This window comes from Buttiauxella izardii, from assembly GCF_003601925.1.
Taxonomy (GTDB): domain Bacteria; phylum Pseudomonadota; class Gammaproteobacteria; order Enterobacterales; family Enterobacteriaceae; genus Buttiauxella; species Buttiauxella izardii.
Window position 1 is genome coordinate 1 of the sequence record NZ_QZWH01000060.1, and the last position, 83023, is coordinate 83023.

An 83023-nucleotide genomic window follows, 5' to 3' on the forward strand; every position below is an offset into this window, starting at 1 on the left:
AACAAGGGGGATAATACAAGGTGGGGTTTTGTAGGGTGGATAAGCGTTAGTGTCGTCCACCGTTTACGCAGGATTAAACCAGGGCTGCCATGCGCAGCCCTTTGCGTTATTTACGGCCCAACAAGAAGCCAAATACCACGCCAACAGCGGCTGCAATCGCTAAACCGGAAATCGGGTTGGTGGAAACCTGATCCCGAACATTATCTGTTGCGTCACGCACAGCATAACTGGCTTGCGACGCATATTTCCGAGCTGCACCTTTTAACTCTTCGCCAGGGTTGTTGGTCTGTTTGCCATACAATTCACGTGCGGTACCTGCGGCCTGGTTAAGTTTGTCTTCTGCTTTATCAAACATGCTGAGCTCCTGAAACGTTAAATGTACAGATAAGTATAGTTAAGACGAGTCAGCAGGGAGATTATTAGGATTGTTTACCGAAGCCGTATATCCGGAAATATCACCCCAAAGCATGATTTTTTATTTTGTTTAAATATGCTTTTCTGGTCGGGTTCCTGTATGGAACAGAATCTGTTTTATTTGCTTTGAGGTGGTAAAAATGAGGCTTTATTTTGCTACTGTTCTCATCTACATAATTGCTGTTCCCGCATTTTCTCAATCGCTATCTCCAACAGTCAGGTCGTCTGATGAATTGGCTGACCCAAATGTGGGTATGCATGCGCAATCTGCAGAGCCCCCGGCGATAAAGATTATGAAAACTGACCGTGTGACAAAGTGTTACGATGTTTCTCCCACTGAGCGCCAGCCAGGTCTTAATTGCATTCCCGACGGCTCAACAGGGCGTTAGATGCTAACGCTTTTCATACCCCGAGCCAGTCATCCTTAGGCTGGCTCTTTAACTAAACCCTTGTCACCCGTGCAGCAGCTCCCGCTGGGGGAACTGCTGACAATATTACTTGATAGGCATTTGCTCGAGGTCGGCAATTAGTGATGGACCCGTCGGTTTCCAGCCTAAACGCTGCTGGGTGAGGTCGCTTGAGGCCGACATATCGTGTGTGATGAAGATGTTCATCCAGCCGAAATGCTCGGCGGCCTGGTGCGCAGTCAGGCGTTTTACCGGTAAATTCAGCACTCGTCCCAGCGTCTCGGCGATGGTTTTCATCGGGATGGCGGGCTCGGCCACTGCGTTATAACGGCTATTGGCGGCGTTTTTCTCTAGTGCCAACACATAGAGTCGCGCCGCATCGCTGATATGCACCGCGGACCAGCAGTTCTCCCCTTCATCCACGTAAGCCGAGACGCCTTTCTGCAAAGCCAACTCGACTAGCGACGTGATCAAACCCTGCTTGACAGGGTCATGAACCTGCGACAAACGCACCACTGAGACACTGGCGCCGTGCTCGGCCGCCTTGATGCCACCCAGCTCGGAGGCTTTGCGCGGGTTAGGATGATCCGGGTTGAAGTTCTCCTCGCAGGCTAAGGTGTTCTGCCCAAGTGCGCCAAGCGCGACGCCAGAAGTGATAATCAGCGGGCGAGCTGAGCCTGCCAATTCGTGACCCAGCGCTTCAATCACCTGACTGTCACTTTCACAGTTGGCTAAAAACGTCGAGAAGTCGTGATTGAAGGCGGTGTGGATCACGCCGTCAGCCTGACTTGCACCGCGCCGCAAACTCTCCAGGTCATTAATATCGCCGAAATGGGCTTCGGCCCCCATAGCAGTGAGGTTCTGTGCGCCTCGCTCGCTGCGGGTTAAGCCCAGCACTTGGTGGCCCGCGGCGATAAGTTCGCGAGTGACGGCGGTGCCGATAAAACCGGTCGCGCCGGTGAGAAAAATACGCATGGTGAATTCGCCTCTGATTGGTCAGGACTTCAGCGTCCCGTGGCCTTTACTCTAGATTCTGATCGCTGGACGATCTATGCTGGAAAGTCGCTATTTTTCGTCTAATCGTCCAACCCTGTGAGGCTCAAAATGGATCCTTTGTCAGAATTGCTCGGTTTGCTCAAACCGCAGAGCTATGCCTCAGGTGGCGTGGCGATTGGCCGCGAGATGGCCATTCAATGGCCGGAGCATGCCGGAATTAAGTGTTATGCCGTGGTATCGGGGCATTGCTGGCTCTCAGTTGAGGGTATTGAGGGGCCGGTAAAGCTCAATGCGGGAGACTGTTACCTTCTGCCGCCGGGGCCGTCTTTTGTTATTGCCACCGACTTGCATGCCGCGCCGGTAAACTTCGCTATCCTGCGAGAGGCGAGGCTTTTAGACCAGGGTGTGCTGGGTGGCGGCGAAGAGGAGTGTTTTCTGGTGGGCGGCCATTTTGTGTTGACTGGGCATCACGCCGGTCTACTGCTCGGCTCCTTGCCGCCCGTGGTGCACATCCAGCAAGAAGCGGACAAAGCTGCCATGCGCTGGTCACTGGAGCGTATGGCGCAGGAGGTGCGCGAACCCCTGCCGGGCGGCAGCCTGATTGCCCAGCAGCTGGCTTATATGATGCTGATCCAGGCCCTGCGGCTGCATCTGCACGAGGCTAAAAAAAGCGGCGTCGGTTGGCTTTTTGCTTTAGCTGACAAGCAGTTAAGTACTGCACTGGCTTGTATGCACAATAACCCAGAGCAACGCTGGACTTTAGACAATCTGGCCACGCACGTCGGCATGTCTCGCTCGGCTTTCGCCAGGCATTTTAAGGATACCGTAGGCAGCGCACCCATTGAGTACCTGACGCACTGGCGGATGCTACTGGCCTGCGATCGTTTAAAAAACTCGGCAGATTCTATTGCGCGCATTGCCATTTCTCTTGGCTATGAATCTGAAAGCGCCTTTGGTAAAGCGTTTAAACGCGTTATCGGCTGCTCGCCGAGACAGCATCGATAATCGTATTTATCACTCTTCCTGGGGGCTGATAAACGCGACATTTACGACGAGAGCGGGGTATCCAGAGACTATCTCCATTGAGAAAAACCCCGTTCCGTATGCCGTCATCAGTTTTCATCGTCAGATTCATGATCGTTCAGATGGGACTGTAAAACATCCGCACTCCCGAGACGGACATCTCAATTTAGCTACTACATTGTTAAAGCAAGTTTAAAATGTCACCTGTTTCTCCAAAGTTCAAATGTCACTTCTAAGTCAATCTATTTATACATAATCTTTACATCTTCACCCGGTGACACGGTGCTAATTGGCCTGTAATGTTCAATGTGTGGCATGCAAGCCGCCGGTGACTTAGGCATAAGTTGCTGATGGGTCGAAAAGAATCTCCGAGACTGCCTTGTGGGCAAACTTCTCATTGGCAGGGCCGATGGTGAGGGTTGAAGTTCGTTCTGGAAAGCTCGAAACGTGGGAACAATACCGGTTACGTAAACCACGAACTGTCCAAGGTCAGGGCAGTCTAAATACACCAGGGATTAAATATCTGGGCGCCCAGATCATATCAGAGCTAAAGCGATGAATATTGATCTGAACATTGAGATAAAAGTGGATGCAGCTCGAGTAATTTGGTCCATTACCGGCCTGGTTACTTGCATTGCTAAGTGCCTCGGCTATCTCTAAAAAAATCCTGGGTGGCCATATGACTGCCCAGGTACCAGCCCTCAAACCCCAAAAATGTCGGTGTCCGTGAAGATCGGATTTTTACCGATATAATGTCTGGGGCCACCGATGAACGGGAAGGGTTACAACGGCTGCTTGCCCGGGCCGAAAAAGATGATGTCATAATCTGCACTAACGTAATACCGCCGATATGATCAACATCGTTGATGGGTGCTACAGAAAAGGTATTTCTATCCGCTTCCTTGAAAATGGTCTCAGTACCGAAGGGACAATGGGGAAAATGGTTATACAGATCCTGGCTGCGGTAGCCGAAGCAGAGCGTGAACGTATCCTGGAGCGGACTAACGATGGGCGAATTGCGGCAATGGCTGCCGGTGTCAAATTTGGGAGAAAACCGCACCCAGCAACATCTTCGGTGTTGTCTCTCATAGAACAGGGGCTTTCAATCAAATCCATCCAGGATAAAACGGGTATATCTCGGGCCACTTATTTCAGGTTGAAAAAATCTTAGTAACTAATCGCTTAACGAGGCTCTATGGAAAGCTCAAATATTCAACTTAAAATTAAAATATATATACCTAATATTGAATATTGGTCAAACAGTGAAAATGCTGTAGCAGCTAAAGAAAAAGACAGATCGTTTTGGGCAAGCCTGAAAAAGGAATTTGATGATGATAATTCTTGGGTTGGGCGTGTCAAATCGGAAAGCGACGATAATCAGAAGTTGGAATTAGCTTTAAAATACATACCACTCCCGCAAGCGTTTAAAGAGTCTGCTATTGCATTAAGATCTTTGATTAAATCAAAAAAGAAAGACAGCGCTCCATATATTGATGAACTGTACTTCCTATATTGGCTAGCATCAATAAAATCATTTAGCGTGCCTTATTCTCAACTGCTTGGTGAACCTTAAAAGCGAGGGTGCAACACGACCTTTTGCCTGCGGGCTGTTTGCACAGATAGAGAGAATGTTCATCTGCTGCATCGAATCCCATATCACCCATAGTTTTGCCTTTGTTGCAAAATGCAGCCATAGCATCCATGAATTTTTTTGGGTCAGCTTTATACTCACCGAATGCAACAATAGAGTCGATGCCATACTGGCTGGCCGGATGGTTATCACAATCTTTATTAATGCCCAGTGAATCGGCATTTGCTGAACATGCGAATGGCAGCAGGGTTAGACTTATCGCAGTAGTAACAGTAACAAGCAATAGTTTCATTTAAATCAGGTCCTAAAGAAAAACAACAGGACGACCCGAAGTGCAGATAAAAAGCCGCAAGACATTTCAGCCGTTATGCGAACCAGGCGGCAGATGAACGAACATATTATGCAAGATAAGACCAACCACGAAATCACTGGATTCTGTCTTATCTTACACTGGTGCGCATAATGTATATTATGTTAAATAGACTTAACCCCATCAAAGCCAGGCAATACCGTCCGATATTACCTGCCCTCAACTCAGTGTTACTGCTTCACCCAGACCAGTTGATCGACCTTGAAGCCCAGGCTGCGCGCCGTGTTCAGGTAATCCTGTTTTACAGAATCCGGGATGGTTTTCGTTCTCGACAGAATCCACAAGTAGTCACGGTTCGGGCCACTCACTAGCGCGTATTGATAATCGTCATCCAACTTGATGACGTTATAGCCGCCGTAGAACGGTCCGAAGAATGACACTTTCAACGCAGCGGTCGTTGGTGCGCCAGTGAATGAAGCTTTTCCTTCGCTTTCATTCCACTTGTTTTTGATCGGATCATATCCGCGATTGAGCACGCTAATTGCGCCATCGCTGCGTTTGCCGTAGGTCGCGGTGACTTGCTCAAGGCCGCGCTCAAAACGGTTTTCGAGACGGGCAATCTCATACCACTTTCCAAGATAACGGCTGGCATCAAATCCTGTAATCGGCTTAACGCCTTTTGGTGGCGTGGGAGATTTACAAGCAACCAGCGTCAGTGCGACAGCAACTCCGGTGACAATTGGCCATATCTTCATGAGAACTCCTTTCATCTTCACGACTGGAATTAAAGTGTAGTGCAAACATCCTGCACTTCATTCAAGCGGGTGATATTCGTAGTATATTGAGAATATTCTCTGTTCTCAGGTGAGCCTTATGCCCTACTCCATCGGTGAATTTGCCCGGCTTTGCGGAATAAACGCGACCACTTTGCGCGCCTGGCAGCGTCGTTATGGCCTGATCAAACCGTTGCGTACCGATGGCGGGCACCGCCTTTATAGTGATGATGATGTCCAGCAGGCACTCAAAATTCTCGACTGGGTGAAAAAAGGTGTCCCCGTTAGCCAGGTAAAACCCTTGCTCGCACGCCCTGAATCAAGCCACACAAATAACTGGCTCAGTCTTCAGGAGAGCATGTTACAGCGGTTGAAAGAGGGAAAAATCGAGGCACTACGCCAACAGATTTATGACGCGGGCCGCGAGTATCCGCGCCAGGAGATGGTCACTGAAGTCCTTCGCCCGCTGCGCAGCAAAGTCTCGGCCAATGTACCGGCGATAATGACTCTGCGAGAAATACTCGACGGTATCATCATTTCGTACACTTCATTTTGCCTCGAAGGCGATAAAAAAACGCCGGGAGACAATTACTTAATCACCGGCTGGCATCTTACCGACCCATGTGAAATCTGGCTCGAAGCGCTCAAGCGTACCGGCCAGGGCCATCGCATCGACGTGCTTCCCGTGCCGCCTGCCATGCTGGCCCCAGAGATTTTCCCGGATCGAAAATGGCTGCTGGTGACCACGGGTAAACTCACCGCTGCGCGCAAAAATCAGATCGAACTCTGGCAGCAACAAGTCGCTTCGCTCGACGTCATTGCGCTCTAAAACCCTTTATCTAAACTTGTACAAACACTATTATTTGTCTAAGTTTTAATGATGTGATTACCACATTGTTTACAGCCGGGGTGAGATTCATGAGCACAAAACCAGTCATTGGAATTAGCGGATGTTTAACCGGCTCCGCCGTCCGGTTTGATGGCGGCCATAAACGAATGGGCTTTGTGATGGACAACCTCGCTCAGTGGGTGACGTTTAAACCCATCTGCCCGGAAATGGCTATCGGCCTGCCCGTTCCGCGCCCTGCACTGCGCCTGGTTCAAACCACAGCCGGTGACATTCGGATGCGTTTTAGCCACGCACCTCATGATGATGTCACTGAGAAAATGGCGACATTCGCTGACGCCTTTCTCTCACAACAAGAAGGTTTGTCGGGATTTATCGTCTGCGCAAAATCGCCGAGTTGCGGCATGGAACGCGTGCGCCTTTATGATGAAAAAGGCAATCGCGGACGCAAAGAAGGCGTGGGTCTGTTTACCGGGGCGTTGCTGGAGAAATTCCCCTGGCTTCCCGTTGAAGAAGATGGCCGCCTGCACGATGCAGTCCTACGTGAAAACTTTGTCGAGCGGGTTTTCGCCTTACATGAGTTGAACACTTTGCGGGCCAATGGTTTGACACGCCGCGCCCTGCTGGATTTCCACAGCCGTTACAAACTCCAGTTGTTGGCGCACCATCAGCCAGGCTATCGGGAAATCGGGCCTTTCGTCGCCTCGCTTCACGAATGGGAAAACCTTGATGCCTTCTTCGTGGAATACCGCGAAAAACTAATGGCGATCCTGAAAACGCCTGCGTCACGGAAAAATCACACCAATGTGCTGATGCATATCCAGGGTTACTTCCGTAAACAGTTGAACACCCGCCAGCGTGGTGAGTTAAGCGATGTGATTCTGCATTATCGCGATGGATTGTTGCCGCTCCTCGCACCGCTGACACTTTTAAAGCATTACCTCGGCGAGTACCCGGATCGCTACTTAATGACGCAGAACTACTTTTCTCCCTGCCCCGAAAACTTGTGCCTGCGCCTGTCGGTGAACTGAATCGGTATGTAAAAATGAGTGCGCTACGCGAATTCTGAACTTTTGGCAGACCCTTTTACCCGCTAAAATTCACGTAGCGCTTCGTTTTTTTAGCGCTTTTTTGAGCAGCGTGATCTTTTTCAAAACACCCGCAATGTTTTCCCTGATGAGAATTAATTCAATTTCCTCTCTCGTTTTATTATTTAACGTGAAACATGAATGTAAAGAAATGAAAACTTTAACTCTTAATAGAGTTAATGATAAATCTTCTCGTCTTTATATCTGTGGCTGATTTTAAATAAACCTTTAATTAAGCATTCAGCTATCAACCTGTAACTATCAATAAGATACGATATTATGCATTGTGCTATATTTTCTCATAAGCGTGTTTATTACCCTTCTATGCTGACTCAACTAATAGTGAGGACGCTCAGCATCTGGTAAGTAAAAGTAAAAAATGATTCAAATTCTAATATTTTCATGAAAAAGCATGAGTGAAGTAATACAGAGAAACACCATAGTTTGATCATAACAAAAGTGTAATGTGAGACAAAATCTCAAAACTCTTACCGTTGCTAACGTTTGATTTTTAAACCTGACCGCCTTGAATGCATTCGCAAATTCAAAAGGCTAAGGCCGTCTGTCGCTCTTTTCACGATAACTTTTTGGCACTAAATAAATATCGTTACTTCGCTAAGTATCAAACAAGGAGAATAACTCTAATCAGGCTGGTAATAGTTTCAATTAAATAAAAGGGATCTTTGCCAGGCAATAAAACCAGATAACTCACGTTATCGAAAATGGTTCATTCTTCTGTTGATTATTTTAAAAGCAGAAACGAGTGATGTTAGCTTATACAGGTAAAGAAAGAGGTAATATTTATGGCCTCACAATATGACTTTACGGTCACGCTTCACGATCTTGCTTTTATTCTCAAGCAGATCAAAATATCTGAAGCAGCAACTAACCCCGACGGCAGTATTAATGGTGACGCCCTCCGTGATTTAGTCTCAAGCCCACTGTTACCCTACGGAATACGCACAGTAGATGGTTCCTGGAATAACCTCCTCCCCGGTCAGGAACTTTACGGTTCTGCCGACCAGACCATGCCAAGATTAACCGCTCTGAACTGGCAAGATGCGGACGCCATGACCAGTTACACCCAACTCGGTGGCATGGTTATCGATGCCGATCCGCGAATTATCAGTAACTTAATTTCTGATCAAACGGACTCCAACCCAGCAGCGGTTGAAGCGCATAACGGGTTATCAGATGCACCCGGCGGCGGAACCACCTCGGCAAACGGCAGTTTATCGATCCCTAACCTGTCGCCCGATGTCGGCCTTTCCCCTGCTTTCAACGGCTGGATGACCTTGTTCGGTCAGTTCTTTGACCACGGCCTGGATTTGATTCCGAAAGCAAATAATGGCGTGGTATTCATTCCATTACAGCCAGGCGACCCCTTATATGTCACAGATTCGCCCAATAACTTCATGTTATTAACCCGGGCAGCCGTAGATGCCAATCATGATACTGTAAACCTCACCACTCCCTTTATAGACCAAAACCAAACCTACACCTCACACCCTTCCCATCAGATATTCATTCGCGAATATGTCTTTATTGATGGTAAACCCGAACCGACGGGTAATTTATTAGAAGGTGCCAGCGGTGGATTATCAACCTGGGCAGATGTCAAAGCTCAGGCTGAATCGTTCCTCGGAATTAAACTCACCGATCAGGATGTGTTTAATGTCCCGTTATTAGCCACCGACCGTTACGGCAATTTGATATTAAGTGAAAATGGTAAAGTGCAAATCGTTACCACCACGGGATTAGTTGAAGCCAACGGTGACTTTTTACCGGCAAATACCATTAGAACGGGTCATGCTTTTTTAGATGATATTGCCCACACCGCCGCGCCAAAAGCAGGTCTGGTCGCTGATGACGATGATGCCATTGGTGGCGTTCAGGCACCGGGAACTTACGATGACGAATTACTCGACCGCCACTTTATTACCGGCGACGGACGCGGCAATGAAAACATCGGCTTAACGGCAGTCCATGCGGTATTTCACGACGAACATAACCGCCTCATAGAACAATATAAAACCACCATTCTCGAATCCGGTGATATTGACCTGATCAACGAATGGCTGATGCCTTCGCACCAGATAACTGAACTCCCGGCCGATACCAGCACGTTAGTCTGGAACGGCGAATATCTCTTCCAGGCGGGCCGTTTCACCACGGAAATGCAGTATCAACACCTCGTCTTTGAAGAGTTTGCTCGCACCGTGCAACCTGCGGTCGATCCTTTTGTCTTTTCAAACAGCGCAGATATTAACCCGGCCATTTTTGCGGAATTCGCCCATGTCGTTTACCGCTTTGGCCACTCGATGCTTACAGAAACCGTGGCGCGTACCGATATTGATATGCAAAACGGCGACATTGGCCTGATTCAAGCGTTCCTTAATCCTGTTGCTTTCAACGAAATCAACGGTGTCACGGTGACCGATGAACAGGCGATTGGCGCGATTGTGCGCGGTATGTCGCGGCAAGTCGGTAATGAAATTGATGAATTTATTACCGATGCCCTGCGCAATAACCTTATCGGGCTGCCGCTTGATTTAGGGGCGCTGAACATTGCTAGAGGCCGTGATACGGCGATGCCAACGCTGAATCAGGCTCGCGAGCAGTTCTATGAATTAAGTGGCAACAGTGAGTTACGGCCTTATACCAGTTGGGGGGATTTCACCACTTACCTGAAAAACCCGGCTTCCATCATCAACTTCATGGCCGCTTACGGCCAGCATGAACTTATTCTGAGTGCCACTTCCCTGCAAGGGAAACGCGACGCAGTAAACTTCTTGCTGTTTGGCGATGGGACAAATCCACCTCCTGCTGATGCGATGGATTTCTTCAATAGCACCGGAGCATGGGCGACGAAAGAAACTGGCCTGAACATGGTCGATTTCTGGATTGGCGGCCTTGCGGAACGCAAAAATGAATTTGGCGGCATGCTCGGTTCCACCTTCAACTTCGTCTTTGAAACGCAAATGGAAATGCTGCAAGACGGCGACCGCTTCTACTATTTGAGCCGTGTTCAGGGCCTGAACATGCTCAATGAACTGGAAGCTAACTCGTTCTCGGCACTGGTCATGCGCAACAGCGACCTGGGCGATAGCAACTCATCTCATCTCCCGGCGGGTTTATTCCAGACTCCCGATCATATTTTCGAAGTGAATAAGGCGCTACAAACTGAAGTCGATCCGAAATGGGGCAATCCGCTGAAAGACTTGCTGACACCGCTGTTAGTCAGGCGTGCAGCGACGCAGGACGTTGACGGTGATGGTGCCGCCGACGGCGGATACCTTAAATACACCGGAGATGGGCATGTGGTTCTCGGTGGTACAGCCGGTAACGACACGTTAATCGGCGGCAAAGGTATCGATAGCCTGTGGGGCGATGCTGGCGATGACCGACTTGATGGTGGCGACGAAGCTGACGTGGTTCACGGCGGTGACGGCGATGACATTATTACCGACACCGGCACGCCAGTGGGCGATGCTGACTTCCTGCACGGTGACGCGGGTCACGATGTCATTTTCTCCGGTAACGGTAACGACCTGGTATTCGGCGGCAGCGGCAGCGATTTTGTCGTCGTGGGCGAAGATGCTCAGGAAGTCTTCGGTGGTCGGGATAACGACTTTATTCTGGGCGGTTCGGGTGCAGATGCCCTGCTCGGTAATGAAGGCGATGACTGGCTGGAAGGCGGCGACGGGTTTGACTCACTGACGGGGGAAAACTCCGAGCTGTTCTTCAACAGCACCATCGTTGGCCACGACGTGCTTAACGGCCAGGGTAACGACACGGACTACGATGGCGAAGCGGGCGACGACATTATGGTTCAGGGCGCGGGTATTCAACGCAACAATGGTATGGCCGGTTTCGACTGGGCAATCCATAAAGGCGACCCGCATGGCGCGAACTCCGACCTCGGTATTCCTATCTTCGTCAACCAGCAGGAATTTATCCTGCGTGACCGTTTCGACCTGGTTGAAGGGTTATCGGGCTGGAAATACAACGATGTGTTGGTAGGCACCGAACAACCCCTCGGGACGGCGCCAGTGCTGGGAACGCCGCTGTCCAATAATCTGACTCAGGAAGGTGCTGACCGGATCACCGGGCTTCAGGAGATTCTCGGCGTTGCACACCAGGCCGACCCGAATGCCGTGTTGGTCAACCCGGATGATGGCAGCGATATTTTACTCGGCGGCGGCGGCAGCGACCGCATAACCGGTAAAGCAGGCAACGACATTATTGACGGTGACGCATGGCTGAACGTGCGTATCGCGGTCACGGGATTGCCGGGCATCACCAGTGTCGACAGCATGAACGAGCTGAAATCTTACATGCTGGCTGGCACCTTAAAGCCCGACCAACTCGCGATTGTGCGAGAAATCCTCCACGAAGGTGATGGCACAGAAACTGACGTTGCAGTGTATCGCGACATCAGCAGCAACTATGCCTTTACCCGTATGGCGGACGGCAGCCTGCGAGTCGACCACGCTACTCCTGATGCGGCATTGAATCTTAATGACGGTATCGACCGCCTGCTGAACATCGAAAAACTGGAGTTTGGCAACGGTGATCAACTGTGGGTCACGGCGCAACAGGCCACCGGCAATCTCTCAGTCAGTACCGCCACGCCTCAGGTTGGCGATCTGCTGCGCGTGAACATTGCCAATTTGCAGGATGGTAACGGCCTTGCGGCGGATGTGGCGATAACGCTGACCTGGCAGGCATTGGTGGCTGGTCAATGGCGTGATCAGGCGGTCGGTGAAGAGTTCCGCGTGCCTGGCTCGATTCAGGGTGCGCCTGTTCGCGTAGTCGCCACGTTCAACGACCGGATGGGCGATGCCGAAAGACTCGTTTCGGGACAAACTCAGGCAGTCGTGCCACGGGATATGCCGACAACCGGCCTGCCTGTGATTAGCGACGCCACGCCAACCGAAAGCCTGGTGCTGACCGCTGTTGTCTCTGGCATTGCTGATGCCGATGGCTTGAGCGGCGGCAACTTTAGCTACCAATGGCGCATGAGCAACGGTAATGGTTTTACCAACATTGTCGGTGCGACTGCGGCAACGTACACGCCAACCCAGGCCATGGTCGGCAGAACCATACAAGTGGTTGTCACCGTGGTGGATGACGAAGGCAACCCTCCGGTGATTCTGACCTCTACCACCACTCAACCGGTTGGCGATCTCATCATCGGCACCAACACCGGCAACGTTCTCACCGGCACAGCGTGGAGTGACATTCTGCGCGGCGAAGGTGGCAACGACACCCTGAATGGCGGCGCGGGTGATGATTTGTTGGTCGGTGGCACGGGTAGCGACACCCTTTTGGGTGGAACCGGCAACGACACTCTGCAAGGGGACGCGGGCGACGATGATCTGGATGGTGGCCAGGGTGCGGATTCCATGGCTGGCGGTGACGGCAACGACACCTATATTGTTGATAACGCGGGCGATGTTGTTATCGAGGCGCTTAACGGTGGCACGGACGTCGTTGAAACCAGCTTCAGCAGCTACGTGATGACCGAAAACGTCGAACAACTGGTGTTTACTGGCGCGGGTAACTTCGTCGGCACCGGGAATGCGACGGCTAACATCATGACCGGCGGTAACGGTAACGACACGCTGTACGGGATGGGCGGCAACGACCAACTGAACGGTGGATCAGGGAACGACACTCTGGACGGTGGCGACGGCGTCGATAATCTGCAAGGCGGAATTGGCGATGACATCATGCTGGGCGGCGCGGGAGTCGATACCCTTTCCGGCGGAACGGGTAACGACAGGCTCAACGGCGGCACGGGAAATGACACATTAGACGGCGGCACCGGAAATGACATCTTCGCCTTCAGCGCAAGCTTCGGGCAAGACCGCATCAACGGTTTCGACAGCAATGCCACAGGTGGCCAGGATTTCCTGGATCTCAGTCTGATGGGCATTACAGCGGAGAACTTTGCCAGCAGCGTGGCGATTACAGGCAATGCTGGCAACACCTTCGTGACCGTCGGTGCGGACGTAATCACTCTCGTGGGCGTGAATTCAACCACCGTCAATATTGGTGATTTCATTCTCGAAATACCGTCAAACTTTGCCGCAAATAACGGCAATAACTCACTGATCGCGTAAGGAGAACAACATGTCGCGCCAGCATACGCCAACAGAACTGAATAACGCATTAAAGGGAACCAAGCCGACCTTTATAATGCTCCTGTTTTTTAGTTGTGTGATTAATATGCTTATGCTGGCGCCGGCAATCTATATGTTGCAGGTTTACGACCGCGTTCTGGTGAGCAAAAACACCACCACGCTGCTGATGTTAACCTTACTGATTGTCGGCATTTATATTGTGATTGCGATGATTGAATCGGCCCGTTCCAGCGTGATGATAAGGCTCGGTAACCGGCTGGATGTTAAATTAAGCCAGTTGGTTTTTAATGCTGCCTTTAAACGAAAGGTGGCAACCGGCGAAAATAACCCGGCACAATCCCTCGCCGAACTGGATCAAATTCGCCAGTTTCTTTCCGGCAGTAGTTTATTTGCTCTGCTAGATATTCCATGGACTCCCGTTTATTTACTGATGGCATTTCTGGTTCACCCGTTGCTTGGATATCTATCTCTGGGTGGCATTTTAATACTCTTTATTCTGACCATCGTGTCGGAAGTTTCGACCAAACGCCCTATCCAGCAAGCCCATTCGCTGACCATCAACAACGCCACCAAACTCAATAAACAATTACAAAACTCCGATGCCATTGAAGCGATGGGAATGCTTTCTACCCTTAAACTCAACTGGCAGGATCAACACAGTAAAGTGTTGGTTCTGCAAACCCAAATCGCTGATAAAACCGCAAATTTAAATAGCCTGAGCCGCTTTGTGCGCGTGTTATTACAATCTATTGCCCTGGGCGCTGGCGCATTATTGGTGATCGGCGGGCATATTACACCGGGGTTAATGATTGCCGCGTCCATTATTCTTGGACGCGTGCTGAATCCGGTTGAACAAATCATCGGTAGCTGGAAGCAGTTCGTGCAGTTTCGTAGTGCCTGGGGCCAGATATCGACACTCTTGAAAGAGTACCCGGCACCGAAAGAAGTCCTGACTCTCCCGCGCCCGAAAGGCAATATCAGCGTCGAAAGTGTCTTTGCCGCCGCACCCGGCCAACAGGCACCGCTGCTGCGTAATATTTCATTCCAGCTCGAAAAAGGCGAAGTGCTGGGCATTATTGGCCCGTCGGCATCCGGGAAAAGCTCGCTGGCAAAATTGCTGGTCGGCATCTGGAAACCGCTGTCCGGGAAAGTTCGTCTTGATGGCGCGGACATTTGCCAGTGGGATAAAGAGTTGCTCGGCCCTTCCATTGGCTATCTGCCGCAAGATGTTGAATTATTTGATGGAACTATCGCGCAAAATATCGCCCGATTTACCAATAACGACAGTACATTGATCGTCGAAGCCGCCGCGCTGGCGGGCGTACACGATATGATTTTGCGCCTTCCCCAGGGTTACGACACGCCACTCGGCGCGGGTGGGCATCAACTATCCGGCGGCCAACGGCAGCGTATTGGCCTGGCGCGTGCGGTATATAACAACCCGGCTTTTATCGTGCTCGATGAACCAAACGCCAACCTCGATGACGCGGGCGAATTTGCCCTGGTTAAAGCAATAAATACGCTGCGCACTCAGGGGCAAACCACAGTCATTATTTCGCATCGCCCGACCTTACTCGGCGTGGTCAACAAAGTCTTACTGCTCAACGAAGGTGCTATTCAGGAATTCGGCACCCGCGATCAGGTCTTCGCAAATCTACGACAAGCCAACATCCTAAAACCGGTAGCGACCCCTGCTGCATCGGCCAATGAACAGCAACGTGAGGCCTGAAAATGAAAAAGAATAATGCCGAAACTGAACGTGCCGGAAGTGTCGATACCAGAATCTGGCCACCTATTCTTCGCGGGATTATCGTGATAGTGCTTGGCGTTGGCGGCTTCTTGCTGTGGGCGATTCAAGCGCCGCTCGATGCCGGTGTGGTGGCTGACGGCACCGTCACGGTGTCGAGCAACCGCAAAACGATCCAGCACCTTAGCGGTGGTCGAGTCACCGATATCTTTATTAAAGAAGGTGATGTGGTTAAGAAGAATCAGATATTGGTCCGGCTGGATAAAATGCAGCTCGATATGCGTTTCAGTGCATTAAACGCACAATTTATTTCAGCCAAAAGTAACGAAGATCGTTTGCTGGCGGAAAGAGATGGCCTGGAAACCATTGCTTTCGATACCACCCTGACGCAGCAATTTGCCAATAATAAGCGTCTGGCGGAAGTCAGAAACCTCCAGGAAAAATTGTTTGATACGCGGCGTAAAACGATTCAGGACGAATTATCCATGATTCAGGAAACACTCGATGGCCTGGTCGGGCAGACCGACAACTTAAATAAAATAAAGGGCTTTCGCGATCACCAGTTCACGTTAATCAGCCGTGAACTCGGCGCGATTCGCGCACTCAGTGAAAAGAACTACTACCCCAAAGCACAATTGCTGGTGCTGGAACGCGAAGCGGCTGAAATATCCAGCAGTGTCTCGGAAGATATTCTGAATATTGCCAAACTCAAATCGCAGCAGAATGAATTGAAAATCAAAGCGTATCAGGTTCGCCATCAATATCTGCGTGAAGTGGAATCTGAGTTATCGGAAAAGCAAAAAGAAGTCGCCATGCTGGAAGATGAATTAGTGTCCACACGGCATGAACTGGATAATACGGAAATCCGCTCGCCCATTGATGGCATCGTGCTGGACGTCAAAGTCAGCACCGTCGGCGGTATTATCCAGCCGGGCGAACACTTAATGGATATTGTCGCCGCCGGGCAACCTCTGCAAATCGATGCCAAAATTCCGGTACATGCCATTGATAAACTCGCGCCGGGACTGATGGTGGATGTGTTATTCCCTGCCCTCAACCATGCTTTATTGCCGTCGGTTCCTGCGCGTGTATTAACGATTTCGGCTGACCGTTTAATGGATGAAGTCACGCAGCAACCTTATTATCTTGCGGAAGTGCAAGTATCCCGTGAAGGCGTGCAGTTGCTGGGTGATTACAAAATTAAAGCCGGAATGCCCGCCAGCGTCACGATAAAAACCGGGGAGCGGACATTCTTAAGCTATCTGTTCAAACCTTTAATTGCACGCCTGGAGCTGGCGTTTAAGGAATACTGACACTCCGGCGGTTTGCTGATAATCTTGCAGGCCACGCCTTTCAGGCACCTAAAAGAGCCAGCATAAGATGAAGTTAACCGTTAAACGAACTGGAACGCTCGTTGCGTTTGCCCTTTTGCTTGCAGGTTGTACATCAAAACCACCGCAATCTTTGGTCACACCCTTTCCCCCGGTGGCTAAAAACCCTTTACCCACGCAGGGGAAAAGTAACGAGCCGGTGCGCGGTGTCTGGCTGGCGACCGTTTCACGTCTTGACTGGCCGCCGATTTCTTCTGTTAATGCCAGTCGCGAAAATCGAATTAGCCAGCAACAAAAAGCGTTAACCGACAAACTGGATAAGCTCAAAAACATGGGGATCAATACCGTGTTTTTCCAGGTGAAACCGGATGCCACGGCGCTTTGGTCATCAAAGATTTTGCCATGGTCGGATACGTTAACCGGCCATATTGGTGAAGATCCGGGCTACGATCCGCTGCAATTTATACTCGATGAAGCGCACAAGCGCGGCATGAAAGTCCACGCCTGGTTTAACCCGTACCGTGTGTCGACGAATACCAAACCGTCGACCGTGGCAGAACTCAATAAAACCCTATCGAACCAGCCGCCGAGCGTCTTCGTGCTGCATCGCGACTGGATTCGCACCGCCAACGATCGCTACGTACTCGACCCAGGCATCCCGGAGGCTCGTGACTGGATAACCAGCATCGTGGCTGAAGTCGTGGCGCGTTACCCTGTTGATGGCGTCCAGTTTGACGATTATTTTTATTCCGAAGCGCCCGGCGCCACGCTCAATGACGCTCAAACATTCCAGAAATACGGCCAGGGATTCGCTTCAAAAGCCGACTGGCGCAGGCACAACACGCAACTGTTAATTGAACAAGTTTCTCGCTCCATCAAACAGTTAAACCCGAATGTTGAGTTTGGCGTCAGCCCGGCTGGCGTCTGGCGCAACCGTTCACACGATCCTTTAGGTTCCGAAACTTCCGGTGCGGCGGCTTATGACGAAGCCTTTGCCGATACTCGCCTGTGGGTGCAAAAAGGATTACTGGATTACATCGCGCCGCAGGTTTACTGGCCTTTCTCCCGCAAAGCCGCACGTTATGATGTGATCGCAAAATGGTGGGCGGACGTAGTAAAACCGACCCATACCCGCCTGTATATTGGCGTGGCGTTATATAAAGTCGGCGAATCCACTAAAAACGAACCTGAATGGACTGTTCGCGGCGGCGTGCCTGAGCTGAAAAAACAGCTCGATTTAAATGAATCACAGCCAAATATTAACGGCACGATTTTGTTCAGAGAGGATTATTTCAACCAGCCTCAGGCTCAGGAAGCGGTGAGATATATTAAAGAGCGTTGGGGAAATAGTTTAACCCTGTAATTTTGATACTTTATCTTGATGGGCTGCGGAGATAATCTTTCGCAGCCCTTTTTATGACATATTAAAAATAACAGCCCCCCAATTTATTATTTAATTAATATGAGTGGGTATGTTGAATGGTTGTTGGGAACAATAAGTGAACAATATTGAAGAAAATGTGAAGAACTAAAAATTGAGTTTATTCTGGTTGTCCCAGTTTCATATAACCCGATAATCAATTGCAATATTCACAGTGAAAAGCGGTACCCACACATGAAGAAATTTGCATTGATTATCAGCAGCATAGTAATTGTTATGAGTCTTTCAGGCTGTATCTATCACGACGGTGGCCGCCATCACGGTTGGCATCATCACCACCACTATCGTTAATTAACGAAAATAAAAACAACAAATCCCGATTATTTGGGTTTGTTGTTTTTATCAACAAAGATGCAGTTTGTCATACGCCTTTCGGCTGGTACGAACTGCTCATGGTTTTTGCATCGCGACCGGGTTCCACCTCACGCAATGGTTCGACCTGATGCATCGTTTGCTGGCAGCGAATCACCAAATCCTGATATTCACGGGTGCCTTTTTTCTTCCACTCGAGTTCATCGGGGCGCAACTCGCGCACGAACTTTGCCGGGCTGCCGAGGATCATTTGGTTAGCGCCAAATTCCGCCCTGGCTTTTACAAACGCCGTGGCACCGACAATGCTGTTCTCTCCAATTTGTGCACCATCGAGAATCACCGCGTTCATGCCAATCAGCGCATTTTTGCCAATTAAACAGCCGTGCAAAATCGCACCGTGGCCGATATGCCCGTCTTCTTCCACGACAGTGTCCTGTTCAGGGAAACCATGCATCACGCAATTATCCTGCACGTTCGCCCCGTCTTTAACGATGATGCGCCCAAAGTCGCCGCGTAAACTGGCATTTGGACCGATATACACACGGTGCCCAAGCACCACATCGCCAATCAATACCGCAGTGGGATGCACATAACTGTCTTCAGGGACGACCGGCGTCAACCCATCAATTTGATATATCGGCATAATTTCTCCTTAATCACTCAAATTAAGTCCGCCAAAACGCTGGAAATAACCGCTCCCCGGCTGCGGTAGATCGCCCACCGACGTTTCGCCATGTTCAGTGACAAACGCCAACGCACCGGGTGCAACACGTTGATAAATATTGATGCATAACTGACGGGCACTTTGCCCCTGCCAGTGCGGCGGCAACAGTTCATCAGGCAACAGTGGATCTTTCAGCACCACGCGGCGATAGAAATGGATCAGCAAAAGCTGAATCTGGAAACAACGCAGCGGGGTCAGCTCGCTTTCATCAGCTTCGCGCAGCAACGGCAACAATGGGCGGAACGAATGAATAAACTCACCGTAACGTTCGTTTTTATCGGTCAGCAGCCAGCACTCTTCGACTCGTGCTTTTAACGCGGTTTTAGAGGCCTGCAACGGAGAACTGGCTTCAAAACACATCACGTTATCCGCCACGCCCGCTTCATGCAGCAGGCTTTGCACATCCGCCAGGTTTTGTGACGGCGACGCCATCAGGCTTGGCGCAAGCGTGCCAAACCCCTGCCAGATCAACTGTTTCTTGACTTGTTGCAGCGTGCTTTTCTCAAGCCCTTCGGACAGCAACAACAGCCATTTCCCGTCCCATTCCGGTTGCCCGGCACGGTAGATTTTCGCTTCTGCGCGGCGCGTCATACGCTGGCCCATTTCGGTCAGGCGGTAAAAGCTGCGCCGCCCAACGCGTTCCACATCAAGCCAGCCCTCTTTATTGAGCCTGAACAGCGAGGTGCGAACAAAACGGTCACCGAAACCGAGGGATTCCAGCATTGTCGACAAGCTGCCGAGCCAGATTTCTCCGCCGCGATGCGCCAGCGCATCACCATACAAAGAGACAATCAGCGACGTTCCACTTATCGGAACCGCGCTCACGGCCTGCTGAATAAACTGTTCCAGTTTGTTGCTCATAAATCGCCTGAAAATCCGTTTAAAACCTTCAATAGATAAAACATAGCACAACAAAGGCAATAAAAATCATACTATTAGCAATGTGATTCACATTTTTGTAAATTCTTAAATAGTTGAAGTGCTTATGGGGTGTCGTCGAGGGTGTCGCGGCGGTAAATATCCCCAAACTTTTGAATTTTGCGAGGCGCTTCCACGATGTTTATCTCGCTTATTGTGTGACCATTTTTTCCCCTTCATTCTTCCGTTGCATAAAACTCAAACCAATATTATGATTGGGTCATAAGTAAGGATTTTGTTCGATGGAAAGAGAAGATTTTGGCTTACGGCGTCCGATAAAGGTCATTTCTATGAATTTTCCTCAGCGGAACAACTGCTGGAAGATTTTTTTAAGCATAGTGAAGAGATAATTAAACGAAGGAGAAAGCGATGAAGGCAAGAATCGGAATCATGCAAAATGCACTTATCCAAAAACATATGCTGGCTATTGTGTCCGGAAGGTATCAGCGGCCACCGGATGAACCTAAAATTTGGTTCACATCAATCAACGCGTTAGGTCAAATCCTTAACCCTGAAAACATCGCACTCTTGCGACTGATAGCCAAACATCAGCCAGAAACTATCTCTGAACTGGCAGCGCTCTCCAACCGGCAGCTCAGTAATTTGTCCGTTACCTTGCAAACCCTAAACGGTTACGGCTTCGTTGAGCTAATCAAAACCGGTCGTAAAGTTACCCCTAAAGCGCTATATACCGACTTTGAAATCATTGTCGACAGCGCCCTTGAAGCCCGCATCAACGCCGCATAATTAAGCCCCTTTTCAGGGGCCTTATCTTTACTGATTCGCCGCCTGGCGCAAATCACAAACACGAATCGCTTTGCCTTCCGAACGTGGCAGGCTGCCGCAGTTCGCAATGGTGACATCGGTCGAAATCCCCACCATTGATTTAATGCGGTGGCGCAACTGGTGGCACACCGAGCAGCGCTGTTCATGGCTCAGATGCAAACTGCTTTCTTTTAATTCTACTTTGACGGACAGCGTGTCGAGATGGCCGTCGCGATGCACTTCGAGTTGATAGTGCGGTGCGAGATGCTCGAACTTCACAATCTCTTCTTCCAGCTGTGACGGGAATACATTCACACCACGGATAATCAACATGTCATCCGAGCGCCCCGTGATGCGATCCATACGGCGCATGGTGCGAGCAGTGCCCGGCAACAAGCGAGTCAGATCGCGGGTGCGGTAACGGATCACCGGTAACGCTTCTTTGGTTAGCGTGGTGAACAGTAATTCGCCCTGCTCGCCGTCTTCCAGCGGTGCGCCGCTGATAGGATTAACGATTTCCGGGTAGAAATGGTCTTCCCAGATGGTCGGGCCGTCGGTGGTTTCCAGACACTCCATCGCCACACCCGGCCCCATCACTTCTGACAGGCCATAAATGTCCAGCGCGGTGATCCCAAGGCGGCGTTCGATTTCCCGACGCATCGCGTTAGTCCACGGTTCCGCGCCAAATACGCCCACACGCAGCGAGCAATCCCGCGCATCGCCGCCCATCTGGCGTTCCAGTTCTTCAATCAAATTCAGACACCAGGATGGCGTGACCATAATCATATCCGGGCGGAAATCGCGGATCAGTTGCGCTTGTTTTTCAGTCTGCCCGCCAGACATCGGGATCACTGTAGCGCCGAGGCGTTCAGCGCCGTAATGCGCACCTAAACCGCCGGTAAACAGCCCGTAACCATAGGCGACGTGAATCTTATCTTTTGGCGTGCCCCCCGCTGCGCGCAGCGAACGGGCAACAATATCCGCCCAGGTGTCGATATCTTTTTGCGTATAGCCGACGACCGTGGGTTTACCTGTGGTGCCGGAGGACGCATGAATACGCACGATCTGCTCCATCGGCACCGCGAAAGTGTCGAACGGATAGTTGTCGCGCAGGTCTTGTTTGGTGGTGCAAGGAAAGAGGCGAATATCCTTCAGCTCTTTAAAATCATCAGGATGCACACCCGCCGCATCAAACTTGCGTTGGTACATCGGCACGTTGTTGTAGGCGTGATTAAGCGTCCATTTCATGCGCTGCGTTTGCAGGGCTTGCAGCTCATCAACTGACGAGGTTTCAATCGGTTCCAGCTTTGTAGGAGAGGTTATCATTATAGGTTACTCGCAGGGTTGATTAGCTCACACGCTCAAGGATCAGGGCAATGCCCTGACCAACGCCGATACACATCGTACACAGAGCGTAACGCCCTTTGCGGCGATGCAATTCGTGGCTGGCGGTCAGCGCCAGTCGGGTTCCACTCATGCCTAACGGATGGCCTAATGCGATCGCTCCGCCGTTGGGATTAACCTGTGGGGCGTCGTCAGGCAACCCCAGTTGGCGCAACACGCCCAACGCTTGCGCGGCAAAGGCTTCATTCAGTTCGATAACGTCCATGTCGTTGATAGAAAGCCCCGCCAGTTCCAGCACTTTGCGTGTAGCCGGTACTGGCCCAAGCCCCATCAGGCGCGGCTCCACGCCTGCTGTTGCCATCGCCACAATGCGCGTTTTCGGCGTTAAACCGTGGCGCTGTGCAGCGGCAGCACTGGCTATAATCAGCGCGGCGGCGCCATCGTTCACGCCAGACGCATTCCCCGCGGTGATCACGCCGTTTTTACGAAATGGCGCTTTCAGCTCGTTCAGTTGTTGCAGAGTTGTTTCCGGGCGCGGATGTTCGTCTTCGCGAATTTCCGTCACCATGCCTTTCTTTACTTTCAACACAACCGGCACGATTTCCTTTGCCAGTACGCCATTTTCAAGCGCCTGCTGCGCTCGTTGCTGGCTACGCCAGGCAAAGGCATCTTGATCTTCACGGCTAATATTTAACAACTCAGCTACATTCTCCGCCGTTTCGGGCATGCTGTCAGTACCAAAGTGCTCAGCCATGAGCGGGTTCACAAAACGCCAGCCAATGGTGGTATCAAACATCTCCGCCTGGCGCTGGAAAGGCGTGTTGGCCTTGCCCATCACAAACGGTGCGCGGGACATAGACTCCACGCCTCCGGCAATCATCAACTGCGCATCTCCGGCCTTAATCGCCCGCGCCGCAAAACCTAACGCATCCAGACCCGAACCACACAAGCGGTTGATGGTGGTGCCGGAAAGTGTTGGTGGAAGCCCTGCCAGCAGCGTCGCCATGCGCGCCACATTGCGGTTATCTTCACCCGCCTGGTTGGCACAGCCGAGAATCACGTCGTCCACCGCGTTCCAGTCCAGATTCGGGTAACGCGCCATTAATTCTTTCAGCGGAATTGCGGCTAAATCGTCGGCCCGCACCGAAGAAAGCGCGCCGCCGTAGCGGCCAATCGGCGTGCGCACACCGTCACAAATAAATGCGTCAATCATAGTTTGGCTCCTGAAACAGTCGTCCCGATACGGTGCGAACGCCCACGAAACAGCGCCACCGTTTTCTCATGTTGGTTAATGATTTCAATGTCATACACCCCGGTCTGCCGCCCTTGGGTACGCACCTTCGCAATCGCGGTTAGCGTGTCACCTGCGATTCCAGGCCGCACAAAATCAATACTGCAACCGGATGCCACCGCCGCCAGCCCCTGGCTGTTGCAGGCGTAAGCAAAGGCGGTATCGGCCAGCGTAAACAATTGCCCGCCGTGGCAGGTCTGATGGCCGTTGAGCATCGCCTCGGTGATGGTCATTGTCAGGCGGGCAAAACCGTCGCCCATCTCCTGAATCTCAATGCCCATCTGCTGTGCGCAGTTGTCGCGAGCGTACATTTCCCGGGCGTTCGCCCATGCATTAATGCTCATGTTGCGTCTCCAGTAGCGTGCGTTGGCGCAGTAATGACGTTGGGCGATAGCGCTCTTCGCCGTAATGTTGTTGCAGGTTTTCCATCAGGCGCAGCACGTTTTGCCAGCCGAGTTCAGCTCCCCACGCCAGCGGGCCGTGCGGGTAATTCACGCCCAGACGCATGGCGGTATCAATGTCCTGTTCGCTGGCAACGCCTTTCTGAGCCGCGTCCGTCGCTTCGTTGGCTAACATGGCGACCGTGCGCCACACCAACATGCCGGGGTAGTCGGCGATCATCAGCACCTGTTTACCTTGTTGCTGGAAGAAGTGAATCACTTTGGCATTTTGTTCCGCGCTGTTATTTGCCGCAGCCGCCAGCACAACCAATGGCGAACGCTGCCAGTCGTTGACTAAATCCAGCAGCACGACCGGGCGTTGCAGGCGTTTCGCCAGTTGCGTTGCGCTTTCACCTTGCGTGACCTGAACCCAGACTTCGTCCAGTTCGGCATAAGAATCGGTGACAACGTCACCTGACTCGCGATTATTCAACCAGGCCGCACGACCCTGGCGATGAATCTGGTTCGCCCCAGCGCTGGCAGGCTCTGCCGGGAGATACGGCAGTTCTTCGTTTAACGGCCAGCGATACACACCCTGCCCGGTTTTTTTACCCAGCCGTTTGCCGAGCACCAATTCTTGTTGAATCAGCGACGGCAAGAAACGGCGTTCCTGCCAGAAGCCGTTAAACACCGAGCACGTCACGGCAAAGTTCACGTCCTGGCCGATCAAATCAGTCAGGGCCAGCGGCCCCATTGGGAAGCCGCCGCAATCACGCAATGCCGCATCAATCACTCCCGCAGGCGCAACGTTCTCTTCCAGCGCACGCCAGGCTTCGGCGTAAAACGGACGCGCCACGCGGTTGACGATAAACCCAGGCGTTGAATGGCAGCGCACCGGCTGTTTTCCCCAACGCAGCGCCAGCGCGGTTAAGCTTTCCAGCACCGTTGGGGACGTTTCCAGCCCGCTCACTACTTCCACCAGTTTCATCACCGGAGCCGGGTTAAAGAAGTGCAGCCCAGCCACGCGCTGCGGGTGTTCAACGCCGCTGGCAATCGCGGTAATGGAAATCGATGAAGTGTTGCTGGCAAAAATTGCTTCGGGCGAACAGACCGCTGCCAGCTCACGAAAGATCGACTGTTTAATGTCGATTTGCTCCGCAGCGGCTTCAATGACCAGGGCCGCATCCGCCAGTTCACCGAGTTCCTGCGCCGCTGTTAAACGGCTGACGATGGCGTTTTTATCACCCTCCGCCAGTTTCCCTTTCGCGACACGGGCGCTAAGAGAAGTGGCAATATTGTCGATAGCCCGCCGTGCCGCGCCGTCCTGAATGTCATAAATTTTGACTGTGTGCCCGGCCTGCGCCGCAACCTGCGCAATGCCCGCGCCCATGGTTCCGCTGCCAATTACGGCGATAATAGAATGTGGCGTCAGCATGATTATTTCCCCTTGAACGCGGGTGTACGTTTTGCCAGAAATGCCGATACCCCTTCGCGATAATCTTCGCTGCGCCCTGCAAGCCGCTGGTAATCGCGTTCGAGTTCGAGCTGCTGATCCAGTGTGTTGGTTTCGGATGCCAACAGTGCTTTTTTTACCAGGCCCAGGCCAAACGTCGGCTGGCTGGCAAAATGCGTAGCGAGCTGGCGCGCGGTGTCGGTTAAGGCTTCATCATCCACCACCTGCCAAATCATGCCCCACTGATGCGCCTGTTCGGCGCTGAGTTTGTCCCCCATCAGCGCCAGACCCATGGCACGCGCACGTCCGGCCAGACGCGGTAAAGTCCAGGTGCCGCCGCAGTCAGGAACCAGCCCCAACTTGCTAAAAGACATAATGAAATTCACCGAACGCGCCGCAATCACGATGTCGCACCCCAGCGCCAGCATCGCTCCGGCCCCCGCTGCCACACCGTTTACCGCCGCAATCACCGGCTTTGGCAATGCGGCCAGGCGCTTGACCAGCGGGTTATAGAAGTTTTCTACCGATGCGCCTAAATCTGGCGCTTCCCCGGACGGATCAACATTGCGGTCGTTTAAATCCTGCCCCGCGCAAAATGCCCTTCCCGCGCCGGTTATTAACAGGCAACGAATGGTGTCGTCGCGCTCGGCCTGCGTCAGCACTTGCGCAAGCTGGCGGTGCATTTCGTCGTTAAAACTGTTCAGGCGCTCCGGGCGATTTAACGTCAGCGTCATCACGCCGTTTTGCACGTCACTGAGAATGAAATTCATAGTTATCGTCCTTTAAACACAGCGGGTCGTTTTTCGAGGAAAGCATTGATGCCTTCCTGCCGGTCTTCGGTGGCGGCAAGCAGCGTAAAGAGCTGGCGCTCCTGCTGTAATCCCTGAGTCAGAGAGAGTTCGTGCGCCTGGCGCAGCGCGGTTTTTGCCGCCTGCAACGCCAGCGGCGCATGTTGTGCGATGCGTGCTGCCAGTTTTTGCGCGTACTCCATCGTCAGCGCCGCCGGGTAAACATTGGCGACTAATCCCGCCTGTTGCGCTTGTTCGGCAGTGATAGCTTCACCTGTGAGCACCATTTTGTAGGCCAGCGCTTTGCCGACGCTGCGAATCAAACGCTGTGTGCCGCCTGCACCGGGCATGATTCCGAGGGTGATTTCCGGCAGACCAAAACGCGCGTTGTCGCCCGCCAGCGTGATGTCACACAGCATCGCCAGTTCGCAGCCTGCGCCGAGCGCATAACCGTTCACCGCCGCCAGTAATGGCTTATTAAATCGTTCGATGCGCGCCCAAAGTTGCGGGCGTAGGTCGTTAAGCGTGGCGGGCATATCGCGGCTCGCCATCTCTTTAAGATCCGCTCCGGCGGCAAAGAAACGCTCGTTGCCGGTGATCACCACCGCGCCGATAGCGTCATCGTTTTGCGCCGCTTCCAGCGTCTGAGCCAGTTGCTCGAGCAGCGCGTTGTTGAGTGCGTTACGCGCCGCCGGACGGTTTAACGTCAGCGTTAATACGCGTTGGTTTTGTTCAATCAGCAATTCGCTCATCACAACCCCTGCGCGTCAAAGTCGATGATCACGTCGTCGCCTTTTGGCAGCGCCTGGCAACTGAGGATGTAACCTGCCGCCAGTTGGTCTGGTTCGAGACTGTAATTGACGCCCATTTCCACTTCACCTTTCACCACTTTGCAGCGGCAGGTAGCGCACACGCCGCCTTTGCAGGCGTAGGGCAAATCCGCGCCCTGGCGTAACGCCGCATCGAGAATGCTTTCGTCGTGGGAATCGAGGGTGATTTGGCGGTCGCGTCCGTCCTGGCGCAGCGTCACCACTTTGCCCGCTGCTTGTTCACGGCGGCGCAGGCTTGGCGCGGTGCCTGGCGTGTTGAAGTGTTCAATGAAAATGTTTTGCTGGGCGACGCCCATTGCCAGCAACGCCGCTTCAGATTCCTGCATCATGCTTTGCGGGCCGCAAATAAAGGTGCGATCAAAGCCTTTCAGATCAAGCAAGTTATCGCCCAGCGCTTTGATTTTCGCGCCGTCCAGGCGCCCACTCAGTAATTCGCTTTCCTGCACTTCCTTGCTGAATAAATAGATCAGCTGCAAGCGCTGCGGATAACGATCTTTTAAGTCGGCCAGCGCCTGGCGGAACATCATGCTGCGGCTGCTGCGGTTGCCGTAAACCAGCGTCACATGGCTTTCGGCTTCGGTCGCCAGCGTGGCGCTGACAATGGCTATCATCGGCGTGATGCCAGAACCGACCGCCAGCGCTAAATAGTTGCCTGCGGTTTCCGCTTGCGGTTGGTAGCCAAAAATTCCCTGCGGGATCATCACGTCCATTGCCGTTCCCGCGACTAAATCGGTCACCGCATATTGTGAAAAGCGCCCGCCGTCGATGGCTTTTACCGCGACACAAATTTCCCCTGGCTTTTCTGCACGGCAGATGGAGTAACAGCGGCGCAACTCTTCGCCGCCAACACGGGTTTTCAGCGTCAAATGCTGGCCGGGTTTGAAAGCAAATTGGGCCTGCAAATCACCGGGCACTTCAAAAGTGATGGCAACCGCTTCAGGAGTTTCCTGCTCAATGCGCGCCACCTTTAGCGAATGAAACGTCGTCATGGCAACCTCAAATACATTTAAAGTAATCAAAGGGTTCGCGGCAGCTATCACAGCGATATAACGCTTTGCAGGCCGTGGAACCGAATTCGCTAATCAGCGAGGTTTGCAAACTTCCGCAGCGCGGGCAGCTCACTTCGCGGCTCAGTTCGGCGTGGCACGAATGCCCTTGCGGCGGGCTGATGCCGTATTCGCGCAGCCGATTTTTTGCCGCAGGCGTCATCCAGTCGGTGGTCCACGCCGGGTGCAGCATTTGCTCGATATGCACCGGCGTCAGCTTGGCGGTTTCCATCGCCTCGCGAATCTCTTTCAGCAGAAAATCCGTCGCCGGACAGCCGGAATAGGTCGGCGTGAAACCGATATGCCAGCCGTCCGCACGGTGATGAACGCCACGCACCATGCCGAGATCGGTAATCGTCAGCACCGGGATTTCCGGGTCGCTGATTTGCCCGAGAATGCGCCACACTTCGCGCACTTGCGCCGGTTCCACCACGTCGAGAGTTTGCATAAAAACCTCACTACCACTGCTGATTGGGATAAGCGCGTTGCAGATACTGCATTTCTGCCAGTAGCGGCCCGAGATGCTCGGTGTGCAGCCCCTGTTTGCCGCCAGTGCGATATTGCGCTTCCTGCGGTTTAACCAGCGAGGCTGCGAGCAAACCGTTAAAGACTTCCGCTTCCCAGGCTGCGCGTAATTCCCGCGGATCAACCGCGATCCCTTGTTCCGCGAGGCTGATTTCCAGCTCGTCGGCATGGAACATTTCGCCGCTAAAACGCCACAGTTTGTTGAGCGACTGCTGCATTTTCTGCTGAGAAAACTCGGTGCCGTTGCCGAGGCGAACCAGCCAGCCACGGCTAAAACGCAAGTGATAACGCACTTCTTTGATGGATTTCGCGGCAATCGCCGCCAGTTGTGAATCGCGGCTTGCCGTAAGACGGCTGAACAGTTCAACGTGCCAGGCATCCAGCAAATACTGGCGCATCAGCGTGTCGGCAAAATCGCCATTCGGCTGCTCGGCCAATAACAAATTTTGGTACTGGCGTTCATCGCGGCCATAAGCCAGTTGGTCTTCATCAAGCTGCGCGCCCTGAAGTTCGGCGGCATAGCTCAAAAAATTGCGCGCCTGGCCGAGTAAATCCAGGCCGATATTCGCCAGCGCGAGGTCAATTTCCAGCTCTGGCGCGTGTCCGCACCAGCCGGTTAAGCGCTGTGCCAGCACCAGGCAAGTGTCTCCGAGGCGCAGTGTGTAAGTGGTTAACGGGGAATAAGTCATTGCGCGCCTCACATGTGCTCGATGCCATCAGGGAGGGTGTAGAACGTGGGGTGGCGATAAATTTTGGTTTCCGCCGGGTCGAAAAATGCACCACGTTCTTCGGGCTGCGAGGCAATGATTTCGCTCGCTTTCACCACCCAAATTGAGCAACCTTCGGAGCGGCGGGTGTACGCATCGCGGGCGTTTTCCAGCGCCATTTGCTCATCGGCGGCGTGCAGGCTGCCCACGTGACGGTGCGAAAGCCCTTGTTTGCTGCGGATAAAAACTTCATATAACGGCCAGTGAATATTGCTCATCAGTTCTTCCTTTAGATCGTGTGTCATTGTCGGATGACGCTTCGCTTATCCGACCTACAAAATCAAAACGTTATGCGACGTTTTTGCTGGCATAAGAGAGAGCGGCTTCGCGCACCCACGCGCCCTCTTCCCAGGCTTTGCGCTTGGCGGCCAGGCGTTCTTCGTTGCACAACCCGCGCCCGGCGACCACTTCGTTAAACTCTTGCCAGTCGATTTCGCCAAACTCGTAATGCCCGGTGGTGTCGTTGAAACGCAGGTCTTTATCCGGCACGGTCATGCCAAGCATTTCCACCTGTGGCACGGTATTATCGACAAAGCGCTGGCGCAGCTCGTCGTTGCCAAAGCGTTTGATTTTCCACGCCAGGCTCTGGGCGCTGTTCGGCGAGTTGTCGTCGTTGGGGCCAAACATCATCAACGCAGGCCACCAGAAACGGTTGATCGCGTCCTGCAACATCTGGCGCTGTTCTTCGCTTCCCTGAGCCAGCACGTTGCAGGCCTCAAAACCCTGGCGCTGGTGGAAGCTCTCTTCTTTGCAGATTTTCACCATCGCCCTGGCATATGGCCCGTAAGAGGTGCGGCACAGCGCGACCTGGTTAACAATCGCCGCGCCATCAACCAGCCAGCCAATCACGCCGATATCGGCCCAGTTCAGCGTCGGGTAGTTAAAGATCGAGGAGTATTTCATCTTGCCGTCGAGCATCTTCTGGTAGATGTCCTCCCGCGTGCAGCCCAGCGTTTCCGCCGCGCTGTAGAGGTACAAACCGTGTCCGGCTTCGTCCTGCACCTTCGCCAGCAAAATCGCTTTGCGTTTCAGACTCGGCGCGCGAGTCAGCCAGTTACCTTCCGGCAGCATGCCAACAATCTCGGAATGGGCGTGTTGCCCAATCTGGCGGATCAGCGTTTTGCGGTATTCGTCGGGCATCCAGTCCTGCGGTTCAATCGCGATTTCCTGTGCGATTCGCTCATCAAAGCGGTGTTGTTCAGTCAAGTCATCACCTTTTATGATTCAAATAAGATTCACTAAATCGCTTTCTGTGAATCACTTAATGATTAAAAGTTACAGATAAGTTAACTAAAACAGCAAAAATTACACGCAACCTTTGTGAGCATTATCACGATAAATTTTAAATAAACGCCTTTATTCATAGAGATAACGAAATCATCAAAACCACACGCATTCACATTGTTAACAAATTATTAAATTACAGCTTGATTTTTATGATTCACAAATCAAACATTGAATGCATTAAACGTAATACTTAATGAGGTGTGAGATGCAGCAGTTAACCAGTTATCTTTCTGGCTTTTGGCTGATGGGCCACGGCAAAGAACGCACGATAAATCATGCAATTAGCGGCGAAGCGTTGTATCAAGTGACAAGCGAAGGGCTGGATATGGCGCAGGCTCGCCGCTACGCCATCGACCACGGCGGCAATGCGTTGCGCGCCATGACCTTTGTGCAACGCGCAGCCATGATCAAGGCGGTGGCGAAACATCTGCTGGCGAACAAAGAGTCGTTTTACGCGATTTCTTATCAAACCGGGGCGACACGCGCAGACAGTTGGGTGGATATCGAAGGCGGCATTGGCACCCTGTTCGCTTATGCCGGGATGGGGAATCGCGAGTTGCCAGACGATGTGTTGTGGCCGGAAGACGAAATGATCCCGCTGTCTAAACAAGGCGGATTTGCCGCCCGCCATGTGCTGACCTCTAAATCCGGCGTCGCGCTGCATATCAACGCGTTCAACTTCCCGTGCTGGGGAATGTTAGAAAAGCTCGCCCCAACCTGGCTTGCGGGAATGCCAGCGATTATCAAACCCGGCACTGCCAGCGCACAATTAACTCACGCGATGGTGAAGTCGATTGTTGATTCGGGCCTGGTGCCGAAAGGCGCAATCAGCCTGATTTGCGGCGGCGTGGGTAATCTGTTTGATTTGTTTGACGAGCAGGATGTGGTGACGTTTACCGGTTCCGCCAGCACCGGTCAGAAGTTACGTTGTCACCCAAACATTATCGCCCGTTCGGTGCCTTTCACCATGGAAGCCGATTCCCTGAACTGCTGCGTATTGGGTGATGATGTCACACCAGAACAACCTGAATTTGCGCTATTTATTCGTGAAACCGTGCGTGAGATGACGGCTAAAGCCGGGCAAAAATGCACCGCCATTCGCCGCATTATCGTTCCTCAGGCGCAACTCGAAAACGTTGTGCAGGCGCTGAAAGCGAAGCTTGAAAAAATCCAGCCAGGCGACCCGGCGCACGAAGGCGTGAAAATGGGTGCATTGGTCAGCCTCGAGCAGCGTGACGACGTGCAAAGCAAAGTGAATCAGTTGCTTGCCGCAGGCTGTAAAGTTGTGGTCGGAGGCAACGCCGACTCTTCGCACGCGGGTGCCTTCTTCCCGCCGACTTTGCTGCTTTGCCAGCAACCTGATGAAACCCCTGCCGTTCATGAACTGGAAGCCTTCGGCCCGGTCGCCACGGTGATGCCGTATCACGACGGCGAACATGCGATGGCGTTGGCACGTGCGGGCCAGGGCAGCCTGGCGGGAACGCTGGTGACGGCGAATGGTGAAATTGCGCGCCAGTTTATTCTCGGTGCGGCGCGTGCGCACGGGCGTATTCAGGTGCTGAACCAGGAGTCGTCCGTGGAATCCACCGGGCACGGTTCCCCACTGCCGATGCTGGTTCACGGCGGCCCAGGCCGCGCGGGCGGTGGCGAAGAATTGGGTGGCCTGCGGGCAGTGAAACACTACATGCAACGCACGGCGATTCAGGGCAGTCCGTCGATGTTGGCGGCGGTGAGCAAGCAATGGAGCTACGGCGCAGCGGTGCATGAAGATCCCGTTCACCCGTTCCGTAAACAGTTTGACGATCTGCAAATTGGCGAAAGTTTACTGACCGCGCGCCGCACCATTACCGAAGCCGATATCGTCAATTTCGCCAATCTTAGCGGCGACCATTTCTACGCTCATGTCGACAAAATCGGCGCGGCGGAATCGTTCTTTGGTGAACGCGTGGCGCACGGCTACTTTGTGGTTTCTGCCGCCGCCGGGTTATTCGTCGACCCAGGCGTGGGGCCAGTTATCGCCAACTACGGCATGGAAAACCTACGTTTTATCGAACCGGTGAAAATCGGCGATACCATTCAAGTGCGTCTGACATGCAAGCGCAAAACCGCCAAACCACAAAAGACGGCTGAAGATAAACCGGTCGGCGTGGTGGAATGGGCGGTGGAGGTGATGAATCAGGAGAATCAATCGGTGGCGATTTATTCGATTTTGACACTGGTCGCAAGGAGGGTTTCTTAAACGTTAGTGCGTATGGCGACGGGAGCGAGCCTCGCCCCCGTCACATTTAACTCTCATCACCCAACCGGGTGATGGCTCTGCGCAAATAATTCAGCACCGTCGTGGCGGCCTCCGTCATCGACGCGTTATTCAGCGTCACCGCCCCGACATCCATATACGTAGTGCTATCCGCAATGCTACGGCGCATAACGCGCAAACCTTCAAGCGACCATGGGCGATAAACCAGGTCCGACAAAATCGTCACGCCCTTTCCTTTTGCCACCAGGCTGCGTACCGTTTCAAACGAGGTGGTGGTAAAGCCGATATTTGGGCTTCCTCCCTGCGTGCGCCAGTGCTCGGTGATCACATCCGGGTATTCGTCGGTATCGAGCAGTAAAAATGGCAGGTTTTCGATATCGGCAAGATGAATGACCGACTGGTTTAATAGCGGATGCCCCTGGGCCACCCACAGGCGGCGGGGTGAACGGATAAAGATTTCAGTATTTAACGCATCGTCCGGGGGAATATTCGAGGTTAATAGCAGCGAAAAATCGGTTTCATGACGTTTTAAAGATTCGGTTAATACCTGCGGATTGGCTTCGATAAAGTTAATCGTCATTAATGGGAAATGCTGCTCAACCTCAAGAATAATCGCCGGTAATAAATAAGCAGAAAGCGTTTTGGCAATGCCAATATTCACCGTGCCTTTTTCCAGTTGGGGCTGATACAACAAATCGTCTATCGCAATCTGGCTTTCATTAATTATTTTACGTGCGTAATGCAAAAAGCGCTCGCCTGCGGTTGTGAGCTGAATCCCTTTTGGCAAACGAATAAATAGCTGATTGTTTAATGAGGACTCGAGATTGCGCATCGCCACCGTCATCGACGACTGCGAGATATTACATTGCGATGCGGCTTTAGAGATCTGTTGTGTCTGTGCTAAAGCGATGAAAAATTCCAGTTGCCGCAATGTGAATCTCATAGTTTTAAACTATACCTCGCAACGAAAAAGATGAATTAGATTTTCACTCCTCGCAATTTTAGCATGGTAATCCTCAAATCGATGTTCTTATCACCCTCCGGGTATGCATTGAATCTATAGCTGAGTGGTTTAAACTGTCTTCAGGAACTCAAATTATGCCGTATTTACTGTTAAGCCTTGCTGCCTGTTTCTGGGGCGGAAACTATGTGGTTGGCCATGTGTTAGTGGCGCAGGTCGACCCGATTGTCCTGTCGGAAGCCCGTTGGATGCTCACCGCCCTGTTGCTCATCGGCCTCTATTTCCGCCAGATAAAAGCACAGTGGGCGGCGATGGTAGAGGCAAAATACACGGTATTTTTCCTCGCGCTATGTGGGCAAGTGTTATTCCCGGTGACGCTGTACGTTGGCCTGCAATATACCTCTTCATTAAATGCGGCGATTTATTTATCTACCACGCCCGCATTGGTGTTGCTGATCAATAAGTTTATTTTCAAAGAGACGATTTCCCGGCGCAATATTTATGGCGTGGTGCTCAGTTCGTTGGGGGTGATATATCTGGTGATGCAGGGCGATCTGTTACATTTGAATACGCTGAAAAATTTGAACCGTGGTGATATCTGGACGATGGCGTCGGCCATTAGCTGGGCATTGTATTGCGCCTTTTTACGCCTCAAACCCAAACAGATTGGTGGCAACGCATTTGTTGCGGTTAGCGCGGCGATTGGCGCCATTGTTCTGCTGCCCGTTTTATCGCTTTACGCGGCAACACATTTTGGCCCGCCGTTAAAGCTGTCTCTGGATACTGGCTGCATGTTGGGACTGGCGTATCTGGTTATCTTCCCGTCATGGCTGTCTTATCTGCTGTGGAATAAAGGGATTCAGGCGATTGGCGCAACGCGGGGTGAAGTTTATTCGCACCTGATTCCATTGACTGGCGGCGTGTTTAGCGTGCTGTTTCTCAACGTGCCGTTACACGGTTTTCATCTGATCAGCGCCCTGCTTATTGCACTGGGAATTGCCCTTTGCTCGATGGCTCCAAAGAAGAAGCATCGATGTTTCGCCGCCTTAGTCATTTCTAAGGCGGCTTGTGAGGCAATTATTTAATTATCGCAGTGGCCTTGTTGGGCCAGTTTCACTTCCGGCTTGGAAACAACGCGCTTACCTTCAGTTTCAGAAGACTCGCTCAAACCTGCGCCACCGACAAATGCTCCCATCTTTATATATTGTCTGATGAAGTAGTTCTTGCCTGCTTGCATGAATAACGACAGATCATTTGGCGAAAATTCAGACTCGGTGGAAATCTTATGCGTCTGATTACCTGTAACTTGCGTATAGAAGAACGTTCTATCCGCCGTTTCGCCTACACATTTGCCATCGACATACACATCTTTTTTAAGCGATTTACCCGCAAAGCTATCACGATAAATATACAGCCCAGCTTTGTTTTGCTCTGGAGCGGGGAATGTTTTGGCATTAATCGATTCTTGCTCAGGAGCCAAAGGGACACTCGCGCACCCACTGAGAAGTAATGCAGCTAAAACAGAGGTAGCGACCAATAGATTTTTAGTTTTCATTAAAGAAAATCCTTTTATATAAACAGTATGTTTTAAGTTTTTTAAGACGGAGTAATGTCGCCAATGGAAGATAAAAGGTCAAGCAATCAATAAGATGAATACTAAAAATGGTAGGGAAATATAACATCTATTCTCCTTAACTTAAATTAATCCAGGAATCTTCTCGGCTCTATAAATAAAGCCTCACAATAACTGCCGCTCCGAATCATAGGAATACCAAACTAAATCGTAAAGTTTAAATTACACCACCTGTAACCCAGATTTGACGAGTCCGTAACAATCCCTTACCCTGCGCGGCATAATCTCGTTATTACAAGCGTAAATTCAGAGGGAAGCGTGAAGAATCGCACTCTTGGCAGTATCTTTATCGTCGCCGGCACCACGATTGGCGCAGGAATGTTGGCAATGCCGTTGGCTTCAGCAGGCGTGGGTTTTGGTGTGACGTTGCTTTTGCTGGTCGGCCTCTGGGGGTTGATGTGCTACACCGCGCTGCTGTTGGTGGAGGTTTATCAGCACGTATCCGCCGACACCGGGCTGGGCACCCTTGCCCGCCGTTATCTCGGTAAACCGGGGCAATGGCTGACCGGTTTTAGCATGTTGTTTTTGATGTACGCGCTGACGGCGGCGTATATCAGCGGTGCAGGCGAGTTGTTATCGGCCAGCCTGAGCCAGTGGTTCTCAACTAATATTTCGGTCACCACCGGGGTTTTGCTGTTCACGATTGTTGCCGGGGGGATTGTCTGCATCGGCACGCATATGGTGGATATGTTTAACCGCGTGTTGTTCAGCGCCAAAATCGTGATGTTGGTGGTGATGCTCGGCTTAATGATGCCGCATATCCACCACACCAATTTGCTGACGCTGCCGCTGGAAAAAGGCCTCGCACTTTCCGCAATCCCGGTGATTTTCACTTCGTTTGGTTTCCATGGCAGCGTGCCGAGTATTGTCAGTTATCTGGACGGCAACCTGCGCAAATTACGCTGGGTGTTTATCATCGGCAGCGCGATTCCGTTGGTGGCCTATATTTTCTGGCAGGTGGCGACGCTGGGCGCGATTGATTCGGGCGTGTTTAGCGGGTTGTTGGCCAATCATTCCGGGCTGAATGGTTTGTTGCAGGCGGTTCGTGAAGTGGTGGCTTCGCCGCACGTCGAACTCGCAGTGCATTTATTTGCCGATCTGGCGCTGGCGACTTCGTTCCTCGGCGTTTCCCTGGGGCTATTTGATTACCTGAGCGATTTGTTTAACCGCAACCGTAATGCCTCCGGGCGGATGCAAACCGGGCTGATGACCTTTGTTCCACCGCTGGTGTTTGCGCTGTTTTATCCGCAAGGATTTGTGATGGCGCTGGGTTACGCGGGTGTCGCGTTGGCGATTCTGGCGCTGATTATTCCGTCGCTGTTGGTCTGGAAAAGCCGCCAGATGCAAACTGAAACGGTTTACCGCGTTGCGGGCGGCAAACCGTTGTTGGTTCTGGTGTTCGCTTGCGGCATCGCGGTGATTGTGATTCAGGCGCTGATTGCCAGCGGCGCGTTGCCGGAAGTGGGTTAATTACACCAGGCCGGTGTTGACCCTTTTGCCTATCTCTTTGAGCTGTGCGTATTTTTCCAGCAAAGATGGGCCGTCATCGAGGCTCATGGCAAACATCCACATGTAGGTCATGACCGAATAAATATGCCCGGCGTTCCCGACGCCCTTGACGGTCATCATCCAGATGGTCATTGAGAACAGGAACGCTGCGGCAATGCCAATCGACAAATAGCCAAACGCTTCACGATCCGACAGGCGAATGCGCACGCGAGCTAAAAAGTTGTAGTGCTTGATGAGCGTATTCTCGCTTGCCGTGCCGACGAATCCGACCTCTTTCTCTAATCTGTCGTTGAGTTTCTCATACAGCATTTCGTTCTTGCGCGTGTAGCCCGGCAGGAAGAGTGCGAAGAAAATCAGTACCGCAAGGCACGCCACTCCCGCCCAGAATTCAATCGTCAGCAGCATCACGACTGCACCAATGATCGACGCCACCGAGGTAATCAACAGCGGTAAGTGTGTCTCGAAGAAATTAACAAATTCCCGTGACAACGTCACGCGAGCGGCAATGGTCGAATGGCTATGGTCGTCCTCGCGCTGGGCGAGAATCACCGGCACCGCAAGCCCGGCGTAGATTCTGGCAAATGTGCGTGTGTCCATGCTGCGGCGGGCGGCACCAATTGCCCACATAACAAAGACCACCAGCGCATATAACAACGCGTGGAGCGATTGACCTTTGATAATGGCGTTGATGGCAAAACCTGCCATCAACGGATAAAGCAGGTAGATAATGTTTTCGGCGACCACCAGCATCAGCGTCACAACGAGCTTTTTGCTGTGGAGTCGGGCGAGTTTTTTTAAGGTGTTTAATGCACCGCGTGAAGGCTGAAGCTGCGCGGTTTGTAAGGTTTCCATGACTTTAACTTCTTAGATTGTTATCCTTGAGCGGTTGCTCAAAGAATGAAAAGAGTCTATTTGAGCACTTGCTCAAAGTCAACGAAGGTACTGTGATGAAAGAAAAAGCGTCTGTTTTAAAAGAGAATATTCTTGATGCCGCGATTGCCCTGTTCACCGAAAAAGGGGTCGAAAAGGTCACCACTCGTGAACTCACCGAGCAAGTCGGCATTGCCCGTAGCCACATTTATCACTATTTCCCAGACTGGCAGACGCTGTGCATTGAGGCGTTTTCGCGCTTTATGTATGCGGAACTGGAAACCTTTACTCAAAAATGCCGCGCACTGCCGCCGGAGCAAGGTTTAACGGTTTTTATCGAAGACTATTTACCCGACCGCGCCGATGCCGTCTGGGAGTTGTACAGTTCGCTGTGGCGGCTGGCGGTGCATAACAAGGTGTATGCCGATTTTGCGCTGGCGTTAACGGAAAAGTGGGATGCGTTGCTGGCGAGTATTATTCATGACGGCATTGAAAGCGGCGTCTTTCGCCAGACGGATGTTTTGCGCATGACCCGCCAGCTAGGTTCACTGTTGAACGGGTATTCGGATCAACTGATTATCGACAGCGCGCCGCTCGCCAGAGAGCAGGCGCTGGAAGATATTCACGGGTTTATTGAGCAGGTGCTGCTTACGGATAAGTAGCTATGGATAGGTAATCCCCGGCGGGTTAATTTCGGACGCCGCAACTTCTTCGCCCTTTTCTCCCCAACGGTCGAGAACTTGCTGATATTCGCCACGTTTCACCGCGCCATCGAGCGCGGCTTGCAGAGCGTAAACCAGGCCATTGCCCTTTTTAGTGGTGGTGGCGACATAGGCTTTTTTAGGCCCAAGCCCCACAACACGCGTTTTCCCGGTTAATGCCGCTTTATAGGCGGCAACACTTTGCGGGCCAAATGTCGCATCCGCTCTTCCCGCCTGAATATAAAGATTCCCGGAAGCGTCATCCGTCAGATAAATAGGCTGCGCGGGTTTGCGTCCTTCACGCTCGTTTAGTTCATTCCAACCCAACAGGATTTTTTCCTGATTGGTTCCCGAACCCAAAATAATGCGTAACCCGGAAACATCCGCAGGCCCGGCAATCTTTTGAATTTCACTGTCTGATTTCACTGAAAACGCCAGGGAATCGACGCGATAGGTCGCAAAATCAAACTTCGTTTTACGCTGTTCCGTCACGGCAATATTCACCAGCGCGACATCATAACGGCCAGAGGTAATTCCCAGCGGCCAGTCTTCCCAGGCTGTCGGCACCAGTTTGAGTTTTAGCCCAAGACTATCCGCCAGCAAACGAGCGATATCCGGATCGCTACCGATCCTGGTGCGGTTATCACTCGCCAGCATCGCCAGCGGCGGCGAGTTAAGCGCGGAAATCGCCACCGTCAGCGTTCCCGGTTCAACAAATTGATAGTTCTGAGGAATCTTTCCAATCGCAATCGGGTCTTTCGCCGTGTGAATCGGTTGTTCATTAGCTTTGAGATCAAGCGTTCCCTGAGCAAAGCTCGCCGTGGTAAACAGCATTAACGCCAGTGGGACAAATTTCATGCCTGCTCCTTAAAGAACTTTCGATAAAAACTGCCGCGTTCGGGAATGTTGCGGATGGTTCAGCACTTCGTCGCTGCTGCCTTGCTCAACAATTTTGCCGTCCACCATAAACACCACGTTATCCGCCACTTCCCTGGCGAAACCGATTTCATGCGTCACTACCACCAGCGTAGTGCCGGAACGGGCGAGCTTTTTAATCACATCCAGCACTTCGCCCACCAGCTCCGGGTCAAGCGCAGAAGTCGGCTCATCAAACAGCATCACACGCGGACGCAACGCCAGAGCGCGGGCAATCGCAATCCGTTGCTGCTGGCCGCCGGAAAGATGCCGCGACCAGGCATCCGCTTTATTACGCAGCCCCACCACATCCAGCAATTGATACGCCTGTTCAATCGCTTCTTTGCGATTAAGTTTCTTGTGGGCAATCGGCGCTTCTATCAGGTTTTCCAGCACCGTCAGATGCGGGAACAAATTGAAATTCTGGAACACGTATCCCACATTCACGCGCTGACGCAGGATCTCCTTTTCCTTCAGCTCATACAGCTTGTCTCCCACCTGGCGATAGCCAATGTAGTCGCCGTCAATCTGGATAAAACCTTCATCGACTCGCTCCAGATGGTTAATCGCCCGCAATAAGGTGGATTTACCGGAACCCGACGGCCCAAGAATCACCGTGACCGAACCAGGTTCCAGCTCGAGAGAAATGTTATCCAGCGCTTTATGGCGACCAAAATATTTACTGACGCCGGTAATGGAAATATGGCCGGTTTGGTTATGGGCATTGTGATTATGGGAGTGGAGCATGTGCGGCCTCCTGGGTTTGCAGAACCGGCTGGCGTGGTGCCTGGCGTGCCGGGCTTTGCTGATTAATGGCGGAGCGGCGTTCACTGCGTGCCAGCGATCGTTCCACCAGATATTGAATCAATGACAGGACGCTGGTGATCACCAGATACCAGACCGCACCGACCATCAGCAGCGGGATCACTTCCTGGGTGCGGTTGTAGATCATCTGGATGGTGTAGAACAGTTCCGGCATCGCCAGCACGTAAACCATCGCCGTGCCTTTGGCGAGGCTGATAATTTCATTAAAACCGGAAGGCAAAATGGTGCGCAGCGCCTGCGGCAAAATAATGCGCACGGTACGTCGCCAGGCCGGAAGCCCTAACGCCGCTGCCGCTTCATATTGCCCGTGGTCGACGCCCAGAAAGCCGCCGCGAATAATCTCCGCCGTATAAGCGCTTTGTACTAGAGTCAGCCCGACAACCGCCGTGGAAAACTGCCCGAGCACGTTAATCGTCTGGTAGCTTCCCCAACTTATTTGCGTAAACGGAATGCCAATCGACAGCGTGTCGTAGAGATAAGAGAAGTTATAGAGAATGATCAGCACCACAATCAGCGGCAAAGACCGGAACAGCCAGATATATCCCCACGCCAGGCTGTTAAGCAGCCATGACGAGGAAAGCCGCGCCAGCGCCAACAAACCGCCGAATATAACGCTCAGCACCGTGCCAATCAGCGTCAGCAATAAGGTTTGCACCAGCCCTTGCAGAATCACCGGGTCGAAGAACCAGCGGGCAAACACGCTCCATTCCCAGCGCGGGTTAAACGCCACCGACTGAACCACAATCGCCAGCACAAACAGCGCGACAACCGCCCCCAGCGTGCGTAACGGATAACGCGCCGGAACGACTTTAATGGTTGAAGATGTAGTCATAATCATTCCTCAGGCCGTTTTCAGCTGTGTAACGGTTAGCTGTTTAGTAAACCGCAAGCGCCCGTCAAACGGTGCCACGCTGTATTCTTCCCGGTCGCGGTAGATATCAAACTGCGGCTGGTAATCGAGACTCAAATACAGTTTCACCGCTTCCGGCTGGCGAAATCCGGTGGTCAGATAGAGATGACTGTAACCCGCAAGCTGCGCCCTGTTTTCCAGTTCCCGCATCACGCGCTGGGCAAGTCCTTGCTGGCGCAAGTCCGGGTGCGTCCAGATACGTTTTATCTCGGCGGTATATTCATCGAATGGCTTATACGCGCCGGTCGCGATAATTTCACCGTCACGCTCCAGCACAATGAACAACCCTTGCGGCGCGAGATACCACTCGGTTAATTCCACTTCCGCATCACGAGAAAAGTAGTCCCCATAACGCGCTTCATATTCACCAAACAGCCCGGTAATAATCGGCTGGAGTTCCGGCGCTTCCGGGGAAACATCACGAAATTGTTCACGCATGTTGTGCTCCTTAATCGCCAAGGCCAGCGGGGTTGATTTCAGATGCCGGGATTTGCTCAACGCCTTCGCCCCAGCGGTTCAATACTTTGTTGTAATCGCCATTTTTGATGACGCCATTAAGCGCGGTTTGCACCGGGTCGACCAGGCCACTGCCTTTTTTGAGCGTGACGGCAATATGCGCCGCTTTTGGCCAGCCGCCATCGACCACGCCGACGAGCTGCGTTTTCTGGGTTAGCGCGGCTTTCCATGCGCCAGTGACGTTCGGGCCAAAGAAGGCATCGGCGCGGCCAGACTGCAAGGCTAGGGTTTGAGCAGCATCGTCTTTGGTATAAACCGGCGTGAATGGCTTCAGCCCTTTCTTCTGGTTCTCTTCATTCCATGCCAGCAAGATAGATTCCTGGTTGGTGCCGGAGCCGACGATAATGCGCAGCCCGGCGATATCCTCTGCTTTTTCAATCTTCTTAATTGGGCTGTTGGCCTTCACATAAAATCCGAGTGAGTCTTTACGATAGGTCGCGAAGTCGAATTTCTGTTTGCGATCTTTAGTGACGGTAATATTGCTGATTGCGGCATCATATTTCCCCGAACTGACGCCCAGCGGCCAGTCTTCCCAGGATGTTGGCACCACGTTTAGCTCCAGCCCTAAGCTGTCGGCTACCAGGCGGGCGATATCCACTTCGCTCCCAAGCAGCGTTTTGTTGTCTTCAGCAAATACGGTTAACGGCGGTGAATTCAGTGCGGCAACCGCCACGGTGAATTTACCCGGCACGGCAAAGCGATAATCTTTTGGCAGTTGCGCCACCGCAGCGGGATTTACGGCGGTGTTGATGGGCGTTTTGTTGGCTTCGAGGCTGACGCCAGTGCCGTTAATCGTCACGTTTTGTGCAAACGCGGCAGTGGAAGAAAGTGCCAGCGCGATGGCCAGAATGAGCGATTGTTTTTTCATGTGTTGTTCTCTTTTAATTATTGTGATGTTTGTTGTCGGATGACGCTTCGCTTATCCGACCTACCCGGTTACGCGAAGCGTCATCCGCCATTTATGCCGAGAATTGATTCACCGGTTCTGCTAAACCCAAACTTTCGCGCAACGTGGTGCCGGGATATTCGGTGCGGAATAACCCACGCGCCTGTAATACCGGAACCACTTCATCGACAAAACGCGGGAAGGTATCTGGCGTGCCGCCCTGGATAATGAAACCGTCGGCGGCGTAGCTTTCGAACCACTGTTGTAACCCGTCAGCCACTTGCTGCGCGGTGCCTGCAAAACGTGGGCGTGGCGATGCCGCTTCGAGTGCAACCTGGCGTAATGTCAGCTGGCGTTCGCGGGCATTGCGTTTGATTTCATCTGTGGTGCTGCGAAAGCTGTTTTGCCCCAAATCACCGATATCAGGGAACGGTTCGTCCAGCGGATACTGGCTAAAATCATGGTGTTCAAAGTAACGGCCGAGGTAATTCAGCGCGTCGTTAATCGAGACTAACGCGGCGGTGGTTTGATACTGGTTTTCCACATCATCGGCATCTTTACCGACAATCACGCTCACGCCCTGGAATATATGCAGGTCTTCGGGCTGGCGATTGTGATTTGCCAGTTGGCTTTTTACATCGCGATAAAAATGCTGCGCGTCTTCTATTGTTTCATGATGCGTGAAAATAGCATCCGCATGGCGAGCGGCTAATTTTTTACCATCATCGGAAGCACCTGCCTGGAATACAATCGGGCGGCCTTGTGGCGTGCGGGAAATATTTAGAGGCCCGGCCACTTTAAAGAAATCACCGTGATGATTAATGGTGTGTAATTTATTCTGGTCGAAAAACTTACCGGTTTCTTTATCACGAATAAAGGCATCTTGTTCCCAGGAATCCCAAAGCCCCTTTACCACATCGAGATATTCATCGGCAATGCGATAACGCAATGCGTGTTCCGGGTGGTTCTCGCGGGAGAAGTTCTTTGCCGAACCTTCCAGTGGTGAAGTCACCACGTTCCAGCCCGCACGGCCTTTGCTTAAATGATCGAGGCTTGCGAACTGGCGCGCAACGGTGAACGGCTCGCTATAGGACGTCGACAACGTGCCGACCAGGCCCAAATGCGTAGTAACGCTGGCTAATGCCGACAACACCGTGAGCGGCTCAAATCTATTCAGGAAATGTGGGATAGATTTTTCGTTAATATATAAACCGTCAGCGACGAATAAAAAATCCAGCTTTCCGGCTTCGGCTTTTAATGCCGTCTCTTTAACAAAATCAAAATTAATACTGGCATCGGCAATGGCGGCTGGATGACGCCAGGCCGACATATTCCCGGAAGCGCCGTGTAATATTGTGCCCAGGCGCAGTTGTCTCGCATTCGACAAGAGGTTTGACATAATGATTCTCCGAAAGATTATTTTATCAGTAGCGCCTGTTCGGCAAGCGTTGCGAAATATCTCGCCGCATCTTCAATTAAGGCTTCATCCGGATTAAACGCCGAATGGTGTAAACCGTATTCGCTGGCGCTGCCAATACTGACAAACGCGCCGGGAATGGATTGCAGATACACGGCAAAATCTTCGCCGCCCATATGCAGCTCCGAGGTTTGAGTCTGATACCCGGCCTCTTTTGCGACCTGCATCGCAAACGCCGCCCATTTCTCATCGTTGATCAATGTTATTGGCCCGTTAAACCAATCCACTTCAATGTGCGCCCCAAACGCACTGGCTAAACCGGCTGCAATCTCACTGATTCTTTTCTCAACCACCCGTTGTACATCGGCGTTATGGGTACGCACGGTTCCTTCGAGTTCGACGTTTTCCGGCAATACATTCCAGGTATTCCCTCCCTGAATGCGTGTGACACTCACAACCACCGAATCCAGGGTGTTGATATTGCGGCTGGCGATAGTTTGCAGCGCAATCACCAACTGGCTGGCGATCACAATCGGATCGTTCCCTTCTTGCGGGCGAGCGGCATGTGCGCCCTTGCCCGTAACCCGAATCACAAAGCGGTCGACGTTGGCATAAAACGCGCCGCCGCGTGTGGCAAAAGTGCCAACCGGCAAACCGGGTTCGTTATGCATACCGAAAATGGCGCTCACGTTCTCCAGCGCCCCGGCTTTAATCAGCGCTTTAGCGCCGGTAAAGTTTTCTTCTGCAGGCTGAAACAATAAACGCACGCGCCCGGCCAACTGTGATTCCCGCGCTTTTAATAACAGCGCCGCACCCAGAATCACGCTGCTATGCACGTCATGGCCGCAGGCGTGCATTACGCCGTCATTGTGCGAGCTAAATTCAACGCCGCTGGTTTCGTGAATCGGCAGCGCGTCGATATCCGCTCGCAACGCAATCACCTTTTCACCCTGCCCGATTTCCGCAACCACGCCGGTGGCGAGTGAATACGGCAACAAACGCAAGCCAGCAGATTCCAGCCAGTGGCGTATCCGTGCCGTAGTCGCCACCTCTTCCCCGGATAATTCCGGGTGCTGGTGTAACTCACGCCGCCAGTCGATAAGCTGCTGTTTAAAGGTCATCAGCGTCCCCTTACCAGGCTTCATGTTGCGCAGTAAATTCGGCGACCGGCTTGACTGGCGTGGTGCCAGCCAACAAACGCAGCGACTGAAAACGGGCTGCGGGATCGGCAATCGGCGTATCAATAATGAATTCGTCGATACCAAACTCTTTGCTCAACGCCGCCAGCCCGGCGTGAACAGTTTCAGCGGTGCCTTTTAACAACGATGGTTCACGGCGTTCGATTTTTTTGATGGCGCTTCCTGCCTGGCGGGCAAAAGCGTGGGCTTGCGCTTCACTGGCGACACTCACGCGCTGGGCGTTTTCCAGCTCCACGCTCCAGATTTCCACAAGATTTGCCAGTTCATCGGCTTTTTCTGCGTCGGCGGCAACAATCACCTGCACCGCAACAATCGTGTCGAGCGCACTGCGGCTGCGCCAGGAACTGAGCACTTCACGCATTAAGGCTTTGTCGCCATTCAGGTGGGCGGCGTAGACAAAATTCCAGTTCAGTTGTGCGGCAAGTCTCGCACTTTCAAGGCTTGCGCCCAGCAAGAAACGATCGGCGCTTTGAAGCGGAACCGGCGTGGCGCGTAAGGTTTCCTGGTCATCCTGTGCGGCAGGCAAAGAAAGCCAGTTATCGAGCTGGGTGAGTTGTTCGGCGAAGGTTTCTTTCTCCTGCACACCGCGCTGCAACGCTTTAGTCGAAAGCGGCAATCCACCGGGGGCTTTGCCAACGCCGAGATCAATACGATTGGGCGCCAGGTTTGCCAGTAAGTTGAAGTTTTCAGCCACTTTATACGGGCTGTAATGCTGCAACATCACCCCGCCGGAACCGACACGAATGCGGTTTGTTTGCCCGATAATCCACGCAATCAGCAATTCCGGCGATGGGCTCGCCAGCCGTGCGGTGTTGTGGTGTTCGGCAATCCAGAAACGGTGATAACCCCAGGCTTCGGCCTGTTGTGCGAGATGTAGCGTGTGCTTCAGCGCCTCGCCAGGCGTGTCATTCTGCGCAACCGGGATTTTATCCAACAGACTGATTCGATAAGACATGCAGCAAACTCGTGTTGATTAACATGCCTTCATTAATAGGGATTCCGTCTGGTTGAGTGAAACAATTAATTTACATTTGGTTATCCAGTTTCTGGATAAGGGGATTTTCACCACATGAAAAAGGTCATAAATGGTCTATTGTTTTAATAAAAATTCAATAAAAGACCTTTCATAAACCATTAAATGTGCATTAGACCAAATATGAGCTATTTGAATTAAAAAAAGACAATAAAGCTCACTCATGATACATTTTTATATCACAGGCTCACATTTAACCTTTTTCCTGCTTAAATTATGAAATGGGGTCAAAAATGAACTACGACACGACATCACTCGCCGACAAACTCCACGCCATGAGCGAATTACTCAATGACGTTAAAAAAGCGGTGATTTTGCGGGCGCAGGAATCTGACCTCGCCATCAACGAACAGGTCATTACGGAGTCGGCGCAGCTCGGGCTGCAATTGAACCAGCGCCGTAAAGAACTCGATATCGATCTGGCGACGCTCGAGCTACAAACCGGGGTGTCGGCCTCAACGCTCAAACGCCTGTTTAAAGATCCAGAGCAGGTCAAATTTGGCACCGTATTGCGGGTTGCCGAGGCATTAGGTGTGAAGCTATGCGCCGCCGTGTAGAAGTGTGGTTATACGGTGAGCCAGTGGGCGAGTTGCGTCAGGACGACAACGGTTTTGCTTTCAGCTACCACGCAGATTATATCGGCCCGCCGCTGTCGCTGAGTTTACCGGTGCGCGTTCGCCACTTTCAAAGCCCGACGCTGCCGCCCTTTTTCGCTTCATTAGCGCCTGAAGGCTGGCTGAAAATGCGCTACAGCCAATTACAGCAGCGCGACGAACACGACCTTCTCGGGATGCTTATCGATAACGGTAAAAACCTGATTGGCGCGGTGCAACTGGTCAACATGCAGGAGGATTAACCATGCGATGCCACATTCTTTTGACACCGCTGACGCAGGCCAAAGAGCAGGAATCCGGTTATTCAGCCAAAGGCCTGAAGTATCTGACGGGTTCCGGCAAAGTGAACCCACAGCTCAGTTTTACGCGTAACGAATTTATCCATGAACTGCCGAAAGCCCAGCGCGGGATGAGCATTTCCGGGTATCAGCCAAAGCTGCAAATGGTGGTGCGCGACGGTGAGTTTGCGGTGGTTGAACATCAGGGCGAGTACATTCTCAAACCGTCCCCTGCTGAGTTCCCGCACCTGGCAGAAAACGAACACGCGACGATGACGTTAATGGCGCGCCTGGGTTTTGATGTGCCGCCAAATGGGCTGGTACGTTTTGCGCGTGAAGATAATGAAACGGAACCCGAGTTGGCCTTCGTGATTCGCCGCTTTGACCGTGATACTCAAACTGGCGCGGCAATCCACCAGGAGCAACTCGACGCGGCGATGAACGTCGGCGAAAAGTACGGTAAAACCGGCAGCGACGGCAAACAGTACGTGAGCTATCAGCAACTGGCCGAGTTTCTGACTCAGCACGTCAACAGCAACGTGGCGTTTAAAATCGACCTGTTCCGCCGTATTGCCTACGCCTATTTGTTGGGTAACAACGATATGCACCTGCGTAATTTCGGGCTGATTCACCCGCGCATTGGCGAGCCGACGCTTTCGCCGGTTTATGATTTTGTCTCGGTTGCGCCCTATCCGGCCATTTTTAGCTCCGGGTTTATGGCTCTGCCATTGCTGAGCTGCGAGGAAGGCGACCGAGAATTAGCGCCCGGTTTTAAAACCGCCTACGGTGAATATCTGGGTATGGATTTCCGCGAACTCGGCCTGGCGATGGGATTGACCGACAAGCTGATCGTCAAATTGTTAGGCGATTTGCAAAAAGAAAGCCGCATTGTAGAAGCGGTGTATCGTGATTCGTTGATGCCCGAAACCGACGTAGAAATAACGCTGCGTTGTTATCGCCAGCGGTTAGACCGGTTGATGCGGCTGGATGAAGCGGAGTTGTGAAAATGTCGGATGACGCTTGCGCTTATCCGACCTACGGCGCAAGCGTCAGGCTGTGTTAGTAGCTGTTTTTATTGCCAGTCTGCAATGGAGGCTGGCGGAATAATGCCAGGCGCGCATCCAGAGCTTGCGTATAGAGCATGGTATCTACGCCGACCGCGACAAAATTAGCTCCCCACTCAATGCATTTTTTTGCCATTTCCGGATTCACGGCCAGGAACCCCGCCGCCTTGCCTGCGCTGCGGATACGGCGAATACTTTGCTCGATGATGCGCTGGACTTCCGGGTGATCGGCGTTATCCGGGTAGCCAAGCGATGCAGATAAATCCGCCGGGCCGATAAAAATACCGTCGATACCATCAACTTCCAGCAACTCATCCAGGTTATCCAAAGCCGTTTTACTCTCGGCCTGAATTAACACGCACAGTTCTTCATTTGCCTGCGCCATATAATTCTCAACTCGTCCCCAGCGGGCAGCACGCGCAACGCTTGCGCCAACGCCTCGGGTTCCCAGCGGCGGATAACGCGTGGCGCTGACAATTTCCCTGGCCTGCTCGGGCGTGTCCACCATCGGAATCAGCAACGTGCGTGCGCCGATATCCAGCATCTGTTTGATAATGCTTCTTTGCCCTTCGACCGGGCGAATCACCGGCTGGCTGCGGTATGCGGCAATGGCCTGTAGTTGATGATAGAGATCCTGAACGGTGTTCGGCGCGTGTTCGCCGTCGATTAACAGCCAGTCATAACCCGAGGTTGCCGCGATTTCAGCCAGATAAGACGAGGTGCTGCTCAGCCAGAGTCCGATTTGCACCTCGTTATTGAGAATGCCCTGCTTAAACGGGTTTGATAACAGCGAATTCATAGCGATTCCTTTTCATTAATTCGGGTCAGCGGTGCCTGTTTTGCCACGCTAAGGGTGAAGATAATCAACGCGCCGACAATGGCGATGCCCGCCAGCGCCAGCAATCCTGCGGCATTATTGTTAAAAGCGGTTTCAGCTTTGACACGAATAAGCGGAGCCAGGAATCCGCCGACCGCACCAAACAGATTCACGAAACCAATGCCTGCGGCGAGTGCCGTTCCTGAAAGAAGCTGTGTGGGCATCGTCCAGAACACCGGCTGTACGGCAATGAAACCGACAGCCGCAACGCATAGCGCGACCATGGCAAAAAACGGGCTGACTAAACCAGAAACGCCGATGCCTATTCCTGCCGCAAGCAATGTCAGCGCTGCTATATTTTTGCGGTCGCCGGTTTTATCGGAATAACGCGGGATATACCAGGTGCCGAACAGCGCCGCAACCCAGGGAATGGCCGTGACTAGCGAAGCGGTAAAGCCGACTTTTGTTCCCATTAATTGCGCCACCTGAGTGGGCAGGAAGAAGATCAGCCCGTAAACCGCAATCTGGATGGTCATATAGATAATGGCGAGCTGCCACACCCGGCTATTGCTGATGGCGTCCATAAAGCGCGAGTGGGTTTTCTTCTCGTCTTCACGCGCCAGTTGCGCCAGCAAAACCCGCTTCTCTTCATCCGTCAGAAAACGCGCTTTCTGCGGCGTATCGTCGAGATAGAAAAAGGTGAATACCCCTGCCGCAATCGCCAGCAGCCCTTCAATCAGAAACATCCAGTACCAGCCGGGGCTGCCCATAAAGCCGTGCATTTCCAGTAACGCACCGGAAAGCGGCGAACCGAGCGTTAACGCCAGCGGCGCCCCCATATAAAACAGCCCCATAATTGCGGCGCGGTTTTGCTGCGGAAACCACTGCGAGGTGAGATAAATCATGCCGGGGAAAAACCCGGCTTCGGCAGCGCCCAGCAAGGTGCGAACGATGAGAAACTTCGCTTCGGTATCGGCGTAACCCATGCCAGCCGACAGCGCTCCCCATAACAACGTTGTGCCGCCAATCCAACGCCGCGCGCCCCATCTGCGCATCAGTAAGTTTGCCGGAACGCCGAGAAACGCATACACCACGAAGAAGATCCCCGCCCCCAGCGCATACGCTTCGTTGCTTAATCCGGTGTCTATCTGATAAGTCTCTTTCGCAAACCCGATATTGGAGCGATCAAGAAACGCCAGAATATACAGCGCGAGCATGAACGGAATCAGACGTGCGCGGTTCTTCTTTACCGCACTGTTTAATACGGAATCCATAACTGTTTCCCTCTGAATGATGCGAATAAAGGTTACAGTGTCACGAACAATCAACGGTGATATCCTGTTAAACGTGACACTGGATGATTAATGGCTGTAAGGACGTTTCAGGTTTAAATCGCGGTTAAGCTCAACGCCGAAGCCCGGTTTATCGAGCACCGACTTGTGCATTCGCCCGTTCACCGGCACCGGTTCATCGAGCAAAATGGGGTCAAACTGCGGACGCAGTGTTGAACAATCCGGGCTGGTCATCAGGAATTCGCTAAACGGCGTGTTGGTGAAGGTAATCACCGCGTGATGGGAATAGACAGAGGAGCCATGCGGCACCACAAGCTGCCCGCGAGATTTGGCAATCGCGGCTATTTCTACCAGCGTGGTCAACCCACCACACCAGCCGACATCCGGTTGCATAATGTCGATACCGGTTTCGGCCAGCGTGCGGAAGGATTGCAGCGTGCCGTGGTGTTCACCACTGGTCACCATCATGCCCGCAGGGGCATTGCGCTTCAGCTCACGATAGCCTTCGTATTGCTGCGGCGGCAGGCACTCTTCTATCCATTTCAGGTTGTACGGCGCGCAGGCATGGGCAAGTTTGGTGGCGTAGTTCACATCCTGGCTCATCCAGCAGTCGAGCATCAGCCAGAAATCCGGCCCGCATTTTTCACGGAACTGCGCCACCATGGCGGCATCTTTGCGAATACCCGCATCGCCATCGTGCGGCCCCCAGTGCGTAGGCATTTTGCCGCCGATGAATCCCATTTCTTTGGCTAAATCAGGGCGCGCACCGGTTGCGTAAAACTGAATTTCATCACGCACAGCGCCACCCAACAGCTTATAAACCGGCAGTCCAACCACTTTCCCAAACAGATCCCACAAGGCGAGATCGATACAGGAAATGGTGTTCATCACCAGGCCGCCAGAGCCGGAGTAATACATTGAAGCATTCAGCATTTGGTCGTGAATAAGCTTAATGTCGCTGACGCATTTCCCCTCGATAAAGCGATTGAGGTGTTTTTCAACGATGAAGCAGCCCATTTCCCCAGCGGTAGAGACTGCAAAACCGATCTGCCCGTTATCGGCTTCCACTTCCACCACTAAAGTGCCCAGAACGTTGATGCCGAACGACTGGCGCGACTGCTCATATTGAGCATATTTGCTCATCGGCGTGGCGATATGGTCATCAATCCAGTGCTGATTTCCTTGATCGTGATAATCGGCACCGCCGCTGCCTTTTTCTGCGGTAGCACCGCCAAGAAACCAGGCTCTGACTTGTTTGATTTTGGGTAGGGTCATGGTTTTTTCCTTATGAAATACGTTATGAGGCTTTCAGGTCGAACGGACTGCGCCAGCCGAGCAAACGGGAAATATCTTTGGCGCAGGCGATAGTCTGGCTGGCAATCAGGTCGCGATTGTCGTCGTTTATCTGGAGTCGGGTGCCGACCACGGAGATGGCGGCTGTGAGGTTGTTGTGCCCGTTGAACACCGGTGCGGCGACACAACGCACATCGGTATAATCTTCGCCCCGGTCATAGCTCCATCCCTGGTAGCGGATTTTTTCTATTTCCTGGAGCATGCGTTCAGGTGTGGTAATCGAGGTCGGCGTGGCTGGGCTGAAATCCAGCCCGGCTACAATATTTTCCCGTTGCGGCGAGGGCTGCCAGGCGAGCAGGCATTTGCCAATTCCTGAACGGCTCAATGAAAGACTTTTCCCTTCATGGGAGCGCACGCTGATGGTGGAAGAAGATTCAATCTTGAGGATGTAATAGGCATTCCCCCCATCAATGATCCCCAAATGGCACAGCAATCCTGTTTGTTCCATCAGTTGCGTGAGCCGTTTTCGGGCAATATCACGCAGGTCGATTTTGCTTAGCGCGTGCCCGGCAAGCTCAACCAGTTTCGTCCACAGGCAGTAGTTATCTTGCGCATCTACCGCCAGAAACCGGTGCTTCTTTAATTCCGCCAGCAACAGATAAAGCGTGCTTTTCGGGATACCCAGTGCGTTCATCAACGTTGCAGCACTGGATGGCCCGTGCTGCGCAATGAAATTGATAATTTCGATAGATCGCGTGAGTGCGGGAACTTTGCTTGATTCCATTGGGCTGGACTCCGGTCTTGTCTGATGGAATCAAGTGTGGCGATCGGGTCGCTGTGCTTATGTGAAGAAGGTCATACTTTTTTGTCTGTCGGATAAACGCGAAGATTTAGTGAGAAGAAATGTGAGGAAGTACGCAGATTTTTTTAGCGGCAGTACAACAGGTTGTACTGAAACTGACGTTTACGAGTTATAGGCCGGATAAGCGCAGCGTCATCCGGCGCTGTCGCTTATCCAGGCTTATCTAAAAAATCAGAAGGTTTCCCAGTTGTCGTTGGAATCGCTAACCGCAGCTTTACGATTCATCACCGGAGCGAGAGTGATTTTCGGCTCCGGATTGCGGGGTTGTGATTTCACTTCCTGATTAATACGGAACACCGCGACGGCCTGAGTCAGGCGGCTCGCCTGCTCTTCCAGTGCGGATGCAGCAGCGGCGGATTCTTCAACCAGTGCGGCGTTTTGCTGAGTGACGCGGTCCATTTCAGAAACCGCCAGCCCAACCTGGTCGATACCGCGGCTTTGTTCATCGGATGCCGAGGCGATTTCGCCCATGATATCCGTAACGCGCGTAACCGCATTGACGATTTCGTCCATGGTTTCACCCGCGCTTTCAACCAGCGTTGAGCCGGTATCCACTTTATTCACGGAATCTTCAATCAGACCTTTGATCTCTTTCGCGGCTTGCGCGCTGCGTTGCGCCAGGTTGCGAACTTCACCCGCCACCACCGCAAAACCACGGCCCTGTTCACCGGCACGTGCCGCTTCAACCGCCGCGTTCAGCGCCAGGATGTTAGTCTGGAAGGCAATGCCGTCGATCACGCTGGTGATATCAGCAATCTTCTTCGAGCTGCTGGCGATGTCATTCATGGTGCGAACCACGTTATCCACCACTTTGCCGCCCTTCTGCGCGGTTTCGGAGGCACTGAGTGCCAGTTGGCTGGCCTGACGTGCGTTTTCCGCATTCTGCTTAACCGTGGCGGTCAACTCTTCCATGCTGGCGGCGGTTTCTTCAAGCGATGCGGCTTGTTGTTCGGTGCGGGAAGAAAGATCGTTGTTGCCGATAGAGATTTCGCTGGCACCGCTGTAAATCGCGTTTGCGCCGTTGCGCACATCGCTGACCGTGCTCATCAGTTCAGACTGCATATGGCGCAGGCTTGCCGCCAGTTGGCCCATTTCATTAGTGCCTTCCACGTCAATGGAGTGCACCAGATCGCCGTCTGCGATGTGGCGAATGTTATCAATCAGGCGATGAAGCGGTTCAATCAGGGTTTTCTTGATGCCCAGCCAGACGATAATAATGGCCGCAACCACCAGCGTCAGGATCACGATAAGAATCCAGATGGCCTGGGAATAAGACTGGTTATTGTCGTCAACCGCTTCCTGATACAGATGGTCGTTTTGTTGCAGATAGTTAACGTATTCTTTCTCGAAACCATCCTGATATTTTTGCGTCGGCTGGTCGAAGAATTCATTAATTTTGCCCGCGCCCAGCAGCTGAATCAGCTCGGCCAGCGCGCCGTGGTAAATCGCGTAATTACGCTTGATTTCATTGATGGATTCTTCGCTCTGACGCGGGTCGCGTGGCAGGGATTCATACGCCGCCCACTCTTTCTCCGCCTGCTTTAACGACTGGCTGGCGATCAGCATCAGCTCGTTCACCGTCGAACCGCTACCGGTGTTGTTGGCATCCATCATATGACGGATGCCTGCGCGGTTCAGGGTGTTACGGGTTTGCAGCAACGCCACCCAGCTACCGTTGAGCGTCGACTGCTGCTGGCGAATAGTTTGCAGAACAGTGAAGTTTTCTTTGTCGCTTTTCAGGGCGTTAAAGAACAGCCCACCGGACGTCAATTGCAAAATACCAAATAAACCCAGCACAAACAGAAGGCTGGTTACAACTTTTATGCGCGTTAACATGCTTTTTGTTCTCGTGACAACAGAAGCATATAGTTTCGGCAGATCCCGTTGAAACTTTATGCTTCATTTCAGAGAAACGGCGCAATTAGCTGCGTTCAATGTCCTTTGCGGCCTGGTCTAAGGTATCGATGATTTTATACAGCGTCTCTTTGGGTAAATCGCTCTGGCCGAGTTTGGTATTGAGCGCCATTTTGAAGTTATGAATAGCGCGCTGAATTTCAGGCAGGCGGCGGTTATCCCCCAGCACTCCAAGTGATTCAAGCTTCGCAATAATATGGCCGAGATGTTCTTGTTGTTGAGCAAGTTCACCGTGGCCTTCTTCGGTCAACATCCACGCCTTTTTGCTACTGTCGCTTTGCACCTGAGCGATAAACCCCATTTCCTCTAATAAGGAAAGATTCGGGTAAATAATGCCAGGACTTGGCACGTATTCCCCTTTGGCCGTCGCTTCAATGGACTTAATCAGCTCATAACCGTGTGCCGTGTTGCCCGAAAGAAAATGCAGGATCAGCAAGCGAATATCGCTGGCGTCAAATAAACGCTCGCGGCGCATACGCGCTTTGCCGTCCATGCCGCCGTGTTCGTGGTGGCCACCGTGTAGACCGTGCCTTTCGTGGCGTTCATGTCGGGCGCAAAAACCGTGGTGCAGATGATGGATTTTCATATTCGACTCCTTATTTGCTATGCCAGTAAGCCACGGCGCGAACGTAATCTCCGTCCAGCCCACGGTTTTCCAGCAGTTCATCGCTGAGTTGTTTTACGTCTTGCCCTTCGCCGGTGATCCAGACGAAATAGTCGCTGGCCGGGAATTGAAGGTCGCTGACGCGTCGGGCGATAGATTCACTATCAAGCCATTCAACCTGCGCGCGTGTAAATTCGCTGAGGTAATCGTGGCTTTGCGGATGATGGCTGTTAACCAGCACGATTGGCGCGATGTGTTCAGGCAGCGATGCCAGACGGCGGCGGACCGCAGGCAGGCCACTTTCATCGCAAACGTAGAGCTGGAATGAATAATCGGTCGGGATCACCAACGATCCTCGCGGCCCGCCGATCAGCAGCGAATCGCCAGGTTGCGCACCGTCTGCCCACTGACTCGCTACGCCACCATCGTGGATGTAGAAATCTAAAGTGAGTTCGTTACGCTCTGCGTCAAACTCCAGCGGCGTGTAGTCACGAGAAACAGGACGCGCGCCCTCACCCCAGACAATGCCATCGTCCGTGACGGATGGGCGCACGAAGTCGCCACTTTCCGGTGGGAAAAAGACTTTAATATGATCATCGAAACCGTGTGAGGAAAAGCCTGCCAGCTCCGGGCTGGTAAAAATGATGCGGTGGAAACAACCGGCCACGGTTTCATTGCTTTTAACGGTTAACTCGCGGAATTTGAGTTCGTTTTTGACGCGTTTTGGAAGTTTAGGTTTGGTTTGTAAGGTCATCGGGTTCTCTTTTTCTGATGCGTAAGATATATCATAGATATGTTTTAGCACACGAAATCGAGATTGTCGTTGTCAATTTTTGCTTTTATGCAAGCGATGAATTGCTGAAAATATAACCAGAGTGGTGAACTCGCGTAAGGGATCGCAAATTGACAAACCCTTACGAAGCGGGACTTCCAATTTGCGTTAAGGAGTGCCTACACTGGCTTTGGCAGCAACTGCCAGGCTCTACTCCATTCACCATCAAAGACCAGGAGGTTTGCAATGTTTCCTGAGTACCGTGAACTGATCACCGAACTAAAATCCTCTAACCCGCGTTTCCTCAGCTTGTTTGACAAGCATAATCAACTCGACGATGAAATTTTACGCAAGGGAGGGCCGCAAGGGACGGGATGCAACGAAAAGGTCGTGCAAATGAAAAAAGAGAAGTTGCGGCTAAAAGATGAGTTGTATCAGATGTTGAAGAAAGCCAGTCACTAGCTTCGCGTCTTTGATTTTCAGGAAGGGGGATCTCCCCTTCCTTTGTATTTTTAAGCAGTTGCGACCCGTTTAAACACAATCGCGTAAAGCTCGATCAAACCCGGATAAATTTCACCAATCACTTCTTTTAGTTGTGGCAACGTCATGTTTTCCTGGCGTGCATGCTCGTCGGTCAATTGGTCAAGCGCTACGGGTGCGACGCTGATCACTTCAATCGTGCAAAAGTAGACGTCATCTTCATAACGCCCCACACGCAGTTGTTGGCCTGGCGTGAAATGCGATTCGGAAGCGTCACGCAGCGTGATGGTTTTGCGCCCGGCGACGATATCGCTTTCAAAACGCTGGAAAAAAGTTATGTCGTTCATGGAATACCTATTTGGCTAAAACAGCGAGAACATCAACGCGACGGGGAAACTCATCGGCCACGTTGCGCCTACCAGCACAGAGCTTAACAGTTTAATGCGTTTGGTATCGCGAGCCAAAAACCAGGTGATAAAAGCAGTGATTAATGACATGACTACATAAAAAACCAACATATTCTGATAAAGAGTCATTTTAAAAATTTTATAGCCCGTAAAAAATTGTCACGAAATATGCCGTTTTTTATGACTCAGATCAAGTTTTAACAGCCCTCCAGATGACGCCGTGCTTAACTTTTAAGATGAACAGCGCGGTGTCATCTCATCCTTTGTTACCAGGAATTAATGTTAGATAGCGTCTATCTTTAGTTAAGAACAGTCGTTCTGTGAATCGAGGCCGCTATGTTTCTTAACTATTTTGCGCTCGGCGTGCTTATTTTCGTTTTCCTCGTTATTTTTTACGGGATTATTATTCTTCACGATATTCCTTATCTTATTGCAAAAGCTCGCAATCATCCGCACGCAGATGCCATTCACGTTGCGGGCTGGGTGAGTTTGTTTACGCTGCATGTTATCTGGCCGTTTTTATGGATTTGGGCCACGCTTTATCGACCTGAAAGAGGCTGGGGTATGCAACAAAACCCCGACGCAACACTGGCTTCGTTACAGCAAAGGGTTTCTGAGCTGGAGCAAAAGTTAGGCGACAATAAAATAACGCCATCGGAGTAACATCATGGATTTGCTCATTATCCTGACATATGTTGCTATTGCCTGGTCAGTCTTCAAAATATTTAAAATACCGGTAAATAAATGGACAGTGCCAACAGCGGCATTAGGCGGCGTATTTTTAATTGGCGCACTTATTTTATTGATGAACTACAACCACCCTTATACTTTTCTGGCTCAAAAAGCGGTTATTTCTATTCCATTGACGCCACAAGTCACCGGTGTTGTTAGCGAAGTCACCGATAAACAAAATATGATGATTAAAAAAGGAGAAGTGTTATTTAAATTAGATCCCACCCGCTATCAGACCCGAGTGGACAGATTACAGGCTGATTTAACCACTGAAATTCACAACAGCAAATCATTACAGGGGCAACTCGACGAAGCTATTGCGAATACCACCCGAGTGATTGCTGAACGCGACAGATTATATAAAGATTACCAACGTTACCTGAAAGGAAGTAAAGCGCGGGTTAACCCCTTCTCTGAAAGCGATATCGATAACGCACGGCAAAATTATCTGGCACAAGATGCGCTGGTAAAAGGTTCTGTTGCCGAGCAATCCCAGGTAAAAAGCCAGTTAGACAGCATGGTCAATGGCGAACAATCACAAATTGCCAGCCTGCGGGCCCAACTTGCCGAAGCGAAATACAACCTGAGCCAGACGGTTATCCGCGCGCCGAGCGATGGTTACGTAACACAAGTGCTGATTCGCCCCGGAACCTACGCCGCCGCGCTGCCATTGCGCCCGGTGATGGTGTTTATTCCGCAGCAAAAACGGCAGATTATTGCGCAGTTCAGGCAAAACTCGCTGTTACGTTTAGAAGCGGGAGATCAGGCCGAAGTGGTGTTTAATGCCCTTCCCGGCCAGGTTTTCCAGGGGAAACTCACGTCGATACTTCCGGTCGTGCCGGGTGGCAGTTACCAGGCGCAAGGCACACTACAATCTTTAACGCTCACACCCGGCAGTGACGGGGTTCTGGCGGTGATTGAGCTTGAGCCAAATGCGCAAGTCGATGCCCTCCCGGATGGGATTTTTGCCCAGGTTGCCGTTTATTCTGACCACTTCACTCATGTCTCGGTGATGCGTAAGGTTTTGCTGCGCATGACGAGCTGGATGCACTATCTGTATCTTGACCATTGATATTTAAATCATTTCCCCAAAATGAATTAATCGGATTCTGATTTTTGCCACACGAACGGATAACTGTGAAAAAGGAGTATTTTCCTGGGTCAATTATAGACTACGATGAATTGCACTTTTTTATACAAGGATTCGTAAATGGAACTCATGCATAAACAGATCACTAGCACGATATTAGAAATTGAGCGCGCAGCCAGCGATCGTTTCAATAAAGGGGATATTACTGGGTATCTGGATATTTATCGCGATGACATCACCTATGTTGACCCAATGACAGCGGGTGTTCTCGTTGATAAAAATACCGTGAGACACTATTTCGAAAAATCATATTTAGGCATTGAAATAGAACAAGCGGAATGGTCAAACGTTCAAGTGGTGATTAACGAATCCGCAAACACGGCTATTTTGACCTACAACCAGCAGAACCATATTCGCAGCAAAAATGATGGGAAGCTGCATCAACTTCCCCTGTGGAACTGTAGCGAAGTTTATCGTTTGACCGACGGCCAATGGAAAATAGCCCATGCCAACTGGTCGTTTGCTCAACACCCTGTTCTTCTCGACAGCCTGAAAACATTATTCACGGATCTGGGTTATCTGTGAATGGATTAAGGTGGATAGGCGTTCAGGCGCTATCCACCTTCCCAAACGCTAGTGTTTGATCATCACATGCCGAATCACGGTGTAATCTTCTAGCCCGAACAGCGACATATCTTTGCCGTAGCCTGAAAGTTTCTGCCCGCCGTGCGGCATTTCGCTCACCAGCATGAAATGGGTATTCACCCAGGTGCAGCCATATTGCAAACGGGCGCTCAGACGATGCGCGCGACCGACGTCTTGCGTCCATACCGATGAAGCCAGCCCGTAACTGGAGTCGTTCGCCCAATTCAAAACTTGCTCTTCATCGTCAAAAGTAGTGACGCTGACCACCGGGCCAAACACCTCTTTTTGCACGATGTCATCTTCCTGCTTCGCCCCGGCAATCAACGTTGGCTGGAAGTAATTTCCCGGCCCGTCGACTTTTTCCCCGCCTGTTACCACCTTCACATGCGCCAGCGCTTTGGCGGCATTCACCGCTTTGCTCACGCGCTCAAGATGGGCGGCGGAACTCAGCGGGCCAAGCTCGGTAGACTCATCATCCGGTGCGCCGACTTTCAACGTGCTCACCGCCTCGCCTAACTTCTCGACCAGCTTGTCGTAAATCCCTTTCTGCGCGTAGATACGACACGCGGCGGTGCAATCTTGCCCGGCGTTGTAATAACCAAAGGTGCGCACACCTTCTACCACCGCATCTAAATCCGCATCATCAAACACAATCACTGGCGCTTTGCCGCCCAGTTCCATATGCGTGCGCTTAATTGACGGAGCGGTATGGCTGATGATGTGCTCGCCGGTCGCAATCGAACCGGTTAGCGACACCATGCGCACTTTCGGATGACCGGTCAGCGCATCGCCCACGGTTTGCCCACGGCCAAACAGCACGTTCAACACGCCCGCCGGGAAAATATCTTTTGCCAGTTCAGCGAGTTTAAACGCGGTTAGCGGTGTGATTTCCGATGGTTTGATCACCACGCAGTTGCCTGCGGCAAGCGCCGGGCCGAGTTTCCAGGCCGCCATCATCAACGGGTAGTTCCACGGTGCAATCGAGGCCACCACGCCAACCGGATCACGGCGGATCATCGACGTGTGCCCACTCAAATATTCCCCCGCCGCCAGCCCACCCAGGCAACGACTGGCACCAGCAAAGAAACGGAACACATCCACCACCGCCGGAATTTCGTCATTCAATACGCAGTGATATGGCTTGCCGCAGTTTTGCGATTCCAGCCGGGCAAACGCTTCCGCGTTTTGCTCAATCACATCTGCCAGTTTTAGCAGAAGTTCGGCGCGCTCTTTCGGCGTGGTTTGCCCCCAGGTAGCAAAGGCAACATCTGCGGCATTCACCGCATCATTGACCTGTTCCGTGGTGGCTTCTGCAATCTCAAGCAGCACTTCCCCGGTTGCCGGATTGTAGACCGGCAACTTTTCCCCAAGGCCGTTCACTAACTGGCCGTTAACCAAGAGTTGGCTTTGCATAGTGATACCCTTTCGTTATTTACCGCTGCCCGCGACTTCATCTCCGCCACGGCTCAGCCAGTACGCCCCTAAAATTGGAATGGTGGTCATCAGCATTACCATTAACGCCACCACGTTGGTGACCGGTACTTCACGCGGACGCCCAAGCTGGTTGAGCAGCCACAGCGGCAACGTGCGTTCATGCCCGGCGGTAAAGGTGGTGACAATAATTTCATCAAACGACAGCGCGAACGCCAGCATGCCTCCGGCAAGTAATGCAGAACCCAGATTCGGCAAAATCACATAGCGGAAGGTCTGCCAGCCGTCTGCGCCTAAGTCCATCGACGCCTCAATTAAGCTATACGAGGTGCGGCGGAATCGGGCGATGACGTTGTTAAACACAATCACCACGCAGAACGTCGCATGGCCGACGACGATGGTGAAAAACCCCGGCTCAAAATTCATCATCTTGAAAGCGGTTAACAACGCCAGGCCGGTGATAATCCCCGGCAGAGCAATGGGTAATAGCAGCAATAACGAGATAGCGTTTTTGCCGAAGAACTCCCGCCGCCACAGCGCAGCCGCCGCCAGCGTACCGAGAATCAAAGCAAGGAATGTTGCCAGTGCGGCAATTTTAAGTGACAACGTCACGGAGTCGAGGATATCGCTACGCGATGCTGCTACGCTAAACCAGTGCAGCGTCAGCCCTTTCGGCGGAAAGCTAAACGCCGCCTCTTCGGTGTTAAACGCATACAGCGCGATAATCAGCAGCGGAAAGTGCAGGAATATCACGCCTCCCCAGGCGGCGATTTTCAGCAGTAACGGAGCGCGTTCAGAGTGCATCGAAAGCCCCCAGACGTTTCACCAGTGAAAGATAAATGGCAATCAACACAATCGGCACCAGCGTAAACGCAGCAGCCATCGGCATATTGCCAATCGCACCTTGTTGCGAATAAACCATGTTGCCGATGAAATACCCCGGCGGGCCAACCAGTTGCGGCACGATAAAATCACCCAGCGTCAGCGAAAAAGTAAACACTGAACCGGCGGCCACACCAGGAATTGCCAGCGGTAAAATCACATGGCGGAAGGTTTGTGATGGGCGAGCGCCTAGATCTGCCGATGCCTGTAACAGTGACGGCGGCAAACGCTCAAGAGCGGCCTGAATCGGCAAGATCATGAACGGCAGCCAGATGTAGAGAAACACCAGGAAGCGCCCAAAACCGGAGGTCGAGAGCGTATTGCCACCGATAGCCGGAATGGTCAGCATCAGGTTTAACACCGGCTCCAGCCCCATATGCCCGAGGAACCACTGCGCCACGCCGTCGCGCGAAAGCAGCAGCGTCCAGGCGTAAGCCTTAACGATGTAACTCGCCCACATCGGCAGCATCACGGCGATGTAGAAAAACGCTTTCAGCTTGCCGCTGGTGTAGCGCGCCATAAAGTACGCCATCGGGAACGCCAGCACCGCGCTGGCGAGCGTGACGGCAATCGCCATCGTCAGCGTGCGCAGAATAATGTCGTAGTTAGCCGGGTTAAACAGCGCCGCGATATTGGCAAATGTCAGGTCAGGCGTGACCGACATGGTGAAATCATCGAAGGTGTAAAACCCCTGCCACAGCAGCGTTAACAGCGAACCGAGATAAATTACGCCGAACCACAGCAATGGCGGCAACAATAACAACGCCAGCCAGAAGCCCGGGCGCTGCCACAAGAACGTGGCGACGCGCCGCATCAGGCGGTTGTCCGGGTGCGAACTGGGAAGGCTCATATCCATTTCATCCTTCCCCCTGCAACGCAACCATCGCCGCACGGGGCCAGACGGCGGTGACTTGCTGCCCGATTTGATAGCGTTCTTCGCTGATGATGCGTTGCGGATTCGCCTCACTGACCAGCAGTTTTTCGCCATCGGCCAGGCGCAATTCAAGACGAGTTGCCGCGCCCTGATAGTGGATTTCCTGAATCATGCCGCTGACCCGAACATCACCATTGTGGGTGGGTTCATCGCTCAAAACGATATGTTCTGGACGCAGCGAAAACAGCCCTTCTTCGCCGCAGACTTTGCCAGAGAGCGCCGGTTGCAACACGTTTGAGGTGCCGACGAAACTCGCCACAAACGCGGTGCGCGGCTGCATATACAACTGGCGCGGGGTATCAACTTGCTCGATGCGCCCGTTATTGAAAACGGCGACGCGGTCGGACATCGATAGCGCTTCGCTCTGGTCGTGAGTAACGAAAATAAACGTAATGCCCAGTTCGCGTTGCAGCTTCTTTAACTCGCCCTGCATCTGTTCACGCAGTTTGAGATCGAGTGCGCCCAACGGCTCATCCAGCAGCAACACACGCGGGCGATTCACCAAAGCTCGCGCTAACGCCACACGTTGCCGTTGGCCGCCAGAAAGCTGCGACGGTTTTCGGGCGTGAACAAAGCCCAGCGCCACGCGTTCCAGCGCTTCCTGCGCTTTGGCAAGGCGCGTCTTTTTATCGACGCCCTTCACCATCAAGCCGTAAGCCACGTTTTCTAACACCGTCATATGCGGGAATAAGGCGTAGTCCTGGAACACGGTATTCACATCGCGCTGATAAGGCGGCACGTCCTGCGCCGGTTGACCAAAAATCGCGATTTCGCCAGAAGTGACCTGCTCAAAGCCCGCAATCAGCCGTAAGCAGGTGGTTTTGCCCGAGCCAGATGGCCCGAGCATCGAGAAAAACTCCCCGTCGTCGATATCAATCGAGACGTTATCCACGGCCCGCACATCACCATACAGGCGCGAGACGTTTCTGAACTGCACAGCGTACGACATAACTCCTCCAGGCTTAGCGGCCGCCCATAATGGCGATGTAATCCTGAGTCCAGCGACTGTACGGCACGAATTTACCGCCTTCTGCGACCGGAGTTTTCCAGAACACTATCTTATCGAAGTAGTTGTAGCCGTTGGTTTCACAGCCTTTATCGCCGAGCAAGGTGCTGGCTTTGCAACCTTCGGCAACCGCCGGGAGCGAACCAAACCAGGCGGCGACGTCACCCTGAACCTTCGCTTTTAGCGAGTGATCCATCCATTTGTAGGCGCAGTTCATGTGTTTCGCGTCAGCATGCAGCATGGTGGTATCTGCCCAGCCGGTGACGCCTTCTTTCGGGAAGACGGTGGCAATCGGCTGGCCTTCGCCTTTCAGGGCGTTAGCTTGATACGGCCAGGCGCTGGAAGCCACCACGCCTTCGTTTTTGAAGTCACTCATCTGAACGGTGGTGTCGTGCCAGTAGCGGTGAATCAGGCCGTGTTGGTCGCGCAGCACCTTCAGCACGGCGGCATATTGTTCTTCGGTGAGTTGGTACGGGTCGGAAATGCCCAACTGTGGCTGCGTGGCTTTCACGAACAGCGCGGCATCGGCGATGTAGATTGGCCCGTCGTAAGCCTGCACGCGGCCCTGGTTGGTTTTGCCATCCGGCAAGTCTTGTTTGACGAACACCACGCTCCAGCTATCCGGTGGTGTCGGGAAGGTTTTAGTGTTGTACATCAGCAGGTTTGGCCCCCACTGATACGGCGTTCCGTACACTTTGCCATCGACGTTAAACCACGATCCTTTCACCAGGCGCGGATCGACATTTTTCCAGTTTGGGATCAGTGCCGTGTTAATCGGCTGCACGCGTTTGCCCATAATCAGGCGCAACGACGCATCGCCTGACGCGGTCACTAAGTCATAACCGCCCTTCGCCATCAAACTCACCATTTCATCGGATGTGGCGGCGGTTTTCACGTTCACCTTACAGCCGGTTTCTTTCTCGAAATCGGTGACCCAGTTGTAGGCTTTGTCGGTATCGCCGCGTTCGATATACCCCGGCCAGGCGATGATATCGAGCTGCCCTTCGCCCGCACCAATTTTGTCCGGAAGCCCTGCCGCCTGTGCAGAGAGCACAGTCAAACACAGGGCTGAGAGAGTCCATATAGTCTGTTTTGTACGCATTGCTGCTACTCCTGTCAGAAAGATAAAGGCGGCACGGGAGTCAAAAATCAGTGCCGAAAGAGCAAAAAAATCCCCGTATAAAAACAATAGTCTGCGCCAATATTCCGGGTATGGCGGCAAGCGGAAATTTCATCAGGATGTGATATACAGCGCAGTAAAGCGCACATCGCAAACGCCTTTCTGGTTAAGATAAGCGAATGATTTATAGGCTGTAGACAGGTTTAATTCAGGCGCTGAAAATACGCCAAAGGTTTTCGCAACTATCGAAATTTCATATGGATGGAGGTAAAAAATGCAGGTTGCTCATATTGCGCTGTGGACGAATAACCTTGAGAGTGCCTGTGCATTCTGGCGTGAGCACTTTAATGCTCAAGTGGGTGAGGCTTATCATTCAAAGCGCCGGGAAGGTTTTATCTCCCATTTTGTGACGCTGGAAAATGGCCCCGCACTGGAGTTGATGACTCTGCCAGGGCTGGTGGATAAACCGTCGCGTGAAGATAACCGCACCGGATGGGCGCATATCGCGATTAGTCTCGGTTCGGTAGAAGACGTGGATAAACTGGTCGCCAGCCTCAAACCCCTGGGAGCGTTGGTTCATGAAGCTCGCTGGACGGGGGATGGTTTTTACGAAGCGGTGATCGCCGACCCGGATGGGAATCTGATTGAGATTACTTCGTGATTTGAGACTGATAAAAAATGGGTGCCATTGGTGGATGACGCTGACGCTTATCCACCCTACGATTCAATGAGTTGCAGAGCGCACCCGACAAAACCAGAGCCGATTACCGGCTCTGAGTTTCAATTAAACGTAAGTCTGATTTTCTCTGGCGTTTGAGCATTTCATAGAAATTCTCATGAGCACCCAGGCTCAGTAAATAAAGCTCTAAACGTGCATTCTGCCAGCTGTAACCGAGCAGTGCTTGCTGGTTATTAAGCTGAAATTTATGCACTCGCAAATAGCTGAGATCGCCTTTTTTACGCTCGCCGATTTCCGGCTCGGCAATCACCTTTTCGATTTCGTCTTCCACTTGCGCCTGGAAAGTTTCTGGCAGTTTCTCCAGAGCCTTTCCAAAACGCGCGGTTTCATACACTGTCAGGGGTTTGCCGTTTGGTTCTGCGGACATATTTTTGCACTCTGCCATTTTCCATTTCGCTTTGTGCCAGCAGGGTTTCTTTAATAAAGCTGTAAGGTAAATCAGGGTTGTCTTCAACGATTTGCCCGATCTTCGCCCAATACTCTATTTGCTTTGGCACGCTCCGGCTGCAGGCGTCGGCGTGAATTTTGACATCCGCTACAAACTGGTCATCTAACCGTATGCTAATAGCCATGTTCATACTCCATCACCTCCTTGTGACCTTCAGTTGTTGTGAAGTCTATGCGCATTTCATCGCGTGACGCGACAAAATGTCGCAAATTTGCGAGGCGGGTTCAAGAACTATTTTTTGTACGATTTTTCCATCACCGCAGAATCAGGCGTTCGGTGTGGTAGTCCATCTTCATTCCTTAATATTTTGTCTGATTAAATTGGCCAGAGTGATGACAGCGTGCAGTTCGCGCTCGCCCAAAAACCATGAGGCGTTAAGGCGGAAATAGTTATGCCAGGCGCGGCCAGTGGTGAACATTTTCCCCGGCGCGATACTGATTTTGTGAGCAATCGCCTGTTCGCACAGTTCACTGGCGTCCATGTATTCCGGCAACTCTATCCACAAAAAGTAGCCACTTTCACTGTGGTGAATTTTTACCTCACGCGGAAAATGCTGATGCAATGCCTGCCAGGTTTGCTGTTTACGCTCGGCCAGAATGCGCCGCAGCTTGCGTAAATGGGCGTCATAACGTTTAGTCGCCAGGTAATCCACCAGCGCCAGTTGCATTGGCGAGCTGGTAGAAAGCGTGCTCATGAGCTGGAGTTGTTGAATGCGACGCGCATGTTTCCCCGCCGCCACCCAGCCAATACGGAAGCCTGCGACCAGGCACTTTGAAAACGACGAACAATGCAGCGTGATGCCCTGATCGTCATACGCGCGAGCGGGTAATGGCCGCTCGCGCCCGTAATACAGCTCGCTGTAAACATCATCTTCAATCAGCGTGACATTGTGTTGTTGCAGCAATTCAACCAGTTGCTGCTTCTTTTCAGGTGACAGTGTCACGCCAAGCGGATTCTGGCTGTTCGTCATTAGCCAGCAGGCTTTCACCGGATAATCGTTAAGTGCCTGTTTTAGCGCGGTAAGATCAATGCCATTTTGTGGATCGGTGGCCACCGACAACGCTTTTAAACGCAACCGTTCAAGCGCCTGTAATGCACCATAAAAACAGGGGTTTTCGACTATCACCCAGTCACCGGGTTCGGTAACGGCTTGCAGACTGAGGTTCAACGCTTCGAGCGCACCCGCCGTGATCACAATTTCATCCGGCGAAACCTGCATTCCCTGCTGCGCATAACGTCGCGCAATCGCATGGCGCAGCGCTTCATTCCCCGGCGGCAGGTTTTCAATCACGCTCATGGCGGTGGCAGTTTTGCTGACGGTCGCCAGTGAACGGTTGAGTTGCTGAAGCGGGAATAAACGCGGGTCGGGGAATGCCGAGCCAAATGGCACAACGGTCGCGTCGCAACTGGCCTGAAGGACATCAAAAATGTAGGTATTGATGTCCACCGCTTCATCGAGCGTGACTTTCACCGGAGCAAGCTTGCTCCGCGCTGCCGGACGTGAAGCCACGTAATAACCCGACTGCGGGCGGGCAACGATCACGCCCTGACTTTCCAGCGTTTGATAAGCATGGCTGACGGTCATAAAACTCATGCCGCTCAGCGTGACCTGCTCGCGTAACGAAGGCAGTTTATCTCCTGGCAACCACGCCCCAAGGGCAATCTGTTCGATAATTTGCTGCGCAAGCTGCTGGTATTTTTTCATTGTATGACCACACCACGTTCCATATCAATTAGCTAAAAATACGCTTTATGAAGAAACTGTTATAGTTTTATGATGCTTTTTTTATGCGGGGCGTGTATGAGAACGGGTTTTGTAGGGTGGATAAGCGATAGCGTCATCCACCATTTTCGTCATTAATGTCGGATGACGCTGCCGCTTATCCGACCTACAAAAGGTATAAAATTAGACTCAGGATTATTAGTTTACTTTGCTGCTAACGCGCTCGATAGCATTGTCGTAAACGGCATTCTGTTTCTCATTTTTTGCATTTTTATAATAGACAAGCGCATCAGCATATTGATTTGCCGCTTCGTAAATCTTACCGATATTGTAATTAGCACCAGCCCTGATGGTTGCTGCATTATTACCCGATGCCAGCGCGATAGCCTTACGGTTCGCCCAAATAGCTTCCGCTGTGCGCCCAACCTTTTGATATGTCAGGCCAAGATTGCCATAGGCTTTTCCATTATCTGAATAATAGTTAATCGCCTCGGTGAAGTAGTAAATAGCATCTTCGTAATTTTTAGCTTTATATGCAGCTTCCCCTTTCAGGTTCAGGGATTTTGATTGTTCTATATTGGCATCGCTCCAGGTGGCAGTATCAATAGCAGAACCCTCTTTCACTAATGAACTCAGGTCAGAATTGATTTTATCTGCTGGCAGTGAAACGCCTTTCAATTTATTGATATCTTCAATTTCACCATTTTCATTAATTCTGAATACAGTCCATAAATTCCCTGTTTTACCTTGTGGGATGTAATAAGTACGAACGAGTGATTCCCCTACATAGACAAATACTTTTGCCTGGCTATTGGAAAGCTGGGAGGTTTGCGGGTCGTTCTGATCGCTGTAATCATGAACCGCATAAACGTAATTTTGGCCGCCTTCGCGCTTGGTTAATGTAATGGTTTCAGGGCCGTAGCTATCAGTATCATCAACATCCAGATTACCGTCGTGTCCTTCTGGATGATTAAAATAGATATGATTGCCAGGATACGCGATGTGGGAATCAAGATCGGAAGGTGTGGCCCCCCAACTCAAAACAATCCTCATGCTATCAAGACCTTTCATCGCTGGACTCAATGCGTATGACATGCCATCACAAGGGCATTTAGCGATCAATGTCGAATAGCCATTCTTTTTAATGATAATGATATTGTCGCTGGTATCTGCATTCGTGCTCGTAAAGCTTGCCTTTCCTGAAGCATCACTGGTCGTCGCAAGCGAGCTTTCGCCATTGTGTTGCACAACAACCTGAGCATCGGCAATTTTTTGATCTTTAACGGTAGCGCTCAATATTTCGATATTAGATTGCGCGGCCTGTGACAAAAAGCTGACCGATAATGACGCGGCTAAAACGCTCATTTTAAAAAAATGTTTCATACAAATCCTTTTTAATATTGCCCGGGATGCTGATACAGCACGGGGTACAGAGCTAGCCCGGAATTATATTAGTAGGGTTGCCGTTGGCTAATACAAACGCGGTTCGGATTGATACTTTCAGATAAGTGCGGGTATGTTTATGCAAGCAAAAAGCCATAACAGTGCTGAACTGTTATAGATAAATATCACCTTTCTGTTTCTGATAATTCCCTTCGCCGCTCCCTAACATAGCCTTGAAGTTATTGTGCTATGAGGTTGCGCATGTTTGGATTAGACGCTTTTCATCTTGCAAGGATTCAGTTCGCATTTACTGTTTCCTTCCACATTATTTTCCCCGCCATCACCATCGGGCTGGCCAGTTATCTGGCGGTGCTTGAAGGGTTGTGGCTCAAATCTAAAAATCCAGTTTACCGTTCGCTTTACGATTTTTGGTCGAAGATTTTCGCGGTCAACTTTGGTATGGGCGTGGTGTCCGGGCTGGTAATGGCTTATCAGTTTGGCACCAACTGGAGCGGGTTTTCACAGTTTGCGGGGAGTATCACCGGGCCGCTGCTGACCTATGAAGTGCTGACGGCGTTCTTCCTTGAAGCGGGTTTTCTTGGCGTGATGCTGTTTGGCTGGAAGCGCGTTGGCCCTGGCTTGCACTTTTTTGCTACCTGCATGGTGGCGCTGGGGACGCTGATTTCCACCTTCTGGATTCTGGCGTCGAACAGCTGGATGCAAACGCCGCAGGGGTTTGAAATTCACAACGGGCAAGTGGTGCCGGTGGACTGGTTCGCCGTGGTGTTTAACCCGTCGTTCCCTTACCGCCTGCTGCATATGTCGGTGGCGGCGTTTCTCAGCAGCGCGTTTTTTGTCGGCGCTTCGGCGGCCTGGCATTTGCTCAAAGGCAACAAAACGCCAGCCATCAAAACCATGTTTTCGATGGCGCTGTGGATGGCGTTAATCGTCGCTCCGTTGCAGGCGATGATTGGCGATATGCACGGCCTGAATACCTTAAAACATCAGCCCGCAAAAATTGCCGCCATTGAAGGGCATTGGGAAAACGTGCCGGGCGAACCGACGCCGCTGTTGCTGTTTGGCTGGCCGGATATGGAACAAGAGCGCACACGATACGGGTTAGAAATCCCCGCGCTCGGCAGTTTGATTCTGACTCACAGCCTGGATAAGCAAGTTCCGGCGCTTAAAGAGTTCCCGAAAGAAGATCGCCCAAATTCCACCATGGTGTTCTGGTCATTCCGCATTATGGCGGGGCTGGGCATGTTGATGATTCTGGCAGGCGTGTTGAGTTTGTGGCTGCGCTACCGCCATCGCTTATATGAAAGCCGCGCGTTTCTGCGCTTTATGTTGTGGATGGGGCCGTCCGGGCTGATCGCTATTCTCGCCGGTTGGGTGACGACCGAAGTGGGTCGCCAGCCGTGGGTGGTGTATGGCTTGCTGCGCACCAAAGATGCGGTTTCCGCGCACGGTAATTTGCAGATGAGCATCAGCCTGCTGACCTTCTTTGTGGTGTATATGTCGGTGTTTGGCGTGGGTTACAGCTACATGATCAAGCAGATTAAGAAAGGGCCGCAGCCGTTTGAGGAGACACACTAATGGGCGTCGATTTATCGGTTATTTGGTTTGTGATTATCGTGTTCGCCACGCTGATGTACATCGTGATGGACGGTTTTGATCTCGGGATCGGCATTCTGTTCCCGTTCGTGCGCGGTGCGGAAGACCGCGATGTGATGGTGAACAGCGTCGCTCCGGTGTGGGACGGCAATGAAACCTGGCTGGTGTTAGGCGGTGCGGCGTTATTCGGCGCGTTTCCCCTCGCCTATGCGGTGATTATTGATGCGCTGACGATCCCGCTGACGTTAATGCTGCTCGGGCTTATTTTCCGTGGCGTGGCCTTTGAGTTTCGCTTTAAAGCCACGCCCGCGCACCGCCCGTTCTGGGATAAAGCGTTTATCGGTGGTTCGATAGTGGCGACGTTTTGCCAGGGGATTGTTGTCGGCGCGGTCATTTCCGGCTTCCCGGTGACTGGACGCACGTTTAGTGGTTCGCAACTGGACTGGATAACGCCGTTTAATCTGTTCTGTGGCATCGGGCTAATCGTGGCTTATGCATTACTGGGTGCAAGCTGGCTGGTGATGAAAAGCGAAGATCCGCTACTAAAAGTGATGCGCAAAATCGTCAAACCGCTGCTAATCGTGATGCTGTTGATCATCGCCATTATCAGCCTCTGGACGCCGCTTGCCCATCCGCAAATTGCTGAGCGTTGGTTTAGTTTGCCGAACCTGTATTACCTGTTGCCAGTTCCGCTGTTGGTGGTGCTGTGTAGTATCTGGTTATGGAAAGCGGTGGGTTCTGATCAAAGCTGGCACAGCACGCCATTTTTGCTGACGTTGGGGCTGATTTTCTTAGGGTTTAGCGGGTTAGGCATCAGTATCTGGCCATATCTTATTCCACCGTCTATCACGCTGTGGCAGGCCGCAGCGCCGCCACAAAGCCAGGGTTTTATGTTGGTCGGGGCGCTTTTCATAATTCCGATAATCCTGGTTTATACCTTCTGGAGTTATTACGTTTTCCGCGGAAAATACAGCATGGTGAGGGGTATCACTGATGAAACAAACGGCATCTCGCGTGATGTGGTTGGTGGTGTTATGGGGCGGCAGTGTGTTGGCGCTGGCCGCCGTGGGAATGGGATTCCGGTTGTTGATGACAGCGGCTGGGTTTAAGTCATGATTTTGTAGGGGAAAATGGTGGATGACGCTGCGCTTATCCACCCTACAAAACCATAACCATAACCATAACCATAACCATAAAATCGTAGGCCGGATAAGCGTTAGCGTCATCCGGCATTTCTGTTATCGGGCCAGCACGCCGCTGGCCGCATCCATATAACGTAATGAGAAATAGATCCTGTCTTGCCCGGTTGGCACAGGCGTCGATAACCATTTTTGCTGATACGCCGCAGAGGCTGGTGTCGCTTTAAAGGTTTTCGCCTGTTTATCCTGGCGGAACAGTTCAATCACCTTCCCGGTTGACGGTGTTTTCAGGTATAGCGAGCGTTCGGCTTCGGTCAGCATTTGCGTTCCCGCTCCGTCCTGCACCCACACCTTCACGCCGCTGTGGCTGAGGGTTTTCACCCATTTGCTGTACGAATCCGGGGTCATATTTCCGGCAAAAAAGCTGCTCACGGCAACCGGTTTATCGGCGACCGCAGCCAAAGAGAGGCGGGTTTTGGTCAGCCAGTTTTGCGCCGTCTGCTGCATTTGTGGCTCGCGCCAGCGCCTGTCATCCAATTCGCTGCTGATATACCAGCCCGTAATCGCGTTTTCGCCCAGTACCTCAACCCAACGTTTTGCCACTGAAACGTCATCGGCGCGCAAGCGATTCAGGTAGTTTTCCAGTGCCGGAAGCGGCTGTTTTTGGCGCTCGAAAAACTGCCCGTCTGCCGCGAGGCCAATAACCAGATTCAGGCCGCTTGCACGAGTCAGTTGCGCCTTATGCTCAAGCCAGGCGCGGGATTCACCGTCGCGGAACGCATCGTCATAACGCGTCCACTGCAATACCAACGTGTCGATTCCCTGCCCTTTAAGTTTGTTGAGAACACTCTGCCACTGGGCGTCAGAAACGTTAGTGTCGCGCAGTTGCGGCTGATACATCACCGCGTTCATGGCGTTTGCCAACGGTGCGACGGCAAGCAGCGCCGCTAAAATGATTTTCTTCTTCATTACCAGCGTGCTCCTAACGTCAGGAAAAGACTGTTTTGGGAATCCGTGTCGCGATTGTGGCCGGATAATGCGCGTTGATATTCCAGGCCTACGCTGACTTTATGCGGGAAGGCGCTGTAATGCGATTCGCCAAACCAGGTATTCAACCGCACACCGACGCCACCCAGCGTGTTATCACGATATGGCGAGTCAGTGCTGGCGTTGTATTGCGCATGCCAGTAAGGCTCAACGGTTTGTCTGCCGTTAATTTTCTGGTGCCAGCTCATGCGGTAATCGGCGGTGTATAACTGGTAATCGGCTTTGACGAAGTGCGCCGCATCGAGATACAAGTTTTGCGCCATCCAGCCATTGCCGGTTGGGTGCCAGTCATCGCTGAATTTCCCGCCGTTAAAGAACGAGGCGCTGGCGCGTAGCATGAGATCCGCTTCGCCGTGATGATGGTCTAAAGGGATTTGCTGTTCGGCAGCCAGATAAATCACCTGGTCGTGCAGCGGTTTCCAGCGCACACCGAGTCCGAGCATCGGTTCATCAACCGGCACAAAGTTATTGTCTTTGCTGCCAGCAAACACGCGGCTGTAAACCGAGAGCTGGTCGCCGTCGATAATCTGGTTTTTACCGATGCGATATTCCGCTTCAATTTGCTGATAACTACGGTAACTTTTACCCCGCGGCGCGCCATTGCTGTTGCCCGCGCTGTTCAGGGAATCTGGCGTTAAACCAAACGAACCGTCATAACTGAACGTCCAGCGACGCTGGCTGTCTTCGTGAATCCGGCGGAAGGCAAAGCGATCTTCTTGTTGTTTGTCGCTCAACGTTTGCTGCGGCGTGAGGGTGTTATCAATGTCGTCCACCACGCGTTCGCTGTATTGCTTGGTTTTTGGTTTGTCGTCGAGGCGTTCATTGAGATACGCCAGCTGGCGCAGAATGTCAGGCGAGTCGGGCTGCACCTGGCGCGCTTTTTCCAGCGCGTCGCGGGCTTCCTGATGTTTGCCTTGTGCCGCCAGGGCAAATCCACGGGAGGCGTCGTCCGGCTCGGCTGCTTTAGCCTGCGGAGCAACGATGCCATTCGCTTTCGCGAGTGAGTAATCTTCTGCGGCAAACGCCAGGTAGCCGACCTGGCGTTGGTATTGCGGCGACGAGTCACGCGATGCGGCCTGCTGCGCGGCATACAACGCAAGGCCAGGCTGCCACGGGTAACATTGCGCCAGATGCGACCAGCTTTCGGCGTCATACTGTGGCGACAAATCGCCTAATAAATTGCGCACAATGCCGCAGTCTTCTTTGCCCTGGAATAAACGCGCCTGCGCCATGCGTTGCGCTGGCGTCGGCAGCGGTTTCGCCAGCCGGGCTTTGCTTTCGGCGCTCATCCATTCCGGGTGCGCCGCGAGTTGGGTATACAGGCGGTTGCTCAGCTTGCGCTGTAAATTCCCCGTCTGATTAAACGGCCATTCACGCAGCAGCAAGTCGGTGGCCATTTTCCCTTGCCCCATGGCAATAAGCTGATAGCTGACAGTTTCCAGCTCCTGCCCCGTTAAACCACGCATCTGGCTGATTTGATTAATCAAACGCAGGCTGGATTGGGTATCTTTTTGCGCAAGGCTCAACGCGAGGCGCTGATCGAGCACCTGATTATCCGGGAAGGTTTTAAGCAGCGCGTTCGCGCCCTGCCAGTCGCCTTTCTGAATACGAATCGGCAGTAACGTGGACAACACATATTTTTGGTTTTCCGCATGCATTACCGGCCAGTTTGCCACGGCACTGCCGGGTTGCTGGCTGTAAGTTGCCAGTAAACGCATCCAGTTGTGTTCTTCAGCGGCTGTGGAAAACTCCGGTTTACGGTTATCGAGATAACGGCGCAGCGGCCCCAGCGCATTGCGTTCAGCCAGGGATTGCGCGTAGGAAAGTTGCATCCCCGCGCTGTTCATCACGCCCTGACTTTGCAAGTCCAGAATCCGCTGGTCGCGCTGCATGTGCAGCAAGATGGCGAACCATTGCTGATACTGCGCGTCGCTGAGCGTGGCTTCGCCATCAAGCAGCGCAAAGCCCTGATCCGCCACGCTCCACTGGCGCAGGAAGATCGCCCGTTGCGTGTAGTTGTCCGCCAGCTGTAAACCTTCTTTGGTATGGCGGAATTTCGCATCCGTAAGCTGCGCCCGCGCAATCTCTAACTGATTGAGCTTGATAGCATAATTACCCACTTCGCTACGACAACGCACAGTCGGGGTGGCATCGCATTGTTTTTGTAATGCGATCAACTGTTCAGCGGTGTGTATTTCTGGCGCTGGGACGGGAATGGCCTCCAGCGCACGCTGTAGCTCTGGGTTTTGCGGGTGTTTTTTTAGCTCGCTGGTCAGCAGCGTTTGCGCTTTATCGTTGTGTCCAAAGTGGCGATACGCTTCCGCAAGCCATAACGTCAGACGCAAACTTTCAGGTGCCATTTTGTGCGCATGTTCAAAACTAGTCAGCGCCCGAGTTTCGTCATTGGCTTTCATGGCTTCCTGCGCCCGCTCGATATGCGGATACACTTTGAAATAGCGATAATCGCTCAGGCCGAGATCTTGCCGCGATCCTTCTTGCGCCGCCATCGCTGGAGCGACAAGCAACACGCCACAAATCAGCGCCGCCAGCGGGTTTAAACGAGTTTTCATAATGCTTCCCCCGCCAGACGTGCCTGTTGGAGCGGGCTAATGCCAACGCTTTGCAACAGTTCGCTCATGGTCGGCTGAAGTTGCTGCTGCTGTTCAAGCGAATGGTCAACAATGTGCTGGCTGACCACGCCCTCCTGCACCAAAAATTCGCCAAACATCACTTCGCTACGTTCATAACGCAGCAGCACCGCGCGAAGAACCGCTTCATTTAAGTGCGATTCGTTGGTCAGCACTTCGGCAAACATCAACTGGCCGGAGACATATTTTTCCCACAGTTCATCAGCCTTTTCCTGGGTCAAAAGATGTTCGCGCACCGCGCAGTCGAGGAGACGTTTTTCTTTAAGAGTTAAATCATCGCCAAACCAGTAACGCAGGCCAATCACCACCTGCCCGCGCGGCACAATCACATACCGCACCGGACGGCCGATTTTACGCGCCAGCGCACCAAGCGAAACGGGATCGATGCTGTTTTCAGAAGCCAGAATCAGGGTTTCGCCTTCCAGGCGAATCGGCAGCACGGCGTGATGGTGCGCGACTTTCGGCGAAACACTTTGCACTAGCGCTTGATCAAGACTCAGAGGATCAATGGATTCCATCGGTACTTCGGCCTGTTTTGCCAGAGCCACCGCCAGTTGATGAGCGGTAATCAGCCCCTGATGCACCATGCTACCGCCCAGTTTCAGGCCGTGAATACGCGTTTGTAAGGCTTCTTCAAGTTGCGCCTGAGTGATTACGCCAGAGTCGACAAGAATGTAACCCAGCGGTTGCGCGGAACGCTGCTCGCTCACCGTCGGGAAATCATGAGTGGTTTTATCCCACGCCACGCGGCGCGGGTCGCCATGCTGAATGACCTGTTTTATCGCCCGCCAGTTCGCCATGAAGTTAATCAGGTTGCCCCAGAACAGGCGCGGTAACACCAACATGCCTTGCGCCAGGCCGTAATACGCCGTCACGAAAATCATGCGTTGAATGATGCGGTTAGCCATCAGGAAGAAGTTAATCCACAGCAATGTCGTCAGCCATGCGCCGCCGACAAAAATAGACAGGAACTGCCAGGCACCTTCAACACTGCGCTGATAAACCATGATGGCGACGAGCTGTAACATCACCAGCATCGCGGCAAAGCTCAGGAAGTTGGCGATTGCCCCTTTGCGGTCGCGCCATAAGAAATAGTTAAGAACCGGGCTTTTGCTCCAGCGGTGAGTTTTAAAACCCTGGAAAACAATGCCGATGATCCAGCGCGATTTTTGCCGTACGGCGGTGGCGAAGGTGTCGGGGAAATATTCACGCACGCAAATCACGTTGGCGGTGCGGGCGCGCTGCAAGAAGGGTTTTGCGGAGTTGTCGTTTTCATCCACCACCGGGAAGCGGCAGAAAATTTCTTCCATCCCTTTTTGACGCAGACGGAAACCGATGTCGTAGTCTTCCGTCAAACTTTGCACGTCAAAGGCAATACCGTCACCATCGGCTAATAACGCCAACACGGCGCGACGGCTGAAACAGGTGCCCACGCCCGCGCTCGGAACCTGCCCTGCTAATGCTTCACGCACCGGAACATCTTTGCCATGGAGTTCTGAAAATTCGTCGAGATAACTTAGGCTGGTGAAGTGTGTCCACTTGCGTTCAAACGGATAAACCGGGATCTGGATAAGGTCTTTGCGATCGACAAGATAGTTGTACAGACGCAATTCGAGGGGAGAAATCACGTCTTCCGCGTCGTGCAGAATAAAACCGGAGAAGTTAAAACGCGCGCTGCGTTCAAATTGCAAAATCGCATCCAGAATGTTGTTCAGGCAATCGGCTTTGCTGGTGGGGCCAGGACGTGCGCAAACGACTTTGTGAACGTTCGGAAAGCGTGCGCAGACTTCGTCGACATCGCGTTGTGTATCCGGGTCATTGGGATAAGTGCCGACAAAGATATGATAGTTCTCGTAGTCCAGTGAACTGGCGGCAAGGCTCGCCATGTTACCGATAACTCCGGTTTCATTCCACGCCGGAACCATGATCGCCAGCGCCTTTTCTTGCGGCTCATAAAGCGCTTTATAATCGAGACGATCGTTATTGCGATAGACCGTGACCGAGCGCCATACGCGGCGAACCCAGTAGACGATATCAATAAATAAGTCATCAATTCCGCTGATTAACATCAGAATTGCCAGAGTAATAGCGATGACTTTCAAGCCGTATAAATACGTTGAAAAGTAATCAACAAACCAGTCCATTTTTTACCCCAAAGGTCATGTGAAACCTAATGCTGTCGTCCACAGGAGGTCAGACGCATACACATTTAGGCCTCATATGTTACCGGTATCATAATGCAAGAATTTAAATGCGGGAAGAATATAAATCTAATATTTAGCTTATTTACAATCACAGAAATTGTACCATTAACAACAAAACCAGTGTTTTCAGCTGGTATTTACAAGTGTTACAGGACGTTTAGCATGTAAGAAATTAATGCGAATTGTTGATAGCGATGCGTGGCATTTCTTGCCAGAAATCGCTTTGATCTTTACATTGGCGGCCTGATACCGAGGGAGAAACTGACATGACTTATTTGTGGCTGATTGTGGCTATTGTCGCCGAAGTGATTGCGACGACTTCGCTAAAGCTTTCTGAGGGGTTTACTCGTTTATGGCCCAGCGTCGTCACGATAGTGTTTTATGGCGTGGCGTTTTATTGCTTGTCGGTAACGATGCGTACCATTCCGACAGGCATTATTTATGCGATTTGGTCTGGTGCCGGAATTGTATTAATTGGCGCGGTGGGCTGGATATTCCTGGGGCAGAAACTCGACTGGCCAGCGATTGCCGGAATGGCGCTGATCATTATTGGCGTATTAGTGATTAACCTTTTTTCAAAATCCGTCGCGCATTAATCCCTTCTTTACCCTGCGATGCTCGCCGCAAAACGCGTGAGCATCGCATATCAATTCTTAACCAACCGTAAACAAAATCTTAACTGTTGAGCCTTTTACACTCCTGACAATTCTTTTGCTTTTTTTCTAAAAGTTGAATAGTAACTGACCGGAATTATCGGTAAAGTGCGCCCGTCACGTTAATGAGGTGAGTAGCAATGGTTAAACAATTGAGGTCAAAATTAGGGATGATTTTGTTGCTGATAGGTGCGGCGCTTTTTTCCGGCCAGACGACAGCCCAAAGGCACGGTCATCTTTATTTGATTGTCAAAAGTGCTGACATGCTGCTGCGCCACCAGGCGGACAGCGATGAACTACGCCAGGCAGCGGAAGATTCCGCCGCTGATTTCCGTGAGTTTCATTATCAGGTTAATGAGCGGCGGCCCGGTACGCATCAGCTGTAAACTTCTTTTTTGGCTACAAATTCCGCACACCGCCATCCATAAGCAACTCGCTGCCGACCATAAATGCCGATTCATCGGATGCGAGAAAAACAGCGGCTTTTGCCAATTCAAGAACCGTGCCTAACCGCCCCACCGGCACCAGCGCACGGATTTCATCACGCAGCGCTTCCTCCGAGCCACCATTCCCTAATTTCCCTAAGGCGGGCGTTTCCGTAGGGCCAGGACTTAACCCGTTGACCCGAATCCCAAGCGGATGCAATTCGCCGGAAAGTGTTCGTGCAAGAGAAAGAATTGCCGCTTTGCTGGCGGCATAAACACTACTTTGCGCCAGCCCAATATGCGCACTCACCGAACCACAAACTATGATTGAGGACGGGTTAGCCAGCTGCGGCAACAGCGCCTGAATCAAAAAGAATGGCCCTTTGAGATTGGTATTCATCAGCGAGTCATAGGTGCGTTCGTCCCACTCCTGCAACGGTCGATGCGTGACATCTCCTGCGTTGATGTACAGCACGTCGAGGCGCGGCCAGAGTTGAGAAAGCTGCCCCGCCAGCGCTCGCTGTTGCGTGGAGTCCCCGGCGTCACTGTGAAAAGTCTGTACGTTGCCTAACGTTTGTTTCGCAGCCATTAATCCCGCCTGGCTGCGCCCGGTAATGGCGACGGTGGCTCCCTCGTCGATAAACTGCCGGGTGGTTTCAAGACCAATGCCGCTGGTGCCACCGGTGATTAATGCGTATTTACCTTCAAGTCTGCCCATTTTCGTTACCTCGCGATTAACTGGTCACGCCATTATTTACGCTATAGTATCCTTTGGATAGTAGGCACCATTTGGATACTAAGGCACCCATCGGGATGCATTGACGCACCACAAGGGAAACCCATGACAAATAATTTTTCGACGTTGCCGGTGGCAGGCGAAAGCTGCCCGATGGTGAGTTTTGTGAATCTGATTTCCGGTAAATGGGCGATTCCGATTCTGTATCGCTTGATGGTGATTGACGAACCCGTGCGTTTCAGCGATTTGCAGCGCGCGGTTCACCCTATCACGCAAAAAGAGCTGACGCGCCAGTTACGGCAATTCGAAGCAAGAAAGCTGGTGACAAGGCAAGTGTTCGCACAGGTGCCGCCACGGGTGGAATATCAAATTACTGAATTAGGAAAGTCGTTGCGCCCAACGCTGGATTCTTTAGCGCAATGGATGCGTAATAACGCAGAGCAGCTTCAAGAGCAGTTGTAGGAATAGAATCCCTGCCGACTGGCATCGGCAGGGCTAGTTTAGTGCTTATTTATCGCCAAAATGAATCACGGTACGAATCGACTTCCCTTCGTGCATTAAGTCGAACGCTTCGTTGATTTGCTCAAGCGGCATGCGGTGCGTAATGAACGGGTCGAGGTTAATTTTGCCCGCCATTGCATCTTCCACCATGCCCGGCAATTGTGTGCGCCCTTTGACTCCGCCGAATGCGGAACCACGCCATACGCGGCCAGTCACTAACTGGAACGGACGGGTTTTGATTTCCTGGCCCGCACCCGCCACACCAATGATGACGCTTTCGCCCCAACCTTTGTGGCAGCATTCGAGGGCGGAACGCATGACATTCACGTTGCCGATACATTCAAAGCTGAAATCCACGCCGCCGTCGGTCATCTCGACAATCACATCCTGAATCGGCTTTTCGCTGTCTTTCGGGTTGATGCAATCGGTCGCGCCCATTTCGGTCGCCAGTTTGAATTTCTCAGGATTGGTGTCGATGGCCAGAATACGTCCGGCTTTGGCCTGCACAGCGCCCTGAATCACCGCCAGACCAATACCGCCCAGACCGAATACCGCAACGGTATCGCCTTCTTTCACTTTCGCCGTGTTGTGCACCGCGCCGATACCGGTGGTGACGCCGCAACCCAACAGGCAAACTTTATCCAGCGGTGCCTGTTCGTTGACTTTCGCCAGTGAGATCTCAGCAACCACGGTGTATTCACTGAAGGTGCTGGTGCCCATGTAGTGATAAATCGGCTCGCCGTTATATGAGAAACGCGTGGTGCCGTCTGGCATTAAGCCTTTGCCCTGCGTAGCGCGAACTGCCTGGCACAAGTTGGTTTTGCCAGATTTACAGAACTTACATTCGCGACATTCTGCGGTGTATAACGGAATCACATGGTCGCCGGGTTTCAGGCTGGTGACGCCCTCGCCCACTTCAACCACAATCCCGCCGCCTTCATGGCCTAAAACCGCCGGGAACACGCCTTCCGGATCGTCACCAGACAAGGTAAATGCATCGGTATGGCAAACGCCGGTGTGGGTAATTTGTACTAATACTTCGCCTTTTTGTGGCGGCGCTACGTCAATTTCAACGATTTCAAGCGGTTTGCCTGGCCCAAATGCAACAGCAGCACGTGATTTCATAGTCTTCTTCCGTCGTCAGGTGAGAGTGAATTTTTATATAACAACTATTTTAGATAAGAGCGGATTAAATGGCCGACTTCTGCCATGCGCACGGCGCGTTGATCCTCGGAGGTTTCTCCCGCAACCAGCTCGTCTTTCAGATGGATTTCCATCATTTCGGCCATCAAGCCATTTGCCGCCCCGCGTACGGCGGCGATTTGTTGCAAGATGGCGATACAAGGCTCGCCGCTGTCCAACGCACGTTCCAGCGCTTCAGTCTGGCCGCGAATGCGCCGCACGCGAGTCAGAATGCGTTTTTTATCTTCAGGTGAATGTGGCATTTTGACCTCCAGATACTATAGGGGGGTATGGTAATCTATTTGCATCCGCTGTGGAATAAATTTATCGATTAGGTAAAGTTGCCTCACAACCTCAAAAACTAAAGATAAACAATGACCACGATTGTCACCGACAGATTAATTTTGCGTCCGCAAACCATGGCTGATTTTGAGGTGTGGTTTCCGATGTATGCAGATCCTCAAATTTTCCATGTTATTAATGCTCCGGGATTTACGGCTGAAGAGGCGTGGAACCGGATATTGCGCAATATCGGGCATTGGACGACGTTTGGTTATGGCATATTTTCCATCTTCCAGAAATCTGACGGCGCTTTTTTAGGGGAAACGGGGCTGGCTAATTTCCATCGTGGAATTGATCAAAATTTTGAGAAATATCAGGAAGCTTCATGGGTTATTGCCACTTCAGCTCAGGGGAAAGGGATTGCGCAGGAAGCGGCTAGTGCCGCGCATCAGTGGTTTGTTGAGGCATTTTCGCCGCCCAAAACGGTGTGTCTGATCGTGAAACATCATGCCGCCTCAATTCGCGTGGCGGAACAAGTGGGTTATCGCATTTACGATGAGTGCCTGTATAAAGGTGCGGAGTGCGTCAAGCTAGAACGCATCGGCTCTGAGTGAGTGTCTGCGCGCCATAGGGTTGCATGTGTGCGGTTTGCCGATTACCATGACTTGCTCAAAACATCAGCAGTGGCGTATTAGCTAACAAAAGCATGACCCTACAGTTACCGTATCAATATCCTGAACACCTTCGGCATACACTCGAAACCCTTCCATCGCGCCCAGGCGTGTATATTTTTTATGGATCGGATCAGAGCTTCCCGCTCTATATAGGGAAAAGCATTAATATCCGCAGTCGCGTTCTGGCTCATTTCAGAACGCAATCGGAAGCAAAATTGCTGCATATGACCACCCATATCAGTTTCCACGAAACCATTGGTGAAATCGGTGCCCTGCTTCTCGAATCTCAGCTGATAAAAAACCAAAGTCCGTTGTTTAATAAAAGATTACGAGTAACACGTAAGCTGTGTTCGCTGCGTATTACCGACAAAACAACGCAATTTGTATTCAGTAATGAAACAGATTTTACTCATGCGCCAGACTTGTTCGGGCTGTTTAAAACCCGTCATGCGGCAATTGACCAGATCAGAGAGTTAGCCGATCAAGAACGGTTGTGTTACGGCGCGCTGGGGCTTGAGAAATTATCTGCCGGGAGAGCGTGTTTCCGTTTCTCCCTGGGGAAATGTGCGGGTGCATGTTGCGGGAAAGAGACGCTGGATGAGCATCAACAACGGCTGAGAAATTCGCTTGAGTCATTGCGTATTCGTAGTTGGCCGTATGCTGGACGCATCGCAATAGAAGAGAAAGCTGGCGCGCTCACTGAATACCATATCCTGAATAACTGGTTGTATCTGGGGACAGCAACGTCACTGGAATCCGGTAAATCAATGATCACGCCCACCACGCATTTTGACCGCGACAGCTACAAAATCCTTTGCCGCTACGTTTTCGGGCAAGACGGCCTGAATATCGTTGAGCTGGATTAACGGTCTTTCTTACCCGGCATCATGCGCAGCAACGTATTGTCTTTCCAGACATAATGGTGGAATAGCGCGGCAAACGCATGAATGCCAATCACAAAGTAGCCAACGTTGGCGACCAGTTCGTGATAACTCTTGATGGTGAATTCCATATCTTCATCCGGCTCAATGGCATGCGTCATCGGGATCCCGAATACCGACCAGTCGCTGCCTTTGAAGTACACGGTCATAAACCCCAGAATCGGCAACACGATAAACATCAGATAGATGATGGTATGCACCAGGTGCGACATCCCGGTGATTGCCGGATGCGGTTTAGGTGTAATCGCGGGCGCGCGGATATTTTTAT

General features: G+C 52.1%; 80 protein-coding genes and 3 pseudogenes. 31 read left to right on the top strand and 52 right to left on the bottom strand.

The genetic code is table 11. The features are described 5' to 3' along the window. Window positions 1–106: 106 nt before the first annotated feature. Window positions 107–355: an ElaB/YgaM/YqjD family protein gene (locus tag D6029_RS20625; protein ID WP_120066556.1), complete on the bottom strand. Its 249-nt coding sequence runs from the start codon at window positions 353–355 to the stop codon at window positions 107–109. Window positions 356–554: 199 nt separating this feature from the next. On the opposite strand from D6029_RS20625, the gene D6029_RS22890 reads away from it, so the two are divergent. Continuing rightward, a complete protein-coding gene (locus D6029_RS22890) occupies window positions 555–803 on the top strand; it encodes a hypothetical protein (RefSeq protein ID WP_120066557.1) in 249 nt (82 codons plus the stop codon). Between the two features lie 105 nt (window positions 804–908). Here the strand turns inward: D6029_RS22890 and D6029_RS20635 are convergent, their stop codons facing one another. Continuing rightward, on the bottom strand, window positions 909–1796 hold the full coding sequence (locus D6029_RS20635) for an SDR family oxidoreductase (protein ID WP_120066558.1): 888 nt from the start codon (window positions 1794–1796) through the stop codon (window positions 909–911). A gap of 129 nt (window positions 1797–1925) precedes the next feature. On the opposite strand from D6029_RS20635, the gene D6029_RS20640 reads away from it, so the two are divergent. The 3 genes and pseudogenes from D6029_RS20640 (at window position 1926) to D6029_RS20650 (ending at window position 4413) form a co-directional block, all read left to right on the top strand. Further along, on the top strand, window positions 1926–2822 hold the full coding sequence (locus tag D6029_RS20640; protein ID WP_120066559.1) for an AraC family transcriptional regulator: 897 nt from the start codon (window positions 1926–1928) through the stop codon (window positions 2820–2822). Window positions 2823–3592: 770 nt separating this feature from the next. Beyond that, window positions 3593–4011: pseudogene (locus D6029_RS20645) on the top strand (recombinase family protein). Window positions 4012–4035: 24 nt separating this feature from the next. After that, window positions 4036–4413, top strand: coding sequence for a hypothetical protein (locus D6029_RS20650; protein ID WP_120066560.1), 378 nt, complete (start codon window positions 4036–4038; stop codon window positions 4411–4413). On the opposite strand, the gene D6029_RS22445 is transcribed toward D6029_RS20650, so the two are convergent. Next, a complete protein-coding gene (locus tag D6029_RS22445) occupies window positions 4376–4723 on the bottom strand; it encodes a hypothetical protein (protein ID WP_147365256.1) in 348 nt (115 codons plus the stop codon). The two genes, D6029_RS20650 and D6029_RS22445, sit on opposite strands and share 38 nt — an antisense overlap. A 248-nt stretch (window positions 4724–4971) precedes the next feature. Continuing rightward, entirely contained in the window at window positions 4972–5496 is a 525-nt protein-coding gene (locus D6029_RS20655; protein WP_120066561.1) for a lipocalin family protein, read from the bottom strand. Window positions 5497–5614: 118 nt separating this feature from the next. On the opposite strand from D6029_RS20655, the gene D6029_RS20660 reads away from it, so the two are divergent. The 6 genes from D6029_RS20660 to D6029_RS20685 all read left to right on the top strand — a co-directional run bounded on the left by D6029_RS20660 (window position 5615) and on the right by D6029_RS20685 (window position 18039). Beyond that, on the top strand, window positions 5615–6343 hold the full coding sequence (locus tag D6029_RS20660; protein ID WP_120066562.1) for a MerR family transcriptional regulator: 729 nt from the start codon (window positions 5615–5617) through the stop codon (window positions 6341–6343). 89 nt (window positions 6344–6432) lie between these two features. Further along, on the top strand, window positions 6433–7392 hold the full coding sequence (locus D6029_RS20665; RefSeq protein WP_120066563.1) for a YbgA family protein: 960 nt from the start codon (window positions 6433–6435) through the stop codon (window positions 7390–7392). A gap of 860 nt (window positions 7393–8252) precedes the next feature. Next, entirely contained in the window at window positions 8253–13577 is a 5325-nt protein-coding gene (locus D6029_RS20670; RefSeq protein ID WP_120066564.1) for a peroxidase family protein, read from the top strand. Window positions 13578–13587: 10 nt separating this feature from the next. Further along, window positions 13588–15327 carry a type I secretion system permease/ATPase gene (locus tag D6029_RS20675; protein WP_120066565.1) on the top strand — a complete coding sequence of 580 codons (1740 nt, stop codon included), beginning with the start codon at window positions 13588–13590 and terminating at the stop codon, window positions 15325–15327. 2 nt (window positions 15328–15329) lie between these two features. Further along, window positions 15330–16658: an HlyD family type I secretion periplasmic adaptor subunit gene (locus D6029_RS20680; RefSeq protein WP_120066566.1), complete on the top strand. Its 1329-nt coding sequence runs from the start codon at window positions 15330–15332 to the stop codon at window positions 16656–16658. Window positions 16659–16725: 67 nt separating this feature from the next. After that, a complete protein-coding gene (locus tag D6029_RS20685) occupies window positions 16726–18039 on the top strand; it encodes a glycoside hydrolase family 10-like protein (RefSeq protein WP_120066567.1) in 1314 nt (437 codons plus the stop codon). Window positions 18040–18478: 439 nt separating this feature from the next. Here the strand turns inward: D6029_RS20685 and paaY are convergent, their stop codons facing one another. Together paaY and paaX are read right to left on the bottom strand one after the other, a co-directional pair. Next, entirely contained in the window at window positions 18479–19072 is a 594-nt protein-coding gene (gene paaY, locus D6029_RS20690) for a phenylacetic acid degradation protein PaaY (protein WP_120066568.1), read from the bottom strand. 9 nt (window positions 19073–19081) lie between these two features. Continuing rightward, entirely contained in the window at window positions 19082–20014 is a 933-nt protein-coding gene (gene paaX, locus D6029_RS20695; protein WP_120066569.1) for a phenylacetic acid degradation operon negative regulatory protein PaaX, read from the bottom strand. 426 nt (window positions 20015–20440) lie between these two features. Here paaX and D6029_RS20700 point away from each other — a divergent pair, with 426 nt between their 5' ends. Next, window positions 20441–20818, top strand: a complete 378-nt coding sequence (locus tag D6029_RS20700; RefSeq protein ID WP_120066570.1) for an HVO_A0114 family putative DNA-binding protein — start codon at window positions 20441–20443, stop codon at window positions 20816–20818. A gap of 27 nt (window positions 20819–20845) precedes the next feature. On the opposite strand, the gene paaK is transcribed toward D6029_RS20700, so the two are convergent. The 11 genes from paaK to paaA all read right to left on the bottom strand — a co-directional run bounded on the left by paaK (window position 20846) and on the right by paaA (window position 30466). Beyond that, on the bottom strand, window positions 20846–22162 hold the full coding sequence (paaK, locus tag D6029_RS20705) for a phenylacetate--CoA ligase PaaK (protein WP_120066571.1): 1317 nt from the start codon (window positions 22160–22162) through the stop codon (window positions 20846–20848). 22 nt (window positions 22163–22184) lie between these two features. Further along, entirely contained in the window at window positions 22185–23393 is a 1209-nt protein-coding gene (gene pcaF / locus D6029_RS20710; RefSeq protein ID WP_120066572.1) for a 3-oxoadipyl-CoA thiolase, read from the bottom strand. After that, a complete protein-coding gene (paaI, locus tag D6029_RS20715) occupies window positions 23390–23815 on the bottom strand; it encodes a hydroxyphenylacetyl-CoA thioesterase PaaI (protein ID WP_120066573.1) in 426 nt (141 codons plus the stop codon). The genes pcaF and paaI overlap by 4 nt, the downstream gene beginning before the upstream one ends. Continuing rightward, window positions 23805–25286, bottom strand: coding sequence for a 3-hydroxyacyl-CoA dehydrogenase PaaH (paaH, locus tag D6029_RS20720; RefSeq protein WP_120066574.1), 1482 nt, complete (start codon window positions 25284–25286; stop codon window positions 23805–23807). Before paaH ends, paaI begins: the two co-directional genes overlap by 11 nt. Window positions 25287–25288: 2 nt before the next feature. Continuing rightward, a complete protein-coding gene (gene paaG / locus D6029_RS20725; protein ID WP_120066575.1) occupies window positions 25289–26074 on the bottom strand; it encodes a 2-(1,2-epoxy-1,2-dihydrophenyl)acetyl-CoA isomerase PaaG in 786 nt (261 codons plus the stop codon). A gap of 2 nt (window positions 26075–26076) precedes the next feature. Continuing rightward, a complete protein-coding gene (gene paaF / locus D6029_RS20730; protein WP_120066576.1) occupies window positions 26077–26844 on the bottom strand; it encodes a 2,3-dehydroadipyl-CoA hydratase PaaF in 768 nt (255 codons plus the stop codon). Continuing rightward, window positions 26844–27911, bottom strand: a complete 1068-nt coding sequence (gene paaE / locus D6029_RS20735; RefSeq protein ID WP_120066577.1) for a 1,2-phenylacetyl-CoA epoxidase subunit PaaE — start codon at window positions 27909–27911, stop codon at window positions 26844–26846. The genes paaF and paaE overlap by 1 nt, the downstream gene beginning before the upstream one ends. Window positions 27912–27918: 7 nt before the next feature. Further along, complete coding sequence (gene paaD, locus D6029_RS20740) at window positions 27919–28416, bottom strand: 1,2-phenylacetyl-CoA epoxidase subunit PaaD (RefSeq protein WP_120066578.1); 498 nt, start codon at window positions 28414–28416, stop codon at window positions 27919–27921. Window positions 28417–28426: 10 nt separating this feature from the next. Then, complete coding sequence (gene paaC, locus D6029_RS20745; protein ID WP_120066579.1) at window positions 28427–29182, bottom strand: 1,2-phenylacetyl-CoA epoxidase subunit PaaC; 756 nt, start codon at window positions 29180–29182, stop codon at window positions 28427–28429. 8 nt (window positions 29183–29190) lie between these two features. Beyond that, window positions 29191–29478: a 1,2-phenylacetyl-CoA epoxidase subunit PaaB gene (gene paaB, locus D6029_RS20750; protein ID WP_120066580.1), complete on the bottom strand. Its 288-nt coding sequence runs from the start codon at window positions 29476–29478 to the stop codon at window positions 29191–29193. A gap of 70 nt (window positions 29479–29548) precedes the next feature. Then, window positions 29549–30466 (bottom strand): 1,2-phenylacetyl-CoA epoxidase subunit PaaA, encoded by a 918-nt coding sequence (paaA, locus tag D6029_RS20755; RefSeq protein ID WP_120066581.1) that lies wholly within the window; start codon window positions 30464–30466, stop codon window positions 29549–29551. 286 nt (window positions 30467–30752) lie between these two features. On the opposite strand from paaA, the gene paaZ reads away from it, so the two are divergent. After that, window positions 30753–32786, top strand: a complete 2034-nt coding sequence (gene paaZ / locus D6029_RS20760) for a phenylacetic acid degradation bifunctional protein PaaZ (RefSeq protein ID WP_120066582.1) — start codon at window positions 30753–30755, stop codon at window positions 32784–32786. A gap of 46 nt (window positions 32787–32832) precedes the next feature. On the opposite strand, the gene D6029_RS20765 is transcribed toward paaZ, so the two are convergent. Continuing rightward, window positions 32833–33747 carry a LysR family transcriptional regulator gene (locus tag D6029_RS20765; RefSeq protein WP_120066583.1) on the bottom strand — a complete coding sequence of 305 codons (915 nt, stop codon included), beginning with the start codon at window positions 33745–33747 and terminating at the stop codon, window positions 32833–32835. A gap of 155 nt (window positions 33748–33902) precedes the next feature. On the opposite strand from D6029_RS20765, the gene D6029_RS20770 reads away from it, so the two are divergent. Then, complete coding sequence (locus D6029_RS20770) at window positions 33903–34850, top strand: DMT family transporter (protein WP_120066584.1); 948 nt, start codon at window positions 33903–33905, stop codon at window positions 34848–34850. On the opposite strand, the gene D6029_RS20775 is transcribed toward D6029_RS20770, so the two are convergent. Continuing rightward, the gene (locus tag D6029_RS20775; protein WP_120066585.1) at window positions 34847–35320 is read right to left on the bottom strand and encodes a DUF2846 domain-containing protein; all 474 of its coding nucleotides are present in this window, start codon (window positions 35318–35320) and stop codon (window positions 34847–34849) included. The two genes, D6029_RS20770 and D6029_RS20775, sit on opposite strands and share 4 nt — an antisense overlap. 336 nt (window positions 35321–35656) lie before the next feature. Here D6029_RS20775 and tyrP point away from each other — a divergent pair, with 336 nt between their 5' ends. Beyond that, the gene (gene tyrP, locus D6029_RS20780; RefSeq protein ID WP_120066586.1) at window positions 35657–36868 is read left to right on the top strand and encodes a tyrosine transporter TyrP; all 1212 of its coding nucleotides are present in this window, start codon (window positions 35657–35659) and stop codon (window positions 36866–36868) included. Here the strand turns inward: tyrP and D6029_RS20785 are convergent, their stop codons facing one another. Further along, window positions 36869–37759 (bottom strand): ABC transporter six-transmembrane domain-containing protein, encoded by an 891-nt coding sequence (locus tag D6029_RS20785; RefSeq protein WP_120066587.1) that lies wholly within the window; start codon window positions 37757–37759, stop codon window positions 36869–36871. It abuts the gene before it with no gap. 95 nt (window positions 37760–37854) lie between these two features. On the opposite strand from D6029_RS20785, the gene D6029_RS20790 reads away from it, so the two are divergent. Further along, window positions 37855–38439, top strand: coding sequence for a TetR/AcrR family transcriptional regulator (locus D6029_RS20790; protein WP_120066588.1), 585 nt, complete (start codon window positions 37855–37857; stop codon window positions 38437–38439). Here D6029_RS20790 and D6029_RS20795 read toward each other — a convergent pair whose 3' ends face one another. The 7 genes and pseudogenes from D6029_RS20795 to D6029_RS20830 form a co-directional block, all read right to left on the bottom strand. Further along, window positions 38440–39336: a transporter substrate-binding domain-containing protein gene (locus D6029_RS20795; RefSeq protein WP_120066589.1), complete on the bottom strand. Its 897-nt coding sequence runs from the start codon at window positions 39334–39336 to the stop codon at window positions 38440–38442. A 9-nt stretch (window positions 39337–39345) separates the two neighbouring features. After that, a complete protein-coding gene (locus D6029_RS20800) occupies window positions 39346–40140 on the bottom strand; it encodes an amino acid ABC transporter ATP-binding protein (protein ID WP_120066590.1) in 795 nt (264 codons plus the stop codon). Beyond that, the gene (locus D6029_RS20805) at window positions 40124–41050 is read right to left on the bottom strand and encodes an amino acid ABC transporter permease (protein WP_120066591.1); all 927 of its coding nucleotides are present in this window, start codon (window positions 41048–41050) and stop codon (window positions 40124–40126) included. The genes D6029_RS20800 and D6029_RS20805 overlap by 17 nt, the downstream gene beginning before the upstream one ends. A 9-nt stretch (window positions 41051–41059) precedes the next feature. Then, window positions 41060–41566: a GNAT family N-acetyltransferase gene (locus D6029_RS20810; protein ID WP_120066592.1), complete on the bottom strand. Its 507-nt coding sequence runs from the start codon at window positions 41564–41566 to the stop codon at window positions 41060–41062. A 10-nt stretch (window positions 41567–41576) separates the two neighbouring features. Then, window positions 41577–43917, bottom strand: a pseudogene (locus D6029_RS22725) (NtaA/DmoA family FMN-dependent monooxygenase). 29 nt (window positions 43918–43946) lie between these two features. After that, on the bottom strand, window positions 43947–45068 hold the full coding sequence (locus D6029_RS20825) for an amidohydrolase (RefSeq protein WP_120066594.1): 1122 nt from the start codon (window positions 45066–45068) through the stop codon (window positions 43947–43949). A 10-nt stretch (window positions 45069–45078) separates the two neighbouring features. Then, on the bottom strand, window positions 45079–46101 hold the full coding sequence (locus D6029_RS20830; protein ID WP_120066595.1) for an LLM class flavin-dependent oxidoreductase: 1023 nt from the start codon (window positions 46099–46101) through the stop codon (window positions 45079–45081). Between the two features lie 311 nt (window positions 46102–46412). Here D6029_RS20830 and D6029_RS20835 point away from each other — a divergent pair, with 311 nt between their 5' ends. The 3 genes from D6029_RS20835 to D6029_RS20845 are packed head-to-tail and all read left to right on the top strand — an operon-like array spanning window position 46413 to window position 48075. After that, the gene (locus D6029_RS20835; RefSeq protein WP_208642703.1) at window positions 46413–46736 is read left to right on the top strand and encodes a helix-turn-helix domain-containing protein; all 324 of its coding nucleotides are present in this window, start codon (window positions 46413–46415) and stop codon (window positions 46734–46736) included. Next, window positions 46721–47035 carry a HipA N-terminal domain-containing protein gene (locus tag D6029_RS20840; protein WP_120066596.1) on the top strand — a complete coding sequence of 105 codons (315 nt, stop codon included), beginning with the start codon at window positions 46721–46723 and terminating at the stop codon, window positions 47033–47035. Before D6029_RS20835 ends, D6029_RS20840 begins: the two co-directional genes overlap by 16 nt. 2 nt (window positions 47036–47037) lie before the next feature. After that, window positions 47038–48075, top strand: a complete 1038-nt coding sequence (locus D6029_RS20845; RefSeq protein ID WP_120066597.1) for a type II toxin-antitoxin system HipA family toxin — start codon at window positions 47038–47040, stop codon at window positions 48073–48075. Between the two features lie 55 nt (window positions 48076–48130). Here the strand turns inward: D6029_RS20845 and yfaU are convergent, their stop codons facing one another. The 7 genes from yfaU to D6029_RS20880 all read right to left on the bottom strand — a co-directional run bounded on the left by yfaU (window position 48131) and on the right by D6029_RS20880 (window position 55671). Then, window positions 48131–48934, bottom strand: a complete 804-nt coding sequence (yfaU, locus tag D6029_RS20850) for a 2-keto-3-deoxy-L-rhamnonate aldolase (RefSeq protein ID WP_120066598.1) — start codon at window positions 48932–48934, stop codon at window positions 48131–48133. Further along, window positions 48931–50226, bottom strand: coding sequence for an MFS transporter (locus D6029_RS20855; RefSeq protein WP_120066599.1), 1296 nt, complete (start codon window positions 50224–50226; stop codon window positions 48931–48933). Before D6029_RS20855 ends, yfaU begins: the two co-directional genes overlap by 4 nt. Window positions 50227–50313: 87 nt before the next feature. Beyond that, a complete protein-coding gene (gene rhmD / locus D6029_RS20860; protein WP_120066600.1) occupies window positions 50314–51519 on the bottom strand; it encodes an L-rhamnonate dehydratase in 1206 nt (401 codons plus the stop codon). 22 nt (window positions 51520–51541) lie between these two features. Then, window positions 51542–52321 carry an IclR family transcriptional regulator gene (locus tag D6029_RS20865; RefSeq protein WP_120066601.1) on the bottom strand — a complete coding sequence of 260 codons (780 nt, stop codon included), beginning with the start codon at window positions 52319–52321 and terminating at the stop codon, window positions 51542–51544. 249 nt (window positions 52322–52570) lie between these two features. Further along, window positions 52571–54235: a methyl-accepting chemotaxis protein gene (tsr, locus tag D6029_RS20870; RefSeq protein WP_120066602.1), complete on the bottom strand. Its 1665-nt coding sequence runs from the start codon at window positions 54233–54235 to the stop codon at window positions 52571–52573. Window positions 54236–54320: 85 nt separating this feature from the next. Next, entirely contained in the window at window positions 54321–54899 is a 579-nt protein-coding gene (locus D6029_RS20875; protein ID WP_120066603.1) for a PadR family transcriptional regulator, read from the bottom strand. 10 nt (window positions 54900–54909) lie between these two features. Then, window positions 54910–55671 (bottom strand): siderophore-interacting protein, encoded by a 762-nt coding sequence (locus D6029_RS20880; RefSeq protein WP_120066604.1) that lies wholly within the window; start codon window positions 55669–55671, stop codon window positions 54910–54912. 264 nt (window positions 55672–55935) lie between these two features. Here D6029_RS20880 and D6029_RS20885 point away from each other — a divergent pair, with 264 nt between their 5' ends. After that, window positions 55936–56151, top strand: coding sequence for a YdcH family protein (locus tag D6029_RS20885; protein WP_120066605.1), 216 nt, complete (start codon window positions 55936–55938; stop codon window positions 56149–56151). 50 nt (window positions 56152–56201) lie between these two features. On the opposite strand, the gene yqfB is transcribed toward D6029_RS20885, so the two are convergent. Together yqfB and D6029_RS20895 are read right to left on the bottom strand one after the other, a co-directional pair. Further along, complete coding sequence (gene yqfB, locus D6029_RS20890) at window positions 56202–56516, bottom strand: N(4)-acetylcytidine aminohydrolase (RefSeq protein ID WP_120066606.1); 315 nt, start codon at window positions 56514–56516, stop codon at window positions 56202–56204. Window positions 56517–56531: 15 nt separating this feature from the next. Then, complete coding sequence (locus tag D6029_RS20895; protein ID WP_120066607.1) at window positions 56532–56705, bottom strand: GhoT/OrtT family toxin; 174 nt, start codon at window positions 56703–56705, stop codon at window positions 56532–56534. 207 nt (window positions 56706–56912) lie between these two features. Here D6029_RS20895 and D6029_RS20900 point away from each other — a divergent pair, with 207 nt between their 5' ends. From D6029_RS20900 to D6029_RS20910, 3 genes are all read left to right on the top strand, one after another. Continuing rightward, window positions 56913–57239: a DUF3302 domain-containing protein gene (locus D6029_RS20900; RefSeq protein ID WP_120066608.1), complete on the top strand. Its 327-nt coding sequence runs from the start codon at window positions 56913–56915 to the stop codon at window positions 57237–57239. Between the two features lie 4 nt (window positions 57240–57243). Beyond that, on the top strand, window positions 57244–58380 hold the full coding sequence (locus D6029_RS20905; protein ID WP_120066609.1) for an HlyD family secretion protein: 1137 nt from the start codon (window positions 57244–57246) through the stop codon (window positions 58378–58380). 138 nt (window positions 58381–58518) lie between these two features. Further along, window positions 58519–58983: a YybH family protein gene (locus D6029_RS20910; RefSeq protein ID WP_120066610.1), complete on the top strand. Its 465-nt coding sequence runs from the start codon at window positions 58519–58521 to the stop codon at window positions 58981–58983. A gap of 48 nt (window positions 58984–59031) precedes the next feature. Here the strand turns inward: D6029_RS20910 and patD are convergent, their stop codons facing one another. From patD to ydcS, 5 genes are read right to left on the bottom strand one after another with little or no spacing between them, the layout of a single operon-like run. Next, complete coding sequence (patD, locus tag D6029_RS20915) at window positions 59032–60456, bottom strand: aminobutyraldehyde dehydrogenase (protein ID WP_120066611.1); 1425 nt, start codon at window positions 60454–60456, stop codon at window positions 59032–59034. A 15-nt stretch (window positions 60457–60471) separates the two neighbouring features. Continuing rightward, window positions 60472–61278, bottom strand: a complete 807-nt coding sequence (locus tag D6029_RS20920) for an ABC transporter permease (RefSeq protein WP_120066612.1) — start codon at window positions 61276–61278, stop codon at window positions 60472–60474. Continuing rightward, a complete protein-coding gene (locus D6029_RS20925; RefSeq protein ID WP_418230282.1) occupies window positions 61268–62206 on the bottom strand; it encodes an ABC transporter permease in 939 nt (312 codons plus the stop codon). The genes D6029_RS20920 and D6029_RS20925 overlap by 11 nt, the downstream gene beginning before the upstream one ends. A gap of 7 nt (window positions 62207–62213) precedes the next feature. Continuing rightward, window positions 62214–63239 carry an ABC transporter ATP-binding protein gene (locus tag D6029_RS20930; protein ID WP_120066614.1) on the bottom strand — a complete coding sequence of 342 codons (1026 nt, stop codon included), beginning with the start codon at window positions 63237–63239 and terminating at the stop codon, window positions 62214–62216. 13 nt (window positions 63240–63252) lie between these two features. Then, window positions 63253–64398 (bottom strand): putative ABC transporter substrate-binding protein YdcS, encoded by a 1146-nt coding sequence (gene ydcS / locus D6029_RS20935; protein WP_120066615.1) that lies wholly within the window; start codon window positions 64396–64398, stop codon window positions 63253–63255. A 292-nt stretch (window positions 64399–64690) separates the two neighbouring features. On the opposite strand from ydcS, the gene D6029_RS20940 reads away from it, so the two are divergent. Beyond that, the gene (locus tag D6029_RS20940; protein WP_120066616.1) at window positions 64691–65077 is read left to right on the top strand and encodes a VOC family protein; all 387 of its coding nucleotides are present in this window, start codon (window positions 64691–64693) and stop codon (window positions 65075–65077) included. Window positions 65078–65180: 103 nt separating this feature from the next. On the opposite strand, the gene D6029_RS20945 is transcribed toward D6029_RS20940, so the two are convergent. The 4 genes from D6029_RS20945 to D6029_RS20960 all read right to left on the bottom strand — a co-directional run bounded on the left by D6029_RS20945 (window position 65181) and on the right by D6029_RS20960 (window position 68709). After that, a complete protein-coding gene (locus D6029_RS20945) occupies window positions 65181–65522 on the bottom strand; it encodes a type II toxin-antitoxin system RelE/ParE family toxin (protein WP_120066617.1) in 342 nt (113 codons plus the stop codon). Then, window positions 65482–65727: a TA system antitoxin ParD family protein gene (locus D6029_RS20950; RefSeq protein WP_120066633.1), complete on the bottom strand. Its 246-nt coding sequence runs from the start codon at window positions 65725–65727 to the stop codon at window positions 65482–65484. The genes D6029_RS20945 and D6029_RS20950 overlap by 41 nt, the downstream gene beginning before the upstream one ends. A gap of 168 nt (window positions 65728–65895) precedes the next feature. Beyond that, window positions 65896–67308, bottom strand: a complete 1413-nt coding sequence (locus tag D6029_RS20955) for an aminotransferase-like domain-containing protein (RefSeq protein WP_120066618.1) — start codon at window positions 67306–67308, stop codon at window positions 65896–65898. 216 nt (window positions 67309–67524) lie between these two features. After that, window positions 67525–68709, bottom strand: coding sequence for a tetratricopeptide repeat protein (locus tag D6029_RS20960; protein ID WP_208642704.1), 1185 nt, complete (start codon window positions 68707–68709; stop codon window positions 67525–67527). A gap of 261 nt (window positions 68710–68970) precedes the next feature. Between D6029_RS20960 and D6029_RS20965 the strand changes: the two genes are divergently transcribed. The 3 genes and pseudogenes from D6029_RS20965 (at window position 68971) to D6029_RS22615 (ending at window position 71439) form a co-directional block, all read left to right on the top strand. Continuing rightward, the gene (locus D6029_RS20965; protein WP_120066619.1) at window positions 68971–70305 is read left to right on the top strand and encodes a cytochrome ubiquinol oxidase subunit I; all 1335 of its coding nucleotides are present in this window, start codon (window positions 68971–68973) and stop codon (window positions 70303–70305) included. Next, window positions 70305–71317: pseudogene (gene cydB, locus D6029_RS20970) on the top strand (cytochrome d ubiquinol oxidase subunit II). The gene D6029_RS20965 and the pseudogene cydB overlap by 1 nt, the downstream one beginning before the upstream one ends. Continuing rightward, window positions 71317–71439 carry a DUF2474 domain-containing protein gene (locus D6029_RS22615; protein ID WP_120066620.1) on the top strand — a complete coding sequence of 41 codons (123 nt, stop codon included), beginning with the start codon at window positions 71317–71319 and terminating at the stop codon, window positions 71437–71439. Before cydB ends, D6029_RS22615 begins: the two are co-directional and overlap by 1 nt. A gap of 122 nt (window positions 71440–71561) precedes the next feature. Here D6029_RS22615 and D6029_RS20980 read toward each other — a convergent pair whose 3' ends face one another. From D6029_RS20980 to nfrB, 3 genes are read right to left on the bottom strand one after another with little or no spacing between them, the layout of a single operon-like run. Continuing rightward, entirely contained in the window at window positions 71562–72431 is an 870-nt protein-coding gene (locus D6029_RS20980; protein ID WP_120066621.1) for a DUF4434 domain-containing protein, read from the bottom strand. Next, window positions 72431–75079 carry an NfrA family protein gene (locus tag D6029_RS20985; protein ID WP_244212438.1) on the bottom strand — a complete coding sequence of 883 codons (2649 nt, stop codon included), beginning with the start codon at window positions 75077–75079 and terminating at the stop codon, window positions 72431–72433. The genes D6029_RS20980 and D6029_RS20985 overlap by 1 nt, the downstream gene beginning before the upstream one ends. Beyond that, window positions 75076–77301 carry a cyclic di-3',5'-guanylate-activated glycosyltransferase NfrB gene (gene nfrB, locus D6029_RS20990; protein ID WP_120066622.1) on the bottom strand — a complete coding sequence of 742 codons (2226 nt, stop codon included), beginning with the start codon at window positions 77299–77301 and terminating at the stop codon, window positions 75076–75078. The genes D6029_RS20985 and nfrB overlap by 4 nt, the downstream gene beginning before the upstream one ends. A gap of 326 nt (window positions 77302–77627) precedes the next feature. Between nfrB and D6029_RS20995 the strand changes: the two genes are divergently transcribed. Next, the gene (locus tag D6029_RS20995; protein WP_120066623.1) at window positions 77628–77957 is read left to right on the top strand and encodes an SMR family transporter; all 330 of its coding nucleotides are present in this window, start codon (window positions 77628–77630) and stop codon (window positions 77955–77957) included. Window positions 77958–78154: 197 nt separating this feature from the next. After that, window positions 78155–78400 (top strand): DUF2554 family protein, encoded by a 246-nt coding sequence (locus D6029_RS21000; protein ID WP_120066624.1) that lies wholly within the window; start codon window positions 78155–78157, stop codon window positions 78398–78400. Between the two features lie 13 nt (window positions 78401–78413). Here D6029_RS21000 and D6029_RS21005 read toward each other — a convergent pair whose 3' ends face one another. Further along, a complete protein-coding gene (locus D6029_RS21005) occupies window positions 78414–79157 on the bottom strand; it encodes an SDR family oxidoreductase (protein ID WP_120066625.1) in 744 nt (247 codons plus the stop codon). Between the two features lie 123 nt (window positions 79158–79280). Here D6029_RS21005 and D6029_RS21010 point away from each other — a divergent pair, with 123 nt between their 5' ends. After that, window positions 79281–79637: a winged helix-turn-helix transcriptional regulator gene (locus tag D6029_RS21010; protein WP_120066626.1), complete on the top strand. Its 357-nt coding sequence runs from the start codon at window positions 79281–79283 to the stop codon at window positions 79635–79637. Between the two features lie 45 nt (window positions 79638–79682). Here the strand turns inward: D6029_RS21010 and D6029_RS21015 are convergent, their stop codons facing one another. Together D6029_RS21015 and D6029_RS21020 are read right to left on the bottom strand one after the other, a co-directional pair. Then, window positions 79683–80801: an S-(hydroxymethyl)glutathione dehydrogenase/class III alcohol dehydrogenase gene (locus D6029_RS21015; RefSeq protein ID WP_120066627.1), complete on the bottom strand. Its 1119-nt coding sequence runs from the start codon at window positions 80799–80801 to the stop codon at window positions 79683–79685. A gap of 44 nt (window positions 80802–80845) precedes the next feature. Next, window positions 80846–81121: a metal/formaldehyde-sensitive transcriptional repressor gene (locus tag D6029_RS21020; RefSeq protein ID WP_120066628.1), complete on the bottom strand. Its 276-nt coding sequence runs from the start codon at window positions 81119–81121 to the stop codon at window positions 80846–80848. Between the two features lie 111 nt (window positions 81122–81232). On the opposite strand from D6029_RS21020, the gene D6029_RS21025 reads away from it, so the two are divergent. Further along, a complete protein-coding gene (locus D6029_RS21025) occupies window positions 81233–81754 on the top strand; it encodes a GNAT family N-acetyltransferase (RefSeq protein ID WP_120066629.1) in 522 nt (173 codons plus the stop codon). A gap of 92 nt (window positions 81755–81846) precedes the next feature. Continuing rightward, the gene (cho, locus tag D6029_RS21030) at window positions 81847–82680 is read left to right on the top strand and encodes an excinuclease Cho (RefSeq protein WP_120066630.1); all 834 of its coding nucleotides are present in this window, start codon (window positions 81847–81849) and stop codon (window positions 82678–82680) included. On the opposite strand, the gene D6029_RS21035 is transcribed toward cho, so the two are convergent. Continuing rightward, a partial coding sequence (locus D6029_RS21035; RefSeq protein WP_208642705.1) for a cytochrome b/b6 domain-containing protein occupies window positions 82677–83023 on the bottom strand: 347 nt, incomplete at its 5' end. The two genes, cho and D6029_RS21035, sit on opposite strands and share 4 nt — an antisense overlap.

Coding starts and splice junctions, on each gene's coding strand:
- D6029_RS20680 (WP_120066566.1), top strand. CDS start 15,330: ATGAAAAAGAATAATGCCGAAACTGAACGTGCCGGAAGTGTCGATACC.
- D6029_RS21000 (WP_120066624.1), top strand. CDS start 78,155: ATGGTTAAACAATTGAGGTCAAAATTAGGGATGATTTTGTTGCTGATA.
- D6029_RS20910 (WP_120066610.1), top strand. CDS start 58,519: ATGGAACTCATGCATAAACAGATCACTAGCACGATATTAGAAATTGAG.
- tsr (WP_120066602.1), bottom strand. CDS start 54,235: ATGTTAACGCGCATAAAAGTTGTAACCAGCCTTCTGTTTGTGCTGGGT.
- D6029_RS21015 (WP_120066627.1), bottom strand. CDS start 80,801: ATGAAATCACGTGCTGCTGTTGCATTTGGGCCAGGCAAACCGCTTGAA.
- D6029_RS20685 (WP_120066567.1), top strand. CDS start 16,726: ATGAAGTTAACCGTTAAACGAACTGGAACGCTCGTTGCGTTTGCCCTT.
- D6029_RS20985 (WP_244212438.1), bottom strand. CDS start 75,079: ATGAAAACTCGTTTAAACCCGCTGGCGGCGCTGATTTGTGGCGTGTTG.
- D6029_RS20830 (WP_120066595.1), bottom strand. CDS start 46,101: ATGTCTTATCGAATCAGTCTGTTGGATAAAATCCCGGTTGCGCAGAAT.
- D6029_RS20775 (WP_120066585.1), bottom strand. CDS start 35,320: ATGAAAACTAAAAATCTATTGGTCGCTACCTCTGTTTTAGCTGCATTA.
- D6029_RS20670 (WP_120066564.1), top strand. CDS start 8,253: ATGGCCTCACAATATGACTTTACGGTCACGCTTCACGATCTTGCTTTT.
- D6029_RS20785 (WP_120066587.1), bottom strand. CDS start 37,759: ATGGAAACCTTACAAACCGCGCAGCTTCAGCCTTCACGCGGTGCATTA.
- D6029_RS20955 (WP_120066618.1), bottom strand. CDS start 67,308: ATGAAAAAATACCAGCAGCTTGCGCAGCAAATTATCGAACAGATTGCC.
- paaX (WP_120066569.1), bottom strand. CDS start 20,014: ATGAGCAACAAACTGGAACAGTTTATTCAGCAGGCCGTGAGCGCGGTT.
- paaE (WP_120066577.1), bottom strand. CDS start 27,911: ATGACGACGTTTCATTCGCTAAAGGTGGCGCGCATTGAGCAGGAAACT.
- D6029_RS20930 (WP_120066614.1), bottom strand. CDS start 63,239: ATGTCGTACGCTGTGCAGTTCAGAAACGTCTCGCGCCTGTATGGTGAT.
- D6029_RS20950 (WP_120066633.1), bottom strand. CDS start 65,727: ATGGCTATTAGCATACGGTTAGATGACCAGTTTGTAGCGGATGTCAAA.
- D6029_RS20995 (WP_120066623.1), top strand. CDS start 77,628: ATGACTTATTTGTGGCTGATTGTGGCTATTGTCGCCGAAGTGATTGCG.
- rhmD (WP_120066600.1), bottom strand. CDS start 51,519: ATGACCCTACCCAAAATCAAACAAGTCAGAGCCTGGTTTCTTGGCGGT.
- D6029_RS22445 (WP_147365256.1), bottom strand. CDS start 4,723: ATGAAACTATTGCTTGTTACTGTTACTACTGCGATAAGTCTAACCCTG.
- D6029_RS20805 (WP_120066591.1), bottom strand. CDS start 41,050: ATGACTACATCTTCAACCATTAAAGTCGTTCCGGCGCGTTATCCGTTA.
- paaI (WP_120066573.1), bottom strand. CDS start 23,815: ATGAGCATTAATGCATGGGCGAACGCCCGGGAAATGTACGCTCGCGAC.
- D6029_RS21010 (WP_120066626.1), top strand. CDS start 79,281: ATGACAAATAATTTTTCGACGTTGCCGGTGGCAGGCGAAAGCTGCCCG.
- D6029_RS20835 (WP_208642703.1), top strand. CDS start 46,413: ATGAACTACGACACGACATCACTCGCCGACAAACTCCACGCCATGAGC.
- patD (WP_120066611.1), bottom strand. CDS start 60,456: ATGCAAAGCCAACTCTTGGTTAACGGCCAGTTAGTGAACGGCCTTGGG.
- pcaF (WP_120066572.1), bottom strand. CDS start 23,393: ATGATTGACGCATTTATTTGTGACGGTGTGCGCACGCCGATTGGCCGC.
- paaB (WP_120066580.1), bottom strand. CDS start 29,478: ATGAGCAATATTCACTGGCCGTTATATGAAGTTTTTATCCGCAGCAAA.
- D6029_RS21020 (WP_120066628.1), bottom strand. CDS start 81,121: ATGCCACATTCACCTGAAGATAAAAAACGCATTCTGACTCGCGTGCGG.
- D6029_RS20880 (WP_120066604.1), bottom strand. CDS start 55,671: ATGACCTTACAAACCAAACCTAAACTTCCAAAACGCGTCAAAAACGAA.
- D6029_RS20920 (WP_120066612.1), bottom strand. CDS start 61,278: ATGCACTCTGAACGCGCTCCGTTACTGCTGAAAATCGCCGCCTGGGGA.
- paaF (WP_120066576.1), bottom strand. CDS start 26,844: ATGAGCGAATTGCTGATTGAACAAAACCAACGCGTATTAACGCTGACG.
- paaC (WP_120066579.1), bottom strand. CDS start 29,182: ATGACTTATTCCCCGTTAACCACTTACACACTGCGCCTCGGAGACACT.
- cho (WP_120066630.1), top strand. CDS start 81,847: ATGACCCTACAGTTACCGTATCAATATCCTGAACACCTTCGGCATACA.
- D6029_RS20675 (WP_120066565.1), top strand. CDS start 13,588: ATGTCGCGCCAGCATACGCCAACAGAACTGAATAACGCATTAAAGGGA.
- D6029_RS20665 (WP_120066563.1), top strand. CDS start 6,433: ATGAGCACAAAACCAGTCATTGGAATTAGCGGATGTTTAACCGGCTCC.
- D6029_RS20980 (WP_120066621.1), bottom strand. CDS start 72,431: ATGAAGAAGAAAATCATTTTAGCGGCGCTGCTTGCCGTCGCACCGTTG.
- D6029_RS20965 (WP_120066619.1), top strand. CDS start 68,971: ATGTTTGGATTAGACGCTTTTCATCTTGCAAGGATTCAGTTCGCATTT.
- D6029_RS20875 (WP_120066603.1), bottom strand. CDS start 54,899: ATGAAAATCCATCATCTGCACCACGGTTTTTGCGCCCGACATGAACGC.
- yqfB (WP_120066606.1), bottom strand. CDS start 56,516: ATGAACGACATAACTTTTTTCCAGCGTTTTGAAAGCGATATCGTCGCC.
- D6029_RS20895 (WP_120066607.1), bottom strand. CDS start 56,705: ATGACTCTTTATCAGAATATGTTGGTTTTTTATGTAGTCATGTCATTA.
- D6029_RS20900 (WP_120066608.1), top strand. CDS start 56,913: ATGTTTCTTAACTATTTTGCGCTCGGCGTGCTTATTTTCGTTTTCCTC.
- D6029_RS20700 (WP_120066570.1), top strand. CDS start 20,441: ATGAAGGCAAGAATCGGAATCATGCAAAATGCACTTATCCAAAAACAT.
- paaY (WP_120066568.1), bottom strand. CDS start 19,072: ATGCCGATATATCAAATTGATGGGTTGACGCCGGTCGTCCCTGAAGAC.
- D6029_RS20640 (WP_120066559.1), top strand. CDS start 1,926: ATGGATCCTTTGTCAGAATTGCTCGGTTTGCTCAAACCGCAGAGCTAT.
- nfrB (WP_120066622.1), bottom strand. CDS start 77,301: ATGGACTGGTTTGTTGATTACTTTTCAACGTATTTATACGGCTTGAAA.
- D6029_RS20765 (WP_120066583.1), bottom strand. CDS start 33,747: ATGAGATTCACATTGCGGCAACTGGAATTTTTCATCGCTTTAGCACAG.
- paaK (WP_120066571.1), bottom strand. CDS start 22,162: ATGATAACCTCTCCTACAAAGCTGGAACCGATTGAAACCTCGTCAGTT.
- D6029_RS20660 (WP_120066562.1), top strand. CDS start 5,615: ATGCCCTACTCCATCGGTGAATTTGCCCGGCTTTGCGGAATAAACGCG.
- D6029_RS20905 (WP_120066609.1), top strand. CDS start 57,244: ATGGATTTGCTCATTATCCTGACATATGTTGCTATTGCCTGGTCAGTC.
- D6029_RS20770 (WP_120066584.1), top strand. CDS start 33,903: ATGCCGTATTTACTGTTAAGCCTTGCTGCCTGTTTCTGGGGCGGAAAC.
- D6029_RS20635 (WP_120066558.1), bottom strand. CDS start 1,796: ATGCGTATTTTTCTCACCGGCGCGACCGGTTTTATCGGCACCGCCGTC.
- paaD (WP_120066578.1), bottom strand. CDS start 28,416: ATGCAAACTCTCGACGTGGTGGAACCGGCGCAAGTGCGCGAAGTGTGG.
- D6029_RS20825 (WP_120066594.1), bottom strand. CDS start 45,068: ATGACCTTTAAACAGCAGCTTATCGACTGGCGGCGTGAGTTACACCAG.
- D6029_RS20845 (WP_120066597.1), top strand. CDS start 47,038: ATGCGATGCCACATTCTTTTGACACCGCTGACGCAGGCCAAAGAGCAG.
- D6029_RS20655 (WP_120066561.1), bottom strand. CDS start 5,496: ATGAAGATATGGCCAATTGTCACCGGAGTTGCTGTCGCACTGACGCTG.
- D6029_RS20625 (WP_120066556.1), bottom strand. CDS start 355: ATGTTTGATAAAGCAGAAGACAAACTTAACCAGGCCGCAGGTACCGCA.
- D6029_RS21005 (WP_120066625.1), bottom strand. CDS start 79,157: ATGGGCAGACTTGAAGGTAAATACGCATTAATCACCGGTGGCACCAGC.
- D6029_RS20840 (WP_120066596.1), top strand. CDS start 46,721: ATGCGCCGCCGTGTAGAAGTGTGGTTATACGGTGAGCCAGTGGGCGAG.
- yfaU (WP_120066598.1), bottom strand. CDS start 48,934: ATGAATTCGCTGTTATCAAACCCGTTTAAGCAGGGCATTCTCAATAAC.
- D6029_RS20650 (WP_120066560.1), top strand. CDS start 4,036: ATGGAAAGCTCAAATATTCAACTTAAAATTAAAATATATATACCTAAT.
- D6029_RS21025 (WP_120066629.1), top strand. CDS start 81,233: ATGACCACGATTGTCACCGACAGATTAATTTTGCGTCCGCAAACCATG.
- paaG (WP_120066575.1), bottom strand. CDS start 26,074: ATGAATTTCATTCTCAGTGACGTGCAAAACGGCGTGATGACGCTGACG.
- ydcS (WP_120066615.1), bottom strand. CDS start 64,398: ATGCGTACAAAACAGACTATATGGACTCTCTCAGCCCTGTGTTTGACT.
- D6029_RS20925 (WP_418230282.1), bottom strand. CDS start 62,206: ATGAGCCTTCCCAGTTCGCACCCGGACAACCGCCTGATGCGGCGCGTC.
- D6029_RS20800 (WP_120066590.1), bottom strand. CDS start 40,140: ATGCTCCACTCCCATAATCACAATGCCCATAACCAAACCGGCCATATT.
- D6029_RS20940 (WP_120066616.1), top strand. CDS start 64,691: ATGCAGGTTGCTCATATTGCGCTGTGGACGAATAACCTTGAGAGTGCC.
- D6029_RS20885 (WP_120066605.1), top strand. CDS start 55,936: ATGTTTCCTGAGTACCGTGAACTGATCACCGAACTAAAATCCTCTAAC.
- D6029_RS20790 (WP_120066588.1), top strand. CDS start 37,855: ATGAAAGAAAAAGCGTCTGTTTTAAAAGAGAATATTCTTGATGCCGCG.
- D6029_RS20795 (WP_120066589.1), bottom strand. CDS start 39,336: ATGAAATTTGTCCCACTGGCGTTAATGCTGTTTACCACGGCGAGCTTT.
- D6029_RS22615 (WP_120066620.1), top strand. CDS start 71,317: ATGAAACAAACGGCATCTCGCGTGATGTGGTTGGTGGTGTTATGGGGC.
- D6029_RS20865 (WP_120066601.1), bottom strand. CDS start 52,321: ATGGAATCAAGCAAAGTTCCCGCACTCACGCGATCTATCGAAATTATC.
- paaH (WP_120066574.1), bottom strand. CDS start 25,286: ATGCTGACGCCACATTCTATTATCGCCGTAATTGGCAGCGGAACCATG.
- paaZ (WP_120066582.1), top strand. CDS start 30,753: ATGCAGCAGTTAACCAGTTATCTTTCTGGCTTTTGGCTGATGGGCCAC.
- D6029_RS20810 (WP_120066592.1), bottom strand. CDS start 41,566: ATGCGTGAACAATTTCGTGATGTTTCCCCGGAAGCGCCGGAACTCCAG.
- D6029_RS20960 (WP_208642704.1), bottom strand. CDS start 68,709: ATGAAACATTTTTTTAAAATGAGCGTTTTAGCCGCGTCATTATCGGTC.
- D6029_RS20945 (WP_120066617.1), bottom strand. CDS start 65,522: ATGTCCGCAGAACCAAACGGCAAACCCCTGACAGTGTATGAAACCGCG.
- D6029_RS20855 (WP_120066599.1), bottom strand. CDS start 50,226: ATGGATTCCGTATTAAACAGTGCGGTAAAGAAGAACCGCGCACGTCTG.
- D6029_RS22890 (WP_120066557.1), top strand. CDS start 555: ATGAGGCTTTATTTTGCTACTGTTCTCATCTACATAATTGCTGTTCCC.